The following is a 108937-nucleotide window of genomic DNA, read 5'->3' as shown; positions in this document are numbered from 1 at the left end:
ACTCGTTCGCGAGCCCGGTCCGCTTCCTCAGCCATTTTCGCGGGGCCGCCTAGGCCTTGTTTGTCTCGAGCTCGCGAGACTTTGAACAGGCTCTGGGTCCTGGCCGGCAGGTTAATGCCGGCCCGGACCGCTTCCATCCCTCCAGCTTCGCCTATCCGTGCCATAGCCAAATTGTCGGGCGCCCACACGGAGCCGGCTGTTACTCTCGGGCGCCCCTTTCGCTCTCCTGAAGAGGATCCGCCATGACCGCTCCGCTCGCCATCCGCCGACTCGCCGCTGCCGCTCCGGATTTCGCCGAGCATCTGGATCATCTGCTGAGCTGGGAAGGGGTGTCCGACGCCGACATCAACCAGCGGGTCCTGGCGATCATCGCCGACGTCCGTCATCAGGGCGATCAGGCCCTGCTGGAATACACCCGGCGCTTCGACGGTGTCGAAACGACCTCGATGAGCGATCTCATCCTGCCGCGTGCGCGTCTGGAAGAAGCCCTGACCCGGATCACGCCGGAGCAGCGCACCGCCCTGGAAGCCGCCGCCGAGCGCGTCCGTCGTTATCATGAAAAGCAGCGCCAGGATTCCTGGCAGTACCAGGAGGCCGATGGCACCGTGCTTGGCCAGCAGGTCACCCCGCTGGACCGTGCCGGTCTCTATGTGCCGGGGGGCAAGGCCTCCTATCCGTCCTCGGTGCTGATGAACGCCATTCCCGCCAAGGTCGCCGGCGTGCGCGAGGTGGTCATGGTGGTGCCGACGCCCCGCGGCGAGGTCAATGAACTGGTGCTGGCCGCTGCGGCCCTGGCCGGTGTCGATCGCGTCTTCACCATTGGCGGCGCCCAGGCCGTGGCCGCCCTGGCCTATGGCACCGAAAGCGTACCGCCGGTGGACAAGATCGTCGGTCCCGGCAACATCTATGTCGCCACCGCCAAGCGCCACGTGTTCGGCAAGGTCGGCATCGACATGATCGCCGGCCCGTCGGAGATCCTGGTGGTCTGCGATGGCCAGACCGATCCCGACTGGATCGCCATGGACCTGTTCTCCCAAGCCGAGCACGACGAGGACGCCCAGGCCATCCTGGTCAGTCCGGACGCCGCCTTCCTCGACGCCGTGGCGGCCAGCATTGCCCGCCTGTTGCCGGAGATGGAGCGCGCCGACATCATCCGCGCCTCCCTGGAAGGGCGGGGTGCCCTGATCCAGGTTACCGACATGGCCCAGGCCATCGAGGTGGCCAATCGCATCGCCCCCGAACACCTGGAACTGTCCGTCGCCGAGCCCGAGCAATGGCTGCCCAAGATCCGCCACGCCGGCGCCATCTTCATGGGGCGCTACACCGCCGAGGCCCTGGGCGACTACTGCGCCGGTCCCAACCATGTGCTGCCGACGTCGGGCACCGCGCGCTTCTCCTCGCCCCTGGGCGTATACGACTTCCAGAAGCGTTCCTCGATCATCCACTGCTCGGCCGCTGGCGCTTCCGCGCTGGGCCGGGTCGCCTCGGTCCTGGCGCGTGGCGAGTCCCTGACCGCCCACGCCCGCAGCGCCGAATACCGCATTCAGGAGGAGCAGGCATGAGCGAACTCTGGAGTCCCTTCGTCAAGAATCTGGTGCCCTATGTGCCCGGTGAGCAGCCCAAGCTGACCAACCTGGTCAAGCTCAACACCAACGAGAATCCCTACGGTCCGTCGCCGCGAGCGCTGGACGCCATCCGCGCCGCGGCCACCGACGACCTGCGCCTCTATCCCGACCCCAACGGCCAGGCGCTGAAGGACGCCGTCGCCTGCTACTACGGCATCCAGAGCGACCAGGTGTTTGTCGGCAACGGCTCGGACGAGGTGCTGGCGCACATCTTCCTGGGGCTGTTCGGCCATGGCCGACCCGTGCTGTTCCCGGACATCAGCTACAGCTTCTATCCGGTCTATTGCGGCCTCTACGACATCGCCTTCGAGACCCCGGCGCTGGACGAGGATTTCCAGATCGTCCCCGAGGACTATCTGCGCCCCAATGGCGGCATCATCTTCCCCAACCCCAATGCACCAACCGGCAGCGCCCTGGCGCTGGACGCCATCGAGCGCATCGTCGCCGGCAATCCGACCTCGGTGGTGGTGGTGGACGAAGCCTATGTCGACTTCGGGGCGGAGTCGGCGGTTGCCCTGATCGAGCGCCATGCCAATCTGGTGGTGACCCAGACGCTGTCCAAGTCCCGTTCCCTGGCCGGTCTGCGGGTAGGCCTGGCCATGGGTCAGGCGCCGCTGATGGAGGCCCTGGAGCGGATCAAGAACAGCTTCAACTCCTATCCGCTGGATCGCCTGGCCCTGGCCGGCGCGACCGCTGCCTTCGAGGATCGCGCCTATTTCGACGAGACCTGCCGGCAGGTGGTCGAAAGTCGCGAAGCCCTGGTCGGCCAGTTGCTGGAGCGCGGCTTCGAAGTCCTGCCCTCGGCCGCCAACTTCATCTTCGCCCGTCATGTGCAGAAGGGCGGGGCGGTGCTGGCCGCGGGCTTGCGCGAGCATGGCGTCATCGTGCGCCACTTCAGCCGTCCCGAACGCATCGCCGACTTCCTGCGCATCACCATTGGTACGCCCGTGCAGAATCAGGCGTTGATCACGGCCCTCGATACCCTCTGAGCTTAGGCTCTGTTCGAAAAGTTGCCGGGCGATGGTCAAGCGAGGCGAAAAGCGCTGAGGAAGCGGAGTTTACGAATGGTAAATGAGCATTCCGAAGCGCTTTTCAACGAAGCATCACCGAGCGTAGGCACTTTACGTATAGAGCCTAGCGTGCCTTCTCCATCAGGGGACGCAGCCCGACGGTAACCTTGACCTGCACGGTCTTGTCCTGGCGCAGCACCTCGATGGGGATGCTGTCGCCGGGTTGCTTGCGGGCGATCTGGTTCATCGCCAGCCGGCCGTCCCTGATCGGTTGGCCGGCCAGCTTGACCAGCACGTCGCCGGCACGCAGACCGCCCTTGTGCGCCGGTCCTTCCGGATCGATATCGGTCACCACGATGCCCTGGTCGACCTTGAGGCCGTAGGTCTTGACCAGCTCTGGCGTGATGACTTCCACTGCCACCCCCAGCCAGCCGCGGATAACCTGGCCATGCTGGATGATCGAGCGCATGACCTCCATGGCCAGCTTGATCGGGATGGCGAAGCCGATGCCCTGGGAGCCGCCGGAAAGGATGGCGGTGTTGATGCCGATCAGATTGCCGTTGGCATCCACCAGCGCTCCGCCCGAATTGCCCAGGTTGATCGCCGCATCGGTCTGGATGAAGTCCTCGTAGGTATTGAGACCCAGCTGGTTGCGGCCGGTGGCGCTGATGATACCCATGGTCACCGTCTGGCCGACGCCGAAGGGATTGCCGATGGCCAGCACCACGTCGCCGATGCGGATGGCGGTCGAATCGCCCACCGAAATGGCCGGCAGGTTGGGCAGGTCGATCTTGAGCACGGCGAGGTCCGTGGCCGGATCGTTGCCGATCAGCTTGGCCAGGGTCTGACGCCCGTCGGCGAGCGCCACCACGATGGATTCGGCATCGAGGGTCACGTGGTTGTTGGTCAGCAGATAACCGTCATGGCTCATCAGCACGGCCGAGCCCAGGCTGAGCTCCTCCACCGGTTTGGTCACACCCTTGCGGTCACTGGCCGTGTCACCGGCCTTGCCCGGCTTGGCCGCCTTGGTCGAACGCAGCGACACCACCGCTGGCGCGGCGCGACTCGCCGCGTCGGCATAGGAGACCGGTCCCTGCTGGCGCGAATGCGCGGGCGCCTGGGCCGCCTCGAACAGCGGCGGCTGGGCGGGCAGGCCGAGCCATTGCGGATAGCGCTGCATGATCAGGGCTGCAACGAGCAGACCGCACAGCACGGGCCAGCCGAGATAACGCAAAGCCTTGTACATCGATCACATCCTTGAATTTGTCCACCCGGGGTGCGCCGGATAAGCTGGTGGGCATTATAAGGAGCGGCGCCACCCGAAGACACGCTGTGGCGCCGCCAGCGAGGAGGTAAGCCGTCCGTGACCCTGTCCCTTGATCAACTGGTGGAGACCGCCGACCGCTACCTGGAGTCGGCCCGGATCCAGGATTATTGCCCCAATGGCCTGCAGGTCCAGGGCCGCGAGCAGGTGCATCTGCTGGTCAGTGGCGTCACCGCCTCCCAGCAACTGCTGGACGCCGCCGTGGCGGCCGGGGCCGATGCCATCCTGGTGCACCACGGCTATTTCTGGAAAAACGAGGACGCCCGCCTTATCGGCATGAAGCACCGGCGGATCAAGACGCTGCTGAGCCACGACATCAGCCTGCTGGCCTATCACCTGCCGCTGGACGTCCATCCCGAGGTGGGCAACAACGTCCAACTGGGTCGCCGCCTGGGTCTGCAGGATATCCGACCGCTGCCGGGTGATGCCAAGGGACTGATCTGGCAAGGCGAATTGCCGCAGCCACGGTCCGCCGCGGACTTCGCTCGGCAGGTGGCGCTTGTGCTGCAACGCGAGCCGCTGGTGGTCGACGGCGGGCGGTCGATCCGGCGCCTGGCCTGGTGCACCGGCGGTGCCCAGGGCTACATCGATCAGGCCATTGCCGCGGGAGTGGATGCCTATCTCACCGGTGAGGTGTCCGAGCAGACGGTGCACAGTGCCCGCGAGAACGGGGTGAGTTTCTTTGCCGCCGGCCACCATGCCACCGAGCGCTATGGCGTCCAGGCGCTGGGCGACTTTCTGGCCGCGCAGCTGGGCATCGAGCATCGCTTCATCGACTGCGACAATCCCGCCTGAGCGTCATAAGCATATAACTTCTGGATCTAGATGGCCTGGCGGGCCATAACCGTTGCCTATGGTAAGGTTGAGGTTCGTCCACGGCCCGCTCTGTCCGGTGTGTCCAGTCGACTGGATGCCGCAACGGACATCTCCTAGGCCACCTTTCTGCAATCGTGAGTAGCCATGCTCGACAAACAGACGCACCTCAAACAGCTTGAGGCGGAAAGCATCCACATCATCCGTGAAGTGGCCGCCGAGTTCGACAACCCGGTCATGCTGTATTCCATCGGCAAGGATTCGGCCGTGATGCTGCACCTGGCCCGCAAGGCCTTCTTTCCCGGCAAGCTGCCGTTCCCGGTACTCCACGTGGACACCGGCTGGAAATTCCAGGCCATGTACGAATTCCGCGATCGCATGGTCGCCGACATGGGTCTCGATCTGCTGGTGCACAAGAATCCGGAAGGGGTCGCTCAGGGCATCAATCCCTTCACCCATGGCAGCGCCAAGCACACCGACATCATGAAGACCCAGGGCCTCAAGCAGGCGCTGGACAAGTACGGCTTCGACGCGGCCTTCGGCGGCGCGCGCCGCGACGAGGAGAAGTCTCGCGCCAAGGAGCGCGTCTATTCCTTCCGCGACAGCAAGCACCGCTGGGATCCCAAGAACCAGCGTCCCGAGCTGTGGAACATCTACAACGGCAAGACCAACAAGGGCGAGTCGATCCGCGTCTTTCCGCTGTCCAACTGGACCGAGCTGGACATCTGGCAGTACATCTATCTCGAAGGCATCCCGATCGTGCCGCTGTACTTCGCCGCCGAGCGCGAGGTGATCGAGAAGAACGGCACCCTGCTCATGATCGACGACGACCGCATCCTCGAACACCTCTCGCCCGAGGAGAAGGCACGCATCCACAAGCGCCAGGTGCGCTTCCGTACCCTCGGCTGCTACCCCCTGACCGGCGCGGTGGAGTCCCAGGCGACCACGCTGACGGACATCATCCAGGAGATGCTGCTCACCCGCACCTCCGAACGCCAGGGCCGGGTCATCGACCACGATGGCGCCGGATCCATGGAAGAGAAGAAACGTCAGGGGTATTTCTAAGATGTCGCACCAATCCGATCTGATCGGCCAGGACATCCTGGCCTACCTCGCGCAGCACGAACGCAAGGAGCTGCTGCGCTTCCTCACCTGCGGCAATGTCGACGACGGCAAGAGCACCCTGATCGGGCGCCTGCTGCACGACTCCAAGATGATCTACGAGGATCACCTGGAAGCCATCACCCGCGATTCCAAGAAGGTGGGGACCACCGGCGAGGAGGTCGACCTGGCGCTGCTGGTGGACGGCCTGCAGGCCGAGCGCGAACAGGGCATCACCATCGATGTGGCCTATCGCTATTTCTCCACCGCCAAGCGCAAGTTCATCATCGCCGACACCCCCGGCCATGAGCAGTACACCCGTAACATGGCCACCGGTGCCTCCACCTGCGACCTGGCGATCATCCTGGTCGACGCCCGCTACGGCATCCAGACCCAGACTCGTCGGCACAGCTACATCGCCTCGCTGCTGGGTATCAAGCACATCGTGGTCGCCATCAACAAGATGGACCTGCTGGGCTTCGACGAAGCGGTGTTCGAGCGTATCAAGGACGACTACCTGGCCTTCGCCCAGCGCATCGAGCTGAACGCCAAGGACATCCACTTCGTGCCCATGTCGGCGCTCAAGGGCGACAACGTGGTCAATCGCAGCGAGCAGACGCCCTGGTACAGCGGCAAGCCGCTGATGGAGATCCTCGAAAGCGTCGAGATCGCTGCGGATCGCAACCTCGACGACCTGCGCTTCCCGGTGCAGTACGTCAACCGGCCCAACCTCAACTTCCGCGGGTTCGCCGGGACCCTGGCCTCGGGCGTGGTCACCAAGGGCGATGCCGTGGTGGTCCTGCCGTCGGGCAAGGGCAGCCGGGTCAAGTCCATCGTCACCTACGAAGGTGAGCTGGAGCAGGCGGGTCCTGGCCAGGCGGTGACCCTGACCATGGAGGACGAGATCGACATCTCCCGTGGCGATGTCCTGGTGCATGCCGACAATCGTCCGCAGGTGACCGACAGCTTCGAGGCCATGCTGGTGTGGATGGCCGAGGAGCCCATGCGCCCGGGCAAGAAGTACGACATCAAGCGCGCCACCAGCTATGTGCCGGGTTCGCTGCCGAGCATCGTGCACACGGTGGACGTCAACACCCTGGAGCACGGCGCGGCCAGCGAACTCAAGCTCAACGAGATCGGCCGGGTCAAGGTGGCCCTGGATACCGCCATCGCCCTGGACGGCTATGGCGTCAACCGCACCACCGGTGCCTTCATCGTCATCGATCGCCTGACCAATGGCACCGTGGGCGCCGGCATGATCATCGCCGAACCGGTGGGCGCTACCGGCCACGGCCAGGGTGCGCATCAGTTGCACGTCGCCACCAGCGAGCGGGCGGCGCGTTTCGGTCAGCAGCCCACCACGGTGCTCTTTACCGGTCTTTCCGGTGCCGGCAAGACCACCCTGGCCTATGCGCTGGAGCGTCGGCTGTTCGATGCCGGGCGTGCGGTCTTCGTGCTGGACGGCCAGAACCTGCGCCACGACCTGAACAAGGGGCTGCCGCAGGATCGCGCCGGTCGTCGCGAGAACTGGTTGCGCGCCGCCCAGGTGGCCCGCCAGTTCAACGAGGCTGGCCTGATCGCCCTGGCTGCCTTCGTTGCACCCGATGCCGAGAGCCGGGCCCAGGCCCAGGCACTGATCGGCGCCGAGCGGCTGCTGACCGTGTATGTCAAGGCATCGCCCAAGGCCTGTGCCGAGCGCGATCCCCAGGGGCTCTATGCGGCCGGTGGTGACAATATCCCGGGCATCTCCTTCGCCTACGATTCCCCGGAAGACGCCGATCTGGTGCTCGACACCGAGCAGCTGTCGGTGGAGGAGGGCGTCCAGCAGATCCTCGACGTCCTGCGTCGGCGTCAGGTGATCTAGGGCGTTCAGTCATGAAAAAACCCGCCTCTCGGCGGGTTTTTTCATGGGCCTTTACCAGCGCGGGGGCGGGCCGTAATAGTAGGCGCCAGGCGGCGGGCCGTAGTACACGGGGCGCGGCTCCACCACGCGATATTCGTAGACCGGTGCCGGTTCGTAATAGACCACGCGCGGCGGAGGCGGCGGCGGTGGCCCTTCGACATAGACTGGCTCGCGGGCGTAGGAATGGGAGACGATGGCTCCGCCAACCACGGCGCCCACTACGGCACCGAGAAAGGCCGGACCGGGGCCACGACTGTGGGCGGACGCCTGACCGGCGATGGCGAGGCAACCGGCAAGCACCACGACTTGAGTGATGCGACGTAGCATGATCATTCTCCTGCAACCCGGGGATATGAAACCGGGTATGTCTATCAGACCGCAAGGGCGGCGAGTCGCCTAGATCGACACGGGTAAAGTTTGGGTAAAACCAAATACGGGGACATCAGTCCCAACAACTCGAGGTCGACGTGTCCCCACTCCCGCGGGATGCATCTCCTGTATCTGGTACCGCGACCGGTACCCTGACCACGAGACCACCGTGCAGATTCTCTATACCGCTCTGATCCTCCTGCTGATGGTGGGTGCCACCCGTCTCAGCGTCCATCTCATTCCCATACCGCTGCCCCTGATCCAGGTGGTGGTTGGCGCCTTGCTCGCCTGGCCCACCCTGGGGCTGCATGTCGCCCTGGACCCCGAACTCTTCCTGCTGCTGTTCATCCCGGCATTGCTGTTCTCCGATGGCTGGCGCATGCCCAAGCGGGAGTTCTGGCGCCTGCGCCGACCGATCTTCGTCCTGGCCTTCGGCCTGGTGTTCCTCACGGTGCTGGGCGCCGGCTGGTTCCTGCACTGGATGTTGCACCTGCCCTGGGCGGTGGCCTTCGCCCTGGCGGCGGTACTGTCGCCCACCGATGCCGTGGCGGTCTCCAGCATCGTCCGCGGCCGGCTGCCCAGCGCCCTGCTGCACGTCATCCAGGGCGAGGCCCTGCTCAATGACGCCTCGGGTCTGGTGACCTTCAAGTTCGCCGTGGCGGCGGCCCTGACCGGCGCCTTTTCGCTGAGCCAGGCCAGTCTGGAATTCGTCATCGTCGCGGTGGGCGGCGTACTGGTCGGCGGGGTGCTGAGCTGGCTGGTCGGCCAAGCGCGCGCCTGGATGGTGGTGAAGCGCGGCTGGAGCGACGCCGCGCCCCATGTCGTCTTCATGCTGTTGCTGCCCTTCGCCGCCTATGTGCTGGCGGAGCGACTGGGCGTTTCCGGCATCCTGTCCGCCGTGGCCGCCGGAATGATGCAGAGCCGGGTCGACATGCTGCCCCGCCAGACCGCTACCCGCCTGCTCAATCACAGCGTCTGGGGGCTGGTGGAGTTCGCCTTCAACGGCCTGGTGTTCCTGATCCTGGGTCTGCAGCTGCCCGACATCCTGGCGGCCGCGCTGCCGGCCTCCCAGGCGCTCTGGCCGGCCGCGGGCTGGCTGACGCTCTATGTGCTGGGTGCCTACGGGGTGATCATGGCCATTCGCTTCGGGGTCATCCTCGGCTACTGGCACCTGACCCAGCCTGGCAGCGGGCCCATCACCATCGCGGGCGACCCCCGCCTGATCGCCGCCATCGCCTCGCTCAGCGGGGTCCGTGGTGCCGTGACCCTGGCCGGTGTGCTCTCGCTGCCGCTGCTGCTCTCGGATGGCACGCCCTTTCCCCTGCGTGACATCCTGGTGTTCATCGCCGCGGGCGTGATCCTGCTGTCACTGGTGGTGGCTAGCATCGGGATTCCGTTGCTACTGGCGCGCTTGCCGGAGCAGTCCAATGACCTGCTGGAGCGGGAGCGTTGCGAGGTGCGAATCAATGCCGCCCGAGCCGCCATAGCGGCGCTGGAAGACGTGGCATCGAGCGATGCCGACGAGCCGGCGCGGGCCGCGCTGCAGGCGGAGATCAAGGCCGGCATCATCGCCGAATTCCGCGACGAACTGAGTTCCGCCGATGACAGCGAGGATGCCCGTTCCCTGGCGCGGCTGAGGGATACCCTGGATGGCGAGCTGCGCCTGCTCGCCATCCGCGCCCAGCGCCGCGAACTCTATCGGTTGCGTATCGCCGGGGTAATCGATGACCTGGTGGTCAGCGAATTCCTGCGTGAGCTGGACATCCAGGAGACCGCGCTGATGCGCGATCAGGGCAACCGCTAGCCCTGGCAGAAGCGGCAGATGCGCTCCGCCGCCTCCACGCACTCGGCCAGGGGCGCGACCAGCGCCATGCGGATCCGACCGGCGCCCGGATTGACGCCCGCGACGTCCCGCGACAGGTAGGAGCCCGGCACCACGGTCACGTGTTCGCGGGCGAACAGATCGCGGGCGAAGGCTTCGTCATCGACCGGTGTCCGGGCCCAGAGATAGAAGCCGCCATCCGGCAGCGACACTTCCAGGCTGCCCTGCAGGATATCCAGCACGGCGGCGAATTTCTGCCGATAGAGCTCGCGGTTCTCACGGACATGGGTCTCGTCGCGCCAGGCCACGGCACTGGCCTTCTGAACCTGCACCGGCATGGCGCAGCCGTGGTAGGTGCGATAGAGCAGGAAGCGCTTGAGAATGGCGGCATCGCCCGCGACGAAGCCCGATCTCATGCCCGGCAGATTGGAGCGCTTGGACAGGCTGTGGAAGACCACGCAGCGGGCGAGGTCGCTGCGACCCAGTTCGGCGCAGGCGGTAAGCAGGCCGGGCGGCGGGCTGGCTTCGTCGAAATAGAGTTCGCTGTAGCACTCGTCGGCGGCGATCACGAAGTCATAGCGATCGGCCAGGGCGATGAGCTTTTTCAGCGTCGCCACCGGCAGCAGGGCACCGGTAGGGTTGCCGGGTGAGCACAGGAACAGCAGTTGGCAGCGCTGCCAGACCGCGTCCGGCACACTGTCGAAATCGGGATTGAAGCCCTTGTCCGCCAGGCAAGGCAGGTAGTGGGGCTCGGCGCCGGCGAGCAGGGCCGCGCCTTCGTAGATCTGATAGAAGGGGTTGGGACTCAGCACCAGACCCGCCTGGCTGCGATCCACCACCGCCTGGGTAAAGGAGAACAGCGCCTCCCGGGTACCGGTCACCGGCAGCACGTGACGCGCCGGATCCAGCCAGCCCGCGGGTACGCCGAAGCGCTGGCCGGCCCAGCTGGCGATGGCCTCGCGCAACTCGGCGATGCCAAGGGTGGTTGGGTAGACCGCCAGCTGATCCAGGTTGGCGGTCAGGGCCTCGGCGACGAAGGCCGGTGACGGGTGCTTGGGCTCGCCGATCGACAACGGAATCGGCTTGAGCGCCGCCGGCGGGGTCACGCCAGCGAGGAGGGCGCGCAGCTTCTCGAACGGATAGGGCTGCAGCAGGTCGAGGGTGGGATTCATCGTCGGGTGGTCCTTCGTTCGAGGCGTTAGATCAGGGAGCTAGATGCTGATACGACTGAGCGGCGGCGTCTGGCTGTCCGGCTCGCGCAGCTGTTTGATCAGGGCCTGCTGCAGGGCGCTGCAGAGGCCGGGATCCGCCAGCGGACGACCCTCGGCGTCGGTGACGTAGAAGACGTCTTCCACGCGTTCGCCGAGGGTGGCGATCTTGGCGTTGAGCACGGACAGGTCGAAGTCGAGGAAGATCCGCCCCACCCGCGCCAGCAGTCCGGGTCGATCCGGTGCCGTCAGTTCGATCAGGCTCGCCGAGCGCGTGGTGTCGGTGTAGATGTTCACCTGGGGCGAGAAGGCGAAATGCTTGAGCTGGCGGGTCACGCGGCGGTTGATGATGCTCGGGTATTCCTCGGGATGCTTGAGCGCCTCGATCAGGCCACCGCGGATCTGGGCAATCCGCGCGGGATTGTTGCCGATCGAGCCGCCATCGGTATCCAGCACGATGTAGGTGTCCAGGGTGAACTGGCTGCTGGAGGTAATGATGCGCGCGTCCTGAATGTTCAGGTTGAGCTGGTCCATCACCGCCACGGTCACCGCGAAGAAATCGTGCTGGTCCGCGGCATAGATGAAGATCTGGGTGCCACCTTCGGAATCGCGCTGGGTGGTCTCGCGGATCAGCACCAGCGGCTCGGCGGTATCGCCATGGCCGAGGATGGCCTCGGTGTGCCAGGCGACGTCCAGCGCGGTATGCCGCAGGAAATAGGTGTCGCCCAGCTGCGACCAGAGCTGCTCGGCGTCATCGGCATCGATGCCGCGCCGCATCAGGGTGTCCAGCGCCGATTGCTGGGTGCTGCGGATCTGCTCTTCGCGATTGACCGGATTTTCCAGGCCGCGCCGCAGGGCGCGCTTGGTCTCGGTATAGAGCTGGCGCAGCAGGGTCGCGCGCCAGGAATTCCACAGCGACGGATTGGTCGCGGTGATGTCGGCCACGGTGAGGACGTACAGATAGTCCAGGTGGGTGTGATCTCCGACCGTCAGGGCGAAATCGTGAATCACCTGGGGGTCGGAGAGATCCTTGCGCTGGGCGGTGGTGGACATCACCAGGTGATTGCGCACCAGCCAGCTGACCAGGCGGGTATCCCATTCCGGCAGCTGGTGGCGCCGGCCGAAGGCTTCGACGTCTGCCGCGCCCAGTTCCGAGTGATCGCCACCCCGGCCCTTGGCGATGTCGTGGTAGAGCCCGGCGATGTAGATCAGCTCAGGCTTGGGCAGCTTGTGGATCACCCGCGTCGCCAGCGGATACTTCTCCGCCAGGACGTCGTAACTCATCTTGCGCAGATGCTTGATGAGATTGAGGGTGTGGGCGTCCACCGTATAGATGTGGAAGAGGTCATGCTGCATCTGGCCGACGATCTGGCCGAATTCGGGCAGGTAGAGTCCCAGCAGGCCGTAGCGATTCATCCGCCGCAGGTTGCGATGGATGCCGGATTCGCTCTTGAGCAGTTCGATGAAGAGGCTGGTGTTGCGGATGTCCTGGCGAAAGGCATCGTCGATGAGGTGACGGCTGTCGCGCAGCAGACGGATAGTGCCGGCACTAGGTCCCTTGATCGCGGGATTCTGCGCCAGCAGCACGAACAGCTCCATCAGCGCGAAGGGGGTGCGCAGGAATACCTGGGGGTGCACCACCTCCAGGTAACCGTTGCGGATCTGGAATCTGTTGTTGAGCGGGGTCACCGCCACCGGTACCTGCTCGTCGCGCAGATTCACTTCCTCGAAGTGCTGCATGACCACATCGCTGAGCTGGGACACGTCCATCACCACCCGGTAGTACTTCTGCATGAAGCGCTCTACCGCCAGCTTGGCGTCGTTGTCCTCGTAGCCGAGCAGGCTGGCGATGCGCCGCTGGTGGTCGAACAGCAGCCGATCCTCGGCGCGCCCGGCCAGCATGTGCAGGGCATAGCGGACCTTCCACAGGTATTCCTGCGCCGAGATCAGCAGGCTGCATTCGCTTTCGGTCAGGAAGCCCTGGCCTACCAGCGCCTGCAGGTTGAGGGTGCCGAACTGCCGCCGGGCGATCCACAGCAGCGTCTGGATGTCGCGCAAGCCGCCGGGCGAACCCTTCACGTTGGGTTCGAGGTTGTATTCGGTGTCGTTGTACTTGGCGTGCCGCGCACTCTGCTCGGCGCGCTTGGCCAGATAGAAGGCGCGTCCCGGCCAGAGGTGCTCGACACTCGTGGCCGCCAGCATCGCCTGGCGCAGGTGCTCGGGGCCGGCGAGGGTACGGCTTTCCATCAGGTTGGTGATCACCGTCAGGTCGGCCAGGGCTTCGGTGGTGCATTCGCGCAGGGATCTGACGCTCTGCCCCACGGCCAGGCCCACGTCCCACAGCAGGGTCAGGAAGCCCTCGATGGATTCGCGGAAGCGTTCCTGTTCCTCCTCGGCCAGCAGGATCAGCAGGTCGATGTCCGAGTGCGGATGCAGCTCACCGCGGCCATAGCCGCCCACCGCGAGCAGGGCGATGCCATCCTCCGGCCAACTGAAGCGATTCCAGGCGGCGATCAGCATCTGGTCGATGAACCAGGCGCGATCCTCGACCAGCCGGCGCACGCTGCGGCCCGCCATGAAGCGGGCATCGAGAGTGGCGTTCGCGGCCCGGATGAATTTCTTGAAGGCCGCGAGAGGGCTGGCTTTCAGCGAAAGCTCAGCCTGGAACTGACCGGCGTCGAACAACTCCGAATCGACCTGGGGCATGGGCGCTCACTCACGCAGAAACGCGGGGAAAGGTTTCGTCCTTGCGCAGGGTCAGGATCTCGTAACCCTCTTCGGTGACCAGCACCGTGTGTTCCCACTGCGCGGACAACTTGCGGTCCTTGGTGATGGCGGTCCAGCCATCGCCCAGCAGGCGGGTCTCGTAGCGGCCCTGGTTGATCATCGGCTCGATGGTGAAGATCATCCCGGCCTGCAGTTCGAGGCCCGTCCCGGCACGGCCGTAGTGCACCACCTGCGGCTCCTCGTGGAAGCCCTTGCCGATCCCGTGGCCGCAGTATTCGCGAACCACCGAGAAGCCGTTCTTCTCGGCGTGCTTCTGGATCACTTCGCCGATATCGCCCAGCCGCGCGCCGGGGCGCACCAGGTCGATGCCCTTGTAGAGGCATTCCTGGGTGACCTGGCAGAGCCGGTCGGCCCACTCGGGCACGTCGCCCACCAGGTACATCTTGCTGGTGTCGCCGTGGTAGCCATCTTTGATGACGGTGATGTCCACGTTCATGATGTCGCCGCTCTTGAGCGGCTTGTCATTGGGAATGCCGTGGCAGACCACGTGGTTCAGCGAGGTGCAGATGGATTTCGGATAGCCCTTGTAGTTCAGCGGGGCGGGGATGGCCTGCTGCACGTTGACGATGTAGTCGTGGGCCAGCCGATCCAGTTCTTCGGTGGTGATGCCGGGACGCACGTGTTCGTCCAGCATTTCGAGCACTTCGGCGGCCAACTGGCCGGCGATGCGCATCTTGGCGATGTCTTCAGGGGTCTTGAGGATGACGGTCATCGGAAATCTCTAGGTATCACGCCGGGTGTCAGCTTTCGATCCGCTATTCTATCAGAGCCGGCGCCCGCGCTGTGGCTGCCGGCGGTACCCCGGACCTCCGGCATGCGGCAATCGCCGCTGGTGGTATCCGGCAGGGCGTGATATAAAGTCGCGCGCTTTTTCGGGGCTATGCCCTTCAGCGCTCCTAACCCCACACACGCATCGACACGATGACCTGGGTGCTTCCCGATGGGAAGTTGGTCATTGGGATGCGTGGAGGCCCAACCCGACTACGAGGAACATCTAAATGTCTCAAGTCTCCATGCGTGACATGCTGAAAGCCGGCGTGCATTTCGGCCACCAAACCCGTTACTGGAACCCGAAGATGGGTAAGTACATCTTCGGCGCGCGTAACAAGATCCACATCATCAACCTCGAAAAGACCCTGCCGATGTTCAACGAGGCCCTGACCTTCGTTGAGCGCCTGGCGTCCGGCAAGAACAAGATCCTGTTCGTCGGCACCAAGCGCGCCGCCGGCAAGATCGTTCGCGAAGAAGCCGCGCGTTGCGGTCAGCCCTTCGTTGATCATCGCTGGTTGGGCGGCATGCTGACCAACTACAAGACCATCCGTGCCTCGATCAAGCGTCTGCGTGATCTGGAAGTCCAGTCCCAGGACGGTACTTTCGACAAGCTGACCAAGAAAGAAGCCCTGATGCGTACCCGCGACCTCGAAAAGCTCGAGCGCAGCCTGGGCGGTATCAAGGACATGGGCGGTCTGCCGGATGCCCTGTTCGTGGTCGACGTTGACCACGAGCGCATCGCCATCACCGAAGCCAACAAGCTGGGCATCCCGGTCATCGGCGTCGTCGATACCAACAGCAGCCCGGAAGGTGTTGACTACATCATCCCCGGCAACGATGACGCCTTCCGCGCCGTTACTCTGTACCTGAGCAGCGTTGCCGATGCCGTGATCCGTGGCGGCAGCAATGGCGGTGCCAACGAGCAATTCGTCGAAGAACCCGCTGCCGAAGCCGTCGAGGGCTGAGCATTTCGACCCTAGGGTCGAGCGGTTCGACGTGCGAGAAGGGGGCCTAGCCCCCTTTTTGCCTACTGGCGTTTCATTGGCTCCGCCTGCGTGCGGAGTGACCTCGAAACCGATTCAAGAGGATTTCAAACATGGCAGAAATCACTGCAGCCCTGGTCAAAGAACTGCGCGAGCGCACCGGCCAAGGCATGATGGATTGCAAGAAGGCCCTGACCGCTGCCGGTGGCGACATCGAGAAAGCCATCGACGACATGCGTGCCGCTGGCGCCATCAAGGCTGCCAAGAAAGCCGGTAACGTGGCTGCCGAAGGTTCCATCGCGGTCAAGGTCGCTGACGACCACAAGGCTGCCGTCATCATCGAAGTCAATTCCCAGACCGATTTCCTGGCTCTGCAGGACGACTTCAAGGGCTTCGTCGCCGCCAGCCTGGACAAGGCCTTCGCCGAGAAGATGAGCGATGCCGCTCCGCTGATCGCCGCTCAGGAAAGCGCCCGTGAAGCGCTGGTCGCCAAGTGCGGCGAGAACGTCAACATCCGTCGCCTGACCCGTGTCGAAGGCGATGTCGTTGGCGCCTACCTCCACGGTCACCGCATCGGTGTGGTCGTTACCCTGCAGGGTGGCACCGCCGAACTGGCCAAGGAAATCGCCATGCACGTCGCGGCGAGCAATCCTCAGTTCCTGAATCCCTCCCAGGTTTCCGAAGAAGCTGTCGCCAAGGAAAAGGAAATTTTCCTGGCGCTGAATGCCGACAAGATCGCCGGTAAGCCGGAAAACATCGTGGAGAACATGGTCAAGGGTCGTATCAACAAGTTCCTGGCCGAAGCCAGCCTGGTTGAGCAGCCCTTCATCAAGGATCCGGAAGTCAAGGTCGGTGAGCTGGCCAAGAAGGCCGGCGCCGAAATCGTTTCCTTCGTGCGTTACGAAGTAGGCGAAGGCATCGAGAAAGCTGAAGTCGACTTCGCTGCCGAAGTCGCTGCCCAGCTGGCTGCCAGCAAGCAGTAAGACCGGCATCCGCCGTTGACCAGGAGGCCGCCCGCTTCGAGCGCGCGGCCTCTTTGTCAAATTGGAAGGCAGGTCTGATTTCTGCTCTTCCAAGGAGTTTTTTGCCGATTGGAGTGAACGCAACTGCGGTTGCGCTTTCCTATCGCAGGATCAAAATCCCCCGCACATGTTCATCGCCACAGGAGAGAGTGAATGGCACAGCAGATGAGTGGTCGCCAACCCCGTTACAAGCGTATTCTGCTGAAGCTCAGTGGCGAAGCCCTGATGGGAAGTGAAGACTTCGGGATCGATCCGAAGGTGCTGGATCGCATGTCGCTGGAGATCGGCCAGTTGGTGGGCATCGGTGTCCAGGTCGGTCTGGTGATTGGCGGTGGCAACCTGTTCCGCGGTGCGGCGCTGTCCGCCGTGGGTATGGACCGGGTGACCGGCGACCACATGGGCATGCTGGCTACCGTGATGAACGCCTTGGCCATGCGCGACGCCTTGGAGCGTTCCAACATTCCTGCCACGGTGATGTCCGCCATTTCCATGGTCGGCGTGACCGACCAGTACGACCGCCGCAAGGCCCTGCGTCAGTTGAAGGACGGCGAAGTCGTCATCTTCTCCGCCGGTACCGGCAATCCGTTCTTTACCACCGATTCCGCCGCCTGCCTGCGGGCCATCGAGGTCGAAGCCGATCTGGTGCTCAAGGCCACCAAGGTGGATGGTGTATACACGGCAGATCCCTTCAAGGATCCCAACGCCGAAAAATTCGAGCGTCTGACCTACGACGAGGTGCTCGACCGCAAGCTGGGTGTCATGGATCTCACGGCCATCTGTCTCTGCCGTGATCACAACATGCCCTTGCGGGTTTTCAACATGAACAAGCCCGGCGCCCTGCTCAATATCGTGGTGGGCGGAGGTGAGGGCACCCTGATCGAGGAGGGAGCAGCATGATCAACGAGATCAAGAAGGATGCGCAGACGCGCATGACCAAGACCCTGGAAGCCCTGGGCCACGCCTTTGCCAAGATCCGTACCGGACGCGCTCATCCGAGCATTCTGGATAGCGTCATGGTGTCCTACTACGGCAGCGATACCCCGCTGCGTCAGGTGGCCAACGTCACCGTCGAGGATTCGCGGACCCTGGCCCTGAGCGTGTTCGACAAGAGCATGATCCAGGCGGTCGAGAAGGCCATCATGACCTCCGACCTGGGCCTCAACCCGGCCACCGCCGGTACCACCATTCGCGTGCCGATGCCGGCGCTGACCGAAGAGACCCGCAAGGGCTTCACCAAGCAGGCGCGCTCCGAGGCCGAGCAGGCGCGCGTTTCCGTGCGCAACATCCGCCGCGATGCCCTGGCTCAGCTCAAGGATCTGCTCAAGGAAAAGGAAATCAGTGAAGACGAGGATCGTCGCGCTCAGGATGAAGTCCAGAAGCTGACTGATAAATTCGTCGCCGAGGTGGACAAGGCTCTGGAGGCCAAGGAAGCCGACTTGATGGCTGTTTGACAACGGTTGGGATGTAACATGGGCATGAGCAAGCCAGGCAAGGTGGTGCCGCGTCACGTGGCGATCATCATGGATGGGAACAATCGCTGGGCGCGCCGACGGTTGCTGCCGGGCGTCGCCGGTCACAAGGCCGGAGTGGACGCCGTGCGCGCGGTCATCGAGGTGTGTGGCGATGCGGGCGTCGAGGTGCTGACGCTGTTCGCCTTCTCCAGCGAGAACTGGCGGCGTCCGGCCGACGAGGTCGGCGCTCTGATGGAGCTCTTCCTTTCCGCCCTGCGGCGGGAGGCCAAGAAGCTGCACCAGAACGGCATCCGGCTGCGCATCATCGGCGATCGCTCGCTGTTCCATCCGGAACTGCAGGCAGCCATGGCGGAAGTCGAGGCACTCACTGCCCATCACACCCGGTTCGTGCTGCAGATTGCCGCGAACTACGGGGGGCAGTGGGACATCACCCAGGCCGCCCAGCAGCTGGCGCTGCAGGTTCAGCAGGGCACGCTGCAGCCGGGTGAGATCACTTCCGAGCTGTTGCAAGGCCGTCTGGCGACGGCCGACCTGCCACTGCCCGATCTGTGCATCCGCACCGGCGGCGAGAGGCGGGTAAGCAACTTCCTGCTCTGGCAGATCGCCTATGCCGAGCTGTATTTCTCCGACCTGTTCTGGCCGGACTTCAAGCACGAGGCCATGCGTGCCGCGCTGGCCGACTTCGCCACCCGCCAGCGGCGGTTCGGTCGGACCTGCGAACAGGTGGAAGCGGAGCTACGCGCCTAATGTTGAAGCAGCGAGTTATCACGGCGATGGTGCTCCTGCCCATCGCCCTGGCCGGATTTTTCTGGCTGGAAGGGGCGACCTTCGCCCTGTTCATCGGTGCGGTCGTGGTCCTGGGTGCCTGGGAGTGGGCGCGCCTGGCGGGGCTGGAAACCCAGCCGCTGCGTTGCGCCTATGCCGCCGTGATCGCGCTGGCGCTGCTGCTCTGCTGGTGGTTGCCCGGCGGTGCTCATGGTCTGCTGTTCATCAGTCTGGCCTGGTGGCTCTATGCGACCGTGCTGGTGCTTACCTATCCCGACAGCGCCCGGGCCTGGCAGGCTTCCTGGCGGCGTCTGCTGATCGGTCTGGTGGTGCTGGTTCCGGCCTGGCAGGGGCTGATGCTGCTCAAGGTGGCACCGGGTGGCAATCTGCTGATTCTCGAAGTGATGATGCTGGTGTGGCTGGCCGACATCTTCGCCTATTTCTCCGGGCGGGCCTTCGGCAAGCGCAAGCTGGCGCCGGCCGTGAGTCCGGGCAAAAGCTGGGAAGGCCTCTACGGCGGCCTGGCCGCCGCGCTGGTGGCGACCCTGGTGCTCGGCCTGGTGCGTGGCTGGGGGCTGGGTGATCTCTTGCAGGCGCTCATCGGCGCCGCCTGCGTGGTGCTGATCTCCGTGGTCGGCGATCTCACCGAGAGCATGTTCAAGCGCCAGGCCGGACTCAAGGACAGCAGTCAGCTGCTGCCCGGACACGGTGGCGTGCTGGATCGCATCGACAGCCTCACGGCCGCCGTTCCGTTGTTTGCCCTGCTGCTCTGGTGGGCTGGCTGGGGTGTTCAGTGAGTCTCCAGCAGCTTTGCGTGCTGGGTGCGACCGGCTCCATCGGCGCCAGCACCCTGGATGTCGTGGCCCGGTATCCCGATCGCTATCGAATCTTCGCCCTCAGCGGACATCGTCGGCTGAAGGAGCTGGCTGACCTTTGCCGGCGTTTCCAGCCGATCTATGCGGCCGTGCCTGACCAGGCCTCCGCCGAGCAGTTGGCTGGCCTGCTGCAGGATGTCGAGCAGCGCCCCGAGATCCTGGTGGGGGAGGGTGGCCTGGAGGCTATCGCGGCTCATTCGGAGGTCGATACCGTCATGGCGGCGATCGTCGGCGCGGCGGGTCTGAAGCCGACGTTGGCTGCGGTCAAGGCCGGCAAGCGCGTGCTGCTGGCCAACAAGGAAGCCCTGGTCATGAGCGGCGCGCTCTTCATCGAGGCGGTGCAGGCCAGTGGCGCGACCCTGCTGCCCATCGACAGCGAGCACAATGCGATTTTCCAGTGCCTGGCCGATCCGGCGACTCCGGGGTTGGCCCGTAAGGGTGTGCGTCGAATCTTGCTCACGGCCTCGGGCGGTCCGTTCCGTGAGACACCGGCCGAAGAGCTGATCGGCGTGACACCGGACCAGGCCTGTGCCCATCCCAAGTGGTCGATGGGGCGCAAGATTTCGGTGGATTCGGCCACCCTGATGAACAAGGGGCTGGAGCTCATCGAGGCCTGCTGGCTGTTCGAGGCGACGCCGGAGCAGGTCGAGGTGGTCATCCATCCCCAGAGCGTGATCCATTCGCTGGTGGACTACGTGGATGGGTCAGTGCTGGCCCAGCTGGGCAATCCCGATATGCGCACGCCGATCGCCCATGCCCTGGCCTGGCCCGAGCGGATCGACTCCGGTGTTGCGGCGCTGGATCTGTTCGAGATCGGCCGCCTCGACTTCGAGCGGCCCGACGAAGAGCGCTTTCCCTGTCTGCGCCTGGCGCGAGAGGCGGCTCAGGCGGGCGGTTGCATGCCGGCGACGCTCAACGCGGCCAACGAGATCGCCGTCGAAGCCTTTCTCGAAGGGCGGCTGGGCTTCACCGAGATCCCCCTGCTGATCGAAGCGGTCCTCAAGGGTGTCGAGCCCGGTGCGGCCACTGATCTCGCTGCGGTCTTCGCGGCCGACAACACCGCTCGGCGGCTGGCTGGGGAGTGGCTGTCGAGACGCTGATCCCGCGCCTCGACACCTGGCCTGCGAGTCCGCAGAATCTGCACACTGAGGTAGCGGAGGCAGCCAATGTCCATCCTTTATACGATACTGGGAACCCTGATCGCCCTGGGCGTGCTGGTGACCATCCACGAGTATGGCCATTTCTGGACGGCGCGCCGTTGCGGCGTCAAGGTCCTGCGTTTTTCCGTAGGTTTCGGCAAGCCGCTGTTGCGCTGGCACGACCGTCAAGGCACCGAATTCGTGGTGGCCGCGATCCCGCTGGGCGGTTACGTGAAGATGCTGGACGAGCGCGAAGCGCCGGTGGCGCCCGAAGAGCAGCATGCGGCCTTCAATCGCAAGACGGTCCGCCAGCGTATCGCCATCGTCGCCGCCGGACCGATCGCCAATTTCCTGCTTGCCATCCTGTTCTTCTGGCTGCTGGCCATGCTTGGCTCCCAGCAGCCGCGCCCGGTCGTGGGAGCGATCGCGCCCGATACTCCGGCTGCCACCGCGGGCATTCCCGTCGGCGCAGAGTTGACCGCGGTCGATGATGCGGCGGTAGACAGCTGGTCGGCGGTCAATCTGCGGCTGGTCGATCGCCTGGGTGAAAGCGGTCCGCTGCGCCTGAGCTACCGGGTGCCGGGCACCACCGCCGAACAGAGCAGCGTCATCCAGCTCGATGCCTGGTTGCGTGGTGCGGAAGATCCCGATCCGATCCAGGCCCTGGGCCTGAAACCCTGGCGACCGCAGATTCCGGCGGTCTTCGCCGAGCTCGATCCGGCCGGCCCGGCGAAAGCGGCCGGCCTGCAGGCGGGAGACCGCCTGATCGCCCTGAACGATACTTCCATCGGCGACTGGCAACAGGCCGTGGACTGGGTACGGGCGCATCCCGGTCAGCAGGTCAGGCTGACCTATGAGCGCGAGGGCCAGCAACGGGACCTGACCCTGCGCCTGGGCGCGCGGCGCGTCGATTCCACCGAGAGCGGTTACCTCGGTGCGGGTGTGGCCCCGGTCAAGTGGCCAGCGGAAATGGTTCGCGAAATCAGCTATGGACCCGTGGCTGCCGTAGGCGAAGGTATCGGCCGAACCTGGCAGATGAGCGTGCTGACGCTGGTTTCCCTGAAGAAGATGCTCTTGGGAGAGCTGTCGGTAAAAAACTTGAGCGGGCCGATAACCATTGCTAAAGTGGCGGGCGCTTCAGCTCAGTCAGGCCTGGGGGATTTCCTCAATTTTCTGGCGTACCTGAGCATAAGCCTGGGGGTTCTGAATCTGTTGCCTATCCCTGTGCTCGACGGTGGTCATCTGGTCTTCTACTTCGTCGAGTGGATTCGCGGGCGGCCCTTGTCCGAGCGTGTACAGACATGGGGCATGCAGATCGGTATTAGCCTCGTCGTGGGTGTGATGCTGCTGGCCTTGGTCAATGACCTCGGTCGCCTCTGACACTCTGCTGATTGCCGAATCTGCCGCCCAGTGCGGCAGATTCTTTATTTGCCAGTTGGAATAAAAGGGACTCATGAAACGCCTGCTGCTACCTGCGGTAATAGCCGCGCTGATGATCGGCGAGGTACACGCCGAGTCCTTCACCATCTCCGATATCCGCGTCAACGGACTGCAACGAGTATCGTCCGGCAGCGTCTTCGGTGCCCTGCCGCTCAATGTCGGCGAGTCCGTCGACGACAACAAGTTGGCCGAAGCCTCGCGCTCGCTCTTCCGTACCGGATTCTTCCAGGACATCCAGCTGGGTCGTGACGGTAACGTCCTGGTCGTGAACCTGGTCGAGCGTCCCTCCATTTCCAGCATCACCCTGGAAGGCAACAAGGCGATCTCCAGCGACGACCTGATGAAGGGTCTCAAGCAGGCCGGCCTCGCCGAAGGCGAGATCTTCCAGCGTGCGACGCTGGAAGGCGTGCGCAATGAATTGCTGCGCCAGTACGTCGCCCAGGGCCGTTATTCGGCCAGCATCGACGCCGAAGTGGTGCCTCAGCCCCGTAATCGGGTGCAGCTGAAGATCACCATCAACGAGGGCGAGGTCGCGACCATCTCCCACGTCAACGTGGTGGGCAACACGGTCTTCCCCGAAGATGACCTCACCTCGCTGTTCGAGCTCAAGCCGAGCAACTGGTTGTCGTTCTTCCGTAACGATGACAAGTACTCCCGGGAAAAGTTGTCAGGTGACCTCGAGCGCCTGCGCTCCTATTACCTGGATCGTGGCTACATCAACATGGACATCACCTCGACCCAGGTGTCCATCACGCCCGACAAGAAGCACGTCTACATCACCGTCAACGTCAACGAAGGGCAGAAGTACACCGTTCGTGAAGTCAAGCTGTCCGGCGACCTCAAGGTGCCGGAGGAAGAGCTGCGCAAACTGATGCTGGTCCAGCCTGGCCAGGTCTTCTCGCGCAAGGTCATGACCAGCACCTCGGATCTGATCACCCGCCGATTGGGCAACGAAGGCTATACCTTCGCCAACGTCAATGGTCTGCCCGAGCCCCATGACGACGATCACAGCGTGTCCCTGACCTATGTGGTCGATCCGGGCAAGCGTGCCTACGTCAATCGCATCAACTTCCGCGGCAACACCAAGACCGAGGACGAGGTGCTGCGTCGCGAGATGCGTCAGATGGAAGGCGGTTGGGCTTCCACCTATCTCATCGACCAGTCCAAGACCCGCCTCGAGCGCCTGGGCTACTTCAAGGAAGTCAAGGTCGAGACGCCCCAGGTACCGGGCACCGACGACATGGTCGACGTCAACTACAACGTCGAAGAGCAGCCGTCGGGCTCCATCACCGCCAGCATCGGCTTCGCTCAGAGCGCCGGTCTGATCCTCGGTGGTTCCATCAGCCAGAACAACTTCCTGGGCACCGGCAACCAGGTCAGCATCGGTCTGACCCGTTCCCAGTACCAGAGTCGCTACAACTTCAGCTTCACCGATCCCTACTTCACGCCGGACGGCGTGAGCCTGGGCTACAACATCTTCTATCGCAGCACCGACTACAGCAAACTGTACGACAGTGACGTCTCCTACTACTCGATCAACAGCCTGGGTACCGGTGTCACCCTGGGCTATCCGATCAGCGAGACCTCGCGCCTGACCTATGGTCTGAGCGTGCAGAACGACGAGATCAACCCCGGTACCTACAGTGCCGACGAGATCTACGATTTCGTCGAGCGCGAAGGGGACAACTTCACCAACTTCAAGGCCAGCATCGGCTGGTCGAGCTCGACGCTGAACCGTGGCGTCCTGCCGACCCGTGGCGCCTCTCAGAGCATGACCGGCCAGATCACCATCCCGGGTAGCGACCTGAGCTTCTACAAGCTCGACTATCGCGGCCAGCTGTTCACTCCGCTGACCGACACTACGGCGCTGCGCTTCCACACCGAGCTGGGCTATGGCGACAGCTATGGCAGTACCGACGGCCTGCCGTTCTATGAGAACTACTACGCGGGTGGCTTCAACTCGGTACGGGGCTTCGAGGACAGCAGCCTGGGTCCGCGGACTACACCGCCACGAATCAATCCAGCGACTGGTCAGACCAACTATGGGCCTCAGGGGCAGGGTTATCGTGACCGTGATAAGTCAGAGGCATTCGGTGGGAACGTCCTGATCACAGGCGGCGTGGAATACCTCTTCCCTCTGCCGTTCGTGAAGGATCAGAAATCGCTGCGTACCGTGTTGTTCTGGGACGTGGGTAATGTGTTCTCGACGGGCAACTGCTACAAGGCGGCTGATGGCGTCGGCGGTACATCGAATTGCGGAGATATCAGCCTCTCCAACATGGCCAGCTCCGTCGGCGTCGGCGTGACCTGGGTTACAGCCCTGGGCCCGCTGAGCTTCAGCCTGGGCGTCCCGGTCAAGAAGCCGGCCAACTCCGATCCGCAGGTCTTCCAGTTCTCGCTGGGTCAGACGTTCTGACCCAGGCAACACCTTTGCGCTTTACGCAGGAGTCAACTGTGCACAAGTACACTCGTTACGCTCTGTTCGCTGCCGTTCTCGTTGCCGCCCCGGTCTTCGCCGATACCAAGATCGCTGTCCTGAACTACCAGATGGCCCTGCTGGAATCCGATGCCGCCAAGAAGTACGCGGTGGATTCCGAGAAGAAGTTCGGTCCCCAGCTGAACAAGCTCAAGGGTCTGGAAAGCTCCGCCAAGGACATTCAGGACAAGCTCAACAAGGGCGGTGACAAGCTGGCCCAGGCCGAGCGTACCCGTCTGGAGAACGACTTCCGCCAGAAGGCCCGTGACTTCCAGTTCCAGTCCAAGGAACTCAACGACGCCAAGGCCGCCTCGGATCGCGACATGCTCAAGCTGCTCAAGCCGCGCCTGGACAAGGCCGTCGAAGAGGTGCTGAAGAAGGGTGACTACGATCTGGTGCTCGAACGTGGCGCCGTGGTTGACGTGAAGCCGCAATACGACATCACGCGCCAGGTCATCGAGCGCATGAACGCGGGTCGTTGATGAGTCATAGCACCTTTACGCTGGGCGAACTGGCGCAGTGGCTGGAAAGCCGCCAGTTGACCGTGGAATTACGCGGTTCGTCCGAGCGCCTGGTCACCGGTCTGGCTACCCTGCCCGAGGCCGGTCCCGACCAGTTGAGTTTTCTCGCCAATCCGCAGTACCGCCGTTACCTGGCCGATACCCAGGCCGGAGCCGTGCTGCTGACGGACAAGGACGCCGACGGCTATGCCGGCGATGCCCTGATCCTGGCGAATCCCTATCTGGCCTACGCGCGGCTTTCCCACCTGTTCGATCGCAAACCGCGCAGCGCGGCCGGTATTCATCCGACTGCACTGGTCGCGGCTGATGCCCAGGTCGATCCGACCGCGGCCATTGGTCCCTATGTGGTGATCGAGGCGCAGGCGTGCATCGGCGCAGGTGTCAGTCTCGGTGCTCACTGCGTGGTGGGTGCGCGCAGCGTCATCGGCGCCGATAGCTGGCTGGCGCCGCGGGTCACGCTCTATCACGACGTAACCATCGGTGCGCGCGCCGTCGTGCAGTCCGGGGCCGTGATCGGCGCCGAGGGCTTCGGCTTCGCCAACGAGCGTGGCCAGTGGCAGAAGATCGCCCAGCTGGGTGGCGTGCTGATCGGCGACGACGTCGAGATCGGTGCCAATACCACCATCGACCGCGGCGCCCTGGCGAACACGGTCATCAGCGATGGCGTCAAGCTCGACAACCAGATCATGATCGCGCACAACGTCCAGGTCGGTGAGCACACCGCCATGGCCGCCTGCGTCGGCATCTCTGGCAGTACCAAGATCGGCAAACACTGCACCATCGCCGGCGGCGTGGGCATGGTCGGTCATATCGAGGTGTGCGATCACGTGTTCGTTACCGGTATGACCATGGTGACCCGCTCGATTACCGAGCCTGGCGCCTATTCCTCCGGCACGGCCATGCAGCCGGCCGGTGAATGGAAGAAGAGCGCCGCGCGGATTCGTCACCTCGACGACATGGCCCGCCGTCTGCAACATCTGGAAAAAATCGTTGCTACCGTGACCTCGCGGGATGACGCTGCTTCTGATGCTTGATTCTGCATCGGATGTTCCCCCTTTCTTAACAGGCCTTCCCCGACCATGATGGACATCAACGAGATCCGTGAATATCTCCCGCATCGCTATCCCTTTCTGTTGGTGGATCGCGTGCTGGAGCTGGATATCGAAGCCAAGCGCATTCGCGCCTACAAGAACGTCAGCATCAACGAGCCGTTCTTCACCGGCCATTTTCCCCAGCACCCGATCATGCCGGGCGTGCTGATCGTCGAGGCCATGGCGCAGGCCGCTGGCGTGCTCGGCTTCAAGATGATGAATTCCTCGCCGGCCGATGGCACCCTGTACTACTTCGTCGGATCGGATAAGCTGCGTTTTCGCCAGCCGGTGACGCCGGGTGATCAGCTGATGCTCGACGCTCGCTTCATCAGCACCAAGCGCGGTATCTGGAAGTTCGAATGCCACGCCAGTGTGGACGACAAGCCAGTCTGCTCGGCTGAAATCATCTGTGCGGAACGCAAGCTATGACGTTGATTGACCCCAGGGCTATCGTCGACCCCAAGGCACGGCTCGCTGCCGATGTCCAGGTCGGCCCCTGGTCGATCATCGGGCCCGATGTCGAGCTTGGCGAGGGGACCGTCGTCGGTCCTCACGTCATCCTCAAGGGGCCGACCGTGATCGGGCGTCACAATCGTATCTTCCAGTTCTCGTCCATCGGTGAGGACACCCCTGACCTCAAGTATCAGGGCGAACCGACCCGGCTGCGGATCGGCGATCACAATACCATCCGTGAAGGGGTCACCATCCATCGCGGTACCGTGCAGGATCGGGAAGAGACGACTATTGGCGATCACAATCTGCTGATGGCCTATGTGCACATCGGGCATGACAGCGTGATCGGCAATCACTGCATCCTGGTCAACAACACGGCCCTTGCCGGGCACGTGCATGTCGATGACTGGGCGATCCTGTCCGGCTATACCCTGGTGCATCAGTTCTGCCGCATCGGCGCCCATAGCTTTTCTGGCATGGGCACGGCCATTGGCAAGGATGTACCGGCCTATGTCACGGTGTTCGGCAATCCGGCGGAAGCCCGCAGCATGAACTTCGAAGGCATGCGGCGGCGGGGTTTCTCGGCCGAAGCCATCAAGGAATTGCGCCGCGCCTACAAGGTGGTCTACCGCCAGGGCCTGACCGTCGATGACGCCCTGCGCGAGCTGGAGCCGGTGGCTCAGCAGTTTCCCGAAGTGGCGGTGTTCCGCGATTCCATTCTGAGTGCGACGCGTGGCATCACCCGCTGAGTTCGCCCAGCGCCCGCTGCGCGTGGCGCTGGTGGCCGGGGAGGCGTCGGGTGATCTGCTGGGCGCCGGCCTGATGCAGGCGTTGCGCGAGCAGCACCCGAATATCTCCTTCATGGGGGTGGGCGGTCCGCGGATGGAAGCCGAGGGCCTGGTGTCCGAATTTCCCATGGAACGCCTGGCGGTCATGGGGCTGGTCGAGGTGCTCGGCCGCCTGCGCGAACTCCTGGGGCGGCGCAAGGCGCTGATCGCTCAGTTGCTCGACGCCCGTCCCGATGTCTTCATCGGTATCGACGCCCCGGATTTCGTCCTCGAGATCGAAGCCCAGCTGCATCGCGCGGGCATTCCCGCCGTGCATTACGTCAGCCCCTCGGTCTGGGCCTGGCGGCAGAAGCGCGTATTGAAGATCCGCGATGGCTGCGACCTGATGCTGACCCTGTTCCCCTTCGAGGCGCGCTTCTACGAAGAACAGCAGGTGCCGGTGCGCTTCGTCGGCCATCCGCTGGCCGATACCATTCCCTTGGACAGCGACCGGCTGGCGGCCCGGCAGGCCCTGGGGCTGCCGCAAGACGGTCAGGTCGTCGCCCTGCTGCCCGGCAGTCGCGGTGGCGAAGTAGGGCGCCTCGGTGCGCTGTTTCTCGACGCCGCCGCTCAGTTGCTGGCCGTGCGTCCTAACGTGCGCTTCGTGTTGCCCTGTGCCAATGCCGCGCGGCGGGCGCAGGTGGAGCAGTTGCTGGAAGGGCGGCCGCCTTTGCCGCTGCTGCTAACCGATGGCCGTTCCCATGAGGTGCTGGCCGCCTGCGACGGCGTGCTGATCGCCTCGGGCACAGCCACCCTGGAGACACTATTGTTCAAGCGACCCATGGTGGTCGCCTATCGAGTGGCGCCCCTGACCTATCTGATTCTCAAGCAGCTGGTGAAGAGTCCCTACATTTCGCTGCCGAACCTGCTGGCCGGGCGCAAGCTGGTGCCCGAGCTGATCCAGCACGAGGCGACGCCGGAACGGCTGGTGGCCGAGCTCCTGCCGTTGCTGGAACAGCCACAGCAGCAGACCGATAGCTTCGCGGCCATCCATCACAGCCTGAGGCGCGATGCCTCGGTAGAGGCGGCCGCTGCCTTGCTGGATCTCCTGCGGTCGCGCAGCTGATGCAGCTGGGTCTGGATTTCAACCTGGTCGAGGCACTGGTCGCCGGGGTGGATGAAGTCGGCCGCGGTCCGCTGTGCGGCGCCGTGGTCACGGCCGCGGTGATCCTCGATCCGGGCAAGCCCATTCTCGGGCTGAACGATTCGAAGAAGCTGTCGCTGGCGCGCCGCGAAGCCCTGTTCGACGAGATCCAGGAAAAGGCCCTGGCCTGGTGCGTGGCCCGTGCCGAGGTCGCCGAGATCGACCAGTTGAACATCCTGCACGCTACCATGCTGGCCATGCAGCGCGCGGTGGAAGGCCTGCAGGTGGAGCCGCGGCTGGCCCTGATCGATGGCAATCGCTGTCCCAAGCTGGCGGTGCCCAGTTCGCCGGTGGTGAAAGGCGACAGCCAGGTCCCGGCGATCGCCGCGGCCTCCATCCTGGCCAAGGTGAGTCGCGATCGCGAGATGCAGGTGCTGGATGCCCTCTATCCGGGCTATGGCCTGGCCGGGCACAAGGGCTATCCCACCGCCGAGCACCTGGATGCGCTCAGGCGCCTGGGGCCCACGCCCATCCACCGGCGTTCCTTCGCGCCGGTGCGTGACGCCTGGCACGCCCTCGAGACCCAGGCCTCCACCCAGATCATCGCGACCTACTGACGGCCGTCGCGGCGGTCTGACCCCGGGTCGACAATCCAGTACAATCTCGCGCCTCATGCATCAAGGGGTCTCTGCCATGTCCGCATCCTTCGTCCACCTGCGTCTGCACACGGAATACTCCCTGGTCGACGGGATCGTGCGGGTGAAGGGGCTGGTAAAGGCCGCCGAAGCGGCCGGAATGCCGGCCGTGGCGGTGACCGACCAGGGCAACCTCTGTTCCCTGGTCAAGTTCTACAAGGCCGCCATGGGCGCCGGGATCAAGCCTATCGCCGGCGCCGACATCTGGCTGGCCGGTCGCGATGGCGATGCGCCGCTGAGCCGCATGACCCTGCTGGTCATGAACGCCAAGGGTTATCGCAACCTCACCGAGCTGCTGTCGCGGGGCTTCCAGGAAGGTCAGCAGGATGGCCAGATCGTCATCCAGCGCGACTGGGTGAAGGCTGCCAGCGAAGGCCTGATCGCCCTGTCCGGCTCCAAGGAGGGCGAGGTCGGCCTGGCGCTGCTCGAAGGCGATCTGGCCCTGGCCGATCAGCTGTTCGCGGAATGGCAGCAGGTCTTCCAGGATCGCTTCTATCTGGAAGTACAGCGCACCGAGCGCGTCGGTGACGAAGAGCACCTGCATGCCGCCGTGGCCCTGGCCGATCGCTGCGGTGGCGCCCTGGTGGCGACCAACGACGTGCGCTTTCTCAAGGCCGAGGATTTCGAGGCCCACGAGACCCGTGTCTGCATCGGCGAGGGCCGCCCGCTGGATGATCCTCGTCGCGAGCGCAAGTACAGCGACCAGCAGTACCTGAAGTCGGCGGCCGAGATGGCCGAGCTGTTCAGCGACCTGCCCGAGGCGCTGGAAAATACCGTCGAGATCGCCAAGCGCTGCAACATCGAGATCCAGCTGGGCAAGTATTTCCTGCCCAACTTCCCGATTCCCAACGGGATGACCATCAACGACTACCTGCGCCATGTGTCCTTCGAGGGCCTGGAAGAGCGCCTGGCCGTGCTCTGGCCGCGCGAGACCACGCCGAACTACGAAGAGAAGCGCCAGGAGTATGTCGACCGACTCAACTTCGAGCTCGACATCATCATCCAGATGGGCTTCCCCGGTTACTTCCTCATCGTGATGGACTTCATCAAGTGGGCGAAGAACAACGGCGTGCCGGTCGGCCCCGGCCGGGGCTCGGGTGCCGGCTCCCTGGTGGCCTATGTGCTCAAGATCACCGACCTCGATCCGCTGGCCTACGACCTGCTGTTCGAGCGCTTCCTCAACCCCGAACGGATCTCCATGCCCGACTTCGACGTCGACTTCTGCATGGACGGTCGCGACCGGGTGATCGAGTACGTGGCCGACCTGTATGGCCGCGAGGCGGTGAGCCAGATCATCACCTTCGGCACCATGGCGGCCAAAGCGGTGGTGCGCGACGTGGCGCGGGTGCAGGGCAAGTCCTATGGCCTGGCCGATCGCCTGTCGAAGATGATCCCCTTCGAAGTGGGCATGACCCTGCAGAAGGCCTTCGAACAGGAAGAGGTGCTGCGCGACTTCCTGGCGACCGACGAGGACGCCAAGGAAATCTGGGACATGGCCCTGAAGCTGGAAGGCATCACCCGCGGCACCGGCAAGCACGCCGGGGGCGTGGTGATCGCGCCGACCAAGCTGACCGACTTCTCGCCCATCGCCTGCGACGAGGACGGCAACGGCCTGGTGACCCAGTTCGACAAGGACGACGTCGAGCAGGCCGGCCTGGTCAAGTTCGACTTCCTCGGTCTGCGTACCCTGACCATCATCAAGTGGGCCCTGGAGACCATCAACCGCACGGAAGTGGAGGAGGGGCGCGAGCCGCTCAACATCGACTTCATCCCGCTGGACGACAAGCCGACCTACGCCCTGCTGCAGAAGGCCGAGACCACCGCCGTCTTCCAGCTTGAATCCCGCGGCATGAAGGAGCTGATCAAGAAGCTCAAGCCAGACTGCCTCGAAGACCTCATCGCCCTAGTGGCGCTGTTCCGCCCCGGTCCGCTGCAGTCGGGCATGGTGGACGACTTCATCAACCGCAAGCATGGCCGCGCCGAGTTGGCCTATCCGCATCCGGACTACCAGTACGACGGCCTGCAGCCGGTGCTGGCGCCCACCTACGGCATTATCCTCTACCAGGAACAGGTGATGCAGATCGCCCAGGTCATGGGCGGCTACACCCTGGGCCAGGCGGACATGCTGCGCCGGGCCATGGGCAAGAAGAAGCCCGAGGAGATGGCCAAGCAGCGCGGTGGCTTCATCGAGGGCTGCGCCAATAACGGCATCGATGGCGAGCTGGCGGGCAACATCTTCGATCTGGTGGAGAAATTCGCCGGTTACGGCTTCAACAAGTCGCACTCGGCCGCCTACGGCCTGGTTTCCTACCAGACCGCCTGGTTGAAGACTCACTATCCGGCGCCCTTCATGGCCGCGGTGCTGTCGGCGGACATGCACAACACCGACAAGGTGGTGATCCTCATCGAGGAATGCCGCCATATGAAACTGCGCATCGACACGCCGGACGTGAACATCTCCGAGTTCAAGTTCACCGTGAACGAGGGTGGGCGCATCGTCTACGGCCTGGGCGCCATCAAGGGCGTGGGCGAGGGGCCGGTGGAGGCCATCGTCGAGGCGCGTGCCGAGGGGCCCTTCAAGGACCTCTTCGATTTCTGCGCGCGGGTGGATCTCAAGCGTATCAACAAGCGCACTCTGGAAGCCCTGATCCGTTCCGGTGCCCTGGACCGCCTGGGGCCGCACTATCACGATGAGCTCAAGGCCTATCAGGCGACCATCGACCAGAATCGCGCCGTACTGCTGGCGGCCATGGAAGAGGCCATCGCCTCGGCCGAGCAGACCGCCCGCAGTCACAACAGTGGTCACGTGGATCTCTTTGGTGGCGTCTTTGCCGAACCCGAGGCCGACGTCTATGCCAACCACCGGCGCGCCCGCGAGCTCAATCTCAAGGAGCGTCTGCGCGGGGAAAAGGAAACCCTGGGGCTGTACCTGACCGGCCACCCCATCGAGGAATACGAAGGCGAGGTCCGGCGGCTGGCGCGTCAGCGCATCGTCGACCTCAAGCCCTCGCGCGAAACCCAGACCGTGGCCGGTCTGATCGTCAACCTGCGGGTGATGAAGAACAAGCGCGGCGACAAGATGGGCTTCGTCACCCTGGACGATCGCTCCGGACGCATCGAGGCCTCGCTGTTCGCCGAGGCCTTCAATGCCGCCCAGGCGCTGTTGCAGACCGATGCCCTGGTGATCGTCGAGGGCGAGGTCAGCCAGGACGATTTCTCCGGTGGCCTGCGCCTGCGCGCCAAGCGCGTGCTGGGGCTGGAAGAAGCCCGGACCGCTCTGGCGGAAAGCCTCAGGATCGCCGTGCGCAGCGAGGCGCTGGCCGGCGATCGGCTGCGCTGGCTGGGCGAGTTGTGCGGTCGCCATCGCGGCGCCTGTCCGGTCACTATCGACTACCAGGGGCCCACCGCGCGGGCGCTGCTGCAGTTCGGCGAGAACTACCGGATCGACCCGGCCGATGGCCTGATTCAAACCCTGCGTGACCAGTTCGGCAGGGAGAACGTCTTTCTGAACTATCGTTAAGTCCGAGCGCCTCGTGCGCTCCGTCCCAACCCTCGCCAGCGGCGGGTGCCGGTGATGTGGCAGGAGTCTCGACCTGTCCCGTCCGATCCCTTAAGGTAGGCGCCCCGGCCCCTGGCTCTAGATTGTAATAACGGATGCCCATGAACCCGAACTATCTCGATTTCGAACAGCCTATCGCCGATCTCCAGGCCAAGATCGAAGAACTTCGACTGGTCGGTAACGACAATGCGCTGAACATCAGTGACGAGATCGCCCGGTTGCAGGAGAAGAGTCAGGCGCTCACCAAGAGCATCTTCAGCGACCTGTCCAGCTGGCAGGTGGCTCGTCTGGCCCGGCATCCGCTGCGTCCCTATACCCTCGACTACATCAGCTATCTGTTCAGCGATTTCGAAGAGCTGCACGGTGACCGCCACTTCGCCGACGATCCAGCCATCGTCGGTGGCATCGCCCGCCTGGAAGGTCGTCCGGTGATGATCATCGGTCACCAGAAGGGCCGTGAGGTACGCGAGAAGGTCCGCCGCAACTTCGGTATGCCGCGTCCGGAAGGCTATCGCAAGGCCTGCCGCCTGATGGAAATGGCCGAACGCTTCAAGATGCCGATCCTGACCTTTATCGACACCCCCGGGGCCTACCCGGGCATCGACGCCGAAGAGCGCGGTCAGAGCGAGGCGATCGCCTGGAACCTGCGGGTCATGGCGCGCCTGAAGACCCCCATCATCGCCACCGTGATCGGCGAGGGTGGTTCCGGTGGCGCCCTGGCCATCGGCGTCTGCGATCAGCTGAACATGCTGCAGCACTCCACCTACTCGGTGATCTCGCCGGAAGGTTGCGCCTCCATTCTGTGGAAGACCGCCGAAAAGGCCCCCGATGCCGCCGAGGCCATGGGCATCACCGCCGAGCGGCTGAAGAGCCTGAACATCGTCGACCAGGTGATCGACGAGCCCCTGGGCGGTGCCCATCGCGATCCCCAGACCATGGCCAACAGCCTGCGCAGCGCACTGCTGGAGCAGCTGGATGAACTCAAGGACTACGACCTGCCGGCGCTGCTGGATCGTCGTTACAAGCGCCTGATGAGCTACGGCATTTCCTGATACCGCGGCCATGAGTCTGCTGGACCGGCTGCACGCCCGCCTGGAGCGGCAGCCGCCCACCCGTCACTGGCGAGTGGGCTTCTCCGGCGGACTCGACTCCACCGTTCTCCTGCACCTCTGCGCGCGATTGCGCGCGCGCGGCCTGCTGGTCGACCTGCAGGCGGTGCATGTGCACCACGGCCTGCAGGCCGCGGCGGATGCCTGGGTCGCGCATTGCACCCGGGTCTGCCAAGGGCTGGCCATTCCTCTCGCTATCCTGCACGTCCGCACCGATGGCGCCGCCAGTCTTGAGCGAGCCGCCCGCGAAGCGCGCTATGCCGCCTTCGCCCGGGTGCTGCCGGAGGATGGCTGCCTGGTGCTGGGCCAGCATCGTGACGATCAGCTGGAGACCCTGTTGCAGCGGCTGGTACGTGGCGCGGGTGTGAAGGGCCTCGCCGGCATGCCGGAGACCCGATCGCTGGCGGCCGGTCGCCTCTGGCGCCCGTTGCTGGACGAGCCCCGCGCCGCACTGCTGGCCTATGCCGAAGCCGAAGGGCTGGACTGGATCGAAGACCCCAGCAATGCCGATACCGGGCTGGATCGCAATTACCTGAGACACAAGGTGCTGCCACGGTTGCGCCAGCGCTGGCCAGGGGTCGATCAGGTCATGGCGCGCAGCGCCCGTCACCTGGCCGAAGCCGACGAACTGCTCGGCGAACTGGCCAGCCTGGATCTGCAGCAGGCCCGGCTCGTCGCCCAACCCTTCCCCTGGATTCCCTTGCCCAGTCTGGCCCTGGCGCCCTTGCAGCGCTTGAGCGAGGCCCGCCAGCGCAATGCCCTGCGTGCCTGGCTGGCTGCGCTGACGCGCCAGCCCGACAGCGCCCATTGGGCCGGCTGGCAGGCGGTGCGCGAGGCGGGCACGGCCAGCGATCCCGTCTGGCGCCTCGAAGGCGGCAGTGTGCGCCGTGGAGCCGGGCGGATCTGGTGGGTGCCGGACGCCTGGCAGGTCATGCCCTCTCCCCAGCCGGTCGCCGCTCGGGTCGGCACCCTGGAACTGAGGGGCAATGGCCGCCTGATCTTTACCGGGCAGGCCGTCGAAGCCGGCTGGCGAATCGGCTATCGCCAGGGCGGCGAGCGACTGGTCGTACCCGGTCGCGGCAGTCGCGATCTCAAGCGCCTGCTCAACGAGCGGGAGGTCCCGCCTTTCCTGCGCGGCCGTTTGCCGCTGCTCTGGCGAGGCGACGAACTGCTGGCCGTGGCCAATCTGCCCGGCCTGAGTGCTCTGCCAGGGGGAGGGCGGCTTGAGTGGCAGCCCGCAGACGGCATGGGTGGGTTTGAGCTGGGATGACCTTTAGGCTAGACTACGCTCCCGTCTTATACCGCATTTTCCGCTCGCTCCGAGTGGACGGTGTGCATTGGTCCGGCGCCAGGCCGACCGCTCTCGCTTTCATCGGCGGCTCTCCGCCTCAACGCAGATTCTAGGAATTTTCATGACGCGCTTTATTTTCGTCACGGGCGGTGTTGTTTCTTCTTTGGGGAAAGGCATCGCCTCGGCTTCCCTGGGCGCCATTCTGGAAGCGAGAGGGCTGAAGGTCACCATGCTCAAGCTGGATCCCTACATCAACGTGGATCCCGGCACCATGAGCCCCTTCCAGCACGGCGAGGTGTTCGTCACCCATGACGGCGCCGAGACCGACCTGGACCTGGGTCACTACGAGCGGTTCATCCGCACCACCGTGACCCAGAACAACAACTTCACCACCGGTCGCATCTACATGGACGTGCTGCGCAAGGAGCGTCGTGGCGACTACCTGGGCGCCACCGTGCAGGTGATCCCGCACATCACCGACGAGATCAAGAGACGCATCATCAAGGGCGCCGGCGATGCCGACGTGGCCCTGGTGGAGATCGGCGGTACCGTCGGCGACATCGAGTCGCAGCCTTTCCTCGAAGCCATCCGCCAGTTGCGGGTGGAGATCGGGGCGCGCCGCGCCATGCTGATGCACCTGACCCTGGTGCCCTATATCGCCACCGCCGGCGAGACCAAGACCAAGCCGACCCAGCATTCGGTCAAGGAACTGCGCTCCATCGGCCTGCAGCCCGATGTGCTGATCTGCCGGTCCGACCACACCGTCGACAGCTCCTCGCGTCGCAAGATCGCGCTCTTCACCAACGTCGAAGAGCGCGCGGTCATCTCCCTGGAAGACGTCGACACCATCTACCGCATTCCCTCCGTGCTGCACGCCCAGGGCCTGGACGAGTTCGTCATCGAGCGCTTCGGCCTGGAGTGCAAGCCGGCGGATCTGTCCGAGTGGGATCGCGTGGTGGACGCCAAGCTCAACCCCGCGCAGGAAGTCACCATCGCCATGGTCGGCAAGTACATGGAACTGCTCGACGCCTACAAGTCGCTGATCGAGGCCATGACCCACGCCGGCATCCAGAGCCGCACCAAGGTCAACCTGCGCTATATCGATTCCGAGCACATCGAGCAGCAGGGCACCCATCTGCTCAAGGGCGTGGACGCCATCCTGGTTCCCGGCGGCTTCGGCCTGCGCGGCGTGGAAGGCAAGATCGCCACCGTGCAGTACGCTCGCGAGAACAAGATTCCCTACCTGGGCATCTGCCTGGGCATGCAGGTGGCGGTCATCGAATTCGCCCGTAACGTGCTGGGCTGGAAAGACGCCAACTCCACCGAATTCGACAAGGCCAGCGGGCACCCGGTGGTCGGCCTGATCACCGAGTGGCAGGACGCCACTGGCGCCACCGAGATCCGCACCGAAGGCTCCGACTTGGGTGGCACCATGCGCCTGGGCGCCCAGGAGTGCCAGCTGAGCGAAGGCACCCTGGTGCACGACTGCTACGGCCAGGACGTCATCGTCGAGCGCCATCGTCACCGCTACGAGGTCAACAACAACCTGCTGCCGCAGATCCAGGCCGCCGGCCTGAAGATCTCCGGTCGCTCGGGCGACGGCGCCCTGGTGGAGGTGGTGGAAGCCCCGGACCATCCCTGGTTCGTCGCCTGCCAGTTCCACCCGGAGTTCACCTCCACCCCGCGTGACGGCCATCCGCTGTTCAGCGGCTTCGTCAACGCCGCCCTGCGTTACGCCAAGAAGGATTGAGCATGACCGTGCAGAAGATCGTCCGCGCCGGCAACATCGAGATCGCCAACGACAAGCCCTTCGTGCTGTTCGGCGGCATGAACGTGCTGGAATCCCGTGACCTGGCCATGCAGGTCTGCGAGCAATACGTCAAGGTGACCGAGAAGCTGGGCATCCCCTATGTCTTCAAGGCCAGCTTCGACAAGGCCAACCGCTCCTCGGTGACCAGCTATCGTGGTCCGGGCATGGAAGCCGGCCTGCGCATCTTCGAAGAGCTCAAGGCCACCTTCGGCATGCCGGTGATCACCGACGTCCACGAGCCCTACCAGGCGGCTCCGGTGGCGGCGGTGTGCGATATCATCCAGCTGCCGGCCTTTCTCTCGCGGCAGACCGACCTGGTGGTGGCCATGGCCAAGACCGACGCCGTGATCAACATCAAGAAGGCGCAGTTCCTCGCGCCCCAGGAGATGAAGCACATCCTCGCCAAGTGCGAAGAAGCCGGCAACGACCAGTTGATCCTCTGCGAGCGGGGCTCCTCCTTCGGCTACAACAACCTGGTGGTCGACATGCTCGGCTTCGGCGTCATGAAGAGCTTCGGCTACCCGGTGTTCTTCGACGTGACCCATGCCCTGCAGATGCCGGGCGGTCGCGCCGATTCCGCCGGCGGCCGCCGCGCCCAGGTCACCGACCTGGCCAAGGCGGGCATGAGCCAGGGCCTGGCCGGTCTGTTCCTCGAAGCCCATCCGGATCCCGAACATGCCAAGTGCGACGGCCCCTGTGCCCTGCGCCTGGAGAAGCTGGAGCCCTTCCTGGCCCAGCTCAAGGCGCTGGACGAGCTGGTGAAGTCGTTCACGCCGATCGAAACTGCCTAAGCGGCGGCTGAACCAAAAGGCCCAGGCGCAGCCGAAGGCTGATCCGTCAATGACCGGTAACATGGAGATCGATACAAAAATGGCTAACATCGTCGACATCAAGGGACGTGAAGTCCTGGATTCCCGCGGCAACCCCACCGTTGAAGCGGACGTTATCCTGGACAATGGTATCGTCGGTCGCGCCACCGCGCCGTCCGGCGCGTCCACCGGTTCGCGCGAGGCACTGGAGCTGCGCGACGGCGACAAGAGCCGTTATTTGGGCAAGGGCGTGCTGAAGGCCGTGGGCAACATCAACGGCCCGATCCGTGACCTGCTGCTGGGCAAGGATCCGAGCGACCAGAAGGCCCTGGACCGCGCCATGATCGAGCTGGACGGTACCGAGAACAAGGCCAAGCTGGGCGCCAACGCCATCCTGGCCGTGTCCCTGGCGGCCGCCAAGGCCGCTGCCGAAGACCAGGACCTGCCGCTCTACGCCCACATCGCCAACCTGAACGGTACCCCCGGTCAGTACTCCATGCCGGTGCCGATGATGAACATCATCAATGGCGGCGAACATGCCGACAACAACGTCGACATCCAGGAATTCATGGTCCAGCCGGTCGGCGCCAAGAGCTTTGCCGACGCCCTGCGCGTGGGTGCCGAGATCTTCCATCACCTCAAAGCCGTGCTCAAGGCCCGGGGCCTGAGCACCTCCGTGGGTGACGAAGGCGGCTTCGCGCCGAACCTGGCTTCCAACGCCGACGCCCTGGCCGCCATCGCCGAAGCGGTGAAGAACGCCGGCTACGCGCTGGGCACCGACGTGACCCTGGCCCTGGACTGCGCTTCCAGCGAATTCTACAAGGACGGCCAGTACGACCTGTCCGGCGAGGGCAAGGCCTTCGACGCCAACGGTTTCGCCGACTACCTGGCCGGGCTGACCGAGCAATTCCCGATCATCTCCATCGAAGATGGCATGGACGAGTCCGACTGGGCCGGCTGGAAGGCGCTGACCGACAAGATCGGCAGCAAGGTGCAGCTGGTGGGCGACGACCTGTTCGTCACCAACACCAAGATCCTCAAGGAAGGCATCGAGAAGGGCATCGGTAACTCGATCCTGATCAAGTTCAATCAGATCGGCTCCCTGACCGAGACCCTGGAAGCCATCCAGATGGCCAAGGCCGCCGGCTACACGGCGGTGATCTCCCACCGCAGCGGCGAGACCGAAGACTCCACCATCGCCGATCTGGCCGTGGGCACCGCCGCCGGTCAGATCAAGACCGGGTCGCTGTGCCGCTCCGATCGCGTCTCCAAGTACAACCAGCTGCTGCGCATCGAAGAGCAGCTGGGTGCCAAGGCGCCTTACCGCGGCCGTGCCGAGTTCCGCAGCTAAGGGCTGAGCGACCGGGGAGGTGCTGACTCAGGTCAGCGCCTCCCGCCACGTCCGACGGACCACAGGATAGATGCCCAGTTTACAAGCGTAGAGCTGGGCTTCTATCCTGTTTTCGTCTCTGCCGCCGCCTTTGCGGCATCCGCCGTCCGCGAATCCGTTATCTCCCATGCGAAGTCCCTATTGGCTGTTCCCCTTCCTGCTCCTGCTGCTCGGCGGTCTTCAGTATCGCCTGTGGGTCGGTGATGGCAGCTTCGCCCAGGTGCGCGAACTCAAGCAGCAGATTGCCGACCAGAATGGTGAGAACAAGCGCCTGCTGGAGCGCAACGAGATCCTCGAAGCCGAGGTCGTCGAGCTCAAGAAAGGCATGGAGACCGTCGAGGAGCGTGCCCGCCACGAACTCGGCATGGTCAAACAAGGCGAAACCCTCTTCCTGCAATCCAAATAATGTCCCTCCTGCCTTCCTTCTGGGCGGTCATCCCCGCCGCGGGCGTGGGTGCGCGGATGCGTGCCGACCGACCCAAGCAATACCTCGACCTGTGCGGCCGCAGTCTGCTGGAGCGCACCCTCGACTGTTTTCTCGACCACCCGCGCCTGCGCGGCCTGGCGGTGAGCCTGGCGCCGGAAGACCCCTGGTGGCCGACGCTGGCCTGCGCCCGCGATGCCCGCATCCTGCGCGCACCGGGCGGTCGCGAGCGCGCCGACTCGGTACTCGGTGGCCTGCTGCTGCTGAGCGAGCAGGGCGCCACCGACGGCGACTGGGTGCTGGTGCACGATGCCGCGCGACCCAATCTCTGTCGCGAGGATCTGGACCGGCTGCTGGCCGAACTGGCCCAGGACCCGGTGGGTGGCCTCCTGGGCGTGCCGGCACGGGATACCCTCAAGCGCGTTGGCCGCGATGGCCGGGTGAGCGAAACCGTGGATCGCAGCCAGGTCTGGCTGGCCTATACGCCGCAGATGTTTCGCCTCGGTGCCCTGCGTGACGCCCTGAGCGCCGGCCTGGCTGCGGGCGCTGCCATCACCGATGAGGCGTCGGCGATGGAATGGGCCGGTCATGCGCCGCGCCTGGTCGAAGGCCGCGCGGACAACATCAAGGTCACCACCCCCGAAGACCTGCAGCGGCTGCAACAGGTCTTCGCCGAGGCCTAGGACCCAGGCCCGCAGTGGCCCATCGCTGAAAAGACTCGCTCGCTGCGCTCAATCCACTGGGTGGCGAGCCCCTGGGCGCGGGGTGCCCAGGCCCTGCTTGAGGTGTTCCACCAGCAGGCGAATCTTCGGCGAGAGAAAGCGCCGCTGCGGATAAAGCGCCCAGACCGCGCTATTGGGCGGCTGACGATTGTCCAGCAGGGCGCGCAGCTCGCCGCGGGCCAGATGCGGCTGCACGTAGTAATCCGGCAGCTGGCAGAGGCCGAAGCCACGCAGGGCAGCGTCGAGCACCGCCTGGCCGCTGTTGCAGCGCCAGGAGCCCTGGACCCGGTGCAGCACCTCGCGCTCGTTTTCGCGAAAGCTCCAGATATCGCTGGTACCCACCAGGCAACGATGGCGACTCAACTCGGACAGGGTATGGGGCGCACCGAAGCGCTCCAGATAGCTCGGCGCGGCGCACAGATAGAGCTCCCGTGGTGCCAGGCGCGTCGCTACCAGACGCGAGTCGGCCAGGCGGCCCAGGCGGATGGCCAGATCGTAGCCCTCGTGCAGCAGGTCGACGGTGCGGTTGGTCAGGTCCAGTTCCAGACTCACCTCGGGATGGCGGGCGAGAAAATCGTTGACCAGGGGCACGACGAAGCGTTCGCCATAGGTCACGGCGCAGGTCATGCGGATCAGCCCCTTGGGCTGGCTGGAGAGATCGCTGACCTCGCGCAGGGCTTCGTCGCGTGCCTCCTGCAGGCGGCGGCAGTGCTGGAGAAATGTGTGACCGGCTTCGGTGAGGGCGACGCTGCGGGTGCTGCGATAGAGCAGACGCGCCTGCAGACGCTCCTCCAGCCTTGCCACCTGACGGCTGACGTGGGACGTGGAGGTGCCCAGGCGATCGGCGGCCTGACCAAAGTGCAGGGTGTTCGCCACCGCGACGAACTCATCGATACCCTCCCAACCCATCATTGTTTCCCTGTGGCAAAAATGAATTCCAGTATGCCCGATTGTTCCAGGATTTCTGGCGTCTAAACTGATCACCTCGTTTTTTCGTCCTACTGGAGTCGAGCATGATCAAGTCCCGCGCCGCCGTAGCCTTCGCGCCCAATGAGCCCCTGAAGATCGTCGAAGTGGACGTCGAGCCGCCAAAGGCCGGTGAGGTGCTGATCCGCATCGTCGCCACCGGCGTCTGCCACACCGACGCCTACACCCTGTCCGGCCAGGACTCCGAGGGGGTCTTTCCCTGCATCCTCGGTCACGAAGGCGGTGGCATCGTCGAGGCGGTGGGCGAGGGCGTGACCTCGGTCGCCGTGGGCGATCACGTCATCCCGCTGTACACCGCCGAATGCGGCCAGTGCAAATTCTGTAAATCCGGCAAGACCAACCTGTGCAGCTCGGTGCGCGCGACCCAGGGCAAGGGCCTGATGCCCGACGGCACCACCCGCTTCTCCTACAACGGCGAGCCGATCTACCACTACATGGGCTGCTCGACCTTCTCCGAGTACACGGTGCTGCCGGAGGTCTCGGTGGCCAAGATCCCTGCCGAGGCACCCTTGGAAAAGGTCTGCCTGCTGGGCTGTGGCGTGACCACCGGCATCGGCGCCGTGCTCAACACCGCCAAGGTGGAAGAGGGCGCCACCGTTGCGGTCTTCGGTCTGGGTGGCATCGGTCTGGCCGCCATCATCGGCGCCAAGATGGCCAAGGCCAGCCGCATCATCGCAATCGACATCAATCCCTCGAAGTTCGACATCGCCCGCGAACTGGGCGCCACCGACTTCGTCAATCCCAAGGATCACCAGAAGCCGATCCAGGAGGTCATCGTCGAGCTGACCGACGGCGGCGTCGACTACAGCTTCGAATGCGTCGGCAACGTCAACCTGATGCGTGCGGCCCTGGAATGCTGCCACAAGGGCTGGGGCGAGTCGGTGATCATCGGCGTGGCCGGGGCTGGCCAGGAGATCAGCACTCGGCCGTTCCAGCTGGTGACCGGTCGCGTCTGGCGCGGCAGCGCCTTCGGCGGCGTCAAGGGCCGCAGCGAGCTGCCCGGCTATGTGCGCAAGGCGCAGAGCGGCGAGATCCCGCTGGACACCTTCATCACCCACACCATGGGCCTGGAGCAGATCAACGAGGCCTTCGAGCTGATGCACGAAGGCAAGAGCATCCGCACCGTCGTCCATTACTGATCACCAGGCGGGCGCCCAGGGGCGCCCCCTGTTCGGGAGATGACCATGAGTCTCGAACTGCTCTCCAGCAACAAGAGTTTCGGCGGCTGGCACAAGCGCTATCGCCATCGCGCGCGCAGTCTCGACTGCGACATGACCTTTGCCGTCTACCTGCCGCCGCAGGCGGAAGCCCGTAGCGACCTGCCGGTGCTCTACTGGCTGTCGGGGCTGACCTGCACCGACGAGAACTTCATGCAGAAAGCTGGCGCCCAGCGCCTGGCGGCCGAGCTGGGCCTGGTGCTGGTGGCGCCGGACACCAGTCCGCGCGGCGAAGGCGTACCGGACGACCCCGAAAAGGCCTGGGACTTCGGCCTGGGTGCCGGCTTCTACATCAATGCCACCCAGCAGCCCTGGGCCAAGCATTACCGCATGCACGACTATGTGGTGGAGGAGCTGCCGGCGCTGATCGAGGCCAACTTCCCGGTCTCGGATCGCCGCGGCGTCAGCGGTCATTCCATGGGCGGCCACGGGGCCCTGATCTGCGCCCTGCGGCATCCGGGTCGCTATCGTTCGGTGTCGGCCTTCTCGCCCATCGTCAATCCGCTGGATTGTCCCTGGGGGCACAAGGCGTTCTCCCACTACCTGGGTGACGACCGCAGCAGCTGGGCGGAGTGGGATGCCTGCGCGCTGCTGGCCAAGGCCGAGGAGCGCCTGCCGCTGCTGGTCGACCAGGGTGAGCAGGACAGCTTCCTCGCCGAACAGCTCAAGCCCCAGGCCCTGCAGCGGGCGGCGGAAGCCACGGGTCATCCGCTGGAACTGCGGCTGCAGCCAGGCTATGACCACAGCTATTTCTTCGTCGCCAGCTTCATCGACGACCACCTGCGGCATCACGCGGCGGCCCTGTCGACCTCGTAAGGGCGACGGCGCCTGTCCACAGCCGGTAGAATCGACGCCCTGTCATTTTCCAGGGCGTCTCTGTTCATGCGCATAGGTCACGGTTTCGACGTTCACGCCTTTGGCGAGGGCGACTTCATTACCCTCGGTGGCATTCGTATTCCCCACCACCACGGCCTGGTTGCCCACTCCGATGGCGACGTGCTGCTGCATGCCCTGGCCGATGCCCTGCTGGGTGCGGCCGCCCTGGGCGACATCGGCAAGCATTTCCCCGATACCGATCCGCGCTTCAAGGGCGCCGACAGCCGGGTGCTCCTGCGCCATGTGGTCGAGCTGGTCCGTGAACAGGGCTGGAAGGTCGGTAACGTCGACGGCACCATCGCCGCCCAGGCGCCCAAGATGGCGCCGCACATCGAGGCCATGCGCCAGGCCATCGCCGAGGACCTGCAGGTCGAGCTGGGCCAGGTCAACGTCAAGGCCACCACCACCGAGCGTCTGGGTTTCGTCGGGCGCGAAGAGGGCATCGCCGTGCACGCCGTGGCCCTGCTGTTGCCACTATGACCGAAGACCAGCTGCTCGGGCCGCGCGCCCATGGCGAGCCCTGCGGCCAGGCGATTCTCAAGGCCAGTGCCGAGGACTTCCAGGTGGACGAGGTGCTGGACATCCCGCTGAGCGGTGATGGCGAGCACCTCTGGCTGTGGGTCGAGAAGCGCGGCCTCAACACCGAGGAAGCCGTGCGCCGCCTGGCGCGTGCCGCCGGGGTGCCGCAGCGGGCGATCAGCTACGCCGGCCTCAAGGATCGCCAGGCCCTGACCCGCCAGTGGTTCAGCCTGCACCTGCCCGGCAAGGTCGATCCGGACCTGGCAGCCGCCTGCGACGAGACGCTGGTGATCCTGCAGCAGGGTCGGCACCGGCGCAAGCTGCAGCGGGGCGCCCATGTCGCCAATGGCTTCCGCCTGCGCCTGACCGGGCTCCAGGCCGATGCCGCGCTGCTGGAGGCGCGCCTGCAGGCCATCGCCACCGGCGGCGTACCCAACTATTTCGGCCCGCAGCGCTTCGGCTACCAGGGCGGCAATCTGGCCGACGCCCAGGCGTGTGCTCGCGAGCAGCGTCTGCCCGAACAGCGCAACCGGCGTTCGCGGACGCTGTCCGCCGCGCGCAGCTGGCTGTTCAATCAGGTGCTGGCCGGACGGATCGCCGACGGCTCCTGGAATCAGGCGCAGGAGGGCGACCTGCTGGCCTTCACCGACAGCCGCAGCCACTTTCCGGCGACCGCCGCCGATCTGGCGGATCCGCGCCTGGCGGCGCTCGATCTGCACCCCACGGGCCCGCTGTGGGGCGCCGGTGAATCCCCGGTGCGGGGTCCGGCCGCGGCCCTGGAACAGGAGGTGGCCAGGGCCGCCGGAGAGCTGCCCGCCTGGCTGGCCGGTGCCGGCCTCTCGCATGAACGGCGCATCCTGCGCCTCCCCATCGGCGGCCTGACGTGGCATTATCCCGCTCCTGACATTCTGCAACTCGAATTCGTCCTGCCGGCCGGCTGTTTTGCCACCGCAGTGGTTCGCGAGCTGGTAACGCTTGGCGAGGCAGGGCAGACGGAACATCCATGCGACTTCTGATCGCCAACGACGATGGGGTGCTGGCCCCCGGTATCGCCGCGCTGCATGCCGCGCTCTCCGCCCGTGCGGACTACGAGTGCCAGGTAGTCGCGCCGCTCTATGACATGAGCGGCGTGAGCAGTGCCCTGACGCTGGACCGCCCCCTGCATCCGCAGCGCCTGCCCAACGGCTTCCTGGGCGTCAACGGCACGCCTACCGATTGCGTTCACCTCGGCCTCAATGGCCTGTTGGAAGAGACGCCGGACATGGTGGTGGCCGGGATCAACCTGGGCGCCAATCTTGGCGACGACGTCCTCTATTCCGGTACCGTGGCCGCGGCCATGGAAGGGCGTTTTCTCAACCGCCCGGCGCTGGCCTTCTCGCTGGTGTCGCGCAGTGCCGACAACATGGCGGTCGCGGCCGAGATCGCCGCCCGTATCGTGGCCTTGCACGAGCGCTTCGATCTGCCGCCGCGCACCGTCCTCAACGTCAACATCCCGGATCTGCCGCTTGCGCAGATCAAGGGGCTGCAGCTGACCCGCCTGGGTCATCGCGCCCAGGCCAAGCCGCCGGTGCGCGAGGTCAATCCGCGTGGCAAGGCGGGCTACTGGATCTCGGTTTCCGGCGATGCGGTGGATGGCGGACCGGGCACCGACTTCCATGCCGTGCTGGAAGGCTATGTCTCGGTGACGCCACTGCAGTTCGATCGCACCTTCCGCGAGGGTTTCGCCGGCCTGCAGGCACTGACGGAGCTGCTGGCATGACTCAGGGGCAAGAGCATATGCAAAGACACGGCATCGGCATGACCTCCCAGCGCACCCGGGAGCGCCTCATCCAGCGCCTCTACGAAGAGGGGCTGTCCAACGCCCAGGTGCTGGAGGTGATCCGCCGTACGCCGCGTCACCTGTTCGTCGACGAGGCCCTGGCCCATCGCGCCTACGAAGACACGGCGCTGCCCATCGGCCACAACCAGACCATTTCCCAGCCGTTCATGGTGGCGCGCATGACCGAGCTGCTGCTCGCCGGCGGTCCGCTGGACAAGGTCATGGAGATCGGCACCGGCTCCGGCTACCAGACCGCCATCCTGGCGCAGACCGTGGAGCGGGTGTTTTCCGTGGAGCGCATCCAGTCGCTGCAGGACAGAGCCAAGGAGCGTCTGCTCGAACTCAATCTGCGCAACGTGGTGTTTCGCTGGGGCGATGGCTGGGAAGGCTGGCCGGCGCTGGCGCCCTACAACGGCATCATCGTCACCGCCGCGGCGCGGGAAGTGCCCCAGGCGCTGCTCGACCAGCTGGCACCCGGCGGTCGCCTGGTGATCCCGGTAGGCGTCGACGAGGAGCAGAAGCTCCTGCTGATCGTGCGCGAAGCCGAAGGCTTCGTCCGCCACGAACTCAATGCCGTCCGTTTCGTGCCCCTGCTCAATGGACCCCTGGCCCAGTGAGCGACAGGGAACGTTACCCCGGTACCGCGCTCCAAGGCTGCCTGGCGGCCGCGGCCGCTTGAGGCCGGCGGGATGGCCGGACGGTAGATGATCAGACTCTGCGGGAGGAACGGGTGAAGGCCCGAGCGCAAGGATTTCCAGGACGAGGGCGTTCAGGCTGGCTGGCGGGGGTGCTCGTGGCCCTGCTGCTGGCGGGCTGTTCGAGCAACGGCTCGCGAGCGCCGGTGGTCGACCGCGGCGATGGCCGCAGCAGCGTGCCCCAGGTCACTTCCGGGCAGTATCGCGTCAAGCGCGGTGACACCCTGTTCTCCATCGCCTCCCGCAATGGCTGGGAATGGCGTGCCCTGGCAGCCCAGAACGGCCTCCGGGCACCCTATGTCATCCATGTCGGCCAGGTCATCCGTTTCGGCAGCGGTTCCAGCGCCGGTGGTTCCAGTCGCATCATCCGTCGACCGGCCACGGTAGCTTCCGCTCCGGCACCCGGCACTCCGGTGGCGACACCAGTGCCCATCCCGCCGCCCGTCACCTCCAGTCCCACTGTCGCCACCCCGGTGGTGACCCCCAATCTGCCCGCCGCGCCCCCGCCGACGCCGGTAACGCCCGCTCAGACGCCGACCCGTGATGTCCCCCAATCCGCATCCGGTTGGGCCTGGCCGACGAAAGGTACGTTGATCAGCCGCTTCTCGGCCAGCAGCAGCCTAAACAAGGGAATAGACATCGCCGGGCAGGAAGGTCAGCCCGTGATGGCCGCTGCCGACGGTACCGTGGTCTATGCGGGAAATGGTCTACGGGGTTATGGTGAACTGGTTATCGTCAAACACAGCGAAACCTACGTTAGTGCCTACGGTCACAATCGTAGGTTGCTGGTTCGGGAAGGTGAGCGTGTCAAGATAGGGCAGACGATTGCCGAGATGGGTTCGACCGGGACTGATCGGGTCAAGCTCCATTTCGAGATTCGCCGTCAGGGCAAGCCGGTGGATCCCTTGCAGTTTTTGCCCAATCGCTGATTCGCTAGGCGCCGACTCGATCCCGCAGCTTTTTTGGGGGCGAGTCATGGCGCATCGGCAACGTATCGATACGCCCTGGCTCGAAGCGCAGACGAGCAAGGGTTACTCAAGATGATCCAGAACAAACAAGAAACCGAGTACGACCTCGGCGATGATGTCCTGCTTCTCGATTCCAATCCCTTCGGTGAGGAATCCGCCGATTCAGCCATGACCAAGGCGCTCTTCGGGCGCGGCAATCAGGTCTTGCGGGGGGCGAAACTGGCCGACTACGGCCGAGCGCTCGACGCTACCCAGCTCTATCTCAACGAAATCGGCTTTTCGCCGCTGCTGTCACCAGCGGAGGAAGTGCATTTCGCCCGTCTTGCCCAGCGTGGCGATCCCGCCGGTCGCAAGCGCATGATCGAAAGCAACCTGCGCCTGGTGGTGAAGATCGCTCGCCGCTACATCAATCGCGGTCTTTCGCTGCTCGATTTGATCGAGGAGGGCAATCTCGGCCTGATTCGCGCGGTGGAGAAATTCGATCCCGAGCGAGGTTTCCGATTCTCCACCTATGCCACCTGGTGGATCCGGCAGACCATCGAGCGGGCGATCATGAATCAGACCCGCACCATTCGCCTGCCGATCCATGTGGTCAAGGAACTCAACCTGCATCTGCGCGCCGCGCGCGAACTGACCCAGAAGCTCGACCACGAGCCTTCACCCGAGGAAATCGCCGCCCTGCTGGAAAAGCCGGTAGCGGACGTCAAGCGGGTGATGGGCCTGAACGAGCGGATCAGCTCGGTTGACATGGTCCTCGGCCCCGATTCCGACAAGACCCTGCTCGACACCCTGACCGACGACCGCCCCACCGATCCCTGCGAATTGCTGCAGGATTCGGATCTCAACCAGAGCATCGACCAGTGGCTGCTGGAGCTGCCGGAAAAGCAGCGCGAGGTCGTGGTGCGTCGCTTCGGCCTGCGTGGTCATGAAGCCTGTACCCTGGAAGAGGTCGGGCAGGAGATAGGGCTCACCCGCGAGCGGGTCCGGCAGATCCAGGTCGAGGCGCTCAAGCGGTTGCGCGAGATTTTCGAGCGCAATGGCCTGTCCAGTGACTCGCTGTTCTGAACATGCCTAGCTGAATGTCAGCCAAACGGAGCCCGGATTTATCCGGGCTTTTTTCTGCGTGTCGTTGTAAGCCAAGGCTTACAGTCCGCGTAAGCATGCATCGCTTCAGGCTGCCGGAAAGTATCGCTTGAGCAGCTCGACCAATAGCCAAGTGCTTGCCGCGTAACGTTTTTTTGTTTCGAGGGGCGTGCTTAGCGAGTTCGCCGTGACCGACTGTGGCAGATTGCCAGCCTTCGGCAGAAGCGTACTATCGGCGCTGTGTCTGGGACGACGCGGATCGGCAGGAAGCGGATCGGGAACACCTCGGGACGAGGTTCACCAGGACGGTGACAGGATTACAGGGACAGGGACGAAGGGGGCGGAGCGATCCGCCCCCTTTTTTTCTGGCCTGGATTTCCAGGCGCGGCCTAGCGCTCGAGCTGGGCGAGCTTGCCGGTCTTGCCATCCCATTCGGCCGCGTCGGGCAGGGCTTCCTTCTTCTCGGTGATGTTCGGCCAGATGTTGGCCAGCTCACTGTTGAGTTCGATGAAGGCTTCCTGGCCGGCCGGTACCTCGTCTTCCGAGAAAATCGCCTGGGCCGGGCACTCGGGCTCGCACAGGGCGCAGTCGATGCACTCGTCCGGGTGAATTACCAGGAAGTTGGGGCCTTCGTAGAAGCAGTCCACCGGGCAGACTTCCACGCAGTCGGTATATTTGCATTTGATGCAGTTGTCAGTGACGACGAAGGTCATCTGCTCGTTCTCCTCAGGCTAAGGCGGCGGATTCTAGCAGCATTGCCGGAACCCTCGTATCCGTTAACTCAGATACGCTTTTTCCATTCGTAGATAAGCTCCATGGCCCGTCTGGGTGTGATGTCGTCCGGCTGCAGGCGTTCCAGTTCCTCGATGAGAGGATGGGTGGCGCTGGCGAACAGATCGGCCTGCAACGGACGACCCTTGGCCGGCGCGCTTACCGGCAGGGGGGCACCCACCTCACCGTTGAAACTGGCCGCTTCCAGGCGGGCGAGATGCTCCCGCGCGCGCAGGATGACGTCCTCCGGCACGCCGGCCAGTTGGGCCACGGCCAGGCCATAGCTCTGGCTGGCCGGACCGGGCAGCACATGGTGCAGGAAGACGATGCGGTCGTTGTGCTCGGTGGCGTTGAGGTGGACGTTGGCCACGCTCGGCTGGCCTTCCGGCAGCACGGTCAGCTCGAAGTAATGGGTGGCGAACAGCGTCCAGGCGCGCAGGCGCGCCAGTTGCTCGGCGGCGGCCCAGGCCAGGGACAGGCCGTCGAAGGTACTGGTGCCGCGGCCGACCTCGTCCATCAGCACCAGGCTGTGTTCGCTGGCGTTGTGCAGGATGTTGGCGGTCTCGCTCATCTCCACCATGAAGGTGGAGCGGCCACCGGCCAGGTCGTCGCTGGAGCCGATGCGGGTGAAGATGCGATCCACCAGGGACAGCTCGCAACTCGCCGCCGGGACGAAGCTGCCGACATGGGCCAGCAGCACGATCAGTGCGGTCTGGCGCATATAGGTGGACTTGCCGCCCATGTTCGGGCCGGTGATCACCAGCATGCGGGTGTCGTTGTCGAGGGTGACGTCGTTGGCGACGAAGGGCGTTTCCAGCACCTGCTCCACCACCGGGTGACGTCCCTGGCCGATTTTCAGGCAGGGCTCCGCGACGAAGCGCGGCTTGTTCAGGTCCAGGTTGAGGGCGCGCTCGGCGAAGTTGGCCAGGACGTCCAGTTCGGCCAGGGCCGCGGCGCTGTCCTGCAAGGGCGCCAGGTGACCGATGAGTTCCTCCAGCAGCGCCTCGTAGAGGGCCTTTTCCCGCGCCAGGGCGCGACTCTGGGCCGACAGCGCCTTGTCTTCGAAGGCCTTGAGCTCCGGGGTGATGAAGCGCTCGGCGCCCTTGAGGGTCTGGCGGCGGATGTAGTCGGCCGGTGCCGACTCGGCCTGGCGGCTGGGGATCTCGATGAAATAGCCGTGGACGCGGTTGTAGCCGACCTTGAGGCCTTGCAGGCCGGTGCGGGCCTTTTCCCGGGCCTCCAGTTCCATGAGGAACTGGCCGGCGTTTTCGCTCAGGGTCTGCAGCTCGTCCAGCTCGCTGTCGTAGCCGCGCTTGATGACGCCGCCGTCGCGGATCACCGCCGGCGGATTGTCGATGATGGCGCGAGCCAGGGTCGCAGCCAGTTCCGGATAGGTCTGGATGCTTTTGGCCAGGTCGAGCAGGTGCGGGGCGATCATCTGCGTCAACCCGTCCTGCAGCGCCGGCAGCGCGGCCAGGGCGTCTCTCAGGCGCGCGAGGTCGCGCGGGCGGGCGTTGCGCAGGCCGATACGGGCGAGGATGCGCTCCAGGTCGCCGATGTCCTTGAGTTGCGGCTGCAGCGTCTCGAAGCGATAGCCTTCCAGCAGGCAGGTGATGGCGTCCTGGCGCGCCTCGATCACCGCGCGATTGCGCAGCGGCCGATTCAGCCAGCGGGTCAGCAGACGACTGCCCATGGCGGTCTGACAGCGGTCCACCACCGACTGCAGGGTGTTGTCGCGGCCACCGGCCAGGTTGACGTCCAGCTCCAGGTTGCGGCGGCTGGCGCCGTCGAGGATGACGGTGTCGTCCAGGCGCTCGTGCCTGAGGCTGCGCAGGTGCGGCAGGGCGGTGCGCTGGGTTTCCTTGGCATAGGCCAGCAGGCAGCCGGCGGCGCCGAGGGCCAGGCCCAGCTTGTCGCAGCCGAAGCCCTTGAGGTCGCCGGTACCGAATTGCTGGCAGAGACTCTTGAGCGCCGAATCGCAGTCGAAGTCCCAGGGCGCCCGGCGGCGCACGCCGCGGCGCTTCTCGGCGGGAAGGCCGGCGGGCCAGTCGTCGGGGATCAGCAGCTCGGCGGGATTGAGACGATCAAGCTCGGCCAGCAGGGTCTCCCAGCCGGCCAGTTCCTGCACGGTGAAGCGGCCGCTGGCGATGTCCAGCACGGCCAGGCCGAACAGGCGCTCGTCGCCCAGCACGGCGGTCAGCAGGTTGTCGCGGCGCTCGTCCAGCAGCGCTTCGTCACTGACGGTGCCAGGGGTGATGATGCGCACCACCTGGCGTTCCACCGGGCCCTTGCTGGTGGCGGGGTCGCCGATCTGCTCGCAGATCACCACGGATTCGCCGAGCTTGACCAGCTTGGCCAGGTAGCCTTCGGCGGAGTGGAAGGGGATGCCGGCCATGGGGATGGACTTGCCGGCCGAGGCGCCGCGGGCGGTCAGGGTGATGTCGAGCAACTTGGCGGCACGCCGGGCGTCGTCATAGAACAGCTCGTAGAAATCGCCCATGCGATAGAACAGCAGCTGTTCGGGGTGCTGATGCTTGATCTTGAGGTACTGCTGCATCATGGGCGTGTGCGCGGAGAGATCGCTCATGCGGGTGTTTCGATCCGGTTGCCTGTGGATAGCCGCGTATTGTCCACCAACTGGCGGCGTTTGTCGGCCCCGCTCGGCTCAGGGCAGCGGTATCAGGCCTGCGGCCCTTGTTCGCGGGCAGCCAGCAGCTGATCGATGCGGGCCATCAGCCGTTCCAGGGTGAAAGGCTTGGCCAGCACCTCGACATCTGGAACAGGCAAGGTCTCGCCAGGCAGGTTTGCCTCGGCATAGCCGGTGATCAGCAGGGTCATCAGACCCGGGCGGCGTTCCCGGGCCAGGGCGGCGAGCTGGCAGCCACTCAGCCCGCCCGGCAGGCCGACATCGGCAATCAGCAAGTCCAGCGGGATATCCGATTCCAGTACCTGCAGCGCCGCGGCGGCATCGGGCGCCTCCAGGGTATGGATGCGATGTTCGCGCAGGGCTTCGTCCACCAGCATGCGCACCAGGGGTTCGTCGTCCACCACCAGGACGGTCATGCCGTCGGGATAGCGCAGCGCTGGAGCCGACGGCGTCTCCACTGACGACGCTGAAGGCTCCACCAGGCGCGGCAGATAGAGGGTCACGGTGGTGCCTTGGCCGGGTGCCGAGGCGATATGGGCGACCCCGCCGGACTGCCTGGCGAAGCCATAGATCATCGACAGGCCAAGTCCGGTGCCCATGCCCACCGGCTTGGTGGTGAAGAAGGGATCGAAGGCCCGCGCCAGCACCGCGGGCGGCATCCCGGAACCGGTGTCGAGCACTGCCAGGGTCACATAGTCGCCAGCCGGCAATTCCAGCGCGGCGGCCTGGGCGTCGTTGAGTCGGCGATTGGCGGTGACGATGCGCAGCATCCCGCCCTCGGGCATGGCATCCCGGGCGTTGATGCACAGGTTGAGCAGGGCGTTCTCCAGCTGATGGGGATCGCACAGGGTGAGATTCAACGCCTCTGCCAGTTCGATATGGATCTCGATCTGGGGGCCGACCGAGCGGCGGATGAGTTCTTCCATGCCCAGCACCAGTGCGTTGGTCTGGGTGGCCGAAGGATCCAGCGCCTGGCGACGGGAAAAGGCGAGCAGGCGGTGGGTCAGGGCCGCGGCGCGCTCGGCGGCACCCTTGGCGCCACTGGCATAGCGCTCGAGATCGGTGAAGCGGCCCTGTTCCAGTCTCAGACTGAGCATGTCCAGACTGCCGATCACACCGGTCAGCAGGTTGTTGAAGTCATGAGCGATGCCTCCGGTCAGTTGGCCCACGGCTTCCATCTTCTGGCTCTGGCGCAGCTGTTCCTCGGTCTGGCGCAGGGCTTCCTGTTGCTCACGGATGGCGGTGACTTCGCGCACCGCAGAATAGATGAGGCCATCCTGCAACACCGAATTCCACGACAACCAGCGATAGCCGCCTTCTCGATGCCGATAGCGATTCTCGAAGCCGAACACCGGTTCGCCGTGCTTCAGGCGTTCCAGGGCCGTCTCGGTGCGGGCGCGATCCTCGACATGCACGAAGGCCATGAAAGGCTCGTGGCGCAACTGCTCTTCGCTCCAGCCCAGGGTGCTGGTCCAGGCTGGATTGAGGTCCAGCAGCTGGCCCTCCAGGGTCGCCGTACAGAGCAGATCGGGGCTGGCCTGCCAGATCAGATCACGCTGGCGGGTGCGCAGGGTGACCTGTTCGCCGAGATTGCCGGCGAAGCGATAGAGGGACTCCAGGCTGCGGCGCTGGGCTGCGCAGACCACCGCCATGATGACGTTCACCAGCACGAACAGCGCATGGGACACCCAGCGTTCCGAGAACAGTGCGAAATAGGCGGGTGCCTTGACGAAGAGGGTCTCGGCCAGCAGCACCGACAACAGGGTGGCGAAGATGCCGGGACCCAGGCCGAACCAGAAGGCCGCGGCCATGATGAAGGGAATGAACAGCAGATAGGGCAGGCTGTCGATGCCCAGGCTCAGGCGGATTCCGGCCGCGATGGCGATCAGGAGGGTAGCGCCCAGAAAGCGCAAGGGCGCTGGCGTCTCCCGCGGGACCAGCTTGAGCAGCCGGCCGAGCAGGGTATGGGTGGCAATGGGCACTGGCGCTAGACCTCGGAGCGCTTATCGCTCACGGTATCGAACGGGTCACGACCGGCAGGCCGGCTCAGGTGCCCTCGTGCCGCTCGAATTCCTCGACCGCGCGTACCACGCCAGCGTTGTCCGCCGCCGTGCTGCGGGCCTGGCGCTCGAAGGCGGTGGCCAGCTCATTGACCAGTTGCAGCAGACGCGGGATGTCGCCGCTGCGTTCGGCATCGGCGGCCTGCTTGCGCACACGGTTGACGAAGGCTTGGGGATCGTCGAAGGCGGTCATGGGGCGTTCTCCGTTGTGATGATACTTGTCTGACCACAAATGACGGCCAAGGCTCACTCGCGCCGCGTCCAGGCCTGCGGATTGACCAGATTTGCCGGTCGCTGACCGCCCAGGGCGGCCAGTAGGTTGTCCACCGCGCAACGGGCCATGGCCTCGCGCGTCTCCCGGGTCGCCGAGCCCAGATGCGGCGTGGGCACCACGTTGGGCAGCTGCAGCAGGGGCGAGTCCGGCGCCACGGGTTCCCGATCGAAGACGTCCAGCCCGGCGCCACGCAGCCGGCCTTCCTGCAAGGCGGCGATCAGGGCGGCTTCATCGATGACCGGGCCGCGCGAGACGTTGATCAGGATGGCGTGGGGCGGCAACCGGGCCAGTTCGGCGGCGCCCAGCAGGTGATGGGTCTCGTCGCTCAGGGGTACGGTGATGCAGAGGAAGTCGCAGCTCGCCAGCAACTCGGGCAGCGGCAGGAAGCGCGCGCCGAAGCGCTCGTCCACCTCGGGCTTGGCGGCGTGGGCGGTGTAGTTGACCTGCATGCCGAAACCCAGGTGGGCGCGGCGGGCGATGGCCTGGCCGATGCGGCCCATGCCCACCAGGCCCAGGGTCTTGCCATGGACGTCGCAACCGAAATGCGCCTCGCCCAGACTGGCCTGCCACTGGCCGGCGCGGACCCAGTCCGCCAGTTCGACGATGCGCCGCGCGGTGGCCAGCAACAGGGCGAAGGCGGCATCGGCGACGCTTTCGGTGAGCACATCCGGGGTGTTGCAGAGCAGGATGCCGCGCCGCTCCAGATAGGGCAGGTCATAGCTGTCGAAGCCGACCGAGACGCTGGCGATGGCTTCCAGCCGGGGAGCCAGGTCCAGCAGTTCGGGCGTCAGCTTGTAGCTGGAGCCGAGCAGCCCCTGGGCCTCGGGCAGGCGTTCGCGCAGGCGGGCCTCCCCGCCCGGCGCCTTGACGTCGACGTATTCCAGATCGAAGGCTTCGTCCAGTCGCGCGGTCAGCGCCGGCGACAGGGCCTTGTAGTGGATCACCTTCTTTTTCATGGACAGCGCTTCCTCTAGTGACTGGTGGCGGGCTTGAGCGCCGCGGCGCGGGTGACCGGTTCCTGGCGCAGCAGCAGGGTCAGGACCACGGCCACCAGCAGGGCGCCGCCCATGAAGCCGAAGGACGCGCCGGGACCACCGGTCACGCCGTTGAGATAGCCCACCAGGTAGGAACCGGCAAAGGAGCCCAGGGCGCCCATGCTGTTGATCAGCGCCATGGCGCCGCCGGCGACGTTGCCAGGCAGGATCTCCGGAACGATGGCGAAGAAGGGGCCGTAGGGGGCGTACATGCAGGCACCGGCGATCACCAGCAGGGCATAGGACCACCAGAAATGCTGGGTGCCGAGGGCGAAGGAGCCGAGGAAGGCCAGGGCGGCGATCAGCAGCGGCGGCCAGACGAACAGCTTGCGATTCTGCATGCGGTCCGAGGCCCAGGACACCCCGAGCATGGCCAGTACCGCGGCCAGATAGGGCAGCGAAGACAGCCAGCCGGCCTGAACGATGTCCAGGTGGGCGCCCTGGCGCAGGATCGACGGCAACCAGATGACGAAGCCATAGACGCCGATGCTCCAGCAGAAATACTGCAGCGACAGCAGGATGACCTTGGGCGAACGGAAGGCTTCGGCGTAGTTCTTGACCGGCTTCATGCCCTGCTGCTCGGCCTTCAGCGCCTCTTCCAGGCGGGCCTTTTCGTCAGCGGCGAGCCACTTGGCATCCTTGGGCCGCTCGGCGGCCAGGCGCCACCAGATGAAGGCCCAGATCACCGCCGGCAGGCCTTCGATGATGAACATCCAGCGCCAGTCCAGGGCATGGATCAGATAACCCGAGACCACCGACATCCAGAGGATGGTCACCGGATTGCCGAGGATCAGAAAGGTGTTGGCCCGGGAACGCTCGCGCTTGGTGAACCAGTGGCAGAGATAGACCAGCATCGCCGGCATCACCGCCGCCTCGACCACCCCGAGCAGGAAGCGGATGGCGATCAGCAGGGTGACGTTGGGTACCAAGCCGGTGAGGGTGGCCAGGCCACCCCAGGCGATCAGGCTCCAGAAGATCAGTCGCTTGACGCTGCGCTTCTCGGCATAGATGGCGCCGGGCACCTGGAAGAAGAAGTAGCCGAGAAAGAACAGCGCACCGAGCAGCGAGGACATCGCCGGGGTGATGCCCAGGTCGTCGGCCATGCCCGAGGCCGCGGCGAAGCCGTAGTTGGCCCGGTCGAGATAGGCCAGGCTGTAGGTGATGAAGACCACCGGCATCAGATACCACCAGCGGCGTGGAGCGAGAGGGGAAGCGTTCATGGGGTCACCTGCTTGATTGTTCTTGTCAGGGGGTTGGCGTCGATCAGGGGAGTTCGTGGCGGTAGGGCAATCCTTCCATGTCACCGACCACCTGCACGGCGCGGGCGCCGATCCAGTTGCCGCGGGCGACGGCGGCGGCGACATCGAGACCGTCGAGCAGAGCGCTGACGAAGCCGGTGGCGAAGCCATCGCCGGCGCCAACGGTGTCGACCACCTCGGCCACCGCTACGCCGGGGACCTCGCCCTCGGCCTCGGGCGTGCGCCAGTAGCCACCCTCGGGGCCGAGCTTGATGGCCACGGCCTTGGCGCCGCGATCCAGGTAGAAGGCGGCGATGTCCGCCGGGGTGTCGTAACCGGTCAGCAGCCGGCCCTCGGCCAGGCCGGGTAGCACCCAGTCGGCCAGGGCGGCGAGGTCATTGAGTTCGCGGCGCATCCGGTCTTCGCTGTCCCACAGCGACGGCCGCAGATTGGGGTCGAAGGAGATGCTGCGGCCGGCGTCGCGCATGGCCTGCAACAGGTGGCGGCTGAAGGCGCGGGCGCTGGGCGAAAGGGCAGGCGGAATACCGGTGGCGTGCAGGTGGCGCGCCTGCAGCAGGCTGGGGTCGAAGTCTTCTTCGATGTTGAGGTGGCTGGCCGCCGAGCCGCGGCGGAAGTACTCCACCACCGGATCGCTGCCATCGGTGGCGCGGGACTTGAGCTGGAAGCCGGTGGGGTGCCGGGGATCGACGGTGAGGCGGCGGCAGTCCAGGCCCTCGGCTTCGAGACTGGCGCGCACGAAGCGGCCAAAGGAGTCATCGCCCACCCGCGACAGCCAGGCGACCTTGAAGCCCAGGCGACTCAGGCCGATGGCCACGTTGTTGTCGGCGCCGGCGATGCGCTTGCCGAACTGGTCGACCGTGGCCAGCTCGCCAGGCGTCTCGGCGACGAACATGGTCATGGTTTCGCCAAAGGCGAGGATGTCGATGTCAGCCATGCCGGCGCTCCTCCCGGGCCTGCCCATCCAGGGTGCGTAGCGCCGCTACCTGGCGGCGGGTCTCGGCCAGCAGATCCGCCCCTATCAGCGGAAATTCGATGGCGCGGCGCAGGCGGCTGGGGAAGTGCGCCATCAGGCCCTGCCAGGCCAGCAGGTCGGCGGCTTCCGGCGGTACGGCGTGCAGGCCACCGGCCCGCCGGCGCACCGCCTTGCAATGCAGGTAACGGACGTCGGGGCCGAGCAGGCGCGCAGCCTGCAAAGGGTCTTCGTCCTGCCAGCGCCAGTTGCCGACGTCGAAGGTCAGCGCCACCGGCAACTGGATTGCCCGGGCCGCCTGGATGAAGGCGCGCAGTGGCTCGACCCGGCCGCCCTGGGCGGTCTGGTCGTTTTCCACCAGCAGCTGTGGGCCGTCGCCTGTCAGCAGGCTGGCGAGCGGCGCCAGATCGGCCGCCGCGCGGTAGTGCCCGAGGGACACCTTGAGTGTATCGGCGCCCAGCAGGCGGGCTTCTGCGAGGGCCGAGGGCAGACGTGGCGAGAGGGCCGCGCCGGCGTCGGGCCAGAGTTCGAGGGGGACCGAATAGACACAGCCCAGACCAGCTGCCTGGATGGCGGCGCCCAGGGCGGCGAAATCGGGCGCATCGGTAAAGAGTTCGGCGCGGATTTCCACATGGGTGGCGCCCGCGGCGGCGATCAGGTCGAGCCAGGCGGCCTGACCCTGGGTACGGACCCCGTCGGCACCAAAGGCCGAGGTGGTGATGGCGATCTCCGGTGGCATTGTTGTTCTCCTGAAACCGGTTTCAACAAAAGACGAGCAAAAGGGCGAAAGGTGCCTCTAGGTTCGGGCGCGAGTCGACTGACGGATGCGCAATTCCGCGCCGAAGGTCTGCTGCACCGGGGCGCTGCGATCCCCGTCGATCCGCCGCTGCAACCGCTCGAAGGCGGCTATGCCCAGGGCATGGGTCGGCTGGGCAAGGGCGCTGATGCCGCCACCCACCAGGGGAAACCAGTCGAGGTCGTCGAGAGCGAGCAGGCCGAGGCGTTCGAACAGGGGTTCGCCCAGGGCCTGCAGCGCCAGGGTCGTCGCCAGGGTCGCCACGCCATTGGCGGTGAGCAGCGCCTTGGGGCCGGGTCCGGGGCTGGCAAGAAAGGCGGCCAGTGCCGTCTGCAAGGCCAGGGCATCGTCGGCCTGGGCGCAATGCCCGCCACGAAAGCCAGGATGGTCGGCCAAGGCTGCGTCGAAGGCCGTCAGCCGCTGGCGGCGGGAGCTGGTGCCGTCCAGAGGTTCGCTGACCAGCAACAGGTCGCGATACCCCTGACACTGCAGGTGGGCCACGCCTTCGGCGATGGCCTGGTGGTTGTCGAGGCCGACCAGATCGGCCTCGACGCCCGGCAGTTCGCGATCCAGCAGCACCAGCGGCAGGCGGCTGCCCAGGTGGCGCAGGTCGGCGGCGTGCTGGCCAAAGGTGTTCACGATCAGGCCTTCGATGCTGTAGGACTGCAGCGCGGCCAGTTGCTGGCGCTCCTGGCGGGCGTCCTGGTCGGTGTTGCAGATCAGCAGCGAATAGCCCTGCTGGCGGCAGGCGGTTTCCACGCCATGCATCACCGCGGTGGAGTAGGGATTGAGCAGATCGGCCACCAGCATCCCGATCAGGCGGCTGCGACCGCGCTTGAGGCCACGGGCCATCTGGTTGGGCTGGAAATCGAGGGCGACCACGGCCTGCTCGATACGCGCGGCGAGGGAATCGGACAGCAGGCGGCGATCGTCGCTGATGTAGCGAGACACGCTGGCCTTGGACACGCCGGCGGCGGCGGCCACTTCGGCGATGGTCGCACGGGTGGCGCGCGGACCGGGGAGAAAGACATCGTTCATGGCGTACCGCTGTTAGGATTTTGTAGGTGCCTGAAACCGGTTTCAGTAAATCTTTTCTCACGCGGACCGGCAAGCCGGTCTAAGGTGCAGGCCGACCAGTGGTCGCCGCAGGCGGTCGCTGGCCGCGGTCACCTTTTATGTTCTCCTTTGCACAGGAAGGTCTCGATGGACTCCCTCGACAGTCTCGCCCAACAACTGGGTGAAGCCCTGCAGGCGGCCGGCGCCCAGGTCACCACTGCCGAATCCTGCACCGGTGGCGGCATCGCCGAGGCGATCACCCGCGTCGCCGGCAGCTCGGCCTGGTTCGAGGCCGGCTTCGTCACCTACTCCAACCGCCAGAAGACCCTGCAACTGGGCGTGCCCGAGGCGCTGTTCGAGCAGGTCGGCGCGGTCAGTGAGGAGGTGGTGGCGGCCATGGCGCTGGGCGCGCAACAGCGTGCCGGTGCCCGCTTCGCGGTCGCGGTGAGCGGTATCGCCGGGCCGGGCGGCGCGGTGCCGGGCAAGCCGGTCGGTACCGTCTGGCTGGCCTGGCGCGACGGCGAAAAATTGCACACCGAACGGCAGGTATTTGCGGGTGATCGCGCCGCCGTTCGCCAGCAGACCCAGGTCCGCGCGCTGGAGGTTTTATTGGCCTTCCTGACCGAGGAAAAAGGCCCTCAGGTGTAGCAACCAGGGGGTGAATATGGTTTAATACTGTTCACTTATACAGGTATCCACGGCCGTCTGGCCCTTCTTTCTCCGAGAGGAATCTAATGGACGACAACAAAAAGCGTGCCCTGGCCGCGGCCTTGGGACAGATCGAAAAGCAATTCGGCAAGGGCACCGTGATGCGCATGGGCGATCACGAGCGCCAGGCCATTCCGGCGATTTCCACCGGCTCCCTGGGCCTGGACATCGCCCTTGGCATCGGTGGTCTGCCCAAGGGCCGGATCGTCGAAATCTACGGTCCCGAGTCTTCGGGCAAGACCACCCTGACCCTGTCGGTCATCGCCCAGGCCCAGAAGCAGGGCGCCACCTGCGCCTTCGTCGACGCCGAACATGCCCTGGATCCGGACTACGCCGGCAAGCTGGGCGTCAATGTCGACGACCTGCTGGTGTCCCAGCCGGATACCGGTGAACAGGCCCTGGAAATCACCGACATGCTGGTGCGCTCCAACGCCGTCGACGTCATCATCGTCGACTCCGTGGCCGCTCTGGTGCCCAAGGCCGAGATCGAAGGCGAGATGGGTGACATGCACGTGGGCCTGCAGGCGCGCCTGATGTCCCAGGCGCTGCGCAAGATCACCGGCAACATCAAGAACGCCAACTGCCTGGTCATCTTCATCAACCAGATCCGGATGAAGATCGGAGTGATGTTCGGCAACCCCGAGACCACCACCGGCGGTAACGCCCTGAAGTTCTATTCGTCGGTCCGCCTGGACATCCGTCGCATCGGCGCGGTGAAGGAAGGCGACGAGGTGATCGGCAGCGAAACCCGCGTCAAGGTGGTCAAGAACAAGGTGGCACCGCCGTTCCGCCAGGCCGAGTTCCAGATCCTCTATGGCAAGGGTATCTACCTGAACGGCGAGATTATCGATCTGGGCGTGCAGCTGGGTCTGATCGAGAAGTCGGGTGCCTGGTACAGCTACCAGGGCAGCAAGATCGGCCAGGGCAAGGGCAACGCTGCCAAGTTCCTGGAAGACAATCCCGAGATCAAGGGCGCCGTGGACAAGGCGATCCGCGAAAAGCTGCTGAGCCAGCCGACCAATCAGAAAGCCGAAGTGGCTGCTGAAGAAGGCGCTGACGTCGATCTCTGATCGCCTGCCAGTGTTCCAGACGACCCCCGCCCCGTGCGGGGGTTTTCGTATGAGGAGGATCACCCTTGGGCAATCCGCTGGATACCACCGCTGCCATCCGTTTCGCTGCCATGGATCTGCTGGCGCGTCGCGAGCATGGCCGTGAAGAGCTGTCGCGCAAGCTGCGTCGGCGCGGGGCCGAGGAGGAACTGCTCGGTCCGGTGCTGGATCGCCTGGCCGAGGATGGCCTGCTCGATGAAAGTCGCTATCTGGAGAGCTATATCGCCAGCCGTGCCCGCTCCGGTTACGGGCCCATGCGCATCCGCGAGGAGCTGGGCCAGCGTGGCCTGAAAAGAGAGCAGGTGGAGATGGCCCTGCGCGAAGCGGACGTGGACTGGCAGGCGCAGCTGGAAGAGGTATGGCGCCGGAAATTCGGTACGCCGCCGGCCGACGCCAAGGAGCGTGCCAAGCAGGGGCGTTTCCTGGCCTACCGAGGCTATGCCATGGACGGGATCAACCGGGTGCTGAGTCGGCGGTAGTGGGGTGTGGCTTGCGGTGTTGGGCTTCGCTGTGATCAGCGCCAGCCTGCAGGTCCATCCCGCCCAAGGTGAGTGATTGATTGCGGAAAGTGAACGCGCGCACGACTAACCCCCTCTCCTTGAGGGAGAGGGGTGGGGTGAGGGCGTGCTTCGCGTTGATGCCGAATGGAAAAGGAGGCGCCATTTTCCGTGCGTTTGCCAGGACACGAATCGAGTTCAGAGCCATCGCGGCCATGGGCCGCTCCTACAGTCAAATCAGTGTCTGTAAGAGCGGCCCATGGCCGCGATGGCAGCGATCACTTCGGTCCCGCACCGCAGGTTCGCGCTGAGCACAGTGGAGCCTAGCATCGGTTCTGGTGTTGGATATCGTTGGGCTTCGCTGCGCTCAACCGAACCTACGGGAGAGTGCTGCAGGTTGGGTTGAGACGGCCCCATCGTCGAAGCCCAACATGGCGGCAGAGTCTGGATAGGTTGGGCTTCGCAGTGCTCAGCGCCAACCTACGTGACTGCCCAATGCTCCGGCCGATTGAGTTCGTCCACCAGTTCGCGCAGACGACCGTAGTGACGGCCATGGAAGTCGAAGGCGAGGCGCGTCAGATGGGCGAATTCCGCTTCGTCGGGCTGGCCTTCCCCGGGCGCCAGCTGGGTGAAGCCCGGGGTCCGGCAGAGGTCGCCGAAATCCGTTGCCAGGCGCTCAAGACAGGCCGGTGTCAGGGCGTGCTTGAGGCGGATATGCAACAGGCCGTCACGTCGGCGGGTGGAGTGGTAGTTGCCATAGAAGTGCTCGATCTCGGCGGCGGCGGCTTCCGGTGAGCGTACCAGCCGGACCAGCTTGAGATCGGCTGGCAGGATGTAGCCTTCCTCCAGCAGATTGCGCTGCAGATAGGCCAGGGTGTCGTCCCAGAAGTGGCCGTCGGGGGTGTCCAGCAGGACCAGCGGCACCAGCGGACTCTTGCCGGTCTGGATCAGGGTGAGCACCTCGAAGGTCTCGTCCAGGGTGCCGAAACCGCCGGGGCAGAGCACCAGGGCATCCGCCTCCTTGAGAAAGAACAGCTTGCGCACATAGAAGAAGTGAAAGGACAGCAGGTGATCCGTGCCCTCGATGGTGGGATTGGCGCGCTGTTCGAAAGGCAGGGTGATGTTGAAGCCGAGACTGGCCTCGGGCCCTGCGCCTTCGTGGGCCGCGCCCATGATGCCGGCGCCGCCGCCGGTGATGACCATCATGTCGCGGCGGGCCAGGGCACTGCCCAGTTCGCGGGCGAGGGCATAGAGGCCATGATCGATGCGGGTCCGCGCCGAGCCGAATACCGTGACCTTGCGTCGCCGGCGGAAACGCTCGAGGGTGCGGAAGGCCTGCTCCAGCTCCTTGAGCGTCTGCAGCATGATCTTGGCGTCCCAGCGTGCCGGATTGGTCTGCGCCATGCGCACCACCGTCACCAGCATCTCGCGGTAGAGGCCCAGGTTGGGACTGCCGCCCGGGAGGGCGTGCTCCAGCAATTCGTCGATGCGCTGACCGAGGTCGGCGGCGCTGGGCTCCACGTGGCGGGCCAGGTAGCTGTCGTCGCTGTCCTCGGTCATGGCCGCGGTCTCCGCTTACTTGCCCAGGCCGCAGTCGGCCGCCTGGAAGCGCTCGACCATGACCGGCTTGTTGGTCTGGTATTCGGTGAAGTCATAGACCAGGGTGGCGCCACGGGCCAGCAGCTGGCGATAACCATTGTTTTGGCAGACGCTTTCGGCGAGCTGTACCCGCACCGTGGCCGGATTCTCGCGCATGCGGGCGGCATGGGCCGGGCGGACGCTGAGGTTGTTGATCAGCTGCTTGCCCTGCACGGTATAGCCGCGGTCGAGGATGTCTTCGTTGATGGCGCGGGGCGTGCCCTGGCTGCTCTCGGTCGCCACCTTGCGCAGCATCTGGTTGAGCTCGTGGTCCTTGAGCGACTCGGCCGCCTGGACGGTGAAGGGCAGGGCGAGGGTCAGGGCGAGCAAAGCAAAACGAGGCATCGTGTTCTCCAGCGTAGAGGAGCCCGTTTCGACCGTGGTCGCGGGCGGGGGTTCGCAGGGCGTCTGCGCAGGGTAACCTGCCTGGCCGCCGCGGGCATCCCGATCGCTCTGGTAAACTGCGCTTTTGCCCCGCGAGCCCGGCATGACCCCGATCAGCGACACCCCTCTGCATGCCGTGGCCCGTCTGCGCCAGGAGCGCCTGGCGCGCAGCATCAAGCCCTTCATCGCCCGTGGCTCGCGCATGGCGCGCTGCCCGAATTGCCGCCTGGCACCCAGCCACTGCCTCTGCGACCTGCGTCCCCTGCGCCAGACCCACGCCGGCATGTGCCTGCTGATGCACGACGTCGAGCCGCTCAAGCCGAGCAACACCGGTTGGCTGATCGCCGACGTGGTGGCCGACACCCATGCCTTCGGCTGGAGTCGCACGGCGGTGGATCCGGGGCTGCCGGCATTGCTCGCGCAGCCGGAATGGCAACCGCTGCTGGTGTTTCCCGGCGAGTACGCCGCGCCCGAGCGGGTGGTCGAGAGCCTGCCGCTGGCGCCCGGTCAGCGCCCGCTGTTCGTGCTGCTGGATGCCACCTGGACCGAGGCGCGCAAGATGTTTCGCAAGAGTCCCTATCTGGACCGCCTGCCGGTGCTGAGCTTCCAGCCCAACGCCCTGTCGCGCTATCGCCTGCGGCGCTCGACCCGGGGCGAGCACCTGTGCACCGCCGAGGTCGCCGCCCTGTGCCTGGAACTGGCCGGCGAGGCACCGGCCGGTCGGTTGCTGGAGGCCTATCTGGATGTCTTCAGCGAGCGCTACCTGGACGCCAAGCATCACCTGCCGCTGGCGGCGGACAGCCCGGCCAGCCGGCAACTGAAGGCCCTGCGAGATTAGTTGACCGGCTTGATCTCCACCGGCGCCTGGCGCGGCCAGAGCTGGGCCGCGAGCATGCCGGCGAACATCAGGCCGCAGCCCAGGTAGCCACGACCGCTGAGGGCCTCGCCCAGCAGCCAGGCACCGAAGAAGGCGGCGAACACCGCCTCCAGGGAAAAGATCACCGCCGCATGGGAGGCGATGGCGCCGCGCTGGGCGAACACCTGCAGGGTGTAGCCGATGCCGGCGGCGATCAAGCCGCCATAGAGCAGCTCGGGCAGGGCGAGGACGATCCCGGTCGACTGGATCGGCTCGAAAGCCAGTGCCAGCGCCAGGCTGAGCACGGCGCAGACGCCGAATTGCAGGATCGACAGCACCGTGGCGTCGTGGCGACTGGAATAGTGCCCCACCAGCAGCACATGGATCCCCCAGGCCAGGGCGCCGGCCAGTTGCAGCAGATCGCCCGAGGCCACATGGAAGTTGTCGCCGATGCTCAGCAGCCCCATGCCGACCACCGCCAGGCTGGCGCCGATCCAGGTGCCCAGGTGGCTGCGCTGGCCGAGCAGCAGCCCCAGTAGCGGCACCACGATGACATAGAGACCGGTGATGAAGCCGGAATTGGTCACGCTGGTGAACAGCAGGCCGACCTGCTGCAGGTTGATGCCCAGGGTCAGTACCAGGCCCATCAGCAGGCCGCCCTTGAAGGTGTCGCGGGTCAGACGCTGCTGGCGGCCGCCGCGGCGCAGGAACAGGAGCAGCGGGACCAGGGTGAGGGCGCCCAGGGCGAATCTCAGGCCGGTATAGAGAAAGGGACCGATGTGCTCCATGCCGCCGGTCTGGGCGATGAAGGCGCTACCCCAGATGAGGGCGGTGAGCAGCATGAGCAGATCGGCACGCAGGGCGGCGCTGGGCATGGGACGTCTCTTGGGCAAAACGGCAACTGTGCCGCAAACCGCAGGGCCTTGCCTACCGTCCGCGGTCCGCCCGGCCTTGCCCCCGTCCGCGCCGTTCGGCATGCTTGCGTGCAGCCCGTGCGCCAGCTACCTGGTCGACGTGGGCGCTCACGACAACAAGGAAAGCTACACCATGGCGGCTGCCTACCAGATACTGATCGCCGACGATCATCCGCTGTTTCGCAGCGCGCTGCAGCAGGCCCTGACCCTGGGCCTGGGCGCCCAGGCACGGCTCACCGAGGTGGCCGACATCGCCGAACTCCAGGCCTGCCTGGCCGAGCGCACCGACTGGGATCTGGTCCTGCTCGATCTCAACATGCCCGGCGCCTATGGCTTTTCCGGACTGGTACTCCTGCGGGGCCAGTATCCCCAGGTGCCGGTGGTGATGATCTCGGCCCAGGAAGAACCGGCGGTGGTGCAGCGCGCCCGGGAATTCGGCGCCAGTGGCTTCATTCCCAAGTCCAGCGATCTGAGCACCCTGCAGCAGGCGGTCAGTCAGGTGCTGGATGGCGATACCTGGTGGCCGCCCCAGGTGGAAGGCGCCCCCGCCCTGAGCGAGGAAGCCAAGGCCGCCAGCGCCGGACTCGCCAGTCTCACCCCCCAGCAATTCCGGGTGCTGACCATGCTCTGCGAAGGCCTGCTCAACAAGCAGATCGCCTTCGAGCTCAATGTCTCCGAGGCCACGGTCAAGGCCCATGCCACGGCCATCTTCCGCAAGCTCGGCGTCCGCACCCGCACCCAGGCGGCGCTGCTGCTGCAGCAACTGGAGAGCACCTCCAGCTGACCCAGGCGCTGTCGGCGCCTGAACCGGGCGCGACCCTCGACTTTCACTTTCTGGCAGCTGCCGTCCATCCGGATCTGCGGTTCGCCCCTGCTGGATGGAGCTTTCGGTGATCTCTCCCTACAAAGGCAAGACCGGCCTGCGCCGGGTCATCAATGCCACCGGCTATTCCCTGGCCGGCCTGCGCACGGCCTTTCGCCAGGAAGCGGCCTTTCGTTCGCTGGTGATGCTCAATGTGGTGCTGGTGCCCCTGGCCTTCTGGCTGGACGTCAGTCGCGGCGAGCGGGCGTTGCTGGTGGCGGTCTGCCTGCTGTCGCTGGTGGTCGAACTGTTCAACGCGGCCATCGAGGCGGTGGTGGACCGCATTTCCCTGGATTGGCACGAACTGTCGAAGAACGCCAAGGATCTGGGCAGCGCTGCGCAGTTCGTGGCCATGATCATCATCGCCGTGGTCTGGGGCATCGTCCTGCTCGGGTGAGCAGGACCCCGGTCAGAGGGTAGCGCCCAGGGTGGCACCCGCCGTGGTGTCATCCGCGGCCAGGCCCTGTTCCAGCACGCTGGGCTGGGCCGAGTGGATGACCTTGTGGATGAAGTGCAGCTTGGCGATCACCGGGGCGGGCAGGGCGAAGGGATAGAAGTCCGGCTGGCCCATGCTGCGCGACAGCTCGTTGAGCATGGCCGCCAATTCGATCCAGGCATTGGCGAAGCCGAGGAATTCGTCGTCGCTGCGATCCTCGGCCTCGTACAGCGCCTCGCGGGTGAACGGCTGGAAGTCCAGCTGCAGGCTGCCGGCGTTCATGCCCAGGCTGGCGGCGGTGGCCAGGGTGTCCATCATGTGCAGGTAGTGCGCCCAGGTTTCCGCCCAGTCCTCCCAGGGGTGCATGGTGGCGTAGGCGCTGACGTACTGGCTCTCCCAGCCTGGCGGTGCGCCCTGCTCGTAGTGGTGCTGGAGCGCCTGGCCATAGTCGGCGCGTTCGTCACCGAACAGGGCGCGGAAGGGTTCTTCCCAGTCGGTGCCGGCGACCAGGCGATCGAAGTAGTAGTGGCCGACCTCGTGGCGGAAGTGCCCGAGCAGGGTGCGATAGGGTTCGTGCATGTCGGCGCGGACCTTTTCCCGGTGGGCATCGTCCGCTTCGAGGATGTTCAGGGTGATGAGGCCATTGGCGTGCCCGGTGGTGGGGGTGCCGGTGGCATCGGGGGCGAGGAAGTCGAAGGCGAGGCCGTGCTCGGCATCCACGGTCTGGGGGATCACCTGCAGCCCCAGGCCCAGCAACTGGGCGACCAGTTGCCGCTTGGCCAGCTCCAGCTTGCGCCAGCGCTCGCCGTTGCCGTCGAAGGACAGGTCCGGGATGGTGTGATTGAGCTGGCAGGCCACGCAGAAGTTTTCTCCCGAGTCGGCCGGTACCAGCCAGTTGCAGGCGGCGGGCATGTCCAGGTTGGCGCAGCGGCGATAGAGCGCGCTGGTCGCCTCGGGCAGTTGCCAGAGGCCGCCTTCGCCCGGCAGCAGCGCCGTCGGCGTGCCCTGGTCCGGGGCGTAACCCAGGGCGTTGCCGCAGGCCAGGCACTCGCTGTTGGGAAAGAAGATGGCCTGGCCGCAGGTGCAGTTGGCGACCTTGCGCTGGACGGGCAGGGCGCGCAGGGCGTTGCGTTGCTGACGATTCGAGCTGTAGCTTCCGAGAAAATTGCGCATGGGGCTGATACCTGGCGAGAGCGGCCGCGTCGGACGTCGGCGGAGCGCCGGCGTCTTGCTAGCGGATTAGTAGAGCGGCTCGACCCGGGAGTTCCGGGTTGTTCGTCGCCTGGGACGGCCGGCGAGGGCTCTGGGATCGGCTCCCGCACCGGGCGACGCGCCACAGGCAGCGGCGGCCAGCGTTAGCGGTGGCGCATCCCGACGCACATCACTACCCTAGGTTACCGGTCGCGACCGGCGCGTGCGGTCCGGCGTGCCCGTCGAGGCGACCTCTCCGAACCTGCTCGCGCACCCTGTCAGCCGTCCTCCGACCATGCCCCCGAACGCTTCCCGCAATGCCAGTGACATGACCGGCAGCTACCACGAACTCTGGAGTCCGCGGGGTGGCGTGCGGCCGCCCTGGCGCCGCTTCTACGGCCATCTGGCCGGACTGCGACCCGCGCAGCTCGATCAGCGCCAGGCGTTGATCGCCCGGCAGATCCAGGAAAACGGCGTGACCTACAATGTCTATGCCGATCCCAAGGGCAGCGACCGGCCCTGGGCACTGGACCTGCTGCCGCAACTGATCTCGGCGGAGGAGTGGGCGCCCCTGGCGGCGGGCGTGGCGCAGCGGGCGCGTCTGCTGAACCGGGTACTGGGCGATCTCTATGGCGAACAGCGGCTGCTGCACGAGCGGCTGCTGCCGCCGGAGCTGGTGTTCGGCCACAACAACTTCCTCTGGGCCTGCCAGGGAATGCGCCCGCCGGGCGATACCTGGCTGCACGTCTATGCGGTGGATCTGGCGCGCGCGCCCGATGGCCGCTGGTGGGTGCTGGCCGATCGCACCCAGGCGCCCTCCGGCGCCGGCTATGCCCTGGAAAACCGCCACATCGTGGCGCGGGCCTTTCCCGAGTTGCACCGCGATCTGCAGGTCCAGCCACTCAATGGCTACTTCCAGGCCCTGCAGCGCACCCTGAGCACCGGCCTGGACACCGGCGAGGAGGCACCGCTGGCGGTGCTGCTGACGCCGGGACGCTACAACGAGACCTACTTCGAGCACCTCTACCAGGCCCGGCAACTGGGCTTTCCGCTGGTGGAAGGCCAGGACCTCACGGTGCGCGACGCCTGCCTCTATCTCAAGACCCTGAGCGGGCTGAGGCGCGTCCACGCGGTGTTCCGCCGGCTGGACGACGACTTCTGCGATCCGCTGGAATTGCGTACCGATTCGGCGCTGGGCGTACCCGGCCTGCTGGAGGCAGTGCGCCAGGGCAACGTCATCATGGCCAATGCCCTGGGCAGCGGCCTGCTGGAGTCGCCCGGCCTGCTGGGCTTTCTGCCCGGCGTCTGCCAGGCGCTGCTCGGCGAGACCCTGGCGCTGCCCTCCGTCGCCACCTGGTGGTGCGGCGAGACGCCGGTGCGGGAAGCGGCCCTGGCGCGGCTGGCGGAGCTGGTGATCAAGCCGGCCTATCCGGCCCAGGGCTTCGAGCCGGTGTTCGGCAAGGCGCTGGATGCCGCGGGATTGGCCGATCTGCGCGCGCGCATCCTGGCCACGCCCCATGCCTATGTGGCCCAGGAGCGCATCCAGCTGTCCCAGGCGCCGGTCTGGCAGGGCGGCAGTCTGCAATCGCGCGCCATCGGCATGCGCGTCTATGCGGTGGCCAGCGAGGACGGCTACTGGGTGATGCCCGGCGGTCTGACCCGGGTCGCCCACGAGGGCGCCGCGGTGGTGTCCATGCAGCGCGGCGGGTCGAGCAAGGACACCTGGGTGCTGGGTGGCAGTCGCGGCGCCGCCGAGGTGCCCGGAGCGCGGGTGCTGGGGGTGCGCGACCTGGTGCGCAAGGACCCCTTCCTGCCCTCGCGTACCGCCGAGAATCTGTTCTGGTACGGTCGCTACAGCGAGCGCTGCGAGGACGCCGCGCGCCTGCTGCGGATCGTCCTGAGTCGCCACCTCGATGCCGACGACGGCGGGCCGGCGGTGCAGTCGGCCATCGATCTGGCCACGGCCCTGGAATTGCTGCCGGCGGGTGGCCGGCTGGCGGAGCAACTGCGCGCGGCCCTGGGGCCGGGTGACTTTCCCAGCGGCCTGGGCGCCAATCTGCAGCGCCTGCATTGGGCCGCGGCCCAGGTGCGTGGCCGGCTGTCGCCGGAGAACTGGCGCGCCATCCGCGAGGTGGAGCGTGAGGCCCATGGCCTGGGTCAGGTCGGCAGCGAGCCGGGCGAGGCGCTGCAGAGTCTCAACCGCCTGGTGATGGCGCTGGCGGCGGTGGCCGGCTTTACCTTCGACGACATGACCCATGACGAGAGCTGGCGCTTCCTGATGATCGGCCGGCGCATCGAGCGGGTGCAATTCCTCGCCGGCAGCCTGGCGCACTTTCTCGAAGGCGGCGCCACCTGGGACGCGGCCGGCCTGGAATGGCTGCTGGAACTGGGCAACAGCATCATCACCTATCGGTCGCGCTACCAGGCGGCGCCCCAGCTGATCCCGGTGCTGGACCTGCTGATGCTGCACGAGCACAACCCCTATTCGATCCGCTTCCAGCTGCATGCGCTGATCAACGCCGTGGAGCACCTGGAACGCTACTACGGCCTGCCCCGCGATCCGGCGCTGCACGATACCTACGATCGCCTGCGCCGCTTCGACCTCGCGACCCTGGAGAACACCCTGTTCGGCGACGCCGGTCGGGTCGAGGTGCAGCAGGGGCTGGCGCGCCTGCTGCGGCAGGTCGCCGAGGCCAGCAGCCAGCTGTCCGAGCGGGTCATCTATCGCTGCTTCGCCCATGTCGACGCCGTCAGCCAGCGCACGGTGTCCATGTGATGAACCAGGTCCGCTATCGCATCCAGCACGACACCCACTATCGCTACGCGACGCCGGTGTCGCTGTCGCAGCAGCTGCTGCACCTGTTGCCGCGCGACTGCGCCTGGCAACGCTGCCTGTCCCGGCAACTGGTGATCCTGCCGCAGCCGACCCAGCGCCAGGACGCCTGGGACGCCTTCGGCAATCCGCTGACGCGATTGTCCATCGAGCGACCCCACGACGAACTCTATGTCGGCACCGAGCTGGAAGTGGAGGTGGATTCCCGTGCCGGTCTAAGGCTGGCGGATTCGCCCGCCTGGGAGGAGGTCCGTGACGGCCTGCGCTATCCCGCCGCCCAGGTGTCGCTGGACGTCCATCACTTCCGCTTCGAATCCCCAGCGGTGCCGCTGGACGGCATCTTCGCCCGCTTCGCCGAGGAGTGTTTCCCACCGGGCCGTCCCCTGTTGCTGGGCTGCCGGGCGCTGATGGAAAAGATCCACCGCGAATTCCGCTTCGACGCCACCGCCACCCAGGTGGCGACGCCCCTGCGCGAGGTGCTGGAGCACCGCCATGGCGTCTGCCAGGACTTCGCCCACCTGATGCTGGCCTGCCTGCGTGGCCTGGGGCTGGTGGCGCGCTACGTCAGCGGCTATCTGCTGACCCGGCCGCCACCCGGCAAGCCGCGGCTGATCGGTGCCGATGCCTCCCACGCCTGGGTCAGCGTGCATTGCCCGCGGCTGGGCTGGGTCGATTTCGATCCCACCAACGACGTCCTGCCGGACCTGGAACACATCACTCTGGCCTGGGGCCGCGACTTCACCGATGTCTCGCCGCTGCGCGGGGTAATCCTCGGCGGCGGCGATCACGATCCGGTGGTCGAGGTGACGGTAACGCCGCTGTAGCGTGTTTGGCTTGGCAGGAACTCCAGCTAAGGAACACCTACCTACAGCACCGTAGCGTGGAAAACGGCGCAGCCTTTTCATCTGGGACTGCGTGGCGAGGGGCGCCCTCACCCCCAACCCTCTCCCGCGGGGAGAGGGGGGTGTCGGAGCAGGCGTTCAGCTCTGTCACTCCTGGCGAGACCGCGATCGACTGTCGCACGCGCTTGTAGAGGCGGCTCTGGCTGTGGCGCTTTTCCAGATAGCGCCCCAGGTGCGGCCGGCCTGCGCTGAGTCATGGCAACAGGCGAATCGCCCCTGTGTCTCCGCATATGTCTTATTGTCTATACAAAATGACTGTCGTCTTTCCCCGGAACCGAGCTCCGTTGCCTTGTCATTAGCATTCCGCTGGCTTCGTAAATAGGGAGCAGCTCTGCCTGCTTGACGATCGATCGACTCTGGATTAAATGTATATACATTAACCGGAGAGGTCACCATGTCCGTCGCTACCCAACCGCTGCTCTGGCGCCACGTCACCCTGTTCGATGGTCTCCAGACCTGGCCCGCGCCCATGGCCGTGCGGGTGGACGCTGGCCGCATCACGGGTCTTTGGCCGGAAGCCGACTTCCAGCCCGCGCTGGGCGAGGGGGCCGAGCTGGCCGGGGAGGGCGGGGTCATGACGCCCGGGCTGGTGGATTGCCACACCCACCTGGTCCATGCCGGCCAGCGCGCCGGGGAATTCGAGCAGCGGCTGGAGGGGACGAGCTACGCCGAGATCGCCCGTGCCGGTGGTGGCATCCTCGGCACGGTGCGCGCGACGCGGGCGGCCAGCGAGGCCGAATTATTCGCCGTCGCCCGACCGCGCTTGCAGGCGCTGATCGATGAGGGCGTCACCACCGTCGAGATCAAGTCCGGCTACGGCCTGACGGTGGCCGACGAACTCAAGCTGCTGCGGGTCGCCCGCCAATTGGGCGAGGCGCTGCCGGTCCGGGTGATCACCACGCTGCTGGGCGCCCATGCCGTGCCGCCGGAATTTCAGGGCGATGCCGACGGCTATGTCGAGCTGGTCTGCCAGGAGATGATCCCGGCCGCGGTGGCCGAAGGGCTGGCCGATGCGGTGGACGTCTTCTGCGAGGGGATCGCCTTTTCGCCGGCCCAGTGCGAAAGAGTCTTCCAGGCGGCGCACGCGCACGGTCTGCCGATCAAGGCCCATGCCGAACAGCTGTCCAACCTGGGCGGCAGCGCCCTGGCCGCGCGCCTGGGCGCCTTGTCGGCGGACCATGTTGAGTATCTCGACGAAGCCGGGGTGCGCGCCCTGGCGGCCGCCGGCACCGTCGCCGTGCTGCTGCCCGGCGCCTTCCTGATGCTGGGCGAGACTCAACATCCACCGGTCGAACTGCTGCGTCGCCACGGGGTGCCCATGGCGCTGGCCAGTGACGCCAATCCCGGCACCTCGCCGCTCTATCTGCCTACCCTGATCGCGCACCTGGGCTGCACCCTGTTTCGCCTCACGCCCCGCGAGGCCCTGGCCGGCATGACCGTCCACGCCGCCCAGGCCCTGGGGCGCCCGGAGCTGGGCCGCATCCAGGCGGGCGCCCCGGCGGAGCTCTGCTTGTGGGACGTCGGTCAGCCGGCGGAGCTGGCCTATGAGGTACGTCCGGGCCGCCTGCGTCAGCGCGTCTTCGGCGGCGAGGTGCAGCATGTTCGCTGATCGCCAGACCCTGGAGCTCTGGACTGGCCGTACCGATCCGGAAGCCGATGCCTTGCGCTGGCACCAGCGCATCGAGCCGCTGGCTGCGGACAGCGCGCCCGGCGTGGCCCTGCTGGGCTTCGCCTGTGACGAGGGCGTGCGGCGCAACCAGGGTCGCCCCGGCGCTGCCGAGGGTCCTGGCGCCCTGCGGCGTGCCCTGGCCAATGTCGCCTGGCAACGCCAGGGCCCGGCCTATGACGCCGGTGATATCCGCTGCGCCGACGGTGATCTGGACGGCGCCCAGCAGCGCCTGGCCGAGGGTGTGTGCCTCTTGCTGGAGGCCGGTCACCTGCCGCTGGTACTGGGCGGCGGTCATGAGGTGGCCTGGGCCAGTTGGTCGGGCCTGGCGCTGCACCTGGCCAGGACCCTGCCCAAGCCGCGCATCGGCATCGTCAATTTCGACGCCCACCTGGACCTGCGCGATCCGACTCGGGGCCCCACCTCCGGCACGCCCTTCGCCCAGATCGCCGCGCACTGCGCCACCCATGGCTGGCCTTTCCGCTATGCCTGCCTGGGCCTGAGCCTGGCGGCCAATACCCGCACGCTGCTCAGGCGTGCCGCCGAGCTGGACGTGCTGATCCGCGAAGACCACGAGATCCGCGAAGGCAGCCTGGAGCGCATTGGCGCCGAACTGGACGCCTTCGCGGCTCGCTGCGATGCCCTCTATCTGACCTTCGACCTGGATGTGCTGCCCGCGGGCGAGGCGCCGGGGGTCAGCGCCCCCGCCGCCCATGGCGTGAGCCTTGCGCTGCTGGAACCCCTGATCCGCCGGCTCAAGGCCAGCGGCAAGTTGCGCCTGGCCGATGTGGCCGAACTCAATCCCGCGCTCGACCAGGACGGCCGCACGGCCCGGGTCGCGGCGCGGCTGATCCATACCCTGGCACTGGACCTCTAGGGCCTGCCGCGAACAACAAGAGAGGAAGATTCCATGACCCGCTTTCGTAGAGGTGAGATCCGCGCCCCCCGCGGCACCCAGCTCAATGCCAGGAGCTGGCTGACCGAGGCGCCGCTGCGCATGCTGATGAACAATCTCGATCCCGCGGTCGCGGAAAATCCCGAGGAGCTGGTGGTCTACGGTGGCATCGGCCGGGCGGCGCGCGATTGGGAAAGCTACGACCGCATCGTCGCCACCCTCAAGGAACTGGGCGACGACGAGACCCTGCTGGTGCAATCGGGCAAGCCGGTGGGGGTATTCAGGACCCACGCCGACGCGCCGCGGGTGCTGATCGCCAACTCCAACCTGGTACCGCACTGGGCCAGCTGGGAGCACTTCAACGAACTGGATGCCAAGGGCCTGGCCATGTACGGCCAGATGACCGCCGGCAGCTGGATCTACATCGGCAGCCAGGGCATCGTCCAGGGTACCTACGAGACCTTTGTCGAGGCCGGGCGTCAGCATTACCAGGGTGACCTGCGTGGCCGCTGGGTGCTCACCGCCGGTCTCGGCGGCATGGGCGGTGCCCAGCCGCTGGCCGCGACCCTGGCCGGCGCCTGTTCGCTGAACATCGAATGCCAGCAGAGCCGTATCGACTTCCGCCTCAAGACCCGCTATGTGGACGAACAGGCCAGCGACCTGGACGACGCCCTGGCGCGCATCGCCCGGCACACCGCCGCCGGTGCCGCGGTCTCCGTCGCCCTGCTGGGCAACGCCGCCGAGATCCTGCCCGAACTGGTCCGCCGCGGCGTGCGCCCGGATATGGTCACCGACCAGACCAGCGCCCACGACCCCCTCAACGGCTATCTGCCGATCGGCTGGACCTGGGCCGAGTACCGGGATCGTGCAGTCACCGATCCGGCGGGGGTGGTCACGGCCGCCAAGCAGTCCATGGCCGTGCACGTCCAGGCCATGCTCGACTTCCAGAAGCGCGGCGTCCCGACCTTCGACTACGGCAACAACATCCGTCAGATGGCTCAGGAAGCCGGCGTCGCCGATGCCTTCGCCTTCCCGGGCTTTGTCCCGGCCTATATCCGCCCGCTGTTCTGCCGCGGCATCGGCCCCTTCCGCTGGGCCGCGCTGTCGGGCGATCCCGAGGACATCCAGCGCACCGACGCCAAGGTCAAGGAGCTGATCCCCGACGATGCCCACCTGCACCGCTGGCTGGACATGGCCCGCGAGCGCATCGCCTTCCAGGGCTTGCCGGCACGCATCTGCTGGGTCGGCCTGGGCCAGCGGGCCAGGCTGGGCCTGGCCTTCAACGAGATGGTGCGCAGCGGCGAACTCAAGGCGCCCATCGTCATCGGTCGCGACCACCTGGACTCCGGCTCGGTGGCCAGCCCCAACCGCGAGACCGAGGCCATGCAGGACGGCTCCGATGCCGTCTCCGACTGGCCGCTGCTCAATGCCCTGCTCAATACCGCCAGCGGTGCCACCTGGGTCTCACTGCACCACGGTGGCGGGGTGGGGATGGGCTTCTCCCAGCACTCCGGCATGGTCATCGTCTGCGACGGCAGCGACGCCGCCGCGGCCCGTATCGCCCGGGTCCTGCACAACGACCCGGCCACCGGGGTGATGCGTCACGCCGACGCCGGCTACGACATTGCCATCGACTGTGCCCGCGAGCAGGGCCTGAATCTGCCCATGATCAAGAGTTGAGCGTCCTGACGCCGGTGGTAGCACCGGCGTCCCGTTCCCGACAACAACAAGAGCGCCGACCTTCGGCGCCGTGGAGCGTGAACCATGCCCAAGGCCAACACCCCCCTGATCGAGCGGCGCTCGATCGACTTCATTCCCGAGACCGAGCGGCACGGTCGGCTCTACAGCCAGTTCACCCTCTGGCTGGGCGCCAACCTGCAGATCACCGCCATCGTCACCGGTGCCCTCGCCGTGGTGCTGGGAGGTGATGTCTTCTGGTCGTTGATCGGGCTGTTCATCGGCCAGTTGCTGGGCGGTGGGGTGATGGCGCTGCATGCCGTCCAGGGCCCCCGGCTCGGCCTCCCGCAGATGATCTCCAGCCGGGTGCAGTTCGGCGTCTATGGCGCGGCGATTCCCATCGTGCTGGTGTGCCTGATGTACCTGGGCTTCACCGCCACGGGCACCGTGCTGTCCGGCCAGGCGATCGCCCAGCTGGCCGGCATCAGCGACAGTGCCGGCATCCTGGTCTTCGCCACCTGCATCGTGGTGGCCACGGTCCTCGGCTACCGGGTGATCCACTGGGTCGGTCGACTGGCCAGCGTCCTGGGCATCCTCGCCTTCTGCTACCTGTTCGCCCGGTTGATCAGCCTGGGCGACCTGGGCGACCTGGGCGCCTTGCTGCAGATCCGCCACTTCAGCTGGGCGTCCTTTCTACTGGCCGTGTCCCTGGCCGCTTCCTGGCAGATCGCCTATGGCCCCTATGTGGCGGACTATTCCCGTTATCTGCCGAGCGCTACTTCGAGCTGGAAAACCTTTGCCGCCGTGGGGGCCGGTTCGATACTCGGCGCCCAGGCGGCCATGATCCTCGGCGTGCTGGCTGCAGCCTTGGCGAACGGCCAGTTCGCCGGGCGCGAGGTGGCCTATATCGTCGGCCTTGGCGGCAGTGGTGTTACCGCGGCGCTGCTGTACTTCAGCATCGCCTTTGGCAAGATCACCATCTCCACGCTCAATTCCTATGGCAGCTTCATGTGCATCGCCACGGTGATCAGTGGCTTTCGCGGTCATCTGGAGGTGTCGCGGCTCCAGCGGCTGTTCTTCGTGCTCGCCATCGTCGGCGCCGCCACCCTGGTGGCGCTGCTTGGCCAGCGGGAATTCCTCGGCGCCTTCAAGTCATTCATCCTCTTCCTGCTGACCTTCTTCACGCCCTGGAGCGCGGTCAACCTGGTGGACTACTACGCCGTCAACCACGGCCGCTACGACCTGGCCGCCCTGGCTGATCCTGACGGGCGCTACGGTCGCTGGAATCGGGCCGGCCTGCTCGCCTACGGCGTCGGGGTGCTGATCCAGCTGCCGTTCCTCTCGACCAAACTCTACACCGGCCCGCTGGTGGCGCATCTGGGCGGCGTGGACATCTCCTGGATCATCGGCCTGCTGGTGCCGGCGGTCCTCTACTACCTGCTGGCCCGTCGCCAACCACTGCCGAACACGCGCCCGGCGGCAATCTGAATTTCTCGATCAACGCCGACACCTGCGGTGTGCGGCTCTGGAGTCCTAGATGAACACCCTGACCCTGAAACCTGGCACCCTCGATCTGACCCAGCTGCGCCAGGCCTATCAGCAGCCGCTGCGCGTCGAGCTCGATCCGGCGGCCTATCCGGCCATCGATGCCAGCGTGGCCTGCGTGGAAAACATCCTGGCCGAAGGCCGGACCGCCTATGGCATCAACACCGGCTTCGGCCTGCTGGCCTCGACGCGGATCGCGCCGGCGGATCTGGAAAAGCTGCAGCGCTCCCTGGTGCTGTCCCATGCCGCCGGGGTGGGCGAGGCGCTGGACGACGACCTGGTGCGGCTGATCCTGCTGCTCAAGGTCAACAGCCTGGCCCGTGGCTTTTCCGCCATCCGCCGCCAGGTCATCGAAGCCCTGATCGGCCTGATCAATGCCGAGGTCTATCCGCACATTCCGCTCAAGGGTTCGGTAGGGGCCTCCGGTGACCTGGCGCCGCTGGCGCACCTGTCGCTGGTGCTGATCGGCGAGAGCAAGGCGCGCTACCGGGGCCAGTGGCTGCCGGCCCGCGAGGCGCTGGCGGTGGCGGGTCTCGAACCCATAACCCTGGCCGCCAAGGAGGGCCTGGCGCTGCTCAATGGCACCCAGGTGTCCACCGCCTATGCCTTGCGCGGGCTGTTCGAGGGCGAAGACCTGTTCGCCGCGGCCACGGTCTGCGGCGGCCTGAGCGTCGAGGCCATGCTCGGTTCCCGGGCGCCCTTCGATGCGCGCATCCATGCCGCGCGGGGCCAGCGCGGCCAGATCGACGTGGCCGCGGCCTATCGCGAGCTGCTCACTGACAGCAGCGAGGTCTCCCGTTGCCATGCCAACTGCGACAAGGTCCAGGATCCCTATTCGCTGCGTTGCCAGCCCCAGGTGATGGGTGCCTGCCTGACCCAGTTGCGCCAGGCCGCCGAGGTCTTGGAGGTGGAAGCCAACGCCGTGTCCGACAACCCCCTGGTATTCGCCGAGGAGGGCGACGTCATCTCCGGTGGCAACTTCCACGCCGAGCCGGTGGCCATGGCCGCCGACAACCTGGCCCTGGCGCTGGCCGAGATCGGTGCCCTGTCGGAGCGGCGCACCTCGCTGATGATGGACCGACACATGTCCCAGCTGCCGCCTTTCCTGGTGGAGAACGGCGGGGTCAATTCCGGCTTCATGATCGCCCAGGTCACCGCCGCGGCCCTGGCCAGCGACAACAAGGCCCTGGCCCATCCGGCCAGCGTCGACAGCCTGCCCACCTCGGCCAACCAGGAAGACCACGTCTCCATGGCGCCCAATGCCGGCAAGCGACTGTGGGCCATGGCCGAGAACGTGCGCGGCATCCTCGCCATCGAGTGGCTGGGCGCCTGCCAGGGCCTGGACTTCCGTCACGGCCTTAAGAGTTCGGAGCGCCTGGAAAGGGCGCGCAGCCTGTTGCGCGAGCAGGTGCCCTACTACCAGGAAGACCGCTTCTTCGCCCCCGACATCGAGGCCGCCAGCGCATTGCTGGCCAGCGGCTGCCTGAACGCGCTGGTCACGCCGCGGCTGCTGCCCAGTCTCTGAGAGGGACGCGGTCCGGCAGCCAGAACGCCGGACCGCGCGTTATCATCGGCGTCCCATTTTTCGGCCTGGAGTTCGCGTGAGCAGCACGACACCCCCGCGCTACAAGGTGATCGAGGACTTCCTGCTCGAACGCATCCAGGGTGGTGCCTACCCGGTGCATCACCAGATTCCCACCGAGGAGCAGCTGGCGCGGGATTTCGCCGTCAGCCGCATGACCGCCAACAAGGCCATCACCCGCCTGGTGCAGCAGGGCTACCTGATGCGCCAGGCGGGGCTCGGCACCTTCGTCATCGAGCGCAAGGCCGAATCCTCGCTGCACGAGGTGATGAACATCGCCGCCGAGGTACGCGCCCGGGGGCATGCGTATTCCAACGAGGTGCTGCGCAGCGAGGCCATCGCCGCCGACGACGAGGTGGCCTTGCGCCTGGGGCTGCGGATCGGCAGCCAGGTGTTCCACAGCATCCTGGTGCATCGCGAGAACGGCCTGCCCATCCAGTTGGAAGATCGTTACGTCAATCCGCGCTGGGTGCCGCACTACCTGGAAAGCGATTTCAGCCGCCAGACCCCCAACGAGGTGCTGGTGGCCAGCTGTCCGATCAGCGATGTGGAGCACATCGTCGAGGCGGTACTGGCCAATGCCCAGACCGCACTCTGGCTGGATATCGCCGAAGGCGCGGCCTGCCTGTCGATGATCCGCCGGACCTGGTCGGACGAACACCTGGTCAGCTATGTGCGGCTGCTGCATCCGGGCGACAGGTACAAGCTGAGTTCAACGACCCGGCATCGCTGAGGGGCGTGGAGTGGGGAGGGGTGTTGGGCTTCGCTGCGCTCAGCCCAACCTACGAGACTGCCCCCTCTCCCTCTGGGAGAGGGTTGGGGTGAGGGTGTTGTGAGTTGGCAGCGGGTGTTGGGCTTCGCGGTGCTCAGCCCAACCTACGAGACTGCCCCCTCTCCCCCTGGGAGAGGGTTGGGGTGAGGGTAGCCCCTGCAGCCAGCGATCAGAGCTTGCCCACCAGCGCCACGGCATCCTGTTTGGCCTGGTCGCGTGAAGCCTGGTCGACCTCGGCACCGAACAGGGTCTTTTCCACCACCACGGTACGCATCCGGTCGATGCCGACCATCTCGCACCAGGTGCGCAGATAGGATTCCTGGTGCTCCTGGCGATCCAGGGCCGCACCGCGGGCGGCGATCACCAGTGCCTGGCGACCGCCGAGCAGGCCATTGAGGCCGCGCTCGTCGAAGGTGAACAGCAGGTCCTTCTGGCTGACCACGTCGAACAGCTGCTTGAGCTTGTAGGGGATGCCGAAATTCCAGCAGGGCACGCCGAACACCAGCACATCGGCGGCCTTGAAGCGCTGTGCCAGCGCCTTGGCCACTGTCCAGGCGTGCGCCTGCTCGGCGCTGAGGGACTCGCCCTGGATGCCGGCGTACTTGGCGTCGAGGATGGGACCGTCGAATTCCGGCAGGTCGCAGTGCCAGGCATCGAGGGTATCCACCTCGGCGTCGGGATGTTCGCCCTGCCAGGCCTGGATGAAGGCGGTGGCGACTTCCAGCGAGGCGGAACGATCCTGGCGGGGCGAACCTATCACGTGCAGCAGTCGGGGCATGGGCGGATCCTCGAGGGATGGGGATTGCGATAACTATAAGCGTCTCGCTGGGGAGCGCCAGCCTCGAAGGGGGGTGTGCCGATGGATGGTCTGGGGGGATTCTCGGCCTGACAAACCGTGTTGGGCGGACCCTCACCCCAGCCCTCTCCCGGAGGGAGAGGGGGTGGTCTGGCGCGGGCAGGAGGCTGCATTCCACGCGTTCGGGATGGACCCAGGTGGAAAACGCTGCGCGGTTTTCCACGCTACGGCTGCGATTTGGGACGGACCCTCACCCGGAGGGAGAGGGGGTGGTTTGGTGTGAGCGGGAGCCTGCGTGCGCTGTAGAGTGGACAACGGCGTAGCCTTGTCCACGCGTTCGGCGTCGCACAGGTGGCGAACGCTGCGCGATTTTCCACGCTACGGCTGGGTGAGGGGGAGGCTATGTAGGTTGGGTTGAGCGCAGCGAAGCCCAACAGCTACCCAGCCCACCTCAAGCCGAACCGGCCTCCGTGCGCAGTGCCGGGCCGCGCAGGCCGAGCAGGGTGTCCAGCAGCAGGAACAGCAGCAGGCTGCCGCCCAGCACCGGCAGGCACAGACCGATCAGCAGGGCCGTCGCCGGCACCAGCAGACGCGGCAGCGGCGACAGCTGGCGCCAGAGGGCGAGCAGCCCGGGTTGCGTCGGATCGCGGCTGGGCCGGCGGCGCCACCAGAGCAGATAGCCCCAGACGGTCATCACCAGCAGGCCCAGGGCGATGGCTACCAGCACCAGCTGGTTGGCCAGGCCGAACAGCACGCCCATGTGGGCATCGATGCCCCAGCGGGTCAGCTTGGCTGGCAGCGAGTACTGGGCGAAGCGCACCTGATCGACCACCTTGAAGCTGGTCGGGTCGACGGCGACGGCATCCACCCGGGTCGGCCAGCGCCGGTCGATCTCGCTGACCGTCCAGGCCTTGTCGGCACTGCGGGCCGGGCGGATCTCCAGTTTGCCGGCGTCGATGCCGGCGGCGCGGGCGCTGGCCAGTACCCGGTCGAAGGTGGCCGGATCCAGAGCCGGCCCCATGGCCATGTGCATGGCGCCATGGTGATCGGCATGCTCGTCATGGGCCATGGTGGGTGCCGGCGCGGTGCCCAGAGCAGTCTTCACGCCTGGCGTGGACCAGCCGTAGTGGGCGCGCAGCACGCCGATGTTGTCGCCGGCGAAGCGCGACCAGGTCAGGCCGGTGGCGGAGAGGAACAGCAGGCCACCCAGCAGCCAGACGCCGGTGCTGGCGTGCAGGCCGCGCAGGCCCCGGGCCGGGCGGCGCTGGCGGCGGCGTGCCAGCCACAGGGTCAGGCCGCCGAGGGCCGCGACCCACAGCCAGGAGGCGGCCAGCTCGCTGTAGAGACGACCGGGCTCGCCCAGCAGCAGGCTGCGGTGGAACTGGTCGATGGTGGTGCGCAGCGGCAGGATGCCGCTGGTGCCATAGACCGCCAGATCGCCGCGGATGGCGCCGGTGACCGGGTCGATGAACAGCGCCCGGTGGGTCGACTCGCCCAGCGCCGGATCATTGAACATCACCCGGGTGGTATCGCCCTCGGCAGGGGCCGGGCGCACCGCGGCCAGGGTCAGGGTGGGGCCTACCGCGGCCTGGGCGATATGGATCTGCTCGGCCAGCGGCAGGGGCTTGCCGCGGCTGGGGGTGTGCAGGGCCTCGGCATAGAGGTGCGCCTCGAGTTGCGGCGTGAGGGCATAGATCAGGCCGCTGGCGGCGGCCACCAGCAGGAAGGGACCGACGAACAGACCGATGAGAAAATGCAGCCGCGCCAGCAGCTGCAGTAGCGGCCCCGGCGTCTTGGCGGCCGGAACGGAGGGGTGCGAAGTCATAGCGTTCACCACGGAGCGACGCGCAGCCAGCGAGAGGCCACGCGCGGGATTACGAAAAAGGAGGACAGCCGTCTTTCGTCGCCGGGGTGTCAGGGGGCCTGGGGATGGAGCGTGGAGCGTCGTGCGCGCGGTGGCGGCGGCAGGGCGCTCTGGTAGCGAGGACGATGAGGATCGCCGGGGCGCAGCAGCCACTGCAGCACGACGGCGGCCAGCGAGGCGAGGAACAGGGTGGCGGCGAAGACGCAATCACCCGTGGGGGAAAGGGTGGTCACGCTGCCGCTCGGCAGGCCCGCATGCATGCCGGCCATATCACCCTGGGCGGTCTGGGCGTGCAGACCGTGATGGTGCTCGTGTGCCTGGGCCAGTGGCGGCAGGACCGGCAGGGTCAAGCGCGCCAGCATCTGACCGTGGCCCAGGGCGCAGACGAGTCCGTTCAGCAGGATGCAGGCGAGCAGCATCCAGGCGAGCGAGGCGCGCGGTGAACGGACGGTTTTCATGGCGAGGGACTGTATCATCGTCGCGGGCGGCGCACAGCCCGGCCGGCGCGGCCCTGCGCCGAAATGTCGCGCCCCTGCCACTGCCAGAGAGACGCACAGGACCATGAGCGAAGCGCCACCCATTACCCTCGAACGGCTCACCGTGGCAGATGACGAGACGCTGAGTTTTTTGCTGGTGAGCTATCACGAGCTGTTCGGTAGCCGGGTCGAGGCGACGGCCGTACCCCGGGATCTACGGCGCTTCGCCGACCACTATGGCGCGGGTCATGGCTGCCTGCTGATCGCCCGGGGCGCCGCCGGAGAGCCCCTCGGCAGCATCGGCTACCGGCCCTACGACCGGCGCTTTGCCCAGCTGGCCTATCCCGGCGAGCGGGTGGTGGAGGTGGTCCGGCTGTTCGTGGTGCCCCGGCAGCGGCGCCAGGGCCTGGCGCGGCGGCTGTTCGCGGCGCTGCTGACCCAGGCGCGGCGCGATACCGTGGAGCGCCTCTACCTGCACACCCATCCCTTCCTGCCCGGGGCCGAAGCCTTCTGGCTGGACCAGGGCTTCCGAGTCGTCGCGCGGGAGTCGGCCTTGCCCTGGCAGACCCTCCATCTGGACCGATGGCTGGACAGCCCTCAGGCGTCCGCCGGCCCCCGACAGAGCAGATAGGTGTCCATGATCCAGCCGTGTTCTTCGCGCGCGGCGCTGCGCACCCGGTGGATCTCCTCGGCTACCTCCTGCAGCGGACCGGCGATGAGGATCTCGTCCGCCGTACCGACGTAGGCACCCCAGTAGATATGCAGACCGGGCTCGTCCAGGCGGCGATAGGCTTCGTGGGAATCGAGCATCACCACCAGGCTGTCCAGGTGCGCGGGGAAGCGCTCCAGGCGCCGGCCGGGGGTGATCTCCAGGGCCTGGCCGATGCGATTGAGCGGTACCCGGTGGCGTGCGGCCAGGGCCTGGACGCTGGAGATGCCGGGGATCACCTCGTAGTCGAAGTCCAGCCGGCCTTCGCGCCTGATCGCCGCCAGGATGCGCAGGGTGCTGTCGTACAGCGCCGGATCGCCCCAGACCAGGAAGGCGCCGCATTCGTCGTCCGCCAGCTCGTGCTCGATCATCTCCACCATCAGCGCCTGCTTGGCGGCGTTGAGATCGTCCACCGCCTGACGATAGTCGCCTTCGCGGCGGCGCTCGGGGATGGGCGCGGTGACGAACCGATAGTCCGCCTGGCGGATGTGGCGGGCGCAGATGGTTTCACGCAGGTGGATCAGGCTGTCCTTTTCCGTGCCCTTGTCGAACAGGAAGAAGGTACTGGCGCGATTGAGGGCGGCGACGGCCTGGAGGGTGAGGTAGTCGGGATCGCCGGCGCCGATGCCGATGACCAGCAGGGTTTTCATGGGGTGGCCTCGAAGGAAAGAGCGGCGCCCAGTGTAACGGGGGATGTCTTCTCCGTAGAGACTCGGGCAATCGTCATGCTAGTTTCGACCGGTTTGCCTGCTGCCAGGCAGGGATGGACAGGATCAAGGAGGACAGGGGCGTGACGATGACGGCGAGCTGGCGACGGATACCCCGCGGGGTCTGGATTCTGGGTGGGGTGAGCATGTTCATGGATATCTCCTCGGAGATGATCCACAGCCTGCTGCCGCTGTTCCTGGCCACCGGCCTGGGCCTGAGCGTGCTCTATATCGGCATCCTCGAAGGGGTGGCCGAGGCGACCGCGCTCATCACCAAGATCTTTTCCGGCGTCATCAGCGACTACCTGGGCAAGCGCAAGGGCCTGGCGGTGCTGGGCTATGGCCTGGGCGCCTTGAGCAAGCCGCTGTTCGCCCTGGCCAGCGGTGCCGGCCTGGTGTTCGGCGCGCGCTTCATGGATCGCATCGGCAAGGGCATCCGCGGGGCGCCGCGCGACGCCCTGGTGGCCGACGTCACGCCGCCGGAGATCCGCGGCGCCGCCTATGGCCTGCGCCAGTCGCTGGACACCTTCGGCGCCTTTCTCGGTCCGCTGCTGGCGGTGGGGCTGATGCTGCTCTGGGCCAACGATTTCCGCGCGGTGTTCTGGGTGGCGGTGATCCCGGCCTTTATCGCCGTGGCCCTGCTGTATTTCGGGCTGGATGAGCCCCAGGCGGCCATCGTCCAGGCACGCACCAATCCGCTCACTCGCAGTCAGCTGCGCAAACTGCCGGCGGCCTTCTGGCAGGTGGCGCTGCTCGGCGGCGTCTTCACCCTGGCGCGCTTCAGCGAGGCCTTCCTGGTGCTCAAGGCCGAGCAGGTGGGCGTGCCCCTGGCGCTGGTGCCGCTGGTGATGGTGGGCATGCAGCTGGTGTTCTCGCTGTCGGCCTATCCGCTGGGGGCGCTGTCCGACCGGGTCAGCCATCGCACGCTGCTGGCCTGGGGCCTAGTGCTGCTGATCCTGGCCGACCTGGCCCTGGCCTTCAGCAGCGGCTGGACCGGTCTGGCGCTGGGCATCGTGCTCTGGGGCCTGCACATGGGCATGACCCAGGGGCTGCTCGCCGCCATGGTCGCCCGCACCGCCCCGGCCGAATTGCGCGGTACCGCCTTCGGCCTGTTCAACCTGGTCAGCGGCATCGCCCTGCTGCTGGCCAGCAGCATTGCCGGTGCGCTCTGGCACTTCCTCGGCTCCGCCGCCACCTTCCAGTTCGGTGCCCTGGCGGCGACGCTGACGCTGCTGGTGCTGGCAGCCTGTCGCCGCAGCGTGGCACCGCTGGCAGGCTAGTCGAACAGGGGGCGCAGATAGGGCGCCGTGGGACTGGCGGGATCGTCCGCCACCGCCCGGGGCGTGCCGCAGGCGACGATGCGGCCGCCCGCGGTGCCGGCACCGGGACCGATGTCGATCAGCCAGTCGCTGCCGGCCACCACCTGCAGGTTGTGCTCCACCAGCACCACCGTGTTGCCTTCGTCGACCAGGCCGTGCAGCTGGCGCATCAGGCGCTCCACGTCGGCCGGGTGCAGACCGGTAGTGGGTTCGTCCAGCACATAGAGGGTGGTGCCTCGGCTGGTGCGCTGCAGTTCGGTGGCCAGCTTGATGCGCTGAGCCTCGCCGCCGGAGAGTTCGGTGGCCGGCTGGCCCAGGCGCAGATAGCCCAGGCCGATGTCGGCCAGCACCCGCAGCGCGCGCGCCACCGGGGCATCCTCGGCGAAGAAGGCCAGGGCCTCGTCCACCGTCAGATGCAGCACCTCGGCGATGGTCTTGCCCTGCCAGCGCACCTCCAGGGTCTCGGGGTTGTAGCGCGCGCCCTGGCAGGTGGGGCAGGCGGCATAGACGCTGGGCATGAACAGCAGTTCGACGCTGACGAAGCCCTCGCCCTCGCAGGTCGGGCAGCGGCCCTTGGCGACGTTGAAGGAAAAGCGTCCGGCGTCGAAGCCGCGTTCCTGGGCCTCTGGGGTGGCGGCGAACAGCTTGCGCACCCCGTCGAACAGGCCGGTGTAGGTGGCCAGGTTGGAGCGTGGGGTGCGGCCGATGGGCTTCTGGTCCACCGGTACCAGCCGACGGATGCCGCCGAGGCCATCGACCACCTGGCCGGTGGTGGCGGGCAGGGCATCGCCGTCCAGTTCCGGGGCCTCGTCGCCATCTTCGGCGGCGCGCTGGCCCAGGTCGGCGCCCACCAGTTCCAGCAGCGCCTGGCTGACCAGGCTGGATTTGCCCGAACCGGAAACGCCGGTCACCGCCGTCAGGCAGCCCAGGGGGAAGGCGGCGTCCAGGCCCTGCAGGTTGTTGCGGGTGACCCCGGCCAGCCGCAGCCAGCCCTGGGGCTCGCGGGGCGGCCGGGTCTCGCGTTGCGGCGCGGCGAACAGATAGCGCGCCGTCACCGACTCCTCGACCTCGGCCAGACCCGCGGGCGGGCCGCTGTAGAGTACCCGGCCACCGCCTTCGCCGGCCGCGGGACCGACATCCACCAGCCAGTCGGCACGCTTCATGGTGGCCAGGTCGTGCTCCACCACGAACAGCGAATTGCCCTGGGCCTTGAGGCCGTCGAGGGCTTCCAGCAGCGACTCGCCATCGGCCGGATGCAGACCGGCGGAGGGTTCGTCCAGCACATAGACCACCCCGAACAACTGGGACACCAGCTGGGTCGCCAGGCGCAACCGCTGCAATTCGCCGGAGGAGAGGGTGGTGGTGCTACGTTCCAGCGCCAGGTAACCGAGGCCGAGGCGAGTCAGGGTCTGCAGCCGTTCCAGTAATTCGGTAGCCATGCGTTGGGCGGCCAGGCGCTTTTCCGGGGAAAGATCGGGGGTACGGCGCACGTCCGGGGCACTGGCGTGATCGCTGCCGCCGGCGGCCTTGCGCCGGGCGCGATCCTGCTTGCCGGCCTTGGCGTCCAGCACGCGGGCATCCTTCGCCTCGTCGAAATCGCCGGCAGCGACCCGGCGCAGCAGCACGGTGAGGTCGTCCAGCGGTAGCCGCGACAACTCGCCGATGTCCAGGCCGGCGAAGGTCACCGAGAGCGCCGCCCGGGTCAGCCGCTTGCCGTGGCACAGCGGGCAGGTCTGGCCGATCATGAAGCGCGCCGCGCGCTGCTTCATCTTGGCGCTCTGGGAGTTGGCGAAGGTGTGCAGCACATGGCGCCGCGCCCCGGTGTAGGTGCCCTGATAGCTGGGCTCGGCCTTGCGCTTGAGCGCGGCGCGGGTCTGCTCGGGGGTGAGGCCGGCATAGACCGGCACCGTGGGCTGCTCCTCGGTGAAGAGGATCCAGTCGCGCTGCTGTTGCGGCAGGTCGCGCCAGGGCGTGTCGACGTCATAGCCCAGGGTGACCAGGATATCGCGCAGATTCTGCCCGCCCCAGGCGGTGGGCCAGGCGGCAATGGCGCGCTGGCGGATGGTCAGCGAGGGGTCCGGCACCATGGAGGCCTCGGTCACCTCGTAGACCCGGCCCAGGCCGTGGCACTCCGGGCAGGCACCCTGGGGCGTGTTGGGCGAGAAGTCCTCGGCATAGAGCATCGGCTGGTCGGCGGGGTAGCGCCCGGCGCGGGAGTAGAGCATGCGCACCAGGCTGGACAGCCCGGTCACACTGCCCATGGACGAGCGACTGCTGGGCTGGCCACGCTGCTGCTGCAGGGCCACCGCCGGTGGCAGGCCTTCGATGGCCTCCACCTGGGGCACCCCGACCTGGTCGATCAGCCGCCGCGCATAGGGCGCCACGGATTCGAAATAGCGCCGCTGGGCCTCGGCATAGAGGGTGCCGAAGGCCAGCGACGACTTGCCCGAGCCCGACACCCCGGTAAAGACCACCAGGGCATCGCGGGGGATGTCCACATCGACGTTCTTCAGATTGTGCTCGCGGGCACCGCGGACGGAGACGAAACCGGGACGGGGGGAGGAGGGCATGACGGGCGGAAACCTTGTCTGAGAGCGTGCAGATTCGGACCGCGGCACGGCGCAAAGGATCGCCGGGCGATGGCGGACGACGGGACGGAGGTCTCAGCGGCCGCCTGCCCAGTCTCAGAAGTTGTAGCTGACCGACAGCGTCGCGTTGCGTGGCGCACCGTAGTTGCCACTGGTGGCGTTGTTGTACAGCGACAGCAGGTATTTGCGGTCGGTGAGGTTGTTGAGATTGAGCTGGGTGCTCCAGTGCTCGTCGAAATCGTAGCTGCCCAGCACATCCACCAGCGCATAGGCGTTCTGGCGGATGCGGCTGTTGTTGTCGTTCTCGATACCGCTTTGCCATCTCAGCCGCGCGCCGACCTTGGCCTGGGGCAGGCCTGGCAGGCGATAGGTCGCCAGGCCTCGCAGGCTGTGGCTGGGCACGAATTTGCGCGCCCGCTCGCCGTCCGCGTCGTCGATGCGGACATAGGTGTAACCGGCCAGCAGGTCCAGACCGGGCAGCGCCTCGCCGGAGACCTGCAGTTCCAGGCCATGGCTCTGGTAGTCGGTGGTGTCATAGAGATAGCGCGAACCGGCGAGCACCGAGGTGGCGGCCACGTTGCGCTGCGTGGTCTTGAACACCGCGGCAGTCAGGCTCAGGCGATCGTCGAACAGGCCGCCCTTGATGCCGGCTTCCAGGCTCTTGCCCTCCAGCGGATCGAGTAGCCGGCCATCCAGGCCGAAACTGTGTTGCGGGCTGAAGATCCTGGTCCAGCTGGCATAGAGACTCCACTGCGGATTCAGGTCGTAGACCAGGCCGGTATAGGGGGTGACCTCGCCATGGGCACGGGTGTAGTAATCGTCGCCATAGCTCAGGCCGCTGGCATCGGCGCTGAGCATCCGCGCACCGACGATCCAGTGCAGGTCGTCGATCAGATTGAAGCGGGCGCCGGCGAACAGGCTCTTCTGGCGATCGATGAAGTCCTGGGTATGGCCGCTGTCGTCGGTGTATTGCAGCGACGGCTCGGGGACGCCGGCCAGGGAGCCGGAGAGGGTGGTGGGGTAGTAGCCGTCCTCGGCGAGGATCTTTTCGCGCAACTTCTGGTGGGTCCGGCCGTAGCTGGCGCCCAGGGTGAGTTCGTGGTCGCGGCCGAACAATTCGAAGGGACCGGACAGCCTGGCCTCGCCGATCAGCTGGTGCGCCTTGCTGGCGGAGTGGTCGCCGAAGGCAGTGGCGTCGTCGCCGCTGACCCCGAAGATGTAGTACATGTCGGCGTTCTGTCGCTCGGTGACGCCGGTCGCCGTGAGGGTACCCTGCCAGCCGTTGCCGAAGTCGTGGGTGAATTCACCGAAGACACGCTGGGTATCCAGATTCCAGTAGGTCCAGTCCTGGCCGATGCTGGAACTGCGACGGCCGTAGTGCAGCGGAGCGCCGTTCGCGTCGGCCAGCGGCAGGTTGCCCCAGGAGCTGCCGTTGGCGTCGCTGTTGTGCTGGGAGAAACCCAGGGTCAGGGTGTCGGCGTCGCTGAGGTCGAAGGCCACCAGACCGGCCGCTATGTTCTTTTCATGGCCATAGCGATCCAGCCAGGAATTGCCCTTGTCGTGGGCGTAGATGAAGCGTCCGCGCACGTTGCCGGTCTCGGTCAGGGGGCCGGAGACATCGGCATCCACCCGACGGTTGTCCCAGGAACCGACGCTGGCGCCGAGCCTGGCCTGGAACTCGGCGGTGGGCCGCTTGCGGACGAAGTTGACCGCCGCGGAGGGATTGCCGGTGCCGCTCATCAGGCCATTGGCCCCGTGCAGGACGTCCACCTGCTCGTATTCCGCCAGATCCTGGTCGCCCACCAGGGTGGTGCTGACGAAGGGCATGCCCATGCCGTCGTACTGGAAGCTGTTGATGTCGAAGCCGCGCGAGGTAAACTGGGTGCGGTCGGTCTCGGTCTGCTCGACGGTCACCGACGGGGCGGCGCGCAGGGCTTCCTTGATGCTCTGCAGGCGGAAATCCTCGACCTGGTCGCGGGTCAGGGTGGTGATCGCCTGGGGCGTCTGGCGTTCGCTCAGTCCCAGGCGCGTGGTGCTGGTGCTGACCGGGCGCCGGTAGCCGACATCGGCGCCGCCGCCTGCGGCACTGGCCTGAATGACGGTCTCGGGCATCGCGAGGGCGGCCTCGGCGCTACCACCTTCCAGGGCGTAGATACCGGCACCGCGTTCGCTCCAGCGATAGCCGCTGCCACGCAGCAGGTGCTCGAAGCCCTGGTCGAGGGTATAGCGGCCCTGCAGCCCCGGACTGCTGCGACCGGCCAGCGGCGCCGGATCGAACACCAGCTGGACCCCGGCCGTGGCGGCGAAGCGGGCCAGTACCGCGTTCAGCGGACCCGCGGGAATCCGGTAGTCACGCCCCTCCGCGGCGGCCAGGGCCGGCAGGGGCAGCAGGGCCAGTCCGGCACCGGCCAGGGGCACGCCCTGCAGGGCGACGGCCAGGATCAACGGAGTGAAGCGTCGGGTGCCGGGTTGCTGCCGGTGGATCTTTGCCATGTCGTGTTGCCGTCCTCTAAAGCGCACCAGGCGCGGGCTGCCACCGCTCCCCATGAGGGTGTCTGCAGCTATCCCGGACGAGCGCGGAAAAGTGCTCAGGGGGCGGGGACTTTTTTCGGCGACGTCGTTGACGTTCAGGGGGCGCCCACCGCCACCCAGTAGCGGGTGCGACGGGTGATGCGGATCGGCAGGGTGCGTTGCAGCGCCAGCAGGGCCTGGTCGGTATCGTCCAGTGACAGGGCGCCGGACACCCGCAGCCCGGCGACGGCCGGGTCGCAGCGCAGCAGGCCTGGGCGATGGCGACCTAGTTCTGCCAGCACCTCGTCCAGCGGGCGGTCGTGGGCGACCAGCATGCCGCGCGTCCAGAGGCTGGCATCCTCGTCTACCGAGGCAAGGCGCCGCACGCCGTAGGCATTGAACCAGGCCTGTTGCCCGGCAGCCAGCCGTACGGCAGCGCCCCGTTGCGGACGCAGCTCCACGCCGTGGGCGAAGACCGCGACCCGGCACAGCGCCTCTTCCAACCGCACGCTGAAACGGGTGCCCAGGGCCTCGATCTCGCCTTGTGCCAGGTCGATCACGAAGGGTCGGCGCGGCACGACCGGATCGGCATGGGTGGTCACCAGCACCTCGCCCCGTCGCAGGTGCAGGCGGCGGGTGCCTTCGTCGAAGCGTACGTCCAGGGCGGAGTCGCTGTTCAGCACCAACTGGCTGCCATCGGCGAGTAGCAGGGAGCGCCGCTCGCCGATGGCGGTCGTCAGCTCGGCACCCAGCGTATCCAGTCGCAGGGTGCGCAGGGCTAGCCAGCCGCTGGGAGCCCCCACCAGCAGGGCGGTGAGCAGGCGCAGGGTGCGCCGCCGGCTGAGGGCCCGGTCACCTGCGCGGCATAGCGCCTGCTGACCGATATCCAGCGGAACGTTGGCGAAGGTACCCATGACCCGCTCGGCCCGTGCCCAGGCCGCGCGATGGGCCTCGCTCTGCGCTCGCCAGCGCTCGAAGGCCTGGCGCTGCGCCTCGTCGGCGTCGTCGAAGTTCAGCGTGAGTAGCCACTCGGCCGCTTCTTCGAGCAGCTGCGGCGCGGGAGGACTCATGCTTCGCCGGCCACCAGGCAAGCCACCAGGGCGCGCTGGATGTAGCGACGTACGGTGATCACCGCCAGATCCAGCCGCACGGCGATCTCGGCCAGGGTCAACCGCTGGAATTGAGCCAGCAGGAAGGCTTCCCGTACCGGGCCGGGCAGGCCGTCGAGCATGGCATCGATGCGCAGCAGGGCGTCGACGATCAGCCAGTGCGTCTCTGGCGAAGGCACCTGGGCCTCAGGGAGATGGGCGATGGCTTCGCGATAGGCGCGCTCCACCTCCTGGCGTCGCCAGAGGTCGATCACTAGCCCCTTGGCCACCTGCACCAGATAGCGCCGCGAGTCCTCACGCAGCGGCAGCCGGCCGGAGCTGAGGATGCGCAGATAGGTGTCCTGGGCGATGTCCGCCGCATCCGGCGCGTTGCCCAGCCGCCCGCGCAGCCAACCGCTGAGCCAGCCGTGATGATCGCGATAGAGCCGATCCAGGGCGACGGTGGGCGAGCCGGAAGACAGGGCAGGGCGCATGGAAGATCCTTGGCGCGAGCGCCGGTCTTAAATGATAAAGCGTCTCATTTTAGTTAAAGGCTGAAGGGCGCACAATGCGTGATCGAGCGGATCGACGAAGCGGGCAGGTGGGCTCCGCCTGCCGCTCCAGGGTTGGACCGGTCAGGCCGCTGGAGAAAGGGCGGGAGGGAGAAGCGCGGCCCGAGGCGGTTAGCCTTGGGCCGGTCTCACGGTGGCCTCAATCCTGCGCATGCTCCAGGGCATAGGCGCGGCAGTGGGCCAGGTAGCCCATCTCGTGGGCGCCCACCAGTTGCACCACGCTGCTCCACAGCCAGGAGGGCGCATCCAGGGTGCGGGTGCGATTGCGCTGCAGATCGCTCATCCACTCGACGCGGGTGGCCAAGTCCATCTGCCGGGCGTGGGCGCGGCCGACCACCCGGGCCAGGTAGGCCGCGGCGCTCATGGCTTCGCGGGCGCTGAGTTCGTCCAGTTCCAGCTTGAGATCCTGGGGCAGCAATTCGCGGATGAAGAAGGAGTGATCCAGCAGGCGCACCGCCAGCATGCGATTGCCCAGGGCCGGGGAGAGCTGGCGGGCACCTTCCACCACCCGCTTGCCGTTGTCGCGGGGCATGGTGGCATGGGCCACGCGCGGAGCGGCGGCGGCCACCGCCTGCTTGACGTCGATCAGGCAGTAGTCCTGGTCATCGCCATCGTCCACGCCCAGCAGCACGGCGTAGCGGCGCAGGCCCAGGGAGCTGCAGCCCTTGACCCAGTAGGCACTGTCGAGCAGTTCGACGCGGCTGTCGTGGCTGCGGCCCTTGAGCGAGGTCACCAGGGCATGGAGGCCCGGCGTCTCGCACAACTCGGCGATGGCCTGGCGCTCGGCGTTGCTCAGCTGCCAGAAGTGCTTGCCCAGCGGCAGCTTGGGTCGAGTGTTTTCCATGCGCTCCTTGGCCAGGTGCTTCCAGGTGCGCTGCACCGCACTGCGCATGCCGGCCTTGACCTGGGCCGGCCGCGGCACCTCGCGCTCGAGATCATCCTCGAAGGCTATCTCGTAGCCGCGCATCATCTCTTCGAGCATCCGCGCCGTGGTCACCCCCGGCAGGTCGGAACCGCGCGCCGCGGTGGCCAGCGACAGCGCCAGGCGCACCAGGTCATGGGCCGGATTGCCGACCACGGTCTGGTCCAGGTCGCGGATGTTGACGTCGGTGGAGCCGTGCAGGTCGCCGGTGGGGCCCAGGTTGCCGGCATGGCAGTCGCCGCAGATCCATACCGCCGGCCCATTGGGCAGGTTGCGGCCGGGCTGGCTGTGCAGCCACTCGTAGAACTGCACCGTGCTGCCGCGCACATAGGCGTGGGCGGAACGGGCCATTTTTAGATTGCGCAGTTGGTTGAGACGGGGGAGACGATCGACGGGACGCGGGGTTTTCATGCAGGGCGCAGGCCTTGAGGGAGACGCCTTTGTGACCGTTGCGCTGGATGAATGTTGCGAGGTGTTTCGGCAAGTCGATCCCGGCCAGGTGCCGGGATCGAGGGGGACGGGCTGCGGGGAGGCCTGGCGCTAGCAGCGGAACTGGCTGATCTGGCGATTCAGGTCGTTGGCCAGGGCGTCCAGGGACACCGCGGTCTGCACCGTCTCGCCGATGGCTTCGCTGTTCTGCTGCGCCATCTGCGCCAGACGCTCCACGGTACGGGCGACGTCGTGGCTGGCAGCGGTCTGCTCGCGCAGGGCCAGGGAGATCTGGTTGACCACCCGCACCACCTTGTCCGAGGCGGTGTTGATGCTGACCACCGCCTCACCCGCCTGGTTGGCCAGGTCGACCCCGCCATTGACCTGGCGGACGCCCACCTCCATGTCGCTCATGGCCGCCTGGGTCGCCGCCTGGATCTTCTCGATCATGGCGGCGATCTCCTGGGTGGAATTGGTGGTGCGTTGCGCCAGCTGGCGCACCTCGTCGGCCACCACGGCGAAGCCGCGTCCCTGTTCGCCGGCCCGCGCCGCCTCGATGGCGGCATTCAGCGCCAGCAGGTTGGTCTGGTCGGCGATGCCCTTGATCACGCTGACGATGGAGGACACCCGCTCGGAATGCTCGCCCAGTTCGCCGATGCGGGTGGCCGAGGACTGCACGGTACCGGCGATGGATCTCATGCTGTCCACCGAGGCCTGGATGGTCTGGCCGCCATCCTGGGCCAGCCGGCCCGACTGGCTGGAGAGGTCATGAGCCTCCCCGGCATTGTCCGAGACATGGTTGATGCTGACGGTCAGCTCTTCCACGGTAGCCGCCATGCTGGAGGCGGCGCTGGACTGTTCCTGGGCGGCGGCGGACAGCTGCTGGGAATTGGCCGAGATGCTGTGGGAGGCGGCGACCAGGTGATCGGTGCCCTGCTTGATCCCCTGGATCATGCCGCGCAGCTTGTCCTGCATCTGGGCGAAGGCGGTCAGCAACTGGCCCAGTTCGTCGCGCCCGCCAGCGGGAATCGGTGAATCCAGTTGGCCGGCGGCGATGGTACGGGCGACGGCGACGGTCTGGGCCAGCCGGCCCACGATGGTGCGGGTCAGCGACCAGGCGATGCCCAGCGCCAGCAGGGTAGCGAGCACGCCGCCACTGATCAGGATCGTCAGGGCCTGCTGCTTGGCGTCGTCCATCGACTGGGTGCGGCCGTCCAGCAGGCGATTCTCGCGGGTCTTGAGCTGTGCCAGCAATTCGCGCATGCCATCCATCCTGCCCTTGTCCTGGGCGGTGGCGATGCGCGCGGTCAGAGCGTCCAGCGGCTGGGTACCGGCATTGACCTGCCGGCGCAGGGCCAGGATCTGCTGCACGGACTCAGAGTTCCACTGCTGCTTGGCCTGGCCCAGCTGAGCCAGGCCGGCCTGCTGCTCAGGGTTGTCGCGGGTGAGTTGAGTGAGTTCCTGCAACTGCTCGGCGAACTGCTGCTCGCCCTTGTTCAGGGGATCGAGAAATTCTTCCTTGCCGGTCAGGGCGAAACCGCGCATCCCGGTTTCCATGTTGACCAGCGCCAGCAGGGCCGCATCCGAATCCTGCAGGACGTGGTAGGAATGGATGTTCTGCCGGACAGCCTGGTTGACCTGGTTGAAGCCCTGCCAGGCCGCCAGGATCAGCGCCAGGATGATGACCAGAATGGTACCGAAGCCGAGTCTGAGTTTGTTCGCGATGGTCAGCTGTTGCAGCATGGAAAGGCCTCACGCGCCAGGTTGTCGACTCACGCCCAGGGGGCAACGTTTTGGGGTACGGCAAGCTAGCGGAGGGGAACGCGACTGATCCGTGTCTTGCGTCGACGGTGGGGACGCGTGGCTCCTGATAGTGCCGATACCGCGGATGACTCCAGTCGCGCCGCGCCTAGCCGAATGCAGGCCGAAAAAGGCCGGTATTCCGCGCGAGAGTGGCAGTCTAGAGCCTCCGAGCCTGGTCTTTGAGCGGACCCTCCTGAAAAAGTTTTGTGTGACGCAATAAACATTTTTTCGCTTCGCAGAGGCGCTGGCGGACGGTCCGCCGCAAAGGACAGGCGCGAAGAAGGTGCCGTCAGCGTTCCAGGCGGGCCAGCCGGCGAGCCAGTTCGCCGGCTTCCACCGCGCTGGCGACATTGGTGAACCCCAGCAGCAGCCCCTGGGCCTGGGGCGTTTCCAGATACCAGCGCGACAGGGCCTGAACCCCCAGGCCGTCGGCCCGGGCGGCCTCCGCCCAGCGGCGATCACCGCCCTGCGGCAGGCGCGCCAGCAGGTGCAGCCCGCCGGCCTGCAGGTCGATCCGCACCGCGTCACCCAGGCTGTTCGCCAGTGCCTCGGCCAGCCACTGGCGGCGCTGTCGGTAGAGACTGCGCATACGGTTGAGATGGCGGGCGAAATGCCCTTCTTCCAGAAAGCTCGCCACCGTGGCCTGCAGCAGCAGGGGCGCATGGTTGTGCAGCCGGTCGGCGCTGCGACCGAAGGCGGCGACCTGCGCGGGCGGTACCACCAGGTAGGCGAGGCGCAGACCGGGAAACAGCACCTTGCTGAAGGTCCCGGTGTAGAGCACCCGACCGCCGTCATCCAGGCTCTTGAGCGCGGGCAGCGGCTTGCCCTGGTAGCGGTATTCGCTATCGTAGTCGTCCTCGATGATCCAGGTGTTCTGCCGCATCGCCCAGTTCAGCAGTGCCAGCCGCCGAGGCAGGGCGAGGGACACGCCCAGCGGACTCTGGTGACTGGGGGTGACCAGGGCGCACCGGGCGGCCGGGGCCCGGGCGAGACCGGCGGCGACGTCCAGTCCCGCCGCGTCCACGGGCACCGGCACCAGATCCAGGCCGGCGCCCTGCAGCGCCTGGCGGGCGATGAAATAGCCGGGCTCCTCGAACCAGCAGGCGTCGCCAGGTGCCAGCAGCGTCTGGACGACCAGGTCCAGGCAGGCGCGATAGCCCGCGCAGACGAACACCTGCTCCGGACGACAGGCGATCCCGCGGGACAGGCCCAGGTAGGTGGCGATGCCGGCGCGCAGACCGGCGTGACCCCGGGCATCGGGATAGATCAGTCCTTCCAGGCCCTGGTTGCGCAACTGCCGCGCGGCGAGGCGCGTCCAGCCTTTGCGTGGAAAGGCGTCCAGCGCCGGCAGGCCCAGCTGCAGGGGCAGCGGCGCGCCACCGGCATGAATCGCCGCGGCGTCCGGTGAGGAGGGTACGGCCGGTGCTGGAGCGGCCGGGCAACGCCACTGGGGCGAGACGATGGTCCCGGCCGGACCGCGCGGCAGCAGAAAGCCTTCGGCGATCAGCTGCTGATAGGCCATCTCCACCGTCCCCCGGGCCACGTTCAGCTCCGCCGCAAGGGCGCGCACCGCAGGCACCCGGTCACCGGGTCGCAGGCGCCCTTCGTCCAGCGCCTGGCGAAAGCGCTGATAGAGCTGCCGGTAGAGCGGCAAGGCGAGGCGACTGTCGAGGGCAGCGGTGAGGGTCATGGCCTGGTCGTTTGTATCTTTCTTGGCTCTATAGCCTAGGCCATCGGCTGCCTAGAGTGGGTCATCTTTCCCGGAGACAGCCGTCATGCCCCTGACCTTCCAGCCTTTGTTGCCCGATCATCCGCTGTGCCTGGCCAGCCTGACGCTGATGCGGATATTGCGCCCGCATCTGGACGATGCCGAACGTTACCAGGCGCAACTCCAGCGCCAGGCGGCCCAGGGCTACCGGCTGCTGGCCGCCCTGGAGGAGGGCGAGGTGATCGGCCTGGCCGGGTATCGCGAGCTGGAGAATCTGCTCTACGGCCGCTTCCTCTATGTCGATGATCTGGTCGTGCAGCCGGCTCGTCAGCGCGACGGCCTGGGTGGACGGCTGCTGGCGGCGGTCCGCAGCGAAGCCCTGGATCGCGGCTGCTCCCACCTGATCCTGGATACCGGTCTGCACATGCCGCTGGCCCAGCGCTTCTATTTCCGCCAGGGCCTGCTCGCCCGCGGCCTGCATTTCGCCGAGCGGCTGACGGGGGCGGTGACGCCATGAAGACCGCCCTCCATGTCAACGCCAGCCCACGTCCGGCCACCTCCCAGGGCTATCGGCTGGCCGGTGAACTCCGGGCCGCGCTGAGGCTGAGCTGGCCTCGCCTGGAAGTACTGGAGCGGGATCTGGCCGCCATGCCGCTGCCGCCGCTGAGCACCGACTATGCCGAGGCCCTGACCCGGCGCACGCCACCGCAGGCAGCGGTATTCACCCTGTCCGAAGCCCTCATTGGCGAACTGGAGGCCAGCGACCTGCTGCTGATCAATACGCCGTTGCACAACTTCACCCTGCCTGCGGCGCTCAAGCTATGGCTCGACTACGTGCTGCGCATCGGCCGCACCTTCGCGTCCACCGCGGAGGGCAAGCGCGGTCTGCTGGCAGACCGGCCGGTCTACCTGCTGGTCGGCTCGGGTGGTCATCACCGTGGCCCCCAGGCGCGGCAGCCGGACTTCCTCACCTCCTACCTGCGCCATGCCCTGGGCACGCTGGGGCTGTTCGACCTGCACTTCATCTATCTGGAAGGCCTGGTCGGCGACCCGGCTGAGGTGGCTGACACCCTGGCGTCTGTCCGTGAACAACTCTCCCGCGAGGTGCCATTCCGCGCGCTCGCCAACCCTGTGACCGCTACCCGGAGTAAACCATGAGCCAACTGCGACTGCCGTTTTCCACCCTTTCACCCGCCGCCTACCAGGGCCTGATCGCCACGGGCCAGGCCCTGGCGCAGAGTTCGCTGGGCCTGGAACTGGTGGAGCTGATCTATCTGCGCATCTCCCAGATCAATGGCTGCGCCTTCTGCCTGGGCAAGCACGCCGAAACCCTGCGCGAGCAGGGCGTCAGCCAGGCCAAGCTGGATCGTCTGGCCGGCTGGCGCATCAGCAACCTCTTCGATGCCCGCGAGCGCGCTGCCCTGGAATGGGCCGAGACCCTGACCGCTGTCGCCGAGAAGGGCGCCCCCGACGCGCTCTACGAACCACTCAAGGCGCAGTTCAGCGACGCGGAAATCGCCGACCTGACCTTCGCGGTGGCGCTGATGAATGCTTTCAACCGGCTGGCAGTGGGGATGCGCCTCTAGGCGAAGGCAGGCCGCAGCGAAGGACGATTTCCGGACTTCGCTGCGCTCCCGGCAGGCAGGGCGCTCGGCAGTCGGAGTCAATGACGGGCGCTCACCGGCCAGGCCGGGCCCGGGCTATACTGGGCCTTTCTACCCGACTACCCAGGTGCAGCATGGCTACCGATACCTCGAAGCTGGATCGAATCCTCGCCGAGACCCAGCGCGAGCGCGAACGCGGCTACCGTGACAAGGCGCTGAAGATGTATCCCCACGTCTGCGGTCGCTGCGCCCGCGAGTTCGCCGGCAAGCGCCTGAGCGAACTGACCGTGCACCATCGTGACCACAACCACGACAACAATCCCCAGGACGGCTCCAACTGGGAGTTGCTCTGCCTGTACTGCCACGACAACGAGCACAGCCGCTACACCGATCAGCAGTACTTCAGCGACAGCTCGCTGAGCACGCCCAAGGTGGCCCAGGCCACCCACAACCCCTTCGCCGGGCTGGCCGGGCTGCTGAAAAAGGACTGAGTGCGCGGCGATCAAGGCAGGTCGCCCTGCCTTAAGCCGATCTTAAGTCTCACGCTCTAGCGTTTCAGGTCTTTGGCCGGTTGCCGACCTGGGAGCGAGCAGGGATGAGACGTTCGAACGTTGCGAAGCGATTGTCCGCCGGGGCCTTGGCCTTGCTGGCCGCAGGCTGCCTGACGGAGGCCTCCGCCGAGATGACCGTCATCCGCGGAGAAGGCTCTGCTGCCAGTGCCGACACCGCGTCGGTGTACTTCAACAGCGGTATCAGCGACCGCTCGGTCAGCTCCCTGCTGGCTGCCCTGAGCGACATCGCCCTCAAGTATCCCGCGACCAAGAACGTCAATCTCTACCTCAACAGCCCTGGCGGCAGCATGGAGGCGGGCTATGTCGCCTACGAGTTCATCCGCCACTATCCGCTGCACATCAATACCATCGACGCCGCTGCGACGGATTCATCCGCCACCATGATCTATTGCGCGGCCGAAGATCGTTATGCCGCGCCACTCGCCAGCTTTCTCCTGCATCCGGCCGCGGCGGCCATCGCCGTCAACGGCTACATGAAGCCGGACCAGGCCAAGCAGGCGTTCGAGGACGTCGAGCGTGAGAACCTCAAGTTCCGCGAGATCTACAAGGGCTGTCTCAAGCTGACCCCGGAGGAGCTCACCACCCTGCTGTCCTCCGAAAGCAACAGACGACGATTGGGCTACGACGCAGCCAAGGACATCGGTTTGATCACCCGGACGCCGGACCGGTTGCCGCGTGGGATCGACCGGGCTACCTACCTTGTCAGCGATGGCGGTAGCCGGTGAGGGCAGGTTGACGCCCAGCCACACCGGCGGGCACGGTCTACAAGCGCTCGTTCTTTCGTGATACCCTCGGCGCATGCATTTCCCTTCCCGCGACTGGCAACCCAGTCCCCCATAGCTCGCGCCTCCCTCGTCCTTGCCTCGCTGCAAGGACCTCTGCCGTCCTGTCGCGCCCGCGACGTGGCGGCTGCCAACCCTGGAATTCACGCCTGATCCGGCGTCTGCCACTCGCTTGACGGGTCAGGCACAGGTGCGAGTTGTCTATGTTGAATACCCTCAGAACACATTGGTTTTCCAATGTGAAGAACGATGTATTGTCCGGATTGGTCGTCGCCCTGGCGCTGATCCCCGAAGCCATCGCCTTTTCCATCATCGCCGGACTCGATCCCAAGGTGGGGCTCTATGCCTCCTTCTGCATCGCCGTGGTGATCGCCTTCGTCGGCGGTCGCCCCGGGATGATCTCGGCGGCTACCGGCGCCATGGCGCTGCTGATGGTGACCCTGGTCAAGGAGCACGGCCTGCAGTATCTGCTCGCCGCGACCCTGTTGACCGGGGTGCTGCAGATCGCCGCCGGCTACCTGCGTCTGGGCGCGCTGATGCGCTTCGTGTCCCGTTCCGTGGTGACGGGCTTCGTCAACGCCCTGGCGATCCTGATCTTCCTGGCCCAGTTGCCCGAGCTGACCCATGTCGGCTGGGAGGTCTACGCCATGACCGCCGCCGGGTTGGGCATCATCTATCTGTTCCCGCTGCTGCCGATGGTGGGCCGGCTGCTGCCGTCGCCGCTGGTGTGCATCCTGGTGCTGACGGGCGTCTCCCTTGCCCTGGGGCTGGATATCCGCACGGTGGGTGACATGGGACAGCTGCCCGATACCCTTCCGGTGCTGCTCTGGCCCCAGGTGCCACTGACCCTCGACACCCTGCTGATCATCCTGCCCTATTCCCTGGCACTGGCCGTGGTGGGGCTGCTGGAGTCGCTGATGACGGCCACCATCGTCGACGACATCACCGACACGCCCAGCGACAAGAATCGCGAGTGCAAGGGGCAGGGGATCGCCAACATCGCCGCCGGCCTGCTGGGCGGCATGGCGGGCTGCGCCATGATCGGCCAGTCGGTGATCAACATGAAATCCGGCGGGCGAACCCGGCTGTCCACCCTCTGTGCGGGTGTCTTCCTGCTGCTGATGGTGGTGTTCCTTGGCGACTGGCTCGCGCGGATCCCCATGGCGGCGCTGGTCGCGGTGATGATCATGGTGTCCATCGGCACCTTCAGCTGGGATTCGATCCGCAATCTGCGGCGCCATCCGCTCTCCACCAACCTGGTGATGGTGGCCACCGTGGTGGTCGTGGTCGCTACCCACAACCTGGCGCTCGGCGTGCTGGTCGGGGTCTTGCTGGCCTCGCTGTTCTTCGCCAACAAGGTGGGGCACCAGCTGAGGCTGACGTCCCGTCTGGAAGCGCCCGGCATTCGTGTCTACGAGGTGCGTGGCCAGGTGTTCTTCTCGTCCACCGCGGCCTTCATCGACGCCTTCGACTTCAAGGAGGTGCTGGACGAGGTCCGCATCGATCTCAAGGCGGCCCAGTTCTGGGACATCACCGCCGTCGCCGCCCTGGACAAGGTCGTGCTCAGGTATCGCCGGGAAGGCGTGACCGTGCAGGTCCTCGACCTCGACCAGGCCAGCGCGACCCTGGTCGATCGCTTCGGCATCCACGACAAGCCGGGGGCCGGCAGTGAACTGCTGGGCCACTGAGGAGAGACACCCATGAGCAAGATCATCGCCTGTATCGACGGCTCGCCCCTGGCGGGCAGCGTCTGCGACCACAGCGCTTGGCTGGCCCACCGCCTAACGCTACCCATCACCCTGCTGCATGTCCTGGAACGCAGCCTCTATCCGAGCTCACCCGACACCAGCGGCGCCATCGGTCTCGGCTCGCGCGAGCACCTGCTCGAAGAGCTGGCCCGCCTGGACGAGCAGCGTGCCCGTCTGGCGCGGGCTGACGGCGCGGCGCTGCTGGATGGGGCCCTGCAGCGGTTGCGCGAGCGAGGCGTGGCGGCGGTCCCAACGACGCTCCAGCGCCATGACTATCTGGCGGATACCCTGCACGAGCTGGAGGCGGAGCTGGGTGTGCTGGTGATCGGCAAGCGCGGGCAGCATTCTGGCAGTCGTGGCATCGGCAGCCAGCTGGAAACGGTGGTGCGGACGCTGCACAAACCCATCCTGGTCTGCGCTACCGACTTCACCGAGCCCCGGCGCTTTCTGGTCGCCTACGATGGCAGCGAAGCCACCCATCAGGGCTTGTTGCGTGTCGCGAAGAGCCTGCTGTTGTCTGGGCTCGAAGGCGAGATCCTGCAGGTCGGCGACGCCACTCCGGCCCGGCTGGCCGGACTGGAAGCCGCCGCGGATCTCTTGAGGTCCTGTGGCAGTGTGGTGACGACGCAGCTCGTTCCCGGGCATCCGGAAGAGGTGATTCCCAATCGGGTCCAGGCTACCCGGGCCGATCTGCTGGTGATGGGCGCCTACAGCCATTCCGCCGCCAGGCGCTTCCTGTTGGGCAGTCAGACCTCTCACATGCTGCGGCACACCGACATCAACATCCTGGTACTGCGCGCCTGAGCGCGCGGCCCTGGTCAGGATCGCGACCAGGGCCCTGGCCGGATTTCGGCTGCAAGGCCTGTTCGAGAAAGTCGATGAAGGCGCGCACCTTGCCGGTCAGTGCCGAGCGTTCGGCGACGCAGGCATAGATATCCATGGCTTCCGACCGGGCCGACGTGACGCCCTGGCCCTCTGCGCCGAACAGCGGTACCAGCTGCCCGCCCTCGATCAGCGGCAGGGCGACGAAGTCCGCCAGGCGCGCGATGCCACCACCGTTCACCGCGATCTGCGCCAGCATGTCGATGTCGTCGCAGACGAAGCCGGGGCGCGTGGCCGCCTCGAAGACCTGGCCGTCGCGCTCGAACCGCCAGGGCAGATAGCGACCGTCGGTAGGGTAGCGAAACAGCAGGCAGGCGTGCTGCTGCAGGTCTTCCGGAGTGTGTGGCGTGCCCGCGTGCGCCAGATACGCGGGCGCCGCGCAGAACAGGAAGGCGCGGGACGCGATGCGCCGGGCGACCAGGCTGTCGCTGAGCTGCGCCTTGATCCTCAGGCTGACGTCTATCTGTTCCAGGCGATGATCCAGGCGCCGATCGGAGCCGATCAGTTCGATGTCGATGCCGGGATAGCGGCGCTTGAATGTCGGCAGCAGCGGCGCCAGCAGATGCCGGCCGAAGGCGGCGGTGGTCGCCACTCGCAGCGCGCCCTGGGGTTCGCTTTCCAGGGTCGCCGACTGGGCGGCGCTCTCGACCTCCTGCGGGATGTACCGGACCTTGTCGAAATAGCGGGCGCCGCTTTCCGTCATGGCCAGGCGGCGCGTCGTCCGCGACAGCAGGCGCACGCCCAGATGGGCCTCCAGCCGGGTCAGGCTCTGACTCACCGCGGCCGCACTCAGGCCCAGGCCGCGGGCAGCCCCGGCGATGCTGCCGGCTTCCACGACCTTGATGTAGGTACTGATCAAACCCAGGATGTCCACGAGATTCCTGTCGGTGTATTCGTTGATTTCTGTTGAAGGTGAACCAACGACGAGGCGGCTACCGGCCGGTTCCGGTGCTTGTTAGCTTGGCCTCGCTCATCCACCAGAGACTAGCCGATGAATTCCCAGACTCCAGCGCTTCCCGCCAGACGACGCCTGCCCAAGGGTGTGACGCCCTATGTGTTTGCGCTCTATATGTCGACCATCATGGCCTTGCTGATGTGCCTGGTGATCACCCTGGCCGAGTTCGGGTTCGATGCCCATTACTTGAGGAATGTGATGAATGTCTATCAGGTGGCGATGCCTTCGGCGTTCGTCTGCGTGTTGCTGGTGCGACCGCTGGTGGCGCGACTGGTCGCCCTGACCGTACAGGCCTGAGGCGTCCGCTGTGGCGCTCGCCACTGTTCGTCGATTACCCGCGTTCGCGCCGGGCCAGCCAGACCAGGACCGCGAGCCAGCAGACGCCCGCGGCGTAATTGAGGCGCTGGTACAGGCCGAAGCCCTGGCCGTCGGTGACCGCTCCGGCCATCAGGGCCGCGGTGACCAGCGCCATGCCGGTACAGAGGATCGAGAAGCAGGCAAAGCCCGGCGAGGCCAGCAGGCGCCTGCCGAGCCAGCCCCAGAGTGCGCTGGCGAGGGTCAGCGACAGGAACATCACCAGGCCCGCCAGGTTGTGCAGCGCTTGCGAGCGCGACGGCTGCACCGGGGCGCAGCCCTGGTCGCACGGAAAAAGCCCGGTGGCGAAGCTGGCCAGGCCATGCAGCAGGATCAGGGCTGCACTCAGGCAGGCCAAGCGCGATCTGCGAAAGCGCCGGACCAGACCCAGGCCGACCAGCACGAAGAGCACTCCGAGCGGCATGTTGTTGATCCAGGCGGAAAAGCCCTGCGTGGGGGCATCGACTGCACCCAGCCGACTCAAGGCATGGTCCATATGGCTATAGCCGGGATAGGCCAGGGCGGTCAGTCCTACACCGATCGCCAACCAGACAGGAATCACCAGACCCATGCCCAGCAGAACCCGGTCGGTCCTGTTCAAGGTGGACGTCCTCGTCATCATGGCGCGCGCTTCCTGGGTCTCGAGATCCGCTCATGCTAGGAGGCGCTGGCGGCGAGCGTTACCGATTTTTTTGCAAGGCAGCTTGCCCAGGCGTCATCCTGTGCCGTTCCGCTGCCAAGGATGACCGCTGATGACTAGACGCCTGCCCAGCACCACGGCGCTGGTGGCCCTGGAAGCGGCCGCCCGCCATCTCAGTTTCGCCAAGGCCGCGCAGGAGCTGGCACTGAGTGAGGGCGCGATCAGCCGGCAGATCGCCAAGCTGGAGGCTGCTCTGGGCGTCCGGTTGTTCAATCGGGTCGGCAATCGCGTCGAGCTTTCCGCCGCCGGTGCCGGCTATGCCGCTCATATGCGCACTGCGCTCGCCGACATCGAGCGCCATACCCAGCAACTGATCGCCCAGGCCCGCGGCGCCACGGCACTGGAAATCGGCGTTATCCCGACCCTGGCCGGTCGCTGGCTGATTCTCCTGCTGGCGCGCTTCCGCGAGCGCCATCCGGACATCGAGGTCAACCTCCGTGAGCGGACGCAGCCCTTTGCCCTGGAAGACAGCGGTCTGCATGCCGCGATCAACTACGAGCATCCGAGCTGGCAGAGCCTGAGGGTGCAACGGCTGTTCGAGGCGCAACTGGTGGCGGTCTGTCACCCCCGTCTGGCTGACCGGCCTCCCGTCAGCCTGCCGCTGTTGCACAAGCGGGAGAGCCCGCACAGCTGGACCCGCTATGCCGCACTTGCAGGGCTATCCCTGGGTGCCCCGACGGCTGGCCCCACCTATGATCGTTACTCGCTGCTGATCGAGGCCGCCAAGGCCGGCTTCGGCATGGCCCTGGTACCTGAGCACTACATCGAGGAAGAGCTGGTCGCCGGGCGGCTCCAGGCGCCGTGGCCGGTCCTGCCGGAACTGCGCGAACGCTATGTGCTGGTCACCCGTCCAGCGGAGGAGAGCGATCCGGCGCTGGCAAACTTCGAGCGGTGGTTGCTGGAAGAGGCGAGAGTGAGGTGAAAGAAATCCAGCCGTAGGTTGGGCCGAGACAGCTCCACCGTCGAAGCCCGACGATTCAGCGTTCATCCGACAGGTGTTGGGCTTCGCTGCGCTCGGCCCAACCTACCTTCTGTGCCGCGTTTTCCTTCCCGCTGCAAGTCCATCCCAGGCGCCCCTCTCCCTTGGGGAGAGGGGCGGGGTGAGGGGAACGAGCGTCCGTCAGGATCACACCTTGAAGCGCGCCGTCATCTCCTGCAGGCGTACGCCGATGCGGGCCAGCTCCATGCTCGAGGACGCCGTCTCTTCACTGGCGGCGGCGGTCTGATCGGAGATGTCGCGGACGTTGGTGACATTGCGGCTGATCTCTTCGCCAGCCGAACTCTGCTGCTCGGCGGCGCAGGCGATCTGTTCGTTCATCGACTCGATGTCCTTCACCGAGCGGGTGATGCGCTTGAGCATCTCGCCCGCCTCGCGCGACAGGCCGACGCTGCTTTCGGTCAGTTGCACATTGTGGTCGAGCACCGTGCCCATGCGGTCGGTGCTCTGATGCAGACCGGTGATGAGCTGAGCGATCTCGTCCGTCGAGGAGCGGGTGCGCTGGGCCAGACCGCGGACCTCGTCGGCGACCACGGCGAAGCCGCGTCCCGCCTCGCCGGCGCGGGCGGCTTCGATGGCGGCATTGAGCGCCAGCAGATTGGTCTGCTCGGAAACCGCCTTGATCACGTCGAGCACGCCGCCGATGCTGTCGGCATGGCCGCGCAGGGTGGCCATGGCCGTCTTGGTCGATTCCATTTCCCGGGCCAGCACCTCGATCTGGTCGACCGCCTTGCTCACCGACTGCTCGCCCTGCAGGGCCTGGCGGCTGGCTTCCAGCGCGGACTTGGCCGCGTTCCCGGCGTTGCGCGCCACCTCGTGGGTGGTGGCGGTCATCTCCTGCATGGCGGTGGCGATCTGGTCGGTCTCGACCTTTTGCGCTTGCACGCCAGCGCTGGTCTGTTCGGTGACCGCCGACAGCTGCTCGGCGGCACTGGCCACCTGGACCACACCGTCGCGTACCTCGCCGATCAGGCGGCGCAGGTTGCCGGTCATGCCTTGCATGCTGGTCTGCAGGGCGCCCAGTTCATCCTTGCGGGTGACCTGCTGCTGATGGGTGAAATCACCGTTGGCGACCTGCTCGGCCAAGGCCACGGTGTCCTGCAAGGGCTTGACGATGGAACGGGTGATCAGCCAGGCACAGGCCAGGCCCAGGGCGATGGCGACGGCCAGCCAGATCAGCAGCAGCTGACGGGCACCGGCCACGTCGGCCGTGCGGAATTCCTGCTGGATGCCGGTGAGCTTGTCGGCGATGCCGAGCAGGGTGGTGATGGTCGTGGTGATACCGCCCTGCGCCTGATCCACCTGCGCCTGCGCGGCCACCAGCTGATCGAGACGCTGCCCGTAGCCGGAGATTTCACCGACGAGCTTTTGCACGGTCTCGGTCGACAACGCCGTGGCGCCGAGCGCCTTGGCCTGGGTGAGGGCGGTATTGACTGAGGTGCGCGCGGTCTGCTCGCTGTCCTTGCCGGGTGCGGTGGCGTAGCCACGGAAATCGACCCTCATCCGCTGCACACCGATGAAGAGCGTCGCCAGCTGCTGGCGATCGGCAGGACGACCGGTCTCGCCATTCGCCTCTTCGGCCAATGTCAGCAACTGGGCATTGGCTGCCTCTGCCGCGCTGCTGGCGATCTTGCGGATGGATTCCCGCTCGCGGGTGGCGGTGATCGTCTGGTTGTAGAACTCGCGATAGCGTTTGAGCGCGGCCCCGGCCTCGTCGAGCAAGGCCTTGTTCGCCGGCGAGTTGAAGTGTGGAAGGATGGCCTGCAGCTGGCCTTCGGTCTTGTCCAGGGCGGCAAGCCACTTGGCCGCCTGGGCGTCATCGGCCTTGGTGAAATACACCAGCCGTTCGATGCGCATGTCGCGGGCCAGGGTGCTGTAGCCGGCGATATCGTTCATGCGCTCGCTGCGATCGCGCAGGGTATCGGTGGCCGACCAGCCGGTGTAGGCCACCAGCAGGATCATGCCGATGAGCAGGGCGAAGCCAAGGCCCAGCTTGGCCCTGACGCTTATATTGCTTAATGGATTCCAGCCAACTTGCTGCATGTGGACTACCTGGATAGCGGAGCGTTGGAAGGTGCGGGCCTGGAGACCTCGCGCCTCGTGCTTCGCGGTTACGGCAGCCTCTTTCGATTCGTCAACCGCCCGGCAGGACCGGTCGGTGCGAAGGGGCGCTTGGCCGCTGGTGCGGGTAACCACGGATTGGCCCCAAGGAATCGTCGGGTCTTTGGCGCTCGATCCGCCACCGCGCCGAGGGGATGGCAGGCGACAGCGAGGGCTCAAGGACGGGCATATCCATGGCTACGATTCTTAAGGCCTGCTTAATAGAACGCGAATCGCCGTAATATTCGAATCTGGACGATAGGCTGCGTGATTACCTGGATATTCGGCAGTATCCGGAGTAATCACATGTCGTATCTGTTTGTTTTTACTGGGTTTTCCCGTCTATTAGTTTGACGATATGAGTGGTGGATTGAGGGTCCGGAGAGGACGGGGTATTTCCTTCGGCCGCAATGAAAAACGCCCCGGCCTGGAGGCCGGGGCGTCAATTGGATCGTTGGGCTAACCGATCAGACCGCCGCGCTGCGTTCCTTGATGTCCTGGTGCAGGATGCGGTCGTTCTCGGAGTAGTCCACCGGGCAGTCGATGACGTGGACGCCAGGGGT

At 66.2% G+C, this 108937-nt stretch carries 96 protein-coding genes and 2 pseudogenes; 62 read left to right on the top strand and 36 right to left on the bottom strand.

Translation table 11 applies throughout. The features are described from left to right. Positions 1–242 precede the first annotated feature (242 nt). On the top strand, positions 243–1562 hold the full coding sequence (hisD, locus tag PVZ72_RS18270; RefSeq protein WP_263259186.1) for a histidinol dehydrogenase: 1320 nt from the start codon (positions 243–245) through the stop codon (positions 1560–1562). Then, a complete protein-coding gene (hisC, locus tag PVZ72_RS18265; protein ID WP_273862651.1) occupies positions 1559–2614 on the top strand; it encodes a histidinol-phosphate transaminase in 1056 nt (351 codons plus the stop codon). Before hisD ends, hisC begins: the two co-directional genes overlap by 4 nt. Before the next feature lie 145 nt (positions 2615–2759). Here the strand turns inward: hisC and PVZ72_RS18260 are convergent, their stop codons facing one another. Continuing rightward, entirely contained in the window at positions 2760–3881 is a 1122-nt protein-coding gene (locus PVZ72_RS18260) for a S1C family serine protease (protein ID WP_133859829.1), read from the bottom strand. Between the two features lie 117 nt (positions 3882–3998). Between PVZ72_RS18260 and PVZ72_RS18255 the strand changes: the two genes are divergently transcribed. The 3 genes from PVZ72_RS18255 to cysN all read left to right on the top strand — a co-directional run bounded on the left by PVZ72_RS18255 (position 3999) and on the right by cysN (position 7737). Then, on the top strand, positions 3999–4754 hold the full coding sequence (locus PVZ72_RS18255; RefSeq protein WP_273862650.1) for a Nif3-like dinuclear metal center hexameric protein: 756 nt from the start codon (positions 3999–4001) through the stop codon (positions 4752–4754). A 165-nt stretch (positions 4755–4919) separates the two neighbouring features. Then, entirely contained in the window at positions 4920–5837 is a 918-nt protein-coding gene (gene cysD, locus PVZ72_RS18250) for a sulfate adenylyltransferase subunit CysD (protein ID WP_007159501.1), read from the top strand. A 1-nt stretch (position 5838) separates the two neighbouring features. After that, positions 5839–7737 (top strand): sulfate adenylyltransferase subunit CysN, encoded by a 1899-nt coding sequence (cysN, locus tag PVZ72_RS18245; protein ID WP_273862649.1) that lies wholly within the window; start codon positions 5839–5841, stop codon positions 7735–7737. A 51-nt stretch (positions 7738–7788) separates the two neighbouring features. Here cysN and PVZ72_RS18240 read toward each other — a convergent pair whose 3' ends face one another. Continuing rightward, complete coding sequence (locus PVZ72_RS18240; RefSeq protein WP_273862648.1) at positions 7789–8103, bottom strand: hypothetical protein; 315 nt, start codon at positions 8101–8103, stop codon at positions 7789–7791. A 211-nt stretch (positions 8104–8314) separates the two neighbouring features. Here PVZ72_RS18240 and PVZ72_RS18235 point away from each other — a divergent pair, with 211 nt between their 5' ends. Continuing rightward, positions 8315–9949, top strand: a complete 1635-nt coding sequence (locus PVZ72_RS18235) for a Na+/H+ antiporter (protein ID WP_273862647.1) — start codon at positions 8315–8317, stop codon at positions 9947–9949. Here the strand turns inward: PVZ72_RS18235 and dapC are convergent. The 3 genes from dapC to map are packed head-to-tail and all read right to left on the bottom strand — an operon-like array spanning position 9946 to position 14674. Next, on the bottom strand, positions 9946–11139 hold the full coding sequence (dapC, locus tag PVZ72_RS18230; RefSeq protein ID WP_273862646.1) for a succinyldiaminopimelate transaminase: 1194 nt from the start codon (positions 11137–11139) through the stop codon (positions 9946–9948). The two genes, PVZ72_RS18235 and dapC, sit on opposite strands and share 4 nt — an antisense overlap. Before the next feature lie 39 nt (positions 11140–11178). Continuing rightward, positions 11179–13881, bottom strand: coding sequence for a [protein-PII] uridylyltransferase (locus PVZ72_RS18225; protein ID WP_133859823.1), 2703 nt, complete (start codon positions 13879–13881; stop codon positions 11179–11181). 10 nt (positions 13882–13891) lie between these two features. Continuing rightward, positions 13892–14674 carry a type I methionyl aminopeptidase gene (gene map, locus PVZ72_RS18220; protein WP_133859822.1) on the bottom strand — a complete coding sequence of 261 codons (783 nt, stop codon included), beginning with the start codon at positions 14672–14674 and terminating at the stop codon, positions 13892–13894. 286 nt (positions 14675–14960) lie between these two features. Between map and rpsB the strand changes: the two genes are divergently transcribed. From rpsB to ispD, 23 genes are all read left to right on the top strand, one after another. Then, a complete protein-coding gene (gene rpsB, locus PVZ72_RS18215; RefSeq protein WP_133859821.1) occupies positions 14961–15698 on the top strand; it encodes a 30S ribosomal protein S2 in 738 nt (245 codons plus the stop codon). Between the two features lie 131 nt (positions 15699–15829). Then, positions 15830–16699 (top strand): translation elongation factor Ts, encoded by an 870-nt coding sequence (tsf, locus tag PVZ72_RS18210; RefSeq protein WP_187978696.1) that lies wholly within the window; start codon positions 15830–15832, stop codon positions 16697–16699. 192 nt (positions 16700–16891) lie between these two features. Continuing rightward, positions 16892–17635 (top strand): UMP kinase, encoded by a 744-nt coding sequence (gene pyrH / locus PVZ72_RS18205; RefSeq protein ID WP_017639054.1) that lies wholly within the window; start codon positions 16892–16894, stop codon positions 17633–17635. Then, positions 17632–18189, top strand: a complete 558-nt coding sequence (gene frr, locus PVZ72_RS18200; protein WP_133859819.1) for a ribosome recycling factor — start codon at positions 17632–17634, stop codon at positions 18187–18189. Before pyrH ends, frr begins: the two co-directional genes overlap by 4 nt. Positions 18190–18207: 18 nt before the next feature. Further along, positions 18208–18957 (top strand): polyprenyl diphosphate synthase, encoded by a 750-nt coding sequence (uppS, locus tag PVZ72_RS18195; RefSeq protein ID WP_166655864.1) that lies wholly within the window; start codon positions 18208–18210, stop codon positions 18955–18957. Further along, a complete protein-coding gene (locus tag PVZ72_RS18190) occupies positions 18957–19772 on the top strand; it encodes a phosphatidate cytidylyltransferase (protein WP_273862645.1) in 816 nt (271 codons plus the stop codon). The genes uppS and PVZ72_RS18190 overlap by 1 nt, the downstream gene beginning before the upstream one ends. Further along, complete coding sequence (gene ispC / locus PVZ72_RS18185) at positions 19769–20950, top strand: 1-deoxy-D-xylulose-5-phosphate reductoisomerase (RefSeq protein ID WP_273862644.1); 1182 nt, start codon at positions 19769–19771, stop codon at positions 20948–20950. The genes PVZ72_RS18190 and ispC overlap by 4 nt, the downstream gene beginning before the upstream one ends. A 66-nt stretch (positions 20951–21016) precedes the next feature. Next, positions 21017–22369: a sigma E protease regulator RseP gene (gene rseP / locus PVZ72_RS18180; protein ID WP_273862643.1), complete on the top strand. Its 1353-nt coding sequence runs from the start codon at positions 21017–21019 to the stop codon at positions 22367–22369. A 73-nt stretch (positions 22370–22442) separates the two neighbouring features. Continuing rightward, on the top strand, positions 22443–24845 hold the full coding sequence (gene bamA, locus PVZ72_RS18175) for an outer membrane protein assembly factor BamA (RefSeq protein ID WP_273862642.1): 2403 nt from the start codon (positions 22443–22445) through the stop codon (positions 24843–24845). A 38-nt stretch (positions 24846–24883) separates the two neighbouring features. Then, a complete protein-coding gene (locus tag PVZ72_RS18170; RefSeq protein WP_017639048.1) occupies positions 24884–25387 on the top strand; it encodes an OmpH family outer membrane protein in 504 nt (167 codons plus the stop codon). Continuing rightward, positions 25387–26460: a UDP-3-O-(3-hydroxymyristoyl)glucosamine N-acyltransferase gene (gene lpxD / locus PVZ72_RS18165; RefSeq protein ID WP_423815027.1), complete on the top strand. Its 1074-nt coding sequence runs from the start codon at positions 25387–25389 to the stop codon at positions 26458–26460. Before PVZ72_RS18170 ends, lpxD begins: the two co-directional genes overlap by 1 nt. Before the next feature lie 45 nt (positions 26461–26505). Then, positions 26506–26946 (top strand): 3-hydroxyacyl-ACP dehydratase FabZ, encoded by a 441-nt coding sequence (gene fabZ / locus PVZ72_RS18160; RefSeq protein WP_007159483.1) that lies wholly within the window; start codon positions 26506–26508, stop codon positions 26944–26946. Beyond that, positions 26943–27719, top strand: a complete 777-nt coding sequence (lpxA, locus tag PVZ72_RS18155) for an acyl-ACP--UDP-N-acetylglucosamine O-acyltransferase (protein ID WP_187978702.1) — start codon at positions 26943–26945, stop codon at positions 27717–27719. The genes fabZ and lpxA overlap by 4 nt, the downstream gene beginning before the upstream one ends. 16 nt (positions 27720–27735) lie before the next feature. Further along, complete coding sequence (gene lpxB, locus PVZ72_RS18150; protein ID WP_273862748.1) at positions 27736–28863, top strand: lipid-A-disaccharide synthase; 1128 nt, start codon at positions 27736–27738, stop codon at positions 28861–28863. Continuing rightward, positions 28863–29498 carry a ribonuclease HII gene (gene rnhB, locus PVZ72_RS18145; protein WP_273862641.1) on the top strand — a complete coding sequence of 212 codons (636 nt, stop codon included), beginning with the start codon at positions 28863–28865 and terminating at the stop codon, positions 29496–29498. The genes lpxB and rnhB overlap by 1 nt, the downstream gene beginning before the upstream one ends. Before the next feature lie 76 nt (positions 29499–29574). Then, positions 29575–33096, top strand: coding sequence for a DNA polymerase III subunit alpha (dnaE, locus tag PVZ72_RS18140; protein WP_187978704.1), 3522 nt, complete (start codon positions 29575–29577; stop codon positions 33094–33096). Between the two features lie 140 nt (positions 33097–33236). Further along, entirely contained in the window at positions 33237–34187 is a 951-nt protein-coding gene (locus PVZ72_RS18135) for an acetyl-CoA carboxylase carboxyltransferase subunit alpha (RefSeq protein WP_187978705.1), read from the top strand. A 10-nt stretch (positions 34188–34197) separates the two neighbouring features. Next, positions 34198–35514 (top strand): tRNA lysidine(34) synthetase TilS, encoded by a 1317-nt coding sequence (gene tilS, locus PVZ72_RS18130; protein ID WP_187978706.1) that lies wholly within the window; start codon positions 34198–34200, stop codon positions 35512–35514. Positions 35515–35656: 142 nt separating this feature from the next. After that, positions 35657–37285: a CTP synthase gene (locus tag PVZ72_RS18125; RefSeq protein ID WP_158892280.1), complete on the top strand. Its 1629-nt coding sequence runs from the start codon at positions 35657–35659 to the stop codon at positions 37283–37285. Between the two features lie 2 nt (positions 37286–37287). Next, complete coding sequence (gene kdsA / locus PVZ72_RS18120; protein ID WP_187978707.1) at positions 37288–38136, top strand: 3-deoxy-8-phosphooctulonate synthase; 849 nt, start codon at positions 37288–37290, stop codon at positions 38134–38136. Positions 38137–38215: 79 nt separating this feature from the next. After that, positions 38216–39505 (top strand): phosphopyruvate hydratase, encoded by a 1290-nt coding sequence (eno, locus tag PVZ72_RS18115; RefSeq protein ID WP_133859806.1) that lies wholly within the window; start codon positions 38216–38218, stop codon positions 39503–39505. 166 nt (positions 39506–39671) lie between these two features. After that, complete coding sequence (locus PVZ72_RS18110; RefSeq protein WP_007159473.1) at positions 39672–39950, top strand: septum formation initiator family protein; 279 nt, start codon at positions 39672–39674, stop codon at positions 39948–39950. Beyond that, a complete protein-coding gene (gene ispD, locus PVZ72_RS18105; protein ID WP_133859805.1) occupies positions 39950–40651 on the top strand; it encodes a 2-C-methyl-D-erythritol 4-phosphate cytidylyltransferase in 702 nt (233 codons plus the stop codon). The genes PVZ72_RS18110 and ispD overlap by 1 nt, the downstream gene beginning before the upstream one ends. A 48-nt stretch (positions 40652–40699) precedes the next feature. Here the strand turns inward: ispD and PVZ72_RS18100 are convergent, their stop codons facing one another. Further along, positions 40700–41602, bottom strand: coding sequence for a LysR substrate-binding domain-containing protein (locus tag PVZ72_RS18100; protein WP_133859804.1), 903 nt, complete (start codon positions 41600–41602; stop codon positions 40700–40702). A gap of 101 nt (positions 41603–41703) precedes the next feature. On the opposite strand from PVZ72_RS18100, the gene PVZ72_RS18095 reads away from it, so the two are divergent. From PVZ72_RS18095 to rpoS, 8 genes are all read left to right on the top strand, one after another. Beyond that, positions 41704–42816: an S-(hydroxymethyl)glutathione dehydrogenase/class III alcohol dehydrogenase gene (locus PVZ72_RS18095; protein ID WP_017639036.1), complete on the top strand. Its 1113-nt coding sequence runs from the start codon at positions 41704–41706 to the stop codon at positions 42814–42816. A 39-nt stretch (positions 42817–42855) separates the two neighbouring features. Beyond that, positions 42856–43710 carry an S-formylglutathione hydrolase gene (fghA, locus tag PVZ72_RS18090; RefSeq protein ID WP_166655863.1) on the top strand — a complete coding sequence of 285 codons (855 nt, stop codon included), beginning with the start codon at positions 42856–42858 and terminating at the stop codon, positions 43708–43710. Positions 43711–43776: 66 nt separating this feature from the next. Beyond that, positions 43777–44250 (top strand): 2-C-methyl-D-erythritol 2,4-cyclodiphosphate synthase, encoded by a 474-nt coding sequence (gene ispF / locus PVZ72_RS18085; protein ID WP_187978708.1) that lies wholly within the window; start codon positions 43777–43779, stop codon positions 44248–44250. Next, positions 44247–45305, top strand: coding sequence for a tRNA pseudouridine(13) synthase TruD (truD, locus tag PVZ72_RS18080; RefSeq protein ID WP_273862640.1), 1059 nt, complete (start codon positions 44247–44249; stop codon positions 45303–45305). The genes ispF and truD overlap by 4 nt, the downstream gene beginning before the upstream one ends. Continuing rightward, positions 45293–46048 carry a 5'/3'-nucleotidase SurE gene (surE, locus tag PVZ72_RS18075; RefSeq protein ID WP_133859800.1) on the top strand — a complete coding sequence of 252 codons (756 nt, stop codon included), beginning with the start codon at positions 45293–45295 and terminating at the stop codon, positions 46046–46048. Before truD ends, surE begins: the two co-directional genes overlap by 13 nt. Before the next feature lie 38 nt (positions 46049–46086). Then, positions 46087–46725 (top strand): protein-L-isoaspartate(D-aspartate) O-methyltransferase, encoded by a 639-nt coding sequence (locus PVZ72_RS18070; protein WP_007159462.1) that lies wholly within the window; start codon positions 46087–46089, stop codon positions 46723–46725. A 170-nt stretch (positions 46726–46895) separates the two neighbouring features. Next, positions 46896–47732, top strand: coding sequence for a peptidoglycan DD-metalloendopeptidase family protein (locus PVZ72_RS18065; protein WP_273862639.1), 837 nt, complete (start codon positions 46896–46898; stop codon positions 47730–47732). A 111-nt stretch (positions 47733–47843) separates the two neighbouring features. Beyond that, on the top strand, positions 47844–48836 hold the full coding sequence (gene rpoS, locus PVZ72_RS18060) for an RNA polymerase sigma factor RpoS (protein ID WP_273862638.1): 993 nt from the start codon (positions 47844–47846) through the stop codon (positions 48834–48836). 407 nt (positions 48837–49243) lie between these two features. Here the strand turns inward: rpoS and fdxA are convergent, their stop codons facing one another. The 9 genes from fdxA to PVZ72_RS18015 all read right to left on the bottom strand — a co-directional run bounded on the left by fdxA (position 49244) and on the right by PVZ72_RS18015 (position 59703). After that, positions 49244–49567 (bottom strand): ferredoxin FdxA, encoded by a 324-nt coding sequence (gene fdxA / locus PVZ72_RS18055; protein ID WP_059314069.1) that lies wholly within the window; start codon positions 49565–49567, stop codon positions 49244–49246. 68 nt (positions 49568–49635) lie between these two features. Continuing rightward, complete coding sequence (mutS, locus tag PVZ72_RS18050; RefSeq protein ID WP_273862637.1) at positions 49636–52212, bottom strand: DNA mismatch repair protein MutS; 2577 nt, start codon at positions 52210–52212, stop codon at positions 49636–49638. Positions 52213–52304: 92 nt separating this feature from the next. After that, positions 52305–54254 carry an ATP-binding protein gene (locus tag PVZ72_RS18045; protein ID WP_273862636.1) on the bottom strand — a complete coding sequence of 650 codons (1950 nt, stop codon included), beginning with the start codon at positions 54252–54254 and terminating at the stop codon, positions 52305–52307. A gap of 64 nt (positions 54255–54318) precedes the next feature. Next, positions 54319–54525 carry a hypothetical protein gene (locus PVZ72_RS18040; protein ID WP_273862635.1) on the bottom strand — a complete coding sequence of 69 codons (207 nt, stop codon included), beginning with the start codon at positions 54523–54525 and terminating at the stop codon, positions 54319–54321. A 53-nt stretch (positions 54526–54578) separates the two neighbouring features. After that, positions 54579–55562, bottom strand: a complete 984-nt coding sequence (locus PVZ72_RS18035; RefSeq protein ID WP_187978713.1) for a 2-hydroxyacid dehydrogenase — start codon at positions 55560–55562, stop codon at positions 54579–54581. A 14-nt stretch (positions 55563–55576) separates the two neighbouring features. Then, a complete protein-coding gene (locus tag PVZ72_RS18030; RefSeq protein WP_208694459.1) occupies positions 55577–56860 on the bottom strand; it encodes an MFS transporter in 1284 nt (427 codons plus the stop codon). A gap of 43 nt (positions 56861–56903) precedes the next feature. Further along, the gene (locus tag PVZ72_RS18025) at positions 56904–57833 is read right to left on the bottom strand and encodes a sugar kinase (protein ID WP_273862634.1); all 930 of its coding nucleotides are present in this window, start codon (positions 57831–57833) and stop codon (positions 56904–56906) included. After that, positions 57826–58608 (bottom strand): sugar phosphate isomerase/epimerase family protein, encoded by a 783-nt coding sequence (locus tag PVZ72_RS18020; protein ID WP_273862633.1) that lies wholly within the window; start codon positions 58606–58608, stop codon positions 57826–57828. The genes PVZ72_RS18025 and PVZ72_RS18020 overlap by 8 nt, the downstream gene beginning before the upstream one ends. Before the next feature lie 57 nt (positions 58609–58665). Next, positions 58666–59703: a substrate-binding domain-containing protein gene (locus PVZ72_RS18015; RefSeq protein WP_273862632.1), complete on the bottom strand. Its 1038-nt coding sequence runs from the start codon at positions 59701–59703 to the stop codon at positions 58666–58668. A 165-nt stretch (positions 59704–59868) separates the two neighbouring features. Between PVZ72_RS18015 and PVZ72_RS18010 the strand changes: the two genes are divergently transcribed. The 3 genes from PVZ72_RS18010 to recX all read left to right on the top strand — a co-directional run bounded on the left by PVZ72_RS18010 (position 59869) and on the right by recX (position 62017). Continuing rightward, on the top strand, positions 59869–60369 hold the full coding sequence (locus PVZ72_RS18010) for a CinA family protein (RefSeq protein WP_187978718.1): 501 nt from the start codon (positions 59869–59871) through the stop codon (positions 60367–60369). A gap of 86 nt (positions 60370–60455) precedes the next feature. Further along, positions 60456–61499 carry a recombinase RecA gene (gene recA / locus PVZ72_RS18005; protein ID WP_133859788.1) on the top strand — a complete coding sequence of 348 codons (1044 nt, stop codon included), beginning with the start codon at positions 60456–60458 and terminating at the stop codon, positions 61497–61499. 65 nt (positions 61500–61564) lie between these two features. Next, positions 61565–62017, top strand: coding sequence for a recombination regulator RecX (recX, locus tag PVZ72_RS18000; RefSeq protein WP_158895966.1), 453 nt, complete (start codon positions 61565–61567; stop codon positions 62015–62017). Between the two features lie 498 nt (positions 62018–62515). Here recX and PVZ72_RS17995 read toward each other — a convergent pair whose 3' ends face one another. After that, on the bottom strand, positions 62516–63595 hold the full coding sequence (locus PVZ72_RS17995; RefSeq protein WP_187978719.1) for a TIGR00730 family Rossman fold protein: 1080 nt from the start codon (positions 63593–63595) through the stop codon (positions 62516–62518). A gap of 15 nt (positions 63596–63610) precedes the next feature. Continuing rightward, positions 63611–64018 carry a quorum-sensing-regulated virulence factor family protein gene (locus PVZ72_RS17990; RefSeq protein WP_027597050.1) on the bottom strand — a complete coding sequence of 136 codons (408 nt, stop codon included), beginning with the start codon at positions 64016–64018 and terminating at the stop codon, positions 63611–63613. A gap of 142 nt (positions 64019–64160) precedes the next feature. On the opposite strand from PVZ72_RS17990, the gene PVZ72_RS17985 reads away from it, so the two are divergent. Further along, positions 64161–64895 carry a tRNA-uridine aminocarboxypropyltransferase gene (locus PVZ72_RS17985; RefSeq protein WP_187978720.1) on the top strand — a complete coding sequence of 245 codons (735 nt, stop codon included), beginning with the start codon at positions 64161–64163 and terminating at the stop codon, positions 64893–64895. On the opposite strand, the gene PVZ72_RS17980 is transcribed toward PVZ72_RS17985, so the two are convergent. Continuing rightward, positions 64892–65788: a DMT family transporter gene (locus tag PVZ72_RS17980; protein ID WP_273862631.1), complete on the bottom strand. Its 897-nt coding sequence runs from the start codon at positions 65786–65788 to the stop codon at positions 64892–64894. The genes PVZ72_RS17985 and PVZ72_RS17980 overlap by 4 nt on opposite strands. Positions 65789–65960: 172 nt before the next feature. On the opposite strand from PVZ72_RS17980, the gene erdR reads away from it, so the two are divergent. Together erdR and PVZ72_RS17970 are read left to right on the top strand one after the other, a co-directional pair. After that, the gene (erdR, locus tag PVZ72_RS17975; protein WP_133859994.1) at positions 65961–66611 is read left to right on the top strand and encodes a response regulator transcription factor ErdR; all 651 of its coding nucleotides are present in this window, start codon (positions 65961–65963) and stop codon (positions 66609–66611) included. A 94-nt stretch (positions 66612–66705) separates the two neighbouring features. Further along, entirely contained in the window at positions 66706–67086 is a 381-nt protein-coding gene (locus PVZ72_RS17970) for a diacylglycerol kinase (protein ID WP_178083871.1), read from the top strand. A 12-nt stretch (positions 67087–67098) separates the two neighbouring features. Here PVZ72_RS17970 and PVZ72_RS17965 read toward each other — a convergent pair whose 3' ends face one another. Next, a complete protein-coding gene (locus PVZ72_RS17965) occupies positions 67099–68298 on the bottom strand; it encodes a zinc-binding metallopeptidase family protein (protein WP_187978722.1) in 1200 nt (399 codons plus the stop codon). A 313-nt stretch (positions 68299–68611) separates the two neighbouring features. Here PVZ72_RS17965 and PVZ72_RS17960 point away from each other — a divergent pair, with 313 nt between their 5' ends. From PVZ72_RS17960 to hutC, 8 genes are all read left to right on the top strand, one after another. Further along, positions 68612–71092 carry a circularly permuted type 2 ATP-grasp protein gene (locus tag PVZ72_RS17960; RefSeq protein ID WP_273862630.1) on the top strand — a complete coding sequence of 827 codons (2481 nt, stop codon included), beginning with the start codon at positions 68612–68614 and terminating at the stop codon, positions 71090–71092. Next, a complete protein-coding gene (locus PVZ72_RS17955; protein ID WP_273862629.1) occupies positions 71092–71973 on the top strand; it encodes a transglutaminase family protein in 882 nt (293 codons plus the stop codon). Before PVZ72_RS17960 ends, PVZ72_RS17955 begins: the two co-directional genes overlap by 1 nt. A gap of 472 nt (positions 71974–72445) precedes the next feature. Then, on the top strand, positions 72446–73660 hold the full coding sequence (gene hutI / locus PVZ72_RS17950) for an imidazolonepropionase (RefSeq protein ID WP_273862628.1): 1215 nt from the start codon (positions 72446–72448) through the stop codon (positions 73658–73660). Beyond that, positions 73650–74594, top strand: coding sequence for a formimidoylglutamase (hutG, locus tag PVZ72_RS17945; protein WP_187978726.1), 945 nt, complete (start codon positions 73650–73652; stop codon positions 74592–74594). Before hutI ends, hutG begins: the two co-directional genes overlap by 11 nt. Before the next feature lie 33 nt (positions 74595–74627). Next, on the top strand, positions 74628–76292 hold the full coding sequence (gene hutU, locus PVZ72_RS17940) for a urocanate hydratase (protein WP_187978727.1): 1665 nt from the start codon (positions 74628–74630) through the stop codon (positions 76290–76292). An 84-nt stretch (positions 76293–76376) separates the two neighbouring features. Further along, the gene (locus PVZ72_RS17935) at positions 76377–77777 is read left to right on the top strand and encodes a purine-cytosine permease family protein (RefSeq protein WP_187978728.1); all 1401 of its coding nucleotides are present in this window, start codon (positions 76377–76379) and stop codon (positions 77775–77777) included. Between the two features lie 49 nt (positions 77778–77826). Next, entirely contained in the window at positions 77827–79359 is a 1533-nt protein-coding gene (gene hutH / locus PVZ72_RS17930; RefSeq protein ID WP_273862626.1) for a histidine ammonia-lyase, read from the top strand. A 76-nt stretch (positions 79360–79435) separates the two neighbouring features. Then, positions 79436–80149 (top strand): histidine utilization repressor, encoded by a 714-nt coding sequence (gene hutC, locus PVZ72_RS17925; RefSeq protein ID WP_133859773.1) that lies wholly within the window; start codon positions 79436–79438, stop codon positions 80147–80149. Between the two features lie 208 nt (positions 80150–80357). On the opposite strand, the gene PVZ72_RS17920 is transcribed toward hutC, so the two are convergent. From PVZ72_RS17920 to PVZ72_RS17910, 3 genes are all read right to left on the bottom strand, one after another. Further along, positions 80358–80966, bottom strand: a complete 609-nt coding sequence (locus tag PVZ72_RS17920) for an FMN-dependent NADH-azoreductase (RefSeq protein WP_273862625.1) — start codon at positions 80964–80966, stop codon at positions 80358–80360. A 469-nt stretch (positions 80967–81435) separates the two neighbouring features. Beyond that, a complete protein-coding gene (locus PVZ72_RS17915; RefSeq protein WP_273862624.1) occupies positions 81436–82809 on the bottom strand; it encodes a PepSY-associated TM helix domain-containing protein in 1374 nt (457 codons plus the stop codon). A gap of 89 nt (positions 82810–82898) precedes the next feature. Beyond that, positions 82899–83306: a hypothetical protein gene (locus PVZ72_RS17910; protein WP_273862623.1), complete on the bottom strand. Its 408-nt coding sequence runs from the start codon at positions 83304–83306 to the stop codon at positions 82899–82901. Between the two features lie 103 nt (positions 83307–83409). Between PVZ72_RS17910 and PVZ72_RS17905 the strand changes: the two genes are divergently transcribed. Next, a complete protein-coding gene (locus PVZ72_RS17905; RefSeq protein WP_273862622.1) occupies positions 83410–83955 on the top strand; it encodes a GNAT family N-acetyltransferase in 546 nt (181 codons plus the stop codon). Here the strand turns inward: PVZ72_RS17905 and cobF are convergent. Then, positions 83922–84683 (bottom strand): precorrin-6A synthase (deacetylating), encoded by a 762-nt coding sequence (gene cobF / locus PVZ72_RS17900; protein WP_273862621.1) that lies wholly within the window; start codon positions 84681–84683, stop codon positions 83922–83924. The two genes, PVZ72_RS17905 and cobF, sit on opposite strands and share 34 nt — an antisense overlap. A 73-nt stretch (positions 84684–84756) precedes the next feature. Then, a complete protein-coding gene (locus tag PVZ72_RS17895; protein WP_263259209.1) occupies positions 84757–84894 on the bottom strand; it encodes a hypothetical protein in 138 nt (45 codons plus the stop codon). On the opposite strand from PVZ72_RS17895, the gene PVZ72_RS17890 reads away from it, so the two are divergent. Then, positions 84887–86020: an MFS transporter gene (locus tag PVZ72_RS17890; protein WP_273862620.1), complete on the top strand. Its 1134-nt coding sequence runs from the start codon at positions 84887–84889 to the stop codon at positions 86018–86020. The two genes, PVZ72_RS17895 and PVZ72_RS17890, sit on opposite strands and share 8 nt — an antisense overlap. Here PVZ72_RS17890 and PVZ72_RS17885 read toward each other — a convergent pair. The 8 genes and pseudogenes from PVZ72_RS17885 to pdxR form a co-directional block, all read right to left on the bottom strand. Further along, entirely contained in the window at positions 86017–88629 is a 2613-nt protein-coding gene (locus PVZ72_RS17885) for an excinuclease ABC subunit UvrA (RefSeq protein WP_273862619.1), read from the bottom strand. The two genes, PVZ72_RS17890 and PVZ72_RS17885, sit on opposite strands and share 4 nt — an antisense overlap. Before the next feature lie 114 nt (positions 88630–88743). Beyond that, positions 88744–91140, bottom strand: coding sequence for a TonB-dependent siderophore receptor (locus PVZ72_RS17880; protein WP_273862617.1), 2397 nt, complete (start codon positions 91138–91140; stop codon positions 88744–88746). A 134-nt stretch (positions 91141–91274) separates the two neighbouring features. Further along, positions 91275–92228 (bottom strand): FecR domain-containing protein, encoded by a 954-nt coding sequence (locus PVZ72_RS17875; protein ID WP_273862616.1) that lies wholly within the window; start codon positions 92226–92228, stop codon positions 91275–91277. After that, entirely contained in the window at positions 92225–92740 is a 516-nt protein-coding gene (locus PVZ72_RS17870; protein ID WP_074584476.1) for a sigma-70 family RNA polymerase sigma factor, read from the bottom strand. The genes PVZ72_RS17875 and PVZ72_RS17870 overlap by 4 nt, the downstream gene beginning before the upstream one ends. A 217-nt stretch (positions 92741–92957) precedes the next feature. Further along, positions 92958–94151, bottom strand: a complete 1194-nt coding sequence (locus tag PVZ72_RS17865) for a DUF2252 domain-containing protein (protein WP_273862615.1) — start codon at positions 94149–94151, stop codon at positions 92958–92960. Between the two features lie 129 nt (positions 94152–94280). Beyond that, positions 94281–94877 (bottom strand): annotated as a pseudogene (locus PVZ72_RS24310) (methyl-accepting chemotaxis protein); the annotation flags it as partial. A gap of 261 nt (positions 94878–95138) precedes the next feature. Further along, positions 95139–95912, bottom strand: a pseudogene (locus PVZ72_RS24305) (CHASE3 domain-containing protein); the annotation flags it as partial. A gap of 349 nt (positions 95913–96261) precedes the next feature. Continuing rightward, positions 96262–97662, bottom strand: coding sequence for a MocR-like pyridoxine biosynthesis transcription factor PdxR (pdxR, locus tag PVZ72_RS17855; RefSeq protein ID WP_273862613.1), 1401 nt, complete (start codon positions 97660–97662; stop codon positions 96262–96264). A gap of 85 nt (positions 97663–97747) precedes the next feature. Here pdxR and PVZ72_RS17850 point away from each other — a divergent pair, with 85 nt between their 5' ends. The 7 genes from PVZ72_RS17850 (at position 97748) to PVZ72_RS17820 (ending at position 103190) form a co-directional block, all read left to right on the top strand. Beyond that, positions 97748–98197 (top strand): GNAT family N-acetyltransferase, encoded by a 450-nt coding sequence (locus tag PVZ72_RS17850; protein WP_273862612.1) that lies wholly within the window; start codon positions 97748–97750, stop codon positions 98195–98197. After that, positions 98194–98838 carry an FMN-dependent NADH-azoreductase gene (locus PVZ72_RS17845; protein ID WP_187978737.1) on the top strand — a complete coding sequence of 215 codons (645 nt, stop codon included), beginning with the start codon at positions 98194–98196 and terminating at the stop codon, positions 98836–98838. The genes PVZ72_RS17850 and PVZ72_RS17845 overlap by 4 nt, the downstream gene beginning before the upstream one ends. Next, the gene (locus tag PVZ72_RS17840) at positions 98835–99266 is read left to right on the top strand and encodes a carboxymuconolactone decarboxylase family protein (RefSeq protein ID WP_133859759.1); all 432 of its coding nucleotides are present in this window, start codon (positions 98835–98837) and stop codon (positions 99264–99266) included. Before PVZ72_RS17845 ends, PVZ72_RS17840 begins: the two co-directional genes overlap by 4 nt. Positions 99267–99418: 152 nt before the next feature. Further along, positions 99419–99775, top strand: a complete 357-nt coding sequence (locus PVZ72_RS17835; RefSeq protein ID WP_133859758.1) for a YajD family HNH nuclease — start codon at positions 99419–99421, stop codon at positions 99773–99775. 191 nt (positions 99776–99966) lie between these two features. Further along, positions 99967–100581 carry an ATP-dependent Clp protease proteolytic subunit gene (locus PVZ72_RS17830; RefSeq protein WP_187978738.1) on the top strand — a complete coding sequence of 205 codons (615 nt, stop codon included), beginning with the start codon at positions 99967–99969 and terminating at the stop codon, positions 100579–100581. A 260-nt stretch (positions 100582–100841) separates the two neighbouring features. Beyond that, entirely contained in the window at positions 100842–102326 is a 1485-nt protein-coding gene (locus PVZ72_RS17825; protein WP_273862611.1) for a SulP family inorganic anion transporter, read from the top strand. 12 nt (positions 102327–102338) lie between these two features. Continuing rightward, positions 102339–103190, top strand: a complete 852-nt coding sequence (locus PVZ72_RS17820; RefSeq protein ID WP_273862610.1) for a universal stress protein — start codon at positions 102339–102341, stop codon at positions 103188–103190. Here the strand turns inward: PVZ72_RS17820 and PVZ72_RS17815 are convergent. Further along, complete coding sequence (locus PVZ72_RS17815; RefSeq protein WP_133859754.1) at positions 103165–104142, bottom strand: LysR family transcriptional regulator; 978 nt, start codon at positions 104140–104142, stop codon at positions 103165–103167. The two genes, PVZ72_RS17820 and PVZ72_RS17815, sit on opposite strands and share 26 nt — an antisense overlap. 117 nt (positions 104143–104259) lie before the next feature. On the opposite strand from PVZ72_RS17815, the gene PVZ72_RS17810 reads away from it, so the two are divergent. After that, complete coding sequence (locus tag PVZ72_RS17810; protein WP_273862609.1) at positions 104260–104520, top strand: DUF2798 domain-containing protein; 261 nt, start codon at positions 104260–104262, stop codon at positions 104518–104520. A gap of 34 nt (positions 104521–104554) precedes the next feature. On the opposite strand, the gene PVZ72_RS17805 is transcribed toward PVZ72_RS17810, so the two are convergent. Continuing rightward, positions 104555–105196 (bottom strand): DUF998 domain-containing protein, encoded by a 642-nt coding sequence (locus tag PVZ72_RS17805; protein WP_423815028.1) that lies wholly within the window; start codon positions 105194–105196, stop codon positions 104555–104557. Between the two features lie 133 nt (positions 105197–105329). Between PVZ72_RS17805 and PVZ72_RS17800 the strand changes: the two genes are divergently transcribed. Continuing rightward, positions 105330–106199, top strand: a complete 870-nt coding sequence (locus PVZ72_RS17800; RefSeq protein ID WP_273862608.1) for a LysR substrate-binding domain-containing protein — start codon at positions 105330–105332, stop codon at positions 106197–106199. Between the two features lie 204 nt (positions 106200–106403). Here the strand turns inward: PVZ72_RS17800 and PVZ72_RS17795 are convergent, their stop codons facing one another. Continuing rightward, positions 106404–108317: a HAMP domain-containing methyl-accepting chemotaxis protein gene (locus PVZ72_RS17795; RefSeq protein WP_273862607.1), complete on the bottom strand. Its 1914-nt coding sequence runs from the start codon at positions 108315–108317 to the stop codon at positions 106404–106406. A gap of 524 nt (positions 108318–108841) precedes the next feature. Continuing rightward, positions 108842–108937: hypothetical protein (locus tag PVZ72_RS17790; protein WP_273862747.1), on the bottom strand; the 96-nt coding region annotated here is incomplete at its 5' end.

This window comes from Pseudomonas sp. LA5 (assembly GCF_028640825.1).
In the GTDB taxonomy this organism is placed as follows: domain Bacteria; phylum Pseudomonadota; class Gammaproteobacteria; order Pseudomonadales; family Pseudomonadaceae; genus Chryseomonas; species Chryseomonas aestiva.
The sequence above is the reverse complement of the archived record's forward strand: the minus strand, read 5'-3'. Positions and strand labels throughout refer to the sequence as shown.

Bases quoted from the DNA above. Each gene is read 5' to 3' on its own strand.
- rpsB (WP_133859821.1), top strand. From the start codon at position 14,961: ATGTCTCAAGTCTCCATGCGTGACATGCTGAAAGCCGGCGTGCATTTC.
- PVZ72_RS18135 (WP_187978705.1), top strand. From the start codon at position 33,237: ATGAACCCGAACTATCTCGATTTCGAACAGCCTATCGCCGATCTCCAG.
- mutS (WP_273862637.1), bottom strand. From the start codon at position 52,212: ATGAGCGATCTCTCCGCGCACACGCCCATGATGCAGCAGTACCTCAAG.
- PVZ72_RS17875 (WP_273862616.1), bottom strand. From the start codon at position 92,228: ATGAGTCCTCCCGCGCCGCAGCTGCTCGAAGAAGCGGCCGAGTGGCTA.
- PVZ72_RS18070 (WP_007159462.1), top strand. From the start codon at position 46,087: ATGACCTCCCAGCGCACCCGGGAGCGCCTCATCCAGCGCCTCTACGAA.
- PVZ72_RS17895 (WP_263259209.1), bottom strand. From the start codon at position 84,894: ATGAACATGCTCACCCCACCCAGAATCCAGACCCCGCGGGGTATCCGT.
- PVZ72_RS17955 (WP_273862629.1), top strand. From the start codon at position 71,092: ATGAACCAGGTCCGCTATCGCATCCAGCACGACACCCACTATCGCTAC.
- PVZ72_RS17915 (WP_273862624.1), bottom strand. From the start codon at position 82,809: ATGACTTCGCACCCCTCCGTTCCGGCCGCCAAGACGCCGGGGCCGCTA.
- PVZ72_RS17800 (WP_273862608.1), top strand. From the start codon at position 105,330: ATGACTAGACGCCTGCCCAGCACCACGGCGCTGGTGGCCCTGGAAGCG.
- PVZ72_RS17870 (WP_074584476.1), bottom strand. From the start codon at position 92,740: ATGCGCCCTGCCCTGTCTTCCGGCTCGCCCACCGTCGCCCTGGATCGG.
- hutH (WP_273862626.1), top strand. From the start codon at position 77,827: ATGAACACCCTGACCCTGAAACCTGGCACCCTCGATCTGACCCAGCTG.
- pyrH (WP_017639054.1), top strand. From the start codon at position 16,892: ATGGCACAGCAGATGAGTGGTCGCCAACCCCGTTACAAGCGTATTCTG.
- tsf (WP_187978696.1), top strand. From the start codon at position 15,830: ATGGCAGAAATCACTGCAGCCCTGGTCAAAGAACTGCGCGAGCGCACC.
- cobF (WP_273862621.1), bottom strand. From the start codon at position 84,683: ATGAAAACCCTGCTGGTCATCGGCATCGGCGCCGGCGATCCCGACTAC.
- PVZ72_RS18225 (WP_133859823.1), bottom strand. From the start codon at position 13,881: ATGCCCCAGGTCGATTCGGAGTTGTTCGACGCCGGTCAGTTCCAGGCT.
- eno (WP_133859806.1), top strand. From the start codon at position 38,216: ATGGCTAACATCGTCGACATCAAGGGACGTGAAGTCCTGGATTCCCGC.
- tilS (WP_187978706.1), top strand. From the start codon at position 34,198: ATGAGTCTGCTGGACCGGCTGCACGCCCGCCTGGAGCGGCAGCCGCCC.
- lpxD (WP_423815027.1), top strand. From the start codon at position 25,387: ATGAGTCATAGCACCTTTACGCTGGGCGAACTGGCGCAGTGGCTGGAA.
- fghA (WP_166655863.1), top strand. From the start codon at position 42,856: ATGACCATGAGTCTCGAACTGCTCTCCAGCAACAAGAGTTTCGGCGGC.
- PVZ72_RS17890 (WP_273862620.1), top strand. From the start codon at position 84,887: ATGTTCATGGATATCTCCTCGGAGATGATCCACAGCCTGCTGCCGCTG.
- PVZ72_RS18025 (WP_273862634.1), bottom strand. From the start codon at position 57,833: ATGGCTGACATCGACATCCTCGCCTTTGGCGAAACCATGACCATGTTC.
- erdR (WP_133859994.1), top strand. From the start codon at position 65,961: ATGGCGGCTGCCTACCAGATACTGATCGCCGACGATCATCCGCTGTTT.
- hutI (WP_273862628.1), top strand. From the start codon at position 72,446: ATGTCCGTCGCTACCCAACCGCTGCTCTGGCGCCACGTCACCCTGTTC.
- PVZ72_RS18125 (WP_158892280.1), top strand. From the start codon at position 35,657: ATGACGCGCTTTATTTTCGTCACGGGCGGTGTTGTTTCTTCTTTGGGG.
- PVZ72_RS17990 (WP_027597050.1), bottom strand. From the start codon at position 64,018: ATGCCTCGTTTTGCTTTGCTCGCCCTGACCCTCGCCCTGCCCTTCACC.
- PVZ72_RS17795 (WP_273862607.1), bottom strand. From the start codon at position 108,317: ATGCAGCAAGTTGGCTGGAATCCATTAAGCAATATAAGCGTCAGGGCC.
- ispF (WP_187978708.1), top strand. From the start codon at position 43,777: ATGCGCATAGGTCACGGTTTCGACGTTCACGCCTTTGGCGAGGGCGAC.
- PVZ72_RS18035 (WP_187978713.1), bottom strand. From the start codon at position 55,562: ATGAAAAAGAAGGTGATCCACTACAAGGCCCTGTCGCCGGCGCTGACC.
- PVZ72_RS17805 (WP_423815028.1), bottom strand. From the start codon at position 105,196: ATGACGAGGACGTCCACCTTGAACAGGACCGACCGGGTTCTGCTGGGC.
- bamA (WP_273862642.1), top strand. From the start codon at position 22,443: ATGAAACGCCTGCTGCTACCTGCGGTAATAGCCGCGCTGATGATCGGC.
- pdxR (WP_273862613.1), bottom strand. From the start codon at position 97,662: ATGACCCTCACCGCTGCCCTCGACAGTCGCCTCGCCTTGCCGCTCTAC.
- uppS (WP_166655864.1), top strand. From the start codon at position 18,208: ATGGGCATGAGCAAGCCAGGCAAGGTGGTGCCGCGTCACGTGGCGATC.
- PVZ72_RS17830 (WP_187978738.1), top strand. From the start codon at position 99,967: ATGACCGTCATCCGCGGAGAAGGCTCTGCTGCCAGTGCCGACACCGCG.
- ispD (WP_133859805.1), top strand. From the start codon at position 39,950: ATGTCCCTCCTGCCTTCCTTCTGGGCGGTCATCCCCGCCGCGGGCGTG.
- PVZ72_RS17965 (WP_187978722.1), bottom strand. From the start codon at position 68,298: ATGCGCAATTTTCTCGGAAGCTACAGCTCGAATCGTCAGCAACGCAAC.
- PVZ72_RS18240 (WP_273862648.1), bottom strand. From the start codon at position 8,103: ATGCTACGTCGCATCACTCAAGTCGTGGTGCTTGCCGGTTGCCTCGCC.
- frr (WP_133859819.1), top strand. From the start codon at position 17,632: ATGATCAACGAGATCAAGAAGGATGCGCAGACGCGCATGACCAAGACC.
- dapC (WP_273862646.1), bottom strand. From the start codon at position 11,139: ATGAATCCCACCCTCGACCTGCTGCAGCCCTATCCGTTCGAGAAGCTG.
- hutG (WP_187978726.1), top strand. From the start codon at position 73,650: ATGTTCGCTGATCGCCAGACCCTGGAGCTCTGGACTGGCCGTACCGAT.
- PVZ72_RS17850 (WP_273862612.1), top strand. From the start codon at position 97,748: ATGCCCCTGACCTTCCAGCCTTTGTTGCCCGATCATCCGCTGTGCCTG.
- PVZ72_RS18010 (WP_187978718.1), top strand. From the start codon at position 59,869: ATGGACTCCCTCGACAGTCTCGCCCAACAACTGGGTGAAGCCCTGCAG.
- hutU (WP_187978727.1), top strand. From the start codon at position 74,628: ATGACCCGCTTTCGTAGAGGTGAGATCCGCGCCCCCCGCGGCACCCAG.
- PVZ72_RS17810 (WP_273862609.1), top strand. From the start codon at position 104,260: ATGAATTCCCAGACTCCAGCGCTTCCCGCCAGACGACGCCTGCCCAAG.
- PVZ72_RS17820 (WP_273862610.1), top strand. From the start codon at position 102,339: ATGAGCAAGATCATCGCCTGTATCGACGGCTCGCCCCTGGCGGGCAGC.
- PVZ72_RS17970 (WP_178083871.1), top strand. From the start codon at position 66,706: ATGGAGCTTTCGGTGATCTCTCCCTACAAAGGCAAGACCGGCCTGCGC.
- kdsA (WP_187978707.1), top strand. From the start codon at position 37,288: ATGACCGTGCAGAAGATCGTCCGCGCCGGCAACATCGAGATCGCCAAC.
- PVZ72_RS17985 (WP_187978720.1), top strand. From the start codon at position 64,161: ATGACCCCGATCAGCGACACCCCTCTGCATGCCGTGGCCCGTCTGCGC.
- PVZ72_RS17865 (WP_273862615.1), bottom strand. From the start codon at position 94,151: ATGAAAACCCCGCGTCCCGTCGATCGTCTCCCCCGTCTCAACCAACTG.
- rpoS (WP_273862638.1), top strand. From the start codon at position 47,844: ATGATCCAGAACAAACAAGAAACCGAGTACGACCTCGGCGATGATGTC.
- rnhB (WP_273862641.1), top strand. From the start codon at position 28,863: ATGCAGCTGGGTCTGGATTTCAACCTGGTCGAGGCACTGGTCGCCGGG.
- PVZ72_RS17845 (WP_187978737.1), top strand. From the start codon at position 98,194: ATGAAGACCGCCCTCCATGTCAACGCCAGCCCACGTCCGGCCACCTCC.
- PVZ72_RS17980 (WP_273862631.1), bottom strand. From the start codon at position 65,788: ATGCCCAGCGCCGCCCTGCGTGCCGATCTGCTCATGCTGCTCACCGCC.
- PVZ72_RS17885 (WP_273862619.1), bottom strand. From the start codon at position 88,629: ATGCCCTCCTCCCCCCGTCCCGGTTTCGTCTCCGTCCGCGGTGCCCGC.
- PVZ72_RS18100 (WP_133859804.1), bottom strand. From the start codon at position 41,602: ATGATGGGTTGGGAGGGTATCGATGAGTTCGTCGCGGTGGCGAACACC.
- recA (WP_133859788.1), top strand. From the start codon at position 60,456: ATGGACGACAACAAAAAGCGTGCCCTGGCCGCGGCCTTGGGACAGATC.
- truD (WP_273862640.1), top strand. From the start codon at position 44,247: ATGACCGAAGACCAGCTGCTCGGGCCGCGCGCCCATGGCGAGCCCTGC.
- fdxA (WP_059314069.1), bottom strand. From the start codon at position 49,567: ATGACCTTCGTCGTCACTGACAACTGCATCAAATGCAAATATACCGAC.
- cysN (WP_273862649.1), top strand. From the start codon at position 5,839: ATGTCGCACCAATCCGATCTGATCGGCCAGGACATCCTGGCCTACCTC.
- map (WP_133859822.1), bottom strand. From the start codon at position 14,674: ATGACCGTCATCCTCAAGACCCCTGAAGACATCGCCAAGATGCGCATC.
- PVZ72_RS18190 (WP_273862645.1), top strand. From the start codon at position 18,957: ATGTTGAAGCAGCGAGTTATCACGGCGATGGTGCTCCTGCCCATCGCC.
- PVZ72_RS17825 (WP_273862611.1), top strand. From the start codon at position 100,842: ATGTTGAATACCCTCAGAACACATTGGTTTTCCAATGTGAAGAACGAT.
- PVZ72_RS18095 (WP_017639036.1), top strand. From the start codon at position 41,704: ATGATCAAGTCCCGCGCCGCCGTAGCCTTCGCGCCCAATGAGCCCCTG.
- surE (WP_133859800.1), top strand. From the start codon at position 45,293: ATGCGACTTCTGATCGCCAACGACGATGGGGTGCTGGCCCCCGGTATC.
- dnaE (WP_187978704.1), top strand. From the start codon at position 29,575: ATGTCCGCATCCTTCGTCCACCTGCGTCTGCACACGGAATACTCCCTG.
- PVZ72_RS18015 (WP_273862632.1), bottom strand. From the start codon at position 59,703: ATGAACGATGTCTTTCTCCCCGGTCCGCGCGCCACCCGTGCGACCATC.
- PVZ72_RS17840 (WP_133859759.1), top strand. From the start codon at position 98,835: ATGAGCCAACTGCGACTGCCGTTTTCCACCCTTTCACCCGCCGCCTAC.
- PVZ72_RS18030 (WP_208694459.1), bottom strand. From the start codon at position 56,860: ATGAACGCTTCCCCTCTCGCTCCACGCCGCTGGTGGTATCTGATGCCG.
- hisD (WP_263259186.1), top strand. From the start codon at position 243: ATGACCGCTCCGCTCGCCATCCGCCGACTCGCCGCTGCCGCTCCGGAT.
- PVZ72_RS17995 (WP_187978719.1), bottom strand. From the start codon at position 63,595: ATGACCGAGGACAGCGACGACAGCTACCTGGCCCGCCACGTGGAGCCC.
- PVZ72_RS17835 (WP_133859758.1), top strand. From the start codon at position 99,419: ATGGCTACCGATACCTCGAAGCTGGATCGAATCCTCGCCGAGACCCAG.
- PVZ72_RS17905 (WP_273862622.1), top strand. From the start codon at position 83,410: ATGAGCGAAGCGCCACCCATTACCCTCGAACGGCTCACCGTGGCAGAT.
- rseP (WP_273862643.1), top strand. From the start codon at position 21,017: ATGTCCATCCTTTATACGATACTGGGAACCCTGATCGCCCTGGGCGTG.
- cysD (WP_007159501.1), top strand. From the start codon at position 4,920: ATGCTCGACAAACAGACGCACCTCAAACAGCTTGAGGCGGAAAGCATC.
- hisC (WP_273862651.1), top strand. From the start codon at position 1,559: ATGAGCGAACTCTGGAGTCCCTTCGTCAAGAATCTGGTGCCCTATGTG.
- PVZ72_RS18260 (WP_133859829.1), bottom strand. From the start codon at position 3,881: ATGTACAAGGCTTTGCGTTATCTCGGCTGGCCCGTGCTGTGCGGTCTG.
- PVZ72_RS17935 (WP_187978728.1), top strand. From the start codon at position 76,377: ATGCCCAAGGCCAACACCCCCCTGATCGAGCGGCGCTCGATCGACTTC.
- PVZ72_RS17910 (WP_273862623.1), bottom strand. From the start codon at position 83,306: ATGAAAACCGTCCGTTCACCGCGCGCCTCGCTCGCCTGGATGCTGCTC.
- lpxA (WP_187978702.1), top strand. From the start codon at position 26,943: ATGACGTTGATTGACCCCAGGGCTATCGTCGACCCCAAGGCACGGCTC.
- PVZ72_RS18110 (WP_007159473.1), top strand. From the start codon at position 39,672: ATGCGAAGTCCCTATTGGCTGTTCCCCTTCCTGCTCCTGCTGCTCGGC.
- PVZ72_RS17960 (WP_273862630.1), top strand. From the start codon at position 68,612: ATGCCCCCGAACGCTTCCCGCAATGCCAGTGACATGACCGGCAGCTAC.
- PVZ72_RS18040 (WP_273862635.1), bottom strand. From the start codon at position 54,525: ATGACCGCCTTCGACGATCCCCAAGCCTTCGTCAACCGTGTGCGCAAG.
- PVZ72_RS17920 (WP_273862625.1), bottom strand. From the start codon at position 80,966: ATGCCCCGACTGCTGCACGTGATAGGTTCGCCCCGCCAGGATCGTTCC.
- PVZ72_RS17880 (WP_273862617.1), bottom strand. From the start codon at position 91,140: ATGGCAAAGATCCACCGGCAGCAACCCGGCACCCGACGCTTCACTCCG.
- PVZ72_RS18020 (WP_273862633.1), bottom strand. From the start codon at position 58,608: ATGCCACCGGAGATCGCCATCACCACCTCGGCCTTTGGTGCCGACGGG.
- fabZ (WP_007159483.1), top strand. From the start codon at position 26,506: ATGATGGACATCAACGAGATCCGTGAATATCTCCCGCATCGCTATCCC.